At 38.6% G+C, this 115,343-nt stretch carries 82 protein-coding genes (2 of these 82 running past the window's edge); 35 read left to right on the top strand and 47 right to left on the bottom strand.

Going from position 1 to position 115,343, the window contains the following annotated elements; translation table 11 throughout:
• On the bottom strand, window positions 1-339 hold the start of the coding sequence (gene nagB, locus AACZ88_RS10600) for a glucosamine-6-phosphate deaminase (protein WP_339709701.1). Its footprint begins 1,593 nt before the window's first position; the window shows 339 of its 1,932 coding nt (coding positions 1-339); the start codon lies at window positions 337-339; its stop codon lies beyond the left edge, outside the window.
• 200 nt (window positions 340-539) lie between these two features.
• Between nagB and AACZ88_RS10595 the strand changes: the two genes are divergently transcribed.
• Both AACZ88_RS10595 and murQ read left to right on the top strand, forming a co-directional pair.
• A complete protein-coding gene (locus AACZ88_RS10595; protein WP_339709698.1) occupies window positions 540-1,289 on the top strand; it encodes a DeoR/GlpR family DNA-binding transcription regulator in 750 nt (249 codons plus the stop codon).
• Between the two features lie 161 nt (window positions 1,290-1,450).
• Window positions 1,451-2,260 (top strand): N-acetylmuramic acid 6-phosphate etherase, encoded by an 810-nt coding sequence (gene murQ / locus AACZ88_RS10590; RefSeq protein ID WP_339709695.1) that lies wholly within the window; start codon window positions 1,451-1,453, stop codon window positions 2,258-2,260.
• On the opposite strand, the gene AACZ88_RS10585 is transcribed toward murQ, so the two are convergent.
• Together AACZ88_RS10585 and AACZ88_RS10580 are read right to left on the bottom strand one after the other, a co-directional pair.
• Entirely contained in the window at window positions 2,261-2,665 is a 405-nt protein-coding gene (locus AACZ88_RS10585; protein WP_339709692.1) for a cytochrome c, read from the bottom strand. It abuts the gene before it with no gap.
• A 68-nt stretch (window positions 2,666-2,733) separates the two neighbouring features.
• Window positions 2,734-3,855 carry a PQQ-dependent sugar dehydrogenase gene (locus AACZ88_RS10580; protein ID WP_339709689.1) on the bottom strand — a complete coding sequence of 374 codons (1,122 nt, stop codon included), beginning with the start codon at window positions 3,853-3,855 and terminating at the stop codon, window positions 2,734-2,736.
• A gap of 137 nt (window positions 3,856-3,992) precedes the next feature.
• Between AACZ88_RS10580 and AACZ88_RS10575 the strand changes: the two genes are divergently transcribed.
• Together AACZ88_RS10575 and AACZ88_RS10570 are read left to right on the top strand one after the other, a co-directional pair.
• Entirely contained in the window at window positions 3,993-12,794 is an 8,802-nt protein-coding gene (locus tag AACZ88_RS10575; RefSeq protein ID WP_339709686.1) for a T9SS type B sorting domain-containing protein, read from the top strand.
• A gap of 221 nt (window positions 12,795-13,015) precedes the next feature.
• The gene (locus AACZ88_RS10570; RefSeq protein WP_339709684.1) at window positions 13,016-13,732 is read left to right on the top strand and encodes a PHB depolymerase family esterase; all 717 of its coding nucleotides are present in this window, start codon (window positions 13,016-13,018) and stop codon (window positions 13,730-13,732) included.
• Between the two features lie 26 nt (window positions 13,733-13,758).
• On the opposite strand, the gene AACZ88_RS10565 is transcribed toward AACZ88_RS10570, so the two are convergent.
• The 4 genes from AACZ88_RS10565 to AACZ88_RS10550 all read right to left on the bottom strand — a co-directional run bounded on the left by AACZ88_RS10565 (window position 13,759) and on the right by AACZ88_RS10550 (window position 17,470).
• Window positions 13,759-14,871: a class I SAM-dependent methyltransferase gene (locus AACZ88_RS10565; protein ID WP_339709681.1), complete on the bottom strand. Its 1,113-nt coding sequence runs from the start codon at window positions 14,869-14,871 to the stop codon at window positions 13,759-13,761.
• 73 nt (window positions 14,872-14,944) lie between these two features.
• The gene (locus tag AACZ88_RS10560) at window positions 14,945-16,045 is read right to left on the bottom strand and encodes an AI-2E family transporter (protein WP_339709678.1); all 1,101 of its coding nucleotides are present in this window, start codon (window positions 16,043-16,045) and stop codon (window positions 14,945-14,947) included.
• Between the two features lie 3 nt (window positions 16,046-16,048).
• Window positions 16,049-16,699 (bottom strand): DUF4159 domain-containing protein, encoded by a 651-nt coding sequence (locus AACZ88_RS10555; RefSeq protein WP_339709675.1) that lies wholly within the window; start codon window positions 16,697-16,699, stop codon window positions 16,049-16,051.
• A 63-nt stretch (window positions 16,700-16,762) separates the two neighbouring features.
• Window positions 16,763-17,470: a 16S rRNA (uracil(1498)-N(3))-methyltransferase gene (locus AACZ88_RS10550; protein WP_339709672.1), complete on the bottom strand. Its 708-nt coding sequence runs from the start codon at window positions 17,468-17,470 to the stop codon at window positions 16,763-16,765.
• Between the two features lie 149 nt (window positions 17,471-17,619).
• On the opposite strand from AACZ88_RS10550, the gene AACZ88_RS10545 reads away from it, so the two are divergent.
• The 5 genes from AACZ88_RS10545 to AACZ88_RS10525 are packed head-to-tail and all read left to right on the top strand — an operon-like array spanning window position 17,620 to window position 19,320.
• Complete coding sequence (locus AACZ88_RS10545; RefSeq protein WP_339709669.1) at window positions 17,620-18,003, top strand: hypothetical protein; 384 nt, start codon at window positions 17,620-17,622, stop codon at window positions 18,001-18,003.
• Window positions 17,985-18,212: a hypothetical protein gene (locus AACZ88_RS10540; protein ID WP_339709666.1), complete on the top strand. Its 228-nt coding sequence runs from the start codon at window positions 17,985-17,987 to the stop codon at window positions 18,210-18,212. Before AACZ88_RS10545 ends, AACZ88_RS10540 begins: the two co-directional genes overlap by 19 nt.
• Before the next feature lie 26 nt (window positions 18,213-18,238).
• Window positions 18,239-18,484: a hypothetical protein gene (locus AACZ88_RS10535; RefSeq protein ID WP_339709663.1), complete on the top strand. Its 246-nt coding sequence runs from the start codon at window positions 18,239-18,241 to the stop codon at window positions 18,482-18,484.
• Window positions 18,485-18,838 carry a sigma-70 family RNA polymerase sigma factor gene (locus tag AACZ88_RS10530; RefSeq protein WP_339710654.1) on the top strand — a complete coding sequence of 118 codons (354 nt, stop codon included), beginning with the start codon at window positions 18,485-18,487 and terminating at the stop codon, window positions 18,836-18,838. It begins immediately after the preceding gene.
• Window positions 18,839-18,846: 8 nt separating this feature from the next.
• Window positions 18,847-19,320, top strand: coding sequence for a hypothetical protein (locus tag AACZ88_RS10525; RefSeq protein ID WP_339709661.1), 474 nt, complete (start codon window positions 18,847-18,849; stop codon window positions 19,318-19,320).
• A 52-nt stretch (window positions 19,321-19,372) separates the two neighbouring features.
• Here AACZ88_RS10525 and AACZ88_RS10520 read toward each other — a convergent pair whose 3' ends face one another.
• The 4 genes from AACZ88_RS10520 to tsaD form a co-directional block, all read right to left on the bottom strand.
• A complete protein-coding gene (locus AACZ88_RS10520) occupies window positions 19,373-20,833 on the bottom strand; it encodes a PQQ-binding-like beta-propeller repeat protein (protein ID WP_339709659.1) in 1,461 nt (486 codons plus the stop codon).
• Window positions 20,834-20,856: 23 nt separating this feature from the next.
• Window positions 20,857-21,195, bottom strand: coding sequence for a TfoX/Sxy family protein (locus AACZ88_RS10515; RefSeq protein ID WP_339709657.1), 339 nt, complete (start codon window positions 21,193-21,195; stop codon window positions 20,857-20,859).
• A gap of 10 nt (window positions 21,196-21,205) precedes the next feature.
• Window positions 21,206-21,946, bottom strand: a complete 741-nt coding sequence (locus AACZ88_RS10510; protein ID WP_339709655.1) for a class I SAM-dependent methyltransferase — start codon at window positions 21,944-21,946, stop codon at window positions 21,206-21,208.
• A gap of 163 nt (window positions 21,947-22,109) precedes the next feature.
• Window positions 22,110-23,144 (bottom strand): tRNA (adenosine(37)-N6)-threonylcarbamoyltransferase complex transferase subunit TsaD, encoded by a 1,035-nt coding sequence (gene tsaD, locus AACZ88_RS10505; RefSeq protein WP_339709652.1) that lies wholly within the window; start codon window positions 23,142-23,144, stop codon window positions 22,110-22,112.
• A gap of 86 nt (window positions 23,145-23,230) precedes the next feature.
• On the opposite strand from tsaD, the gene AACZ88_RS10500 reads away from it, so the two are divergent.
• From AACZ88_RS10500 to AACZ88_RS10485, 4 genes are all read left to right on the top strand, one after another.
• Complete coding sequence (locus AACZ88_RS10500; RefSeq protein WP_339709649.1) at window positions 23,231-27,661, top strand: translocation/assembly module TamB domain-containing protein; 4,431 nt, start codon at window positions 23,231-23,233, stop codon at window positions 27,659-27,661.
• A 168-nt stretch (window positions 27,662-27,829) separates the two neighbouring features.
• Complete coding sequence (gene pfkA / locus AACZ88_RS10495) at window positions 27,830-28,816, top strand: 6-phosphofructokinase (RefSeq protein WP_339709645.1); 987 nt, start codon at window positions 27,830-27,832, stop codon at window positions 28,814-28,816.
• Window positions 28,817-28,839: 23 nt separating this feature from the next.
• Window positions 28,840-29,841 carry a type I glyceraldehyde-3-phosphate dehydrogenase gene (gap, locus tag AACZ88_RS10490; protein ID WP_339709642.1) on the top strand — a complete coding sequence of 334 codons (1,002 nt, stop codon included), beginning with the start codon at window positions 28,840-28,842 and terminating at the stop codon, window positions 29,839-29,841.
• 99 nt (window positions 29,842-29,940) lie between these two features.
• Window positions 29,941-30,792 carry an N-acetylglucosamine kinase gene (locus AACZ88_RS10485; RefSeq protein ID WP_339709639.1) on the top strand — a complete coding sequence of 284 codons (852 nt, stop codon included), beginning with the start codon at window positions 29,941-29,943 and terminating at the stop codon, window positions 30,790-30,792.
• Here the strand turns inward: AACZ88_RS10485 and AACZ88_RS10480 are convergent.
• Both AACZ88_RS10480 and AACZ88_RS10475 read right to left on the bottom strand, forming a co-directional pair.
• Complete coding sequence (locus tag AACZ88_RS10480; protein ID WP_339709636.1) at window positions 30,785-31,165, bottom strand: RidA family protein; 381 nt, start codon at window positions 31,163-31,165, stop codon at window positions 30,785-30,787. The genes AACZ88_RS10485 and AACZ88_RS10480 overlap by 8 nt on opposite strands.
• Window positions 31,166-31,232: 67 nt before the next feature.
• Window positions 31,233-33,935: a putative LPS assembly protein LptD gene (locus AACZ88_RS10475; protein WP_339709633.1), complete on the bottom strand. Its 2,703-nt coding sequence runs from the start codon at window positions 33,933-33,935 to the stop codon at window positions 31,233-31,235.
• Between the two features lie 157 nt (window positions 33,936-34,092).
• Between AACZ88_RS10475 and AACZ88_RS10470 the strand changes: the two genes are divergently transcribed.
• The 9 genes from AACZ88_RS10470 (at window position 34,093) to AACZ88_RS10430 (ending at window position 45,137) form a co-directional block, all read left to right on the top strand.
• On the top strand, window positions 34,093-35,424 hold the full coding sequence (locus AACZ88_RS10470; protein WP_339709630.1) for an N-acetylmuramoyl-L-alanine amidase: 1,332 nt from the start codon (window positions 34,093-34,095) through the stop codon (window positions 35,422-35,424).
• Between the two features lie 58 nt (window positions 35,425-35,482).
• Window positions 35,483-36,451, top strand: coding sequence for an MlaD family protein (locus tag AACZ88_RS10465; RefSeq protein WP_339709628.1), 969 nt, complete (start codon window positions 35,483-35,485; stop codon window positions 36,449-36,451).
• Window positions 36,451-37,776, top strand: coding sequence for a (Fe-S)-binding protein (locus AACZ88_RS10460; protein WP_339709625.1), 1,326 nt, complete (start codon window positions 36,451-36,453; stop codon window positions 37,774-37,776). The genes AACZ88_RS10465 and AACZ88_RS10460 overlap by 1 nt, the downstream gene beginning before the upstream one ends.
• Window position 37,777: 1 nt before the next feature.
• Window positions 37,778-38,569: a (Fe-S)-binding protein gene (locus AACZ88_RS10455; RefSeq protein ID WP_339709622.1), complete on the top strand. Its 792-nt coding sequence runs from the start codon at window positions 37,778-37,780 to the stop codon at window positions 38,567-38,569.
• 137 nt (window positions 38,570-38,706) lie between these two features.
• Window positions 38,707-39,189: an ABC transporter ATPase gene (locus AACZ88_RS10450; RefSeq protein ID WP_339709618.1), complete on the top strand. Its 483-nt coding sequence runs from the start codon at window positions 38,707-38,709 to the stop codon at window positions 39,187-39,189.
• A gap of 115 nt (window positions 39,190-39,304) precedes the next feature.
• Entirely contained in the window at window positions 39,305-42,217 is a 2,913-nt protein-coding gene (locus AACZ88_RS10445; protein WP_339709615.1) for a glycoside hydrolase family 3 N-terminal domain-containing protein, read from the top strand.
• Window positions 42,218-42,234: 17 nt separating this feature from the next.
• Window positions 42,235-43,380 (top strand): N-acetyl-alpha-D-glucosaminyl L-malate synthase BshA, encoded by a 1,146-nt coding sequence (gene bshA / locus AACZ88_RS10440; RefSeq protein WP_339709612.1) that lies wholly within the window; start codon window positions 42,235-42,237, stop codon window positions 43,378-43,380.
• Window positions 43,337-43,831, top strand: coding sequence for a hypothetical protein (locus tag AACZ88_RS10435; protein WP_339709609.1), 495 nt, complete (start codon window positions 43,337-43,339; stop codon window positions 43,829-43,831). The genes bshA and AACZ88_RS10435 overlap by 44 nt, the downstream gene beginning before the upstream one ends.
• Before the next feature lie 124 nt (window positions 43,832-43,955).
• A complete protein-coding gene (locus tag AACZ88_RS10430) occupies window positions 43,956-45,137 on the top strand; it encodes an OmpA family protein (protein ID WP_339709606.1) in 1,182 nt (393 codons plus the stop codon).
• Between the two features lie 527 nt (window positions 45,138-45,664).
• Here the strand turns inward: AACZ88_RS10430 and AACZ88_RS10425 are convergent.
• Window positions 45,665-47,107 (bottom strand): sugar transferase, encoded by a 1,443-nt coding sequence (locus AACZ88_RS10425; protein ID WP_339709603.1) that lies wholly within the window; start codon window positions 47,105-47,107, stop codon window positions 45,665-45,667.
• A 509-nt stretch (window positions 47,108-47,616) separates the two neighbouring features.
• Between AACZ88_RS10425 and wecB the strand changes: the two genes are divergently transcribed.
• Window positions 47,617-48,711, top strand: coding sequence for a UDP-N-acetylglucosamine 2-epimerase (non-hydrolyzing) (gene wecB, locus AACZ88_RS10420; protein WP_339709600.1), 1,095 nt, complete (start codon window positions 47,617-47,619; stop codon window positions 48,709-48,711).
• A gap of 8 nt (window positions 48,712-48,719) precedes the next feature.
• Window positions 48,720-49,895: a glycosyltransferase family 4 protein gene (locus tag AACZ88_RS10415; protein WP_339709597.1), complete on the top strand. Its 1,176-nt coding sequence runs from the start codon at window positions 48,720-48,722 to the stop codon at window positions 49,893-49,895.
• 66 nt (window positions 49,896-49,961) lie between these two features.
• On the opposite strand, the gene AACZ88_RS10410 is transcribed toward AACZ88_RS10415, so the two are convergent.
• The 11 genes from AACZ88_RS10410 to AACZ88_RS10360 form a co-directional block, all read right to left on the bottom strand.
• Window positions 49,962-50,993 (bottom strand): acyltransferase, encoded by a 1,032-nt coding sequence (locus AACZ88_RS10410; RefSeq protein WP_339709594.1) that lies wholly within the window; start codon window positions 50,991-50,993, stop codon window positions 49,962-49,964.
• A gap of 46 nt (window positions 50,994-51,039) precedes the next feature.
• Window positions 51,040-52,248, bottom strand: coding sequence for a hypothetical protein (locus tag AACZ88_RS10405; protein WP_339709591.1), 1,209 nt, complete (start codon window positions 52,246-52,248; stop codon window positions 51,040-51,042).
• Window positions 52,248-52,859 (bottom strand): acyltransferase, encoded by a 612-nt coding sequence (locus AACZ88_RS10400; protein ID WP_339709588.1) that lies wholly within the window; start codon window positions 52,857-52,859, stop codon window positions 52,248-52,250. Before AACZ88_RS10400 ends, AACZ88_RS10405 begins: the two co-directional genes overlap by 1 nt.
• Window positions 52,860-52,868: 9 nt before the next feature.
• The gene (locus AACZ88_RS10395; protein WP_339709586.1) at window positions 52,869-54,143 is read right to left on the bottom strand and encodes a glycosyltransferase family 4 protein; all 1,275 of its coding nucleotides are present in this window, start codon (window positions 54,141-54,143) and stop codon (window positions 52,869-52,871) included.
• Entirely contained in the window at window positions 54,140-55,252 is a 1,113-nt protein-coding gene (locus AACZ88_RS10390) for a glycosyltransferase (RefSeq protein WP_339709583.1), read from the bottom strand. The genes AACZ88_RS10395 and AACZ88_RS10390 overlap by 4 nt, the downstream gene beginning before the upstream one ends.
• Window positions 55,253-55,277: 25 nt before the next feature.
• Window positions 55,278-56,714 (bottom strand): lipopolysaccharide biosynthesis protein, encoded by a 1,437-nt coding sequence (locus AACZ88_RS10385; RefSeq protein WP_339709580.1) that lies wholly within the window; start codon window positions 56,712-56,714, stop codon window positions 55,278-55,280.
• 76 nt (window positions 56,715-56,790) lie between these two features.
• Window positions 56,791-57,882, bottom strand: a complete 1,092-nt coding sequence (locus AACZ88_RS10380) for a GDP-L-fucose synthase (protein WP_339709577.1) — start codon at window positions 57,880-57,882, stop codon at window positions 56,791-56,793.
• Between the two features lie 2 nt (window positions 57,883-57,884).
• On the bottom strand, window positions 57,885-59,000 hold the full coding sequence (gene gmd / locus AACZ88_RS10375) for a GDP-mannose 4,6-dehydratase (protein WP_339709574.1): 1,116 nt from the start codon (window positions 58,998-59,000) through the stop codon (window positions 57,885-57,887).
• A gap of 186 nt (window positions 59,001-59,186) precedes the next feature.
• On the bottom strand, window positions 59,187-60,920 hold the full coding sequence (locus tag AACZ88_RS10370; RefSeq protein WP_339709571.1) for a N,N-dimethylformamidase beta subunit family domain-containing protein: 1,734 nt from the start codon (window positions 60,918-60,920) through the stop codon (window positions 59,187-59,189).
• The gene (locus AACZ88_RS10365) at window positions 60,910-62,055 is read right to left on the bottom strand and encodes a glycosyltransferase family 4 protein (protein ID WP_339709568.1); all 1,146 of its coding nucleotides are present in this window, start codon (window positions 62,053-62,055) and stop codon (window positions 60,910-60,912) included. Before AACZ88_RS10365 ends, AACZ88_RS10370 begins: the two co-directional genes overlap by 11 nt.
• 92 nt (window positions 62,056-62,147) lie before the next feature.
• Window positions 62,148-63,014, bottom strand: a complete 867-nt coding sequence (locus AACZ88_RS10360) for a glycosyltransferase family 2 protein (protein ID WP_339709565.1) — start codon at window positions 63,012-63,014, stop codon at window positions 62,148-62,150.
• A 267-nt stretch (window positions 63,015-63,281) separates the two neighbouring features.
• Between AACZ88_RS10360 and AACZ88_RS10355 the strand changes: the two genes are divergently transcribed.
• Window positions 63,282-64,289, top strand: coding sequence for a glycosyltransferase family 2 protein (locus AACZ88_RS10355; protein ID WP_339709564.1), 1,008 nt, complete (start codon window positions 63,282-63,284; stop codon window positions 64,287-64,289).
• Between the two features lie 33 nt (window positions 64,290-64,322).
• Here AACZ88_RS10355 and AACZ88_RS10350 read toward each other — a convergent pair whose 3' ends face one another.
• The 12 genes from AACZ88_RS10350 to AACZ88_RS10295 form a co-directional block, all read right to left on the bottom strand.
• The gene (locus AACZ88_RS10350) at window positions 64,323-66,554 is read right to left on the bottom strand and encodes an Ig-like domain-containing protein (protein WP_339709563.1); all 2,232 of its coding nucleotides are present in this window, start codon (window positions 66,552-66,554) and stop codon (window positions 64,323-64,325) included.
• A gap of 404 nt (window positions 66,555-66,958) precedes the next feature.
• Window positions 66,959-68,335: a PIG-L family deacetylase gene (locus AACZ88_RS10345; protein WP_339709560.1), complete on the bottom strand. Its 1,377-nt coding sequence runs from the start codon at window positions 68,333-68,335 to the stop codon at window positions 66,959-66,961.
• A 237-nt stretch (window positions 68,336-68,572) separates the two neighbouring features.
• A complete protein-coding gene (locus tag AACZ88_RS10340; protein WP_339709558.1) occupies window positions 68,573-70,495 on the bottom strand; it encodes a right-handed parallel beta-helix repeat-containing protein in 1,923 nt (640 codons plus the stop codon).
• Window positions 70,496-70,893: 398 nt separating this feature from the next.
• Window positions 70,894-71,907: a peptidoglycan bridge formation glycyltransferase FemA/FemB family protein gene (locus tag AACZ88_RS10335; RefSeq protein WP_339709556.1), complete on the bottom strand. Its 1,014-nt coding sequence runs from the start codon at window positions 71,905-71,907 to the stop codon at window positions 70,894-70,896.
• Window positions 71,908-71,930: 23 nt separating this feature from the next.
• Window positions 71,931-72,539 (bottom strand): sugar transferase, encoded by a 609-nt coding sequence (locus tag AACZ88_RS10330; protein WP_339709554.1) that lies wholly within the window; start codon window positions 72,537-72,539, stop codon window positions 71,931-71,933.
• 13 nt (window positions 72,540-72,552) lie between these two features.
• Complete coding sequence (locus AACZ88_RS10325; RefSeq protein WP_339709551.1) at window positions 72,553-73,674, bottom strand: glycosyltransferase family 4 protein; 1,122 nt, start codon at window positions 73,672-73,674, stop codon at window positions 72,553-72,555.
• Window positions 73,675-73,975: 301 nt separating this feature from the next.
• A complete protein-coding gene (locus AACZ88_RS10320) occupies window positions 73,976-75,115 on the bottom strand; it encodes a glycosyltransferase family 4 protein (protein WP_339709549.1) in 1,140 nt (379 codons plus the stop codon).
• A gap of 40 nt (window positions 75,116-75,155) precedes the next feature.
• Window positions 75,156-76,298, bottom strand: a complete 1,143-nt coding sequence (locus AACZ88_RS10315; protein WP_339709546.1) for a glycosyltransferase — start codon at window positions 76,296-76,298, stop codon at window positions 75,156-75,158.
• Window positions 76,299-76,365: 67 nt separating this feature from the next.
• Window positions 76,366-78,216, bottom strand: a complete 1,851-nt coding sequence (gene asnB / locus AACZ88_RS10310) for an asparagine synthase (glutamine-hydrolyzing) (protein WP_339709543.1) — start codon at window positions 78,214-78,216, stop codon at window positions 76,366-76,368.
• Window positions 78,217-78,219: 3 nt separating this feature from the next.
• Complete coding sequence (locus AACZ88_RS10305) at window positions 78,220-79,308, bottom strand: glycosyltransferase family 4 protein (protein ID WP_339709540.1); 1,089 nt, start codon at window positions 79,306-79,308, stop codon at window positions 78,220-78,222.
• Between the two features lie 198 nt (window positions 79,309-79,506).
• Window positions 79,507-80,304, bottom strand: coding sequence for an ATP-grasp fold amidoligase family protein (locus tag AACZ88_RS10300; RefSeq protein ID WP_339709537.1), 798 nt, complete (start codon window positions 80,302-80,304; stop codon window positions 79,507-79,509).
• A 183-nt stretch (window positions 80,305-80,487) separates the two neighbouring features.
• The gene (locus AACZ88_RS10295) at window positions 80,488-81,645 is read right to left on the bottom strand and encodes an O-antigen ligase family protein (protein WP_339709535.1); all 1,158 of its coding nucleotides are present in this window, start codon (window positions 81,643-81,645) and stop codon (window positions 80,488-80,490) included.
• A gap of 320 nt (window positions 81,646-81,965) precedes the next feature.
• On the opposite strand from AACZ88_RS10295, the gene AACZ88_RS10290 reads away from it, so the two are divergent.
• A complete protein-coding gene (locus AACZ88_RS10290) occupies window positions 81,966-83,036 on the top strand; it encodes a sugar-transfer associated ATP-grasp domain-containing protein (protein WP_339709533.1) in 1,071 nt (356 codons plus the stop codon).
• Between the two features lie 22 nt (window positions 83,037-83,058).
• Here the strand turns inward: AACZ88_RS10290 and AACZ88_RS10285 are convergent, their stop codons facing one another.
• The 7 genes from AACZ88_RS10285 to AACZ88_RS10255 all read right to left on the bottom strand — a co-directional run bounded on the left by AACZ88_RS10285 (window position 83,059) and on the right by AACZ88_RS10255 (window position 91,060).
• Window positions 83,059-84,396, bottom strand: coding sequence for a lipid II flippase MurJ (locus tag AACZ88_RS10285; protein WP_339709531.1), 1,338 nt, complete (start codon window positions 84,394-84,396; stop codon window positions 83,059-83,061).
• Window positions 84,397-84,408: 12 nt separating this feature from the next.
• Window positions 84,409-85,500 carry a glycosyltransferase family 4 protein gene (locus AACZ88_RS10280; RefSeq protein WP_339709529.1) on the bottom strand — a complete coding sequence of 364 codons (1,092 nt, stop codon included), beginning with the start codon at window positions 85,498-85,500 and terminating at the stop codon, window positions 84,409-84,411.
• A gap of 14 nt (window positions 85,501-85,514) precedes the next feature.
• Entirely contained in the window at window positions 85,515-86,801 is a 1,287-nt protein-coding gene (locus AACZ88_RS10275) for a nucleotide sugar dehydrogenase (RefSeq protein ID WP_339709527.1), read from the bottom strand.
• A gap of 109 nt (window positions 86,802-86,910) precedes the next feature.
• Window positions 86,911-88,245, bottom strand: coding sequence for a UDP-glucose/GDP-mannose dehydrogenase family protein (locus tag AACZ88_RS10270; protein ID WP_339709525.1), 1,335 nt, complete (start codon window positions 88,243-88,245; stop codon window positions 86,911-86,913).
• Entirely contained in the window at window positions 88,242-88,799 is a 558-nt protein-coding gene (locus tag AACZ88_RS10265; RefSeq protein WP_339709523.1) for a serine acetyltransferase, read from the bottom strand. Before AACZ88_RS10265 ends, AACZ88_RS10270 begins: the two co-directional genes overlap by 4 nt.
• Entirely contained in the window at window positions 88,792-89,796 is a 1,005-nt protein-coding gene (locus AACZ88_RS10260) for an SDR family oxidoreductase (protein WP_339709521.1), read from the bottom strand. The genes AACZ88_RS10265 and AACZ88_RS10260 overlap by 8 nt, the downstream gene beginning before the upstream one ends.
• Before the next feature lie 226 nt (window positions 89,797-90,022).
• Complete coding sequence (locus tag AACZ88_RS10255) at window positions 90,023-91,060, bottom strand: NAD-dependent epimerase (protein WP_339709519.1); 1,038 nt, start codon at window positions 91,058-91,060, stop codon at window positions 90,023-90,025.
• Window positions 91,061-91,640: 580 nt separating this feature from the next.
• Between AACZ88_RS10255 and AACZ88_RS10250 the strand changes: the two genes are divergently transcribed.
• Together AACZ88_RS10250 and AACZ88_RS10245 are read left to right on the top strand one after the other, a co-directional pair.
• Entirely contained in the window at window positions 91,641-93,437 is a 1,797-nt protein-coding gene (locus tag AACZ88_RS10250; protein WP_339709517.1) for a hypothetical protein, read from the top strand.
• Window positions 93,438-94,054: 617 nt separating this feature from the next.
• Window positions 94,055-95,929, top strand: coding sequence for a hypothetical protein (locus AACZ88_RS10245; protein WP_339709515.1), 1,875 nt, complete (start codon window positions 94,055-94,057; stop codon window positions 95,927-95,929).
• A gap of 98 nt (window positions 95,930-96,027) precedes the next feature.
• Here the strand turns inward: AACZ88_RS10245 and AACZ88_RS10240 are convergent, their stop codons facing one another.
• The gene (locus tag AACZ88_RS10240) at window positions 96,028-101,202 is read right to left on the bottom strand and encodes a galactose oxidase-like domain-containing protein (RefSeq protein ID WP_339709513.1); all 5,175 of its coding nucleotides are present in this window, start codon (window positions 101,200-101,202) and stop codon (window positions 96,028-96,030) included.
• A gap of 602 nt (window positions 101,203-101,804) precedes the next feature.
• Here AACZ88_RS10240 and AACZ88_RS10235 point away from each other — a divergent pair.
• From AACZ88_RS10235 to AACZ88_RS10220, 4 genes are read left to right on the top strand one after another with little or no spacing between them, the layout of a single operon-like run.
• Window positions 101,805-102,890 (top strand): aminotransferase class I/II-fold pyridoxal phosphate-dependent enzyme, encoded by a 1,086-nt coding sequence (locus AACZ88_RS10235; protein WP_339710652.1) that lies wholly within the window; start codon window positions 101,805-101,807, stop codon window positions 102,888-102,890.
• The gene (locus AACZ88_RS10230; protein WP_339709511.1) at window positions 102,887-104,824 is read left to right on the top strand and encodes a nucleoside-diphosphate sugar epimerase/dehydratase; all 1,938 of its coding nucleotides are present in this window, start codon (window positions 102,887-102,889) and stop codon (window positions 104,822-104,824) included. Before AACZ88_RS10235 ends, AACZ88_RS10230 begins: the two co-directional genes overlap by 4 nt.
• Window positions 104,825-104,873: 49 nt before the next feature.
• Window positions 104,874-105,656 carry a polysaccharide biosynthesis/export family protein gene (locus tag AACZ88_RS10225; RefSeq protein WP_339709509.1) on the top strand — a complete coding sequence of 261 codons (783 nt, stop codon included), beginning with the start codon at window positions 104,874-104,876 and terminating at the stop codon, window positions 105,654-105,656.
• 28 nt (window positions 105,657-105,684) lie between these two features.
• Complete coding sequence (locus AACZ88_RS10220; RefSeq protein WP_339709507.1) at window positions 105,685-108,063, top strand: polysaccharide biosynthesis tyrosine autokinase; 2,379 nt, start codon at window positions 105,685-105,687, stop codon at window positions 108,061-108,063.
• On the opposite strand, the gene AACZ88_RS10215 is transcribed toward AACZ88_RS10220, so the two are convergent.
• Together AACZ88_RS10215 and AACZ88_RS10210 are read right to left on the bottom strand one after the other, a co-directional pair.
• A complete protein-coding gene (locus AACZ88_RS10215; protein WP_339709505.1) occupies window positions 108,060-108,800 on the bottom strand; it encodes a CpsB/CapC family capsule biosynthesis tyrosine phosphatase in 741 nt (246 codons plus the stop codon). The two genes, AACZ88_RS10220 and AACZ88_RS10215, sit on opposite strands and share 4 nt — an antisense overlap.
• Window positions 108,801-108,957: 157 nt before the next feature.
• Window positions 108,958-109,854 carry an AraC family transcriptional regulator gene (locus tag AACZ88_RS10210; RefSeq protein ID WP_339709503.1) on the bottom strand — a complete coding sequence of 299 codons (897 nt, stop codon included), beginning with the start codon at window positions 109,852-109,854 and terminating at the stop codon, window positions 108,958-108,960.
• Window positions 109,855-110,009: 155 nt separating this feature from the next.
• On the opposite strand from AACZ88_RS10210, the gene AACZ88_RS10205 reads away from it, so the two are divergent.
• The 3 genes in view from AACZ88_RS10205 to AACZ88_RS10195 are tightly spaced (at most 20 nt apart) and all read left to right on the top strand, a layout consistent with a single transcriptional unit that may run on beyond the window.
• Window positions 110,010-113,516: a PVC-type heme-binding CxxCH protein gene (locus AACZ88_RS10205; RefSeq protein ID WP_339709501.1), complete on the top strand. Its 3,507-nt coding sequence runs from the start codon at window positions 110,010-110,012 to the stop codon at window positions 113,514-113,516.
• A gap of 20 nt (window positions 113,517-113,536) precedes the next feature.
• Window positions 113,537-114,400, top strand: coding sequence for a sugar phosphate isomerase/epimerase (locus AACZ88_RS10200; protein ID WP_339709499.1), 864 nt, complete (start codon window positions 113,537-113,539; stop codon window positions 114,398-114,400).
• A gap of 15 nt (window positions 114,401-114,415) precedes the next feature.
• A protein-coding gene (locus tag AACZ88_RS10195) for a Gfo/Idh/MocA family oxidoreductase (protein WP_339709497.1) crosses the window boundary here: on the top strand, window positions 114,416-115,343 show its 5' portion. It continues 203 nt past the right edge of the window; only the first 928 of its 1,131 coding nucleotides appear in the window; the start codon lies at window positions 114,416-114,418; its stop codon lies off the right edge, out of view.

The following is a 115,343-nucleotide window of genomic DNA, read 5'->3' as shown; positions in this document are numbered from 1 at the left end:
GAAATGATAGCTTTGCCGGTTCTCACGTTCCATGGGTAAGTACTCGTCTAGATTAAAGGTAATCACATTAGAGAAGCTTAATCCCTCTTCATTATGCATTCTTACAAGCTCTTCATAAACCTTTATCGGAGACGACCCTGTCGCCAATCCAAGAACACAGCTTTTGTTCGACGACTGCTTTTTTCTAATAAGATTGGCAATCTCTTGGGCAACTTTGATAGAAGCTTCGTTCGAATTTGAAAAAATTACATTATGTATTTTTTCATATCGGGTTTCCTCAAACTTTCCAACGGGTTTGTAGCTGATGTCAGTACCATCTCTTTCTAAAATCGTTTTCATAAACTGTTCTATTGTTCTGCCAATTGGCTATTAAAATCATGCAAATGTAGGCAATTTATTTCATATTTGCTGTTTTTTGCAATGTATAGATGCTGTTTTATGCTTTTTTTAAGTGATTTGTAATTAAAAGCTGTTAAAAACAGCATATTCGTTTAATTCGCTATCTTTGTTTTTATATAGTGTATTTAATTCTTAAGAGTATGTTAAAAGAGGAAAGGCATCAAACCATATTGAGCGAGGTTGAGCTGCACAATAGAATATTGTTGACCGATATAGCCGAAGCCTTGGATGTTTCTATTGACACCGTTAGAAGAGATGTAAAAGAGCTTGATTCCGATAATAAATTACGGAAGGTCCACGGAGGAGCTATTTCCTTAGGATTTAGGTCGAACAGCACACGAAACGATAACATTTATAAATTAGACCAAAAGATTAAAATAGCGGAAAAGGCATTGGCTTTGTTGAAAGATGGCGGTGTGATTTTTTTAGATGGGGGTACCACCTGTTTAGAGTTGGCGCGATTGATTCCGGCAAACCTTGACCTAACCTGTTTTACCCATAGTTTGCCCGTGGCGATGGAGTTGCTTACGAAAAGTAATATCACGGTAATTTTAGTAGGCGGGCAAGTCTCGAGAGAATCACAGATTTCTATTGGTGCAAATGCCATTCATAATCTTTCGGAAATTAAGGTTGACTACAGTTTTATTGGAACAGGGTATGTTGATTCTTATTACGGGCTTACCGAGTTCGATTGGGATATTGTTCAGGTGAAAAAGGCGATAATAAAATCATCTAAAAAATCTGTACTTCTTTCCATTTCCGAAAAGTTGAATTCACAACATCGGTATAAGACCTGTGATATCAACGCCATAAATACGATGATTACCGAGCTGGAACCTGAGAATGAATTATTAAAACCTTTTCGAAATCACGACATACGTTTGATTTGACAACTTGAACTATTAAAAGTTGAACAGGAAAGAATTCTTTGTGGTATTCCCATGAAATCTCAATGTATTCTATTTGGATAAAGAAATTCTTGCAAATGGGATTCTAGGCCATTTTATTTTGCTTTTCTGCTTAACTTTGCACACACACAAATCTTAAGACTATGAACTATACTAAAATAACCGAAGCACCTTCAAACCATGACAATTTGGAACAATTGGATACCATGTCCATACTCCAAAAAATGAATGAGGAAGATAAAAAGGTTGCTGAAGCCGTTGCATTGGTCATTCCGCAAATCACAAAATTAGTCGATGCCCTTGCCGAACGTTTTCAAAAAGGGGGGCGCTTATTTTATATCGGTGCGGGCACTAGTGGTAGATTAGGCATTCTTGATGCATCAGAGATTCCACCAACTTACGGGTTGCCCCATGATCGGGTTATAGGGCTTATTGCGGGTGGAGATACCGCTATCCGAAAATCAGTGGAAAATGCCGAGGATGATTTCGATCAAGCTTGGAAAGATTTAATGGCTCATAAGGTTACGGAAAATGATGTTGTAGTGGGAATTGCCGCATCGGGAACAACGCCCTACGTATTAGGGGGGCTATCCGAAGCTCAAAAACACGGTGTTTTAACCGGGGGCATTACCAATAATCCAGGTTCTCCTTTAGCCGAGTTGGCTGACATTGCCATCGCAATGAAAGTGGGACCCGAATTCGTGACAGGAAGTACGCGTATGAAAAGCGGAACTTCACAAAAATTGGCACTGAATATGATTTCTACGGCCTTAATGATTAAGATTGGTCGCGTAAAGGGGAATAAAATGGTCAATATGCAATTGAGTAACGTTAAACTTGTCGATAGAGGCGTTCGCTATGTTTCCGAGGGGTTGGGCATTGCGTATGATAAAGCTGAAATTTTGCTCAAAAAACATGGTTCAGTGAAAGCGGCTCTTGATGCGGGTCAATAATTATTGTTTTTGAATGGCCGATACCTCGGCAACAGTGACCATAGTATCTGAAGTATTTCCCCAAGAGTTCATGACGTAGTTCATCACATCGGCTATTTCTTCATCTTCTAAGCCTAAGGGGGTCATTATACTGTTGTAAGTAACCCCGTTTACGACAATCTCTCCTTGTTGACCGAATTTCACACCCCGAATACTGGCTTCCCTATTTTTGGCAATATAATCTGAAGCGGCCAGTGGGGGGAAGGTATAAGCTACTCCTTCGCCTTTTTCCAAATGACAGGTAACACAGAAGTCCGCATATATTTCAGCGCCGCGCGCCATACTTTCTTCAAGTTCTTTTTCTTGAATTAAAAATACAGAGAGTGCCGTAATGGATATGATGTAAAGTGAAATGAATAATTTCATTTAGGTAGTGGTCTAAACTGTTAAAACGAAGACTGTTAAAATGTAATCGACATAACTTTTTATTAAAGCTAACTCTTTGGGATTAATTTGAAAATGCCTTTACCTTCGACGGCCACGTAAATTAGTCCGTCCGGGCCTTCTTTTACGTCACGTACCCGTCCTTCATCGGCAAGCACTTTTTCACGGCTGACCACCTTATTTCCCTCTAGAACCAATCGTTCTAAGTATTGAAATTTCAGCGACCCAACAAGAATACTTCCTTTCCAGTCTCCATAATTATCTGTGGTTACAAAGGCCATGCCACTAGGTGCTATAGATGGCACCCAATAATGTAAGGGCTGTTCCATACCGGGCATCTCAGTTTTGTCGGTTATGGGCGTACCGCTATAGTTGATACCGTAGGTGATTACCGGCCAGCCGTAATTTGCACCTTTTTTGATGACATTGATTTCGTCTCCCCCTTGGGGACCATGTTCATTGTCCCAAATTGCCCCTGTTTCCGGGTGCTTGGCCATCCCCTGCGGGTTTCGGTGGCCATAGCTGTAAATGGCCGTTTTAGCACCGTTGGTACCCACAAAAGGGTTGTCTTCAGGAACACCCCCGTCATCGAACAAGCGATAGATTTTACCACCATCTCTTTTGATATCTTGCGGATTCTCGTCCCTTGCACCACGCTCTCCAATGGAGAAATAAAGGTAACCCTCATTGTCAAATTCGATTCTTGAGCCAAAATGTTGGCCCTTGGTCGTGTTGGGCGATGCTTTGTATAGTACTTCTTTCTCCACCAAGGTGTTATTTTGCAGTTTGGCCCGCATGAGTGCCGTATGACCTCCTTTTTCTTCTCCGTCTGAAGAGGCATAGGTCAAATAAAGCCATCCATTGTTTTTGTAATCGGGATGCAAAGCTACATCTAGCAGCCCGCCCTGGCCTCTTTGATATACTTCCGGCACATTGGAAACTTCGGTTTTCGAACCGTTTTTAAAATGAATCAGTTCGCCAGATTTCTCGGTTATAAGCATGCTGCCATCGGGTAGAAAGGACATGCCCCAAGGAATTTGCAAACCACTAACTAAAAGTTCCGTTGTAAAGGGGGTTTCTTTCGGTGTATTTACTTGATTTGTAGTGTTCTGTGCACAGGATAAATTGAGCGATACAGCGATTAAACATAGGTATACAATACTATTTCTCATAATCCAGCGTTAAAAGTAATATTATAATGTGGCTCAAAGAGCTAAAGATAAAGAGAAAAATATAAGTTTAAATAATTACGCCAAAGAATGTTCTGATTCCCAAATCAAGGAGATTCTTTTAAAATATAACTTAACCTATGCTCCCAAAAAAAACACGGCATTTTCTGTATGCTGTATTATTGCTGATGTTTTCGGCAATATGTACCTCGGCTATAGCAAACCCTAGGGTCTTTGATATTTTTGAAGGGATAACCTCGGTTTTGGATATTGAAGCAACAATAGCCAAGAAAGTCGACGTAAAAAGGAATTCGTCTGAAATCGCTTCGGCGAAGTCTGCAATATCAAATAATCAAGAAATGGATGCGGCAATGAGTACCGCGACATTCGCAACGATTATTGAAGGTGCCGACGATATCGTTAATTGCACCAATAACGGTTTTACGATTGCCCGGTTTATTTTGTGTGGTGACTCTGATGATAGAAATATTACACTTTCCGGTGGTCCGTATGGGGATGTTACTTGGGAACGGTTGACCGGTGCTCCTGCAGATACGAATTTAGAATGCCCAAACACCAATAGCGCAAATTATACACATGTTACGTCTGACTCGAGCTTTGATTTAGACGCTTCTTCAATATCTTCTACAACCGGGGCTGAATTTAGGGTGCGTGTCAACGGTTCTGGTGCCTATTACTACTTTGAAGTTGTAAAGAGTACGATTAATCAAACATTTACCAAGAAAGATTTTATTTGTAACAACCCGGGGCGAATAGAGCTTACGGGGCTTCCAAATAACTACCAATTTCGAATTAGGGAAGGTTCAGGTGGTTTTAGTCCCTATCAATCCTCTTCGATTTTTTCCGATTTGAATCCTGGGTTTTATACCGTTCAGGCACGATTGAATATTGATGGTCAGGTTTGTGAGTATTTGTATGATGTTATTGAAGTTAGACAAGTTGATATTCAAATTGATGTAACCTTTACAAATCCGGTCTGTAGCGGTGAAACAGGAAGCATCGATGTAATGGTAAATCCTGAAGTGCCCGGGCCTTATGTGTATACTTTGTTGGATGAATATGGTGCCGAAATAGAATTTACTTCGACCATTTCCAGCAACACGCATACGTTTAGTGCCGTAAGTGAAGGAACTTACGCGGTTAAGGTTGAAACCAACGAGTGTAAAGAAGATATCCCTAACGGTATTCCTGCTCCGATCCAATACAATGATACTAGCGGAAATCCTATTGCAATAGGTACAGGCTTATCTCCAATAACCGTGACCAGTGATACTAATGGTATGAGTTTCGGTTGTCCTCCGCCATCGGGCGTTGAGAGTGTTGATATTGATATTTCGGCAACAGGTGGCTCAGGTGTTTATAGTTATACGGTTAGCGATGGCGGGGATTCAGGAGGAACTTTCACGGGTACTAGTACGTATAACGTAACTTCTCCGGGAACATATACCTTTTATATTACAGATGATCAAGGATGTACGGCCGAAAAATCTGAATATGTTGCATTATTGGACCCGCCGGATGTTACTGCTGGGCCTATTTTAGGCACTTGTACCAATGGTGGAGGGAAGGTTGAATTCACGGTCACTGATCCCAAGGGGTTCAATTTAGAGTTTAGGGCAACGAATAATGCAGGTGACCCTTGGACTTCCTCTCAAATCATACCTGTTGCAGACGACACCTATAATATAGTTGAGGTTCAATATTCACAGGGAGGGTTTACATGTGTTTTGTCGTTACCGCCCGTAACGGTGACTTCCGATGGGGGGCTAACGGGTAGCGCAAGTTTGACGCAAGATTATACCTGTGCGAACGGTGGTGCTATAATCGATTTTGCTCCAACTACTGGTGGTTCTGGTACTGGATACGAGTATAGTGTTGACAATGTTAATTATCAGTCAAGTACAAATTTCACAGGTTTACTGCCAGGTACTTATATTCCTTATGTTCGAGACGACGCCAACTGTTATCAGGCATTGCCTCCTATTACTGTGAATGATCCGGATCCGCCATCTGCCATTAATTTTTTGCAAGATGATTTAGATTGTGCCGCAGGTACGAGTAGGGTGACTATAAATGTGACCAGTACAGTAGCCATTACCCAATATGGAGTCATTTCACCCGCACCTACCATTACGCAGGCAGGGAATGTTTTTAACGGGTTAGTTTTAGATACGGCTTACCAATTTGAGATTACTGATGCTAATGGTTGTGTGTATCCCGCAAGTTTCACCACTGGTGGTCTTAGTTCTATAAGGGCGCAGGTTAAATCGGGAGGAGACAGAAAGGTATGTCCTTCGGCAACTGATGGTACCGGGGCTTTTTTAATCGATGGGTTTGAAATAGATAGTCCGGGGACGGATTTTAACTATACCATTAACCGAACAACGCCACCTCCTTCTAGTACGACTACAGTATTTACCAGTGGAACGAGTAGTGATTTGGAGATTCCGATTTCAGGGCTAGGGGCAGGTACTTATGAGATTACAGTAACCGATAATGATACAAATTGTACCTCAACGGCTTCTTTTGATGTTGAAGAGGCGGCAACACCACTTAACGTTACACCAAATGTAACCCAAATGAGTTGCCAGAACGGAAATGTGGGCAGGGTGCAAGCCACTGGCAATGGCGGTTTTGGTGGATATAAGTATCAATTAGAGTGGCCAGCACCTTCGACAACCGTTCAAGGGCCTAAGAGTGGTAGAACATTTGGTAACTTGACAGCAGAAGGGGAATACATTCTTACGGTAATAGATTCTGAGGGTTGTGAGGCTGAAACCCGGTTTACATTAACGGCATTACAATCTCCTTCCATTTCTTTGGTTAGTGCCTCGTACTGCTATAATCCCATAGCTACCCCAACACCAGAGTACGGTTCTATTACGGTATCTTCTACAGGTGGCGGTGCAGGCCATCAATATAGAATAAATTCAGGATCATTGCAGGCCAGTCCGACATTTACTGGACTAGTTCCGGGCACCTACACGGTGGAGGTGGTTGATGCCAACAACTGTTCGGATCAACTAGCACCTATTACCATCCCTCCGCAGATTCAGGTTACCCTTGATATTGCTAATGAAATTCCTTGTGGTGGTGATGGGGAAATGGATGTCACCATAAATGGAGGTGATATTTCAAATTTAGCCGCTACTTCATACACCATTGAATATAGAGATGTGGCTCCCAATCCTTTTACTCCGGTAGCCGGGTATAATGGAGTTACTTTACCATCAGGTTCTTTTTCGCATACGATTCCTTATGGTGACCATGGTGATTATCGTGTAAGCGTAACTGATATTAATGGATGTACCACAACTTCAGAACCTATTACATTTTCAGAACCTACCAATATTATGGCTACGCATCGAATTGTGGGACCGAGTTGTGGGGATCCAAATAGTGGTTTTGTAGAGATAATACCCACAGTTTCCTCAGGGGTTCCTCCCTTCCAAGTTGTTTTCGCACCAGTAGGAGAGCTCAGGTCCAACCCGTTAGATCCAAATATTAGCCCAGATCCAACCCCAGGTACCGTTTATTCGTATTCTTCCCAAACAATCTATTCAGGTTTGGCCGCGGGAGATTATGAATATGTAGTAAAAGACGATAGAAATTGTGTTACTGCGGTAATTCCAATAAGTGTGGTGGCTGACGCTACGGCATCTCCAGATGCGACCGTAACTCCCATCGATGCCACCTGTGGTTCAGGTGCACTTTCAGGAGGAGTGACTATTAATAGTATTACACCGGGTAGTCCTGACTATACAGTAATAATCGAAGATAACTTTGGCAACCCTTATGTGACCCAAAATGATATAACCCCAGGTGATTTGCCTTTGTCTATTACTCATTCGAGCTTGGCGCCAGGAAACTATCAGGTGATTATTTTAGATTCAAGAGGGTGTAGGGATATTGAACCAATTACTATAAACTCGGCCACTTTGGATATTAACCCTACATATCCACCGCCTCCAGCAGTATGTGCTCCTTTGGGCACCACTGTATGTGTTGACATTACTGGTGGTACCTTGCCTTTGAATTATGAAATACGCCTGACCGATCCAGATCCTAATGTTGGCTGGACCGCACCGAACAGTCCGCCTTCAAACCATTGTTTTACGGGACTTTTATTTGGTGTTTCGTATACGGTCGACGTTCGCGACGTAAATACAGGTTGTATTTATTCCGAAGTAATAACATTGCCCGATGGACCGGGGCCTGGCGTAACACTAGATGTAGATGGAGCTACATGTAGAAATGGTGATATTGGCCTGAACTATACCATTTCATCCGGTACGGGTCCTTATGATGTTGTTATTACAAATTTGGATACCGGTGCTGAGGTTTATAATGTTACTGGTTCCTTCGATACTACCCTTGCTTCAGCTATTACAGCGCCATCCGGACGTTATGGTATAGCTGTAACCGAATCAACTGGTTGTACTGCCGGTGATGAAGATGAAGCTATTTTGAATACGCCGAGAGTTGATGTTATAGATAATCAAAACGCAAATTGTAATGAGTTGGGTCAATTAACGGTACGTGGTAGTGGTGGAACTCCGTTTCCTACAGGTAGTCCATATTTATATGCTTTTGTTCCTGCCGGAAATGCCGTTGATAATGATGGTACGTTGACACCGTCGGACCCCTCCGATGACTTTAGTGATGCTTCTACAGTTGCCTTACCGGGTGCCCTAGCACCAGGAATTGACTATGATATTTGGGTCAAAGATTTTAATGATTGTGCCTATAGAATTTCGGCAGCGGTAATACAGCTCAATCCTGATTTGCCTGATCCAACAATTAGTGTAAATAATCAATGTGATGTGACTACACCGGTCGGCGGATTTACCATTACTCTCGAAATGGGAGGCGACATTGATACGCCTACATTCACTTTGAACGGTATTAGTCAAACACCGGCCTACACTCCCGGTACACCAACGCAGGCCGTATTTACCGTAAACAGTGTGGGGTCTTATCCTGTTAATGTCATAGATGCGAATGGTTGTGATGTAGATGTTGTTGCTGAGGTCTATCAAGTTTTATCTGCTTCGGGAGACTATACTTCAGAGCCAACTTGTGAAGATTCTGATGGTATAATAACAATCAATGCAGATGGCGGCAGCGGAGATTTTACCTATGTGTTGACCGGGAATGACTTTCTTGGCAACCCCATTAGTATTACCGACCCTAATAATGATGGTGTTTTTGAAAACATGCCATCAGGTGATTATCAGGTGGAAATAACAGACAATCAGGTGGATGATGGAGTGAATAACTGTACCTTTCTTGTTGATGATATTATTCGTGAGCGTCCTATTCAACCCGTTATTGATGATGTTGGAGCTACAGATATTAGTTGTAATGGAGCTGCTGATGGAAGCATCAATGTTTCTTTGGTTGTTGATGCAGATCCTAACCTCAATCCGAATATAAAAGAATATAATCTATATAGTGGCACATTGCCTTTGCCACCAAGCCCAACTCCAATAGTTACAAATGCTTCAGGTTCTTTTCAGAGTTTAGGTCTTGGAACTTATGTTGTCGAGGTGGTTACCGATAGAAATTGTACGGATCAAGTCGAGGTAGATATAAATGAGCCACCAGTTTTTGAAATCGATGCTATTGCAGGAACTTTGGTTTGTGAACCCGGTGCAAATCGATTTAGCACTACAACAGTTTCTGCCGTAGTGACAAGTGTAGGAAACGGAGCTCCTAATGGTTATAAAATTAACCTAAGCGATAGTTATCAGTCCAGTTCAGATTTTTTAATTGTAGACACAGGATCTGATCAAGTTATCACAATATACGCAATCGACTCAAACGGGTGCGAGTTTAGTGATTCTGTAACGGTATTGGCTCCAACAGCGGTAACTGCTACAATTACACAGATAGCTCCTATGAACTGTGAAGATCCCGAGCGAATTCGTATCGATGTGGTAGGGTCGACTGATTTTACGATTGAAGATCAAGGGTCATCTACTGCCTTTGTTGCCGATCAGGTTGTCAGCGGTGCCAGTTTTGTCGAATTTGATTTGCCAATGGTAACCGGGGAATATCGATTACAGATAAACGATAATGGAGGATGTACATACCCTATCGAAGCATATTTTGTGAGTGAACCCGTACTACCTGTAATAACAATTAGTGAATCGCAACCCGTCAGCTGTTTCGGAACGAGCGATGCACTAGTGAATATCAACGTTTCGAATTTTACTGGGGCTTATCATTACGATGTTTATTACGCAAATGATCCTGGTTTTAGCGGAGGGGCTTTTGGCACCGTTTTAGGTTCGGGTGATTTAAATACAAGTACGAATCCGGAAACCATTTCGGGACTACCTGGTGGAAATTTACGTGTTGTGGTCAAAGAAATTGATGATCCCAAATGTGAGGCGTTTAGCAATTTATTGAATATTCGCACTCCGAGCGGACAGCTTTTGATCACCACTATGACCGAAGTAGGCCGTGTAGGGTGTTCGGACGATCTTGGGGAAATAACCGTCACAGCAGAGGGTGGATGGGATAGTTCTGCCTATGAATACATGCTCGAATACGAAAACCCGGTAGGCAGTGGCTTTGCGCCTCATGCCACATATGGTACCTTTGCGGCCAATGGAACCAATGATCAATTCACAGGGCTTTCCAGTGGAAATTACCGCGTTACCGTTCGTGATGCCGAAGGCTGTACAGCCGACATGGAACGAGAGCTTATGGAGGTTCCCCAAATTGAGGCAGAAGCTATAATAACCAGAGAACTTGAGTGCCCTCAGGGCAGCGATGCCGTAATTGTGGCAGTAGAGCCGGGAACAACAACCCCGGGAGCTATTGGAGGTATACCTGGAGCAGGCTATCAATACCGATTATTACATTTGAACAGTAATGATAATACAGATATAGCCTCGTCCACAGGTTATCAGGCAAATCCTGATTTTGTAGGAGCAGCGGGTACCGGTGTAATTTCGGGAGGATGGTATGCTATCGAGGTAGTTTCTACATCGAATTGTGGTACGGTCACCGCACCTTTAAGGGTGATACCACCACCACCAATAAGTCCGGCTTTGATTCAAACTTCAGTTCCAGCCTGTGGCAATATTGCTACGATGAAAATTAAAGTGAATAATCCGCAAGGTGGCACCTATGAATATAGGGAGTATAACAATCCTGCCGATCCTTGGAAGCCGATCGATGAAATCGATGCTGTAGACGGAAACCCCGTAAAAACGGGAATCCCAGGTACAATTGGGTCATCTTATCGTTTTGAGGTGCAAAAGGTAGGGTCTCTAAGTTCTTGCTTGGCCCGTAGTACCAATGGTATTACCATTACCGATGCCGATCCACTTACCTTAGATCCGACATCGCCAACTTTTGATATTTCGTGCGCTTATGAGGTAGATGGAAGAATCGAAGCTATAGCAAATGGAGGAACCGGTATTTATGAATTCCGTATTTATGATACCGATCCGGGATCTGACGCATTTGCTGCCGAATTTTTGCCGACTTACAATGGTAGGGCCGTACAAGATTATGGTACTTTTGAAAACTTAGATTCGGGCGATTATTGGATTTCCGTTATCAGCCGCCAGAATTGTGGCATTGTTGAGGGTCCATTTAGTATTGCTCCCGCAGAACCGGTGATAATTGAATCAAGTAGTTCAGATGTAACCTGTAATGGTGCTGAAGACGGTGAGATTACCATGACGGTTACTAGTGCAACCGCCGGACTTGTGCAGTTTGCAATAGAGCCAAATCTCAGCGAATTTTTTAGCGACCCGGATAATCCGATGGTATTTACTTTTCGGGATCTACCCGCTAAACCTGTAGGGGAGTTCTATACGGTTTTAGCACAGGATGCAGAAGGCTGTCCCCAAATTTTCCAAGTTCCTGTTCACGAGCCAGAAATTGTGCAAGTCACAAATTTGGAAACAACTCCAGAACTGTGTATCGATGCAAGTGACGGAACGGTAACTTTTAATGTGACGGGGGGGACTCCTTTTAATGATATTTCTGTAAGTTCGACACCTTATTATGAATATAAAATAGAGATGATTGCTCCAGTAAATGAAACAGGTACGGGCATGTTTGCTCCATACGATGGACAGACTATCGGAAACCTCCAAGGTGGCGCATCATATGCTCTTTATATTCAAGATGTAAATCTTTGTGCTACAACGGAAGTGTTTACTATCGGAATGGGTGTAGACCTCATGGCAGAACCTATTGTGCAATATGGTTGTGAAGGTATTTTTCCAAATAGCACAGTAACGGTTGAGATGCAGGATAATAGCGTAATGCCCCAATTACTATTCTCTTTAGATGTTGATGATATTAATATAGCCGATACGCAACGTGTTTGGGGTGATTTGCCTGCAGGCGATCATACGGTCTATATTTACCATGAAAATGGTTGTGTAAACAATGTGACATTTAACATTGAGTCTTATGATCCATTAACATTAACAGCAATAAAGACAGCTGCCAATGAGCTCACAGCAAGTGCCGAAGGCGGATATGGAGGATATGAATTTTTCTTCCAAGGGGAATCTACCGGAACGGAAAATGTATTCACCACCAATGAAAGTACCACAGTTACGGTTGAGGTACGGGATCAGAATGGCTGTGTGGCCAGTGTAACAATTCCTTTTGAATTTACGGGAATGTTGGAAATTCCTAATTTCTTTACGCCTGATGGTGATAATAACAACGATGTTTGGTTTCCGAAAAACAGGGACTTCTTTCCGAATATAGAAGTGAAGATTTACGACCGGTATGGTCGGGTTGTTGCCGTATTAGATCAGGTGATGAACTGGGATGGTACCTACGAAGGCCATAATGTACCTACAGGTGATTATTGGTATGTAGTCAATGCCAATGATAAAAGTAAGTTACGCTATGTAGGCCATTTTACCCTATACAGATAATTTTTTGGTGATGGTCTGGAGTGTTTTATGATATTAAAGTAAAAGAAGTGGTCCGTGGATAATGAGTTCCCCCCAAAACGGATCATTTCTTTTTATTTTTTTTTCTTGTGTTTCAAGATGTTGAATGAAATATGGCAAAATAGCAGTTATTCTCATTGCGACACGCTTTTTATTGGCTTCTATTTTTATGTATCTTATTGCCAAATTTGACAACATAATTCATGAAATTTCCTTTTCTGACTTTGGTTCTTACGGTTTTGATTCAAGGCTGTGCCGGACAATCACATTTGATTGAAGATAAGCTGGAGATTGTGGTTACCGAAAATTTGCGGTATTATCTGTACTATCCTGATAACTATGAATCTAAAGATGATGAGAAGTTTCCTTTACTCCTATTTTTACATGGCGGTGGTGAGGCCGGGGTGGATAGTTTAGGTATTTTGAAAGAGAGTGGCCCTCCTAAACTTATTGCACAAGGCAAGCAATTTCCTTTTTTGATTCTGGCGCCACAGAATCCACATAAAAAGAAATGGTGGAATACGACGGCAGTGGTACAATTGCTCGATACTATTGTGCGAAATAATAGGGTGGACCAAAATAGAATTTACCTTACAGGTCTCAGCAGGGGGGGAGGCGCTGCTTGGGAACTTGCCGTGCAATACCCTGAGAAGTTTGCGGCAATGGCGGTAGTCTGTGGAATGGCTCCTTTACCGTATGCGAATTGGATCGATAAAAATATGCCCATATGGGTTTTTCATGGTGAAGAAGATAAATCAATACCGTTTTCAGAATCGGAAAATATGGTCGATAGATTGAAGGGAATGGGCTATGATGTCAAATTTACAAGATACCCTGGGGTAGGGCACAATTCATGGGTGAAGGCCTACAATACGGAAGAACTTTATGACTGGTTCGTTCAACAAGAACGTAAGAACTAAAGCTGGCAGTTCAGCGAGGTTTTATATTAAGCCTTTGCGCATTCTAAAACAACATATTTCCCTTCGTGGTCAGTGGTGAAAAAGAGATATGTTTCCCCGCCATCCTTAATTTTAAATTTAGTTCGAATCGATTTTACGCTTTCTGGAAAATTTCTAAGGGTAATATTGGCTTTTTCAATTTTCATGGCTCGAAGCTTTTTTTTGTTGTAGGGAACACTGGCGAGTATTTTAAAGCGCCTTCCCGGGAAGGAAACCAATTCGTTAGAAGTGTATAGATGCGTGTGTTCATGTAGCTTGAATAGGCTAAACGCATTTCCTGTTAATTTGAAAGCACCTGATTTTAGAATACTCACATTTGGTTCATACAAGTAGACCAAGGGCTGGGAGTAGTTCGAAACTGTCTTTTTTTCATTCCCCCATTTGAAATTGAAAATTTCATTTTTAGAATTCTTGAGGTTGATTGTTTTGATTGTTATTGTCTGGGAAAAGTCCTTTTTGAGCACCCAAAGTAATTCCTTGACCTCATTATTGACCGCGACCACATGAATTTCCTTGACAAAACGTAGTTCAGCAATGCCCGCCGATATATCGAGAAGCGGTGAAGTTTTTAGTAATACATTCTCTGTTTTACGAAAAAGTAGCTTTAAATGATCCACTACATTGGGTGAACAATCCGATAGCCTAAAAACTTTTCCTTTAAGGTCATTTCTGCGGGAGGGATCTACATAGACCCAATCAAAATGATGATTTTCTTCTTGTAGGAAATTTAGTCCGTCGTTTGAAATTATTTCAATGTTTTTTGCGTCAAGGATTTTGAAGTTATGGGCAACAATTTCTGAAAGACACGAATTCAATTCACAATGAAAAACAGTGTTGAATTTTTGACCGAAAAAGTAACTGTCTACTCCAAAACCTCCGGTAAGATCTACTAGTGACTTTCCCTCGGTTATTGTGGTTTTGTAACGGGCTGTCTCTTCCGAAGAAGTTTGTTCGATATTTAGTTTTTTGGGATAGTAGATTTGAGGGGTTTCAAACCAAAGCGGCAACTTGTGCTGGCATTTTTTTTTGGCTTCCAACTGTTCGGCAAGTTCTTTTTGGGAAACGCCAGCGAAAACAGGTTTTTTTAGTAATACTGACATGATGTCAGTATTGTAATTTTCATTTATAAAGTATTGTACACCAGTATTTAATATTTCTTTATTCAAAGTAAAACTATAAATTATGGGTCAGGGATTTTACAATTTTATTTTCTGCAAAAAACTCCTTTAAAATTACTTTGATGGCGGTGTAACCTGGTACCGCAACGATCATTCCGACGACACCAAAAAGGAGTCCGGCGATAATGATGATAAGAAAGATTTCAAGAGGGTGTGATTTAACACTATTAGAGAAAATTAAGGGTTGGGAAAAGAAATTATCGACCAACTGGCCGACAGCCAATCCGATTAAAACGTATCCTGTTTTAGGTAAGATTACGGTGCTAAAATCAAGGCCTAAGTTGCTAGTCATTGTGAGCACGATCATAATGACCCCGCCGATTATGGGGCCGACGTAAGGAATAATATTAAAGAGAGCACATAGGAAAGCTATTACAATGGCATTTTCTATTCCTACAATAACTAGGGTAATGGTGTAGATGACAAAAAGCACAAAGATTTGCAACAACAGCCCGACAAAATATCGTGATAAGAGATTGTTGATTTTATCAATTGATTTTACCGTACCCGTTTCTTTGTTTTTCGGGACAAAGGCTAAAATACCACGTTGAAAAAGTTTGCTGTCCTTTAAGAAAAAGAAGGAAATAAAAAGCACGGAGAACAGTCCGATACTTAAAGTACTCAAGGTGTTAAGGAAAGAGTTTAGGAAGTTGGGGATGAACCCGATGTTTAAACCCTGAAGAATATTCTTTTCGATATCCGATTCTTCGATAAGCTCGTTGACTACTTGTGGTGACGCACCCAGATACTCAGTAACCTCGGTGTATAGGGCATTCAAATTTTGCTGTAACGCATCAATATTCAAAAGGGAAAGGTTTTTGCCTTGTTCGGTTATTAGAGGAACGAACAGCGCTATGATGCCCCCGATCACACTAATCATCAATATCATGGTAATAATCACTGCCAGGGTATTTGGTAGCTTCATTTTCCTTCTTAGAAAAAAGACAATAGGTCGACCAATAAGTGCTATAACCGCAGCAAAGGCCAAGTAGGCCAACACCGATTGAATTTGGTATAAGAAATAGAGTAACAGGGCAATTGCAATCAAAATGCCTACGGCTCTTAAAATTCCTTGAGAGATGGCTTTTGAAGTCATAGGTTAGTTTTTAAATGCATAGGCTATTATGTTTGCTCCCATTTTCAGTGCTTTTTCACGTACCTCCGGTGGATCATTATGTACGGCTGGGTCTTCCCAACCATCACCCAAGTCACTTTCGAAAGTAAATAATAATACCAACCGATTCTCATTAAATATGCCAAGGGCTTGGGGGCGTTCCCCGTCGTGTTCGTGTATTTTGGGAAGGCCTTCCGGGAATTTATACGCTTCTGAAAAAATGGGGTGGTCGGCTCCTAATTCTTCCAATTCCTTGTTAGGAAATACTTTTGTCAATTCCTTCTGTAAATAGGGTTTCATGCCATAGTTGTCATCAATATGTAGAAATCCCCCCGATAATAGGTAATCCCTCAAATTGTCGGCCTCTTCTTGGGAAAAAACTACATTGCCGTGTCCGGTCATATGTAAAAATGGGTATTGAAAGATAGTAATATCGCCCACTTCGACTACCTCTGATTTTTCATCGAGCTCGGTACCGATATTTTCATTACAGAATTTTATGAGGTTTGGTAGTGCCGTAGGGTTGGAATACCAGTCACCTCCACCTTTATACTTAAGAATGGCGAGTTCTTGCCCATAAAGCCCGCCGGTAATTAAAATGAAAATCAAAAGAATATGGTACACAGGAAACCTCATAGTTGTTTGAACAAAATTAAACCGTATCAAATTTAAGCATTCTAAAGCTGAAATTTTTTTAATTCAGCCATTGTTAATGAGGGCTATCGTAGTGCAGGCCACAATAGCCGCTGTTTCGGTACGCAGTCGTGTTCTGCCAAGAGAAACGGGCACAAACCCCTTTTCACGTGCCATGGTTATCTCCCTTCGTGAAAAATCTCCTTCGGGGCCTATTAAAATTGTCAGATCTTTGTCAGGCGCTACGCAACGTTTTAGTTCAGTTCTTTCATCCTCTTCACAATGGGCGATAAATAAAAGACCGCTCCTACTTTGTTCTATAAAATCTTTGAAACTGACCGCTGGGTTTAATTTGGGAAGATAAGTCTGTAGGGATTGTTTCATCGCCGATAGCACTACTTTCTGTAACCGTTCGGGTTTAACAACCTTTCTTTCCGATTGTTCGCATATGATCGGTGTAATTTCGTTTATGCCTATTTCGGTAGCTTTTTCTAAGAACCATTCAAAGCGGTCATTCATTTTAGTTGGCGCGACGACCATGTGCAACCAATGCTTGCTGGGATGTTTTTTGTCATGAGAAATTACTTGAACTTTACATTTTTTTGGGTTTGAATCGACTATTTCCGCTTCAAAAAGATCACCCTCTCCATTAGTGATATGAAGTGTGTCACCTTCCTTTTTGCGGAGCACTTTTATAATATGTCTGCTTTCCTCTATGGGAAAGACCATTTGTGAAATACTATTATCTAAAGAAGCATTGTAAAATAGTTGCATGGGAACAAAGTGTATGTTTTTTTGATTTTCAATCAATTTTAAAAACAACCTACTTGACAGGATGTTATAAAAAAAATGAACCGAATCGTAATTTATGTGTACTATAGTACAAATCTAGGTAAAAAGTATAATCAGTAAAAAATCAATAAATGAAAAGAGTGGTTAGTAAAACAATAGGGGTAATGTCTCTGGTTCTAGGGGTAACAATGATGTCGTTTACAGTGTCGTCTGAAGATATAAAGGGGTGGTTTTTGGCAGGAAGTAGTCCGGAATCTTATGAAATCGGAAGAGAAAATGATGCGCAGCGTAACGGTACCGTAGGGTTTTTAAAATCATCAGATCGAAAGATTCCGCAGGGTAAATTTGGCACCATAATGCAGCAGTTTACGCCCAAGGATTATTTAGGCAAGAGAGTAAAACTGACGGGGTATATCAGGTCATCCAATGTGGAAAAATGGGCCGGTATGTGGATGCGCGTGGATGGCGACACAAAAAAGCACTTAGCTTTGATAATATGCAAGACAGACCTATAAAGGGGGCAATTGGCTGGAAAAAATACGAAATTATTCTTGATGTTCCTTCGGAAAGTAGTTTGATAGCTTATGGAGTTCTGGTCAATGGACCGGGGCAAGTGTGGTTAGATGATTTTGCGTTCGAAGTCATAGCAAAAGATTCGGAGACGACCAACAAGTCTAGAGGCATGCAATTGAGTAGCCCTACCAATACCGATTTCGAACAATAAACATGTAATTCAGAAGAAAATTAGCCTTGGCATATCATACCCCTCCTATCTATAGAAAACTTTCTGATGAAGAGCTTATGTCGTATGTTGCAAAGGGAAAGGAGAAGGCCTTTGCTGAGCTATATCGTAGATACGGTAAAAAAATGCTGTTTTTCTTTTATCAAAGATTATATCAAGACAAAGAGCGGGCCGAAGACTTTTCGCAAGATTTATTCTTAAAAATAATAGAGGATCCTACGGCATTCAATACCGATAGGAAGTTTTCGACCTAGATTTATGTAGTAGCCTATAATCAATGTAAAAACGAATATCGTAAAAATACCTTAGGGAGAATAAAAAGGGATAATTATGCTAAAGACAGCTCACGGCAAGTTATTATAAACCCCAGTTTTGAAAGGGACTTTGATTTTTATTCATTTTCAGAATGCCTTGAAAACGAATTGCAGAAAATGGATGATAAACACGGGCTTACGTTTGTTTTGCGGCATCAAGAAGGTCTTACGATAAAGGAAATAGGCGTGTTAATGCAATGTTCAGAAGGTACGGTCAAGTCTAGGCTGTTTTATGCGATTGAAAAACTTGCAAAGAAATTACGGCAATTTAAAGGTCGAATCGAAAATAGTTAAGAAGATAGATGGAAGAAAAATTAGAGAAATTGCTTTTGGAGAAAGCCTTCAAGGCTCTTTCGATAGAAGAGAAAGCTTATGTTTTGAGTGTTGTTTCTGAATCTGATTACAACGATTTCAGGGAGCTGCTAGGGGGTACTAAACTTTTGTTTGATGGCGACTATAAAGATGTAGCTCCTTCATATGAAACGGGGAAGGATTTACGCCGGCGTTACCGAAAAAAGTATCAAAGACATTTTTTGAAATCGTTTTTGCCTGATTTCCCCAGTTTAAGATTTGGTGGCGCATCGTTACCGATTTTTAAATATGCGGTATTCGGGATCATCTTTGTATTTGCGGGATTTTTATTCTTGAAGTCTGTCATCACCATGGACGAGGGCACTATCGCTATGGATGTAAGGCAAATACCAAATTTTGAGGAAATGAACCAATATATGTATTTAGATGAAACCTGTTTGAATGTGGAGATTATAGTGCCATAGTTTGGTATTCTGAACTTTTTGAATGTTTCAATACTCTAAATGTTTTAACATATCAATCAAACACCCCATTATAGTTACTGCCCATGTAGCTGCCCCATTTAGGTTGCTGCGCAACAGGAATATCGGTATCGATTCTATTGACCTGTAACCCGTCAAACGTAAAGGTTTGTTTTACGTTGGTGCCATGTATATAGATGATATCTAAAAAACCGTTATGGTCTAGGTCGCCCACCCAAGGTGTAGACGCTACGTTGTGTCCTTCATTATTCAGATTTAGTTTCGTCACCTTTTTTTTGGTAAATTCAATGACCGCCAGATCATTGTAAAAATATTTTAGGTTCAGGCTGTCAAATACCTGATAATTTATAGGCATTAAAACCTCGTCATGGCCGTCATTGTTGAGGTCTACGGCTACTGGTGAGCTCATCTGGTAAAAGCCCAACGAGTCTTGCAGCATTACATGACCGTTTTTTCCGTCGACCATAAATTGCTTAGACCAGTCAAGGTCAGGCCATTTTCCTTGGGCGTACGAAGTAAAAAAGTCTGGGATGTCGTCATCGATGAAATTACCGACGGCGATGGAACTATAGGCTTCGGTATTAGGCATGTTTACACTCCAAATCAGCTTGTAGGTATCTCCGTCAAAAGCCATTAAACGACCGTCGGCAGCATTGGCGACGATGTCATGAATGCCGTCTCGCGTAATATCAACCCAAACGGCAGGGCCCACAAAACCATTGGTTTTACTTGAGCACAGCATGATGGAACGGGAAAGATCGCCCGATTTTATTTCGGCAATTGAGGTCACATAAAGATTGCCTCCGATGGTTTCGCCACCCGTACCGAAAATCACTGTTTTGTTCGTCTGTATAGTATCTGGCAAGATTGACACCGACATATAGGTTTCTTTGCCATCGGGCATGGCCGCCCTTTGTATTACGGTCCCATCTCTACTGTTTAAAATAGCTAAATATCCAACGGGTCGGTTTGGGTCATATGCTTCAACCTGTACATTGCCCCCGTTCGAAACCAAAATATCTTGCTGCCCATCATTGTTTTGATCGGGTATAAATTGGGGGTTGTAAAAATTAAACCACTCGTTTTCTTGGTCTTTGGGTTTTTTAAATCGCCAGAGTACCTTACCTGACTTTCCGTCGATGGCCATAAATTCTACTGATCGCCCCCCGATGAACACATCCAATATGGTGTCACCATTGATATCAAGTAGTGCTGCCGATCCAAAAATTTGATCTTTTGCCGAAACGTGCCACAGCATATCGCCATTTTTACCATTGATCGCTATAACCGCCGAATCACTAGCTTGTAGTTCTACGCTGCCTGCTCCTAAAATAATATCACCGATACCGTCGGCATTCAGGTCGGCAATACGCGGGGAAGAAAAGGATCCAATATTCGGAATTTCTTTTAACCATGACTGTTGGGCATGGCTGAAATATAAACAGAAAAATAAGGTCAGAATGGTTATTTGAACTGGATATTTAGAATAGCTCATTTGTTGGGAAATACACCGTAAATTTACAACTTATTTTTGGCGTGTTCCAGTCCTAGTTCAATCCAATGTTGAAGTTGTTCTTCGGAAATCATTCCTTTTTCGGAGACATACACGAATTCCTTCATGGGGCGCTTAGTAAAATCCATAGGCCGTACATGGTCCAATTGTAAGACATTATTCATTTTTGTGCTTATCACCCGAACCATAAGGTCTGTTTTTACGACTCCGACGGTCATTTTGCCCTTATAGAGGTAGGCGAGACCACCGAACATTTTCTTTTCATTAAAATGTTCTTGCTCCTCAAGAGGAAAAGACTGTAAGGCCGCTCGTATTCTCTTTGCTAATTCTTGATCGAACGCCATCTTCCTTTATTCATTTTTCGCAGATTACATAGAGTACCCCTTTGCTGCCATTCGGTACAATTTCGGAACCTTTGTTAGCTTCGATAATAGTATACCCAATAGCTTTTAATTGATTAATTATATCTGCTTTTTTTACCCAATAAATACTCGGTTGGTCTTTGTTCAATAGTTTCCAGTTGAATTGGGTGTTATTAAGTTTTAACCAAGGCAGATGATATTTAGAAACCTCTTCGCCACGCAGTTTTCTTAAAAAATTGGCGCAGATACTGAGAAGCGGGTTGTAGCTTTTCGAGTCAAAATCTAAAAAAGTAAATATGGTTAAGCTTCCTGTATTGGCAATGCGATAGGCCTCTTCTAGAGATTTGTGAAATAATTCTTTGGGTACGAAGCACAGTACCTGCTGTGCATAAACTAAATAATCGAATGTTTCATCTTCGAACATTTTCAGGTCTGATGCATCCGCAGCGATAAACTTAATGTTAGATGCTCTTTTTGTTGCCTCTTTTTGGGCATAATCCATCATTTCTTCGACAATGTCAAAACCCGTAATATCTTTAAAACCAAATTCTTCAATATAAAAAGTAAGTCTTCCTCCGCCGGCGCCTGCCTCGATAACTTTTTTATCGGTATTGGTCAAGTATTTTTTTAGCACGGCTTTTTCCGCAGGAGAAATATTCTTCCGGTATATGGTGCTATCTATCATGTGTTCTGAATAGAGCTCTTTGTTTCGATTTTTAGAAGTATTATCCATAAATAGTACAATTATCTCATTTCGAATTTAATAAATAAAATGGATTTATGGAACCTCAAAAAATAGGCATCCAGACCGAAATCCACAAAAATTACTAACGCTCAATCAATGCGATTAGTCTTTATGTACATTAGATTTTTGGCTTTGATGCAGCCGATGTGGCTTAAGACTCTTGTATTGAGTATCTGGCCTTGGCCGATATGTCTTGTTGGGTAAAGCTCCCCTTTTTATATTTTAAATACCCAACTATACCTATCATTGCGGCATTATCGGTGCAATATTCGAATTTGGGTATATAGGTAGTCCACCCTTCTTTTTTTTCAGCGATTTTTAAGGCGCTGCGAATACCGGAGTTGGCGGAAACCCCGCCGCCTATGGCAACTTGGTTAATACCCGTTATTTTAACCGCTTTTTTTAATTTATCCATTAAAATCTTAACAATAGTATATTGTATAGATGCACAAATATCGTTTCGATTTTCTTGAATAAAATTAGGATTGTTTTTCGTTTCACGCTGAACAAAGTAGAGAATGCTTGTTTTCAGTCCACTAAAACTGAAATTAAGGTCTGCCACTTTCGGTTTGGGAAAAATAAAAGCCTTCGGGTTGCCCAACTGCGCATATTTGTCAAGTAAAGGTCCGCCGGGATAGGGAAGCCCTAATATTTTAGCACTCTTATCAAAGGCTTCGCCAACGGCGTCGTCTAAAGTTTGTCCCAATACCTCCATCTTAAAATAGTCTTTGACCAAGACAATCTGCGTGTGGCCGCCGCTGATGGTCATTGCCAAAAAGGGGAAAACAGGTCGATTGGGAGTGCTTTCGTCATTAATAAAGTGGGCCAGAATATGCGCTTGCATATGATTCACCTCGATTAAGGGAATTTCTAAACCCAAGGCAAGTGATTTCGAAAACGAAGTGCCAACGAGCAAAGAACCCATTAGTCCTGGTCCGCGTGTAAATGCTATGGCTGATAATTGTTTTTTGTCGATATTTGCCTTTAATAATGCTTGGTGTACAACAGGAACAATATTTTGCTGATGTGCTCTTGAGGCAAGTTCGGGTACGACACCCCCGTACTCCTCATGAATTTTTTGAGTGGCAACAACATTGCTTAGTGTTTTATCATTGCTTAAAACGGCAGCGGAGGTGTCATCACAAGATGATTCAATTGCAAGAATATAAATAGTTTTATTTTCCACAAGGTTTGGAATAAAAATTGGTACACAAAGGTAAAACATAAAGCCCTATCAAAAAACTTAGAAAAATACTGATCAGAACACTGCTGGTGTTTCTGTTGATATGTGTTTTGGGCACGATTATACTATCCTTGCCGGTGGTACAGACCGGTTTTGCAACGTATGCAACCAATTCGATCAATAAAAAATTCCAAACAAATATCAATATTGATAAGCTTAGGATTTCACTGATCTCATGGGATACGTCTTTAGAAGGAATTTATATTAGAGACTATAAAAAAGATACACTTTTCTATGTCGATGAACTCGTTACTTCGGTTATGAGTATGCGTAATTTACTTCAAGGTAAGTTGCAATTCGGAGACATTAGCATTAATAAACTTAACTTCAAGCTTAGAACGTACCAAGACGACAAGAATACGAATCTAGAGGTCTTTATAGATAAATTAGATGATGGAAAGCCTAGAAAGCCAGGTACTGATCCTTTCTTTTTCTCTTCCTCCGACGTTGAAATTGCCAATAGTACTTTTGTGCTGATCGATGAAAATTTTGAACACAGTAGAATTTTAGATTTTGAAAGTTTGAATATTTCAGCCAAAGATTTTCAGATCTTGGGTCCCGAGGTAACCACTGATATTCAAGATATGTCGTTCAATAGTAATCGGGGTATTGTGGTCAATAGGTTGGCAACGAATTTTAAATACACCAAGCAGATGATGCGTTTTGATTCGTTGAATATTAAAACGGCGGAATCTAATATTAAGGGAGGTCTGGTCTTTAATTACGAGCGAAAAGATTTTGCAGACTTTGTGAACAAGGTCAAACTGAATGCCGAGTTTAATGAATCGACTATTGCTTTAGATGAAATAAATCTCCTATACAACCAATTCGGAAAAGGAAAAGTAGTGAATTTTTCTTCCAAGGTAAGCGGAGTTTTGAACGACTTTGTCGGCGAGAACCTTTTTTTACAATCTGATAATACCGGTATCAGAGGTGACTTCAATTTTAAAAACCTTTTCAACAAGCAAAAGTCTTTTGTGATGGATGCCCAAATGAAAAATGTTACCTCGAGTTACTATCAATTACGTTCTTTGATGCCCAATATTTTGGGAGAGTCGTTTCCATCATCATTTCAGAAGTTTGGTCAGTTTACGATAAGGGGCGATGCAATCATTAGTGAAACATCGATTGATGCCAAAGTCAATTTGAATACGGCCATAGGTAGCAGCTATGCCGATCTTAAACTAACAGATATTGATAATATCGACAATGCAACTTATCAGGGTTTTGTTTCTTTGATCGATTTTGATCTGGGGGAGTTTGTTGACAATAACAAGTTGGGCACCGCTAATTTAGATTTTAATGTTGAGGGCAAAGGTTTTGTCCAAGACATGAATACCGAAGTTATAGGGCAGGTTTATTCCGTTAATTTCAATAATTATAAATACAAAAACATCAAAGTATCTGGGATTTTAAAAGACCAGCTTTTTGATGGCTTACTGGTTAGTACCGATGAAAACCTGAGATTTAGCTTTAAAGGACTTGCCGATTTTTCCGATAGACGTAATGACTTCAATTTTATAGCATCGGTCGACTACGCTGATTTACGGAAGCTTAATTTTATTAATGATAGTATTTCCATATTTAAGGGTGACTTGGCCATGGATGTCACTGGTAATACCTTAGATAATCTGGTAGGGGATATAAAGTTCACCAAAACCAATTTTCAAAATAAGAATGATACCTATTATTTTGAGGATTTTAAAATTAGTTCATCTTTTCAAAACGATTCCGTTCGTATTATAGATATCAATTCACCCGACATTATTACGGGGTATTTGAAGGGTAATTTTAGAGTTAGGGAGTTGGGTAAATTGTTACAGAATTCTGTGGGTAGTATTTATACGAACTATAGACCCTTTGTGATTTCAAGTGGTCAAACCCTGTCGTTCAACTTCAAAATATATAATAAGATAGTTGATGTCTTTTTTCCTGAGGTCGCATTTGATCCCAATACTTTTATTAAAGGGAATATTATTGCAGACGAAGGTGATTTTAAGTTGAACTTTAGATCGCCGAGAATTGCGGCATATGGCAATGAGGCAGATAGTATTGAGTTGAAAATAGATAATAAGAACCCCTTGTTTAATACCTACGTGTCTGTTGGCGACCTCTCGAATAAATACTATGATGTAAAAGACTTTAACCTGATTAATACCACATTAAAAGATACGTTGTTTTTCAGAACTGAATTTAAAGGGGGCAGTGACTTTAACGATTCTTACAACCTTAACTTTTACCATACATTCAATAAAAAGAACAAATCCGTCATAGGTCTTAAAACTTCTGATGTCAGTTTTAAAGGGAACAAGTGGATCTTGAACAAGAATGGTGACAGTTTGAATAAGGTTATAGTAAACAGAACTTTAGATAGTATCAATATTCAAGAAATTGTGATGAACAATAGCCAGGAAGAACAAATTCGTTTAAAAGGTCAGTTGGCCGATTCTACGTTTAAAGACCTTGAGCTACAGTTCAAAATAGTTTCCTTAGACAAGATAACACCGGCCATAGATAGTTTAAAGCTGCAAGGAGAGGTGAACGGAACTTTGAATGTTCTGCAAAGGGATAATATTTATTTACCGTCTTCAAATCTGGCCATTGCAGATTTTTCTATCAATGGAATGCGATTAGGCGACCTGAATATTGGTATAGTAGGTAATAGGGATTTGACCGATTTTACCGTGAATTCTAGAATAACCGATGAGGGAGTTGAAAATTTTGGCGTAGTAGGTAATATTATTAATGAGGGAGATATCCCTGAAGCGAATCTTTTGATCAATTTCCGAGATTTTAAACTACAGCCATTTGCCCCTTTAGGTGACGGTGTTATTGGTAATATTAGGGGTGATTTAAATGGAAGCACCCGAATAACAGGTCCGGTTAATAATCCAGAAATGAACGGATTGTTGAATCTGAGCCATGCTGGCATCGGTATTCCTTATTTGAATGTAGACTATGACTTCGCCTCCAACTCTAAAGTAAGATTGTATGAGCAAACTTTTGATTTTGAAAATATTGCACTGACCGATGTCGAAGAGAAAACCAAGGCTACCCTCGATGGTACAATAAAGCATAAATTTTTTAAAGATTGGGTGCTAGACCTTGATGTTGATACCAAGGGGGATAGGTTGCTGATTTTGAATACCGATTTTGAGGAGGAAGTATTGTATTATGGCACTGGTTTTGTAAATGGCAAAGGGCGAATTTTTGGCTCGACCAAGGCGCTTACCATAGCCTTTGATGGCGAAACGGCCAAAGGGAGTTCACTGAAGATCCCGCTCAGCGATGTTACTTCGGTCGGTGATTATTCCTTTATCAATTTTATTCAGAAGAATGAGGCGGTAACCATAGAGGATCAGCGGGTATTAAATGAATTTCAAGGATTAGAGCTTGAATTCGATTTGGCCGTTACGCCCGATGCCGAGGTAGAGATTGTTACAGACCCAAAAACAGGTAGTTCTTTAAAAGGAACGGGTGAAGGGCTGCTGCTAATTCGTATAAATACGCGCGGAAAATTTGAAATGTATGGTGATTTTGTTGTGGTTACTGGCGAGTTCAATTACAAGTTTGGCGGGGTAATCAATAAGACTTTTAGTGTCAAGCCAGGAGGGACAATTAACTGGGAGAATGATCCGCTAAAAGCACAACTTAATATGGAAGCGGTTTACGCCCTGAACGCGAACCCGGCACCTTTATTGGAGAACTCAAGTACACGACGCATACCTACCGAGGTGGTCATAAAATTAACTGATGATTTAGAGAGCCCCGATATTCAGTTTGGCATAGATTTTCCAGGCACTAATTCCATTGTACAGTCAGAATTGGAATATCGCCTTCAAGATCCAACTGTTGAAGAAAGAAATGCTCTTTTTCTTTTGGCCCAAGGTTCTTTTGTCGGTGGTCAAAGTGGCATTAATCAGCAGGCGGTGACGGGCAATCTTTTACAATCCGCTTCCGGACTTTTGAACCAAGTATTGGGTGGTAGCAATGATAAGTTTAACTTGGGTCTTTCGTATGAACAGGGGATTCTTGATCGAAATGCCGATGTTCAGACGGAGAATAGAATAGGGGTTACTGTATCTACTCGAATTAGTGATCGAATTTTGTTCAATGGTAGGGTAGGGGTGCCAGTCGGAGGGGCCAGCGAAACTGTGGTCGCCGGCGATTTTGAATTGGAGCTTTTGTTGAATGAGGAAGGGACTTTGAGTGCGAAATTCTTCAATAGGGAAAGTGAGATTCAGGCATTTTTGGCAGAGCGTCAGGGGTACACTCAAGGCGCTGGGTTGTCTTACGAAGTCGACTTTAATACTTTTAGAGAACTCTTCCGCAAAATATTAAGTAAAAACAAGAACAAATCGCCGAAAAAAGATTTACCCAAAGCCCAGGCCGTGCCTAGTTCAGTAATGGGGAAAGATAGCCTTTTGAGGTTTTATGCGAAATCTAACGGAATAAAATAATTATTGCACAGAGGCTTCTTAAAATGCTTAAAAACCAACATACCTTCCCGATAATTTATCAACGAAAACGTTTGATACGATTTTATCGTGCATAAACACGTAAAATAAGGACTTCAACAATTTCTTATTTGGTAGAAGTTTGTTAATTTTGCTAGCTTAAAATTTTTGATGACTTCAAGCATAAAAAAGATTGGTGTTTTTACTTCAGGTGGTGACTCTCCTGGAATGAATGCCGCGATTCGGTCCGTAGTTCGCACATGTGCCTATATGAATGTCGAATGTGTTGGTATCTACAGGGGATATGAGGGAATGATGGAAGGCGACTTCAAGGTTATGGACGCACGAAGCGTTAATAATATCATTAATAAAGGAGGAACGATTCTTAAATCTGCCAGATGTACAGAATTTAGAACTCCGGAAGGACGCAAAATAGCCCATGATAAATTACTGGAAGCAGGAATTGATGCTTTTGTTGTAATCGGGGGAGATGGTAGTTTTACCGGTGCTATGATTTTTAATCAAGAGTATGATTTTCCTGTGATCGGTATACCGGGAACAATCGATAACGATATCTTCGGAACTACCTATACACTTGGTTTTGACACGGCACTGAATACGGTAGTCGATGCCATTGATAAAATTAGGGACACCGCCAGTTCGCACAATAGATTGTTCTTTGTCGAGGTCATGGGCCGCGATGTTGGTCACATAGCCTTGAATGCCGGTGTAGGAGCTGGTGCGGAAGAGATTTTGATCCCTGAAGAGAATTTAGGTCTTGACCGACTTTTAGAATCGTTAAAACGCAGTAAGAAATCGGGTAAATCTTCAAGTATTGTCATTGTTGCCGAGGGTGACAAAACAGGAAAGAATGTTTTTGAACTCAAAGAATACGTCGAAGAGCATTTACCTATCTATGATGTACGGGTCTCTGTACTGGGGCATATGCAAAGAGGAGGGTCTCCTTCATGTTATGATCGTGTTTTGGCAAGTCGAATGGGAGTTAAGGCCGTAGAAGCGTTACTGGAAGGTAAAACAAATCTGATGGTTGGAATACAAGATAACAAATTGATTCTAACTCCTATTAATAAGGCAATTAAAGGGCATACAAAAATAGATAAGGAACTCATGCGGGTTTCAGAAATAATGACAACATAATTAATCAATAAAAAAGAGAAATAATGTCAAATTTAAAAATAGGAATTAACGGTTTTGGTAGAATAGGAAGATTGGTTTTCAGAACTACCGTAAAGCGGGGCGACATTGATGTTGTTGCTATAAATGATTTGTTGGATGTTGAGCATCTAGCTTATTTGTTGAAGTATGATTCAGTTCATGGAAAGTTCGATGGTACTGTTGATGTTAAGGATGGCCACCTTGTTGTAAACGGCAAGACAGTTAGAATTACTGCCGAACGTGATCCAAAGAGTATTAAATGGGATGCGGTAGGTGCTGAAATCGTTGCTGAATGTACCGGTATTTTTACTACTTTGGAGACTGCACAATACCATATCGACGGTGGTGCTAAAAAAGTGGTGATTTCTGCCCCTTCCAAAGATGCTCCGATGTTCGTAATGGGTGTGAACCATAAAGAGGTTAAAGCTTCCGATACTATTGTATCAAATGCATCATGTACGACCAATTGCTTGGCTCCAATGGCTAAGGTGTTGAATGATAATTTTGGCATTGAAGAAGCATTAATGACTACCGTGCATGCTACAACAGCAACGCAAATGACCGTTGACGGACCTTCCAAAAAAGACTGGAGAGGTGGTCGTAGTGCCATGTTGAATATTATTCCAGCCTCTACAGGTGCTGCGGTTGCGGTAACCAAGGTTATTCCTGAATTAAAAGGAAAATTGACGGGTATGGCTTTTAGAGTACCTACAGCTGATGTTTCCGTTGTCGATTTGACCGTTAAATTGGAAAAGGGGACTTCTTACGAAGAAGTAAAGAAAGCTTTCAAAGATGCTTCTGAAGGCGACTTGAAAGGTATTCTCGGGTACACCGAAGAAGCTCTTGTTTCTCAAGATTTCGTTAGTGATGCAAGAACAAGTATTTTCGATGCAGGGGCAGGTATTGAATTGAACTCTAAGTTTTTCAAATTGATTTGCTGGTATGATAACGAAGCCGGATTCTCTAACAAATTGGTCGATTTGACCCAGCACGTTGCAAGTTTGTAAGTAGATTTAATTCTTCTAATCTTATTTTATTAATAGAATTTCCTGAAAGTGAAATATTGACCTTTCGCTTTCAGGAATATTCATTCTAACTATTGATCCATGATTGTGATTGTTGATAGTGGTGCCACAAAAGCGGATTGGATTGCCCTAGATGCTAAGGGAGACCGACTTTTTTTAACCCAGACTTTGGGGCTTAGCCCAGAAGTTCTTACACGCGAGGTTATCGAAGATAGATTGGCAAATAATTTTGAACTGGCCCAGAATAAAGAAAAGGTAAGCCAGTTGTTTTTCTACGGTGCCGGATGCGGCACGGATCGTATGAAAAAGTTTTTGAAGAAAATTTTCAAAGGCTTTTTTCCAAATGCACAAATCGATGTTAAGGAAGATACATTTGCCGCAATTTATTCTACCACTAAAATTGGCCAACAAGGTATTGTATGTATTCTTGGCACCGGCTCGAACTGCAGTTATTACGACGGTCATCAACTTATTCAGAAAGTGGTTTCATTGGGGTATATTCCTATGGATGATGGTAGTGGTAATTTCTTCGGTCGAAAATTGATACGTGATTACTACTATCATAAAATTCCACAAGACTTGGCCGTTAAGTTTGCCCAAGGTTATAATCTTGAGGCCGATGTAATTAAGGAAAACCTTTATAAACAGCCCAACCCGAATACTTATTTGGCAACATTTGCACGATTTTTAGTAGAGAACAAAGAGCATCCCTATTGTAAGGGGGTAATCGATAAAGGGTTTCAGCAGTTCATTAACAATCAAGTGATGCAATTTGAACTGGCTACTAAAGTACCTATCCATTTTGTGGGTAGTATTGCGCATTTTTTACGGGAAGAGTTAACAGCAGTGTTAGAGCGTAACGATTTAATTCCCGGTGTAATACGGCAAAGGCCTATTGATGGACTTGTGGAATTCCACAAGGATACTATTTAACTGCTATCGCAGAAATTTCTACGTTTACGAATTTGGGTAAATTTGCTACTTCCACTGTTTCCCTGGCAGGTGCGTTCGCTTCATTAAAATAAGAGCCGTAGACTTCGTTTATTTTGGTAAACTGGTTCATGTCTTTAATGAAAATGGTAGTTTTTATCACGTTTTCAAAAGTCATTTCCGCAGCTTCGAGAATAGCCTTTAGGTTGTCCATCGAACGGGCGGTTTCTTTTTTGATATCGCCTTCTATTAACGTTCCCGTTTTCGGATCTAGGGGTATTTGTCCTGAAACGTAAAGGGTGTTTCCACTTAGTACAGCTTGATTGTATGGGCCTATGGGTGCCGGGGCTTCTGATGTGTTGATTATTTTTTTCATGATATTTTGATTCTTCGATTAAATATAAAACGCTTAAAATTCGAAAGGTGTAAGGAGTCTATTTAGATTACTGACTTCTGTTTTCCCACTTCAAATCGCTAAGTATCGAACTCTTTATGCCGATAAAAAAATACCATCGTTCGTATTGGCCGAACGGCGACCAGTTAAAGCGCATGGTAAAACTCTTTAAATCACGCTCGAAACGTAGTTGCGTAAGTGTAAAGCCTTTGTTTTTAAAATCATAACCCGATGATCCCCCGATTTTCCATCGGGGAGATAATTCAATGTTTCCAGAGAACATTAGAGAATGGCTACTAAATTCATCCTGCCTGTTAGCGTTCGAATAAGTGGCAGAATAGGCCAATCGGAAGTCCCACGGTATTTTTGTTCCATAAATCGGGTTTTCTACATCCTCGCCCTTTCTATTTCGTTCTTCTTCTTGTCGTCTCGGGTCGTTAAAGTTGTCCGCTTGACCAAAAAGGTCATCTGTGCGCCCGCCACTTTGTGCTACATAATCATATGGGTTTTCCTCGTCTTCGCCTTTATCATCCTCCTCCTTTTTTCCAAATGTTTTGCTGTCGATTGAATAACCCACGTTCACATTTGCCCTCGTAAGTCTTAAAAGGCTACCGCCGTTGTCGATGTTCCAGGTGTCAATTCTTCTACCGTTATTGTCGATGGCATAGGGGTCTAAACCTGCTGAAAAGTTGACCGACATTTTGTTGTTCAAGATGTTCGTACCTCCATTAACACTTAAAGGACTTAATTTCAACGAATCGGCTTCTAAATTATATCCTGTAGAAATGTTAAAGTTGCTCAGTATGGGAACTTTCTTTGGTTTTAGAGCGGTAGAGTCTTTATCACGTACTTTTGCTTCTAAGGTATTCGCTAGTGAAAAGCTAAGGCTGTTCGAACGGCTCAAGCTTGGGGCGCCATTTAATGTACCTGTAAACCGGCTATATTGAACGACTTCCCCGTTGGCATCTAAATATTCATCGTAAAATTGTTCAAACGATGGTGCGTAGCCATAGCTTAATGAGGGGCGCATGACGTGTCGAATGGCCTGTATTTTTTTGTCTTCCCCAAATTCGAAGGTTCCGTACAGCGTAGTTCCGATACTGGCGCTTAAATTGTATTTATTGTAACGGTCAAAACCAGAGATAGTATCTCTTACAACAGCGCCTTCGTCGGCATCATAGCGTTGTGCAAATGTCTCCAATGTCCACACATCCTCATAACTGCCTCCCATGGAAACACTGAAGAATTTAGCTACTTTAAAGTTTGTACTGATGGGTAGACGGTGCCTTGCGCCAACTCGTGCTTCCTCGAACATGCCACTTTTGAAGAACTGGTCTTCGGTAATCGATAGGCTGTTTCGGGCATTTACGTCATACTGAAAATTAATGTTCTGTATGGCCCCTTTTTTAATTCCGTCTCTTTTTGCAAAGGGAAAAATACGCTCCATACTGGCTTGAAAGGTAGGAAGCGTCATTTCTATATTTTCAGTATTTGTGTTTTGACTATGTGTAGCGGTCAAACTCATATTGACCGATGGATAGGCCGGAAATGTTTTGGAGTATGATATTGACGAGCTGAGTGTGTTGTTTTGGGTGTTCGGCAAGTTGCGCTGCAATAACGAATTTTGATAGTACGAGCTGCTTCCTAAATTCACCGACGCCGAGAATCTGGAATTGGGACTGGCTTTGGTGTCTTGCGAGTGTGAAATCTGTAAATTGTAAATGGTGCTTCTGCTGTAGTCACTGAATCCCTTCTGGCTAGTGACGAGATTTTCGTATCTAAAATTAACATTACCCCGGTATCGGTAACGTTTTGAATAGACCGATTGGGTTCTAAAACCATAACTTCCATTTGTGTAAAGGTCCCCTGTTAGGGTCAGGTCTACATAGTCGCTGATCGGAAAGTAATACCCTCCGTCTTGCAAAAAGTAGCCCCTGTCGGGGTCGTTGCCAAAAGTAGGCATCATCAGGCCTGCTGTTCTCCCGACAGTAAGTGGAAAATAAGCAAAAGGTAAGGCTATGGGTGTCGGTACATCGGCAATGTAGAGGTTGCTGAAGCCTGCGATTACCTTCTTTTTAGGTACAAATTTTGCTTTTCTTATTCTAATATAATAATCAGGGTTTACTGTATCTTGCGAAGTGGTGAGTTTCCCTTCATGCAGAAAATATACAGAATCGTTCTCCTTTTTAGTTATTTCTGCATATACTTTCATGGCATCACTGCCCAACTGGTCTAGGCCTGCCTGTTGTTCTGTGCGGGAATTCCAAATCAACGCTTTTTCGGTATCGAAATTAAAACGGATAGAATCTGGTCTCACTTCATTGTCGCCTTGTTTGAAATAAGGTAATTGAGTATAATTGCCAACGGAATCTTTAATACGGCCAGCGTATACTTCATTTTTCACATAGTCCATTGTAATGATACCCGCCTTCAGTTCAGTATCTTGGTAATATATCTCGGCCTCGTTATACAGATATATTTTCTGGTCTTTCTGGCTGAGTTTCACATAATCTTTCGCCTTATATTTGATTTTGTCTAATAGAACAGATTGCTTGACCGTTGATGAATCGCTACTGACCGAGTCTTTTACGATGTTGCTGGTCAAGGGATTGACCAGCAGTATGGGTGCGACGATGGTGTCTTCCTGCGCTTTTATCGGCAATGGTATAATTTGATCTTCTTGTGCGACGCCAAAAAGAGTGCCGATGAATAGCAGTAATAGGAAAAGTAGATAATGTTTGTTTGATTGCAAGGCTATATATCCTATTTTTGTAACCGTTTGGTGGCGTCCCGCACTATATTGACTGGTAGTATTCGGGCAAACTTACATATATTTTTTGTTCCTCTTGTAGGGTATTACAATAAATTTAACCATCGGAAGAATATCAAAACGCGATGAAGACCGTTATATGAAAAAACCTTTTTTATTCCTTTTTTTTATATTATTTTTTGTATTGTCTTTCAACTTTGGTTCTGCCCAACAGCCCGACGATGACAAATTTATAGTTGTTCTTGATGCAGGTCATGGCGGTCATGATCCCGGTAATTTGGGAAACGGTTATTTCGAGAAGAATATTGCATTGAATATTGTGCTTAAAGTAGGGCGTATTCTAGAGCAAAGTCCCGATATAAAAGTAATCTATACCCGTAAAGATGATACTTTCATTGATTTATATGTCAGGGGAGAAATTGCCAATAAGGCCAATGCCGATCTTTTTGTTTCGGTACATTGTGATTCACATACCTCCGACGCACAGGGTGCAGGTACTTTCGTTTTAGGTCTGCACGCCAATAAACAGAATTTTGAAATTGCCAAAAAAGAGAACTCTGTTATTTATTTAGAGGATAACTATGAGAGCCGGTATGCCAATTATGATATTAATTCGCCAGAGTCCGTCATTGGTCTGACAATCATGCAGGAAGAGTTCTTGGATCAGAGTATCGCCTTGGCTAAGATGATTCAAGACAATTTTTCTGGAAAACTTAAACGCACTGACAGAAAGGTTAAACAAGCAGGATTTATTGTTTTACATCAAACTTTTATGCCCAGTGTTTTGGTGGAAACTGGTTTTTTGACGAACAAGAAAGAGGGGGCTTATCTCAATTCAAAGAAAGGTCAAACCGAAATGGGGGAATCTATTTCAGACGCCATTCTCAATTATAAGAATAGCGTTCAATCGAATACGAGTTTTAATGGCGTAGCCGGTAGTATACCCGCAACGCCTGAATTACCTGCGAATAACGTAGAAGATAAAGAGGTAGGTAAACAAACCGTCGAGAATGCTTCACCGATTGAATCCACTCCTCCACCAGTGGTTGAGAAGGCAAAACCCGTTACGCAACCTACTGTCGTGCAAAAACCGCCAATCGTTCAAGAGGAAGAGACCAAAGATAAAGCCAAATCTCAAGCAACAACGTTGGTCGAGAAAAAAGAAACAATTAAGCCGCATGATATAAGAAAGGCAAATGATAAGAAAGATTTAATCTTTAAGGTACAGATATTTGCCAGCTCCAAAGACATACCTTTAAGTCCTGATTTCTTTAATGGGTTGAATAAAATAACGAAAGAACCGGTTAACAACTTGTATCGCTATCTTTACGGGAGTACAAACTCTATAAGCGAGGCTAAATTGTTGAAGTCTAATGCAGATTTAAATGGTTATAAGTCCTCTTATATTGTGGGCTATAGGAATGGTGTAAGAATTCCTGCAAAAGAGGTAGCTAAATACGTTTCGGAATAAATAATGCTGTCATCTAATTTTTATTTCTAATTTTGTTAGGTACTAGAAAAACTTGCTTTTGAAACTATCGAGAGAAATTAAGACGGGAATTATCGTAATAGGCGGCATTCTCTTGTTTATTTTAGGATTTAGTTACCTGAAATCTACACCACTTTTTGATAATAGTAAAACCTTATATGCGGTTTATGATCATGTTGGGGGGCTACAGCCAGGTACCCAAGTATCTATAAACGGTTTTAATGTTGGTACTGTAAACGATATAAAGTTTAAAGATGCTTCGGGGAAACTTATTGTAACATTTTCTGTAAATAATGATTTTTCATTCTCCAAGAACAGTAAGGCCGAACTTTATGATACTGGTATCATAGGAGGCAAGGGTATACAAATAAAACCTGTTTTTGATGATGGCCCCTCGGCAAAATCGGGAGACACGTTGGTCACAAATACAAGACCGGGGTTGACCGATTTACTACAGCAAAAACTCACGCCTTTGCAGTTAAAAGTGGAAGATGCCTTTACGAACGCCGACTCGCTATTAATAAATGTAAATCAAATTTTAGACACTAAGGCAAAAAAAGATTTACAAGAAAGTTTGAGTGGGCTTAACAGTACGATCAGTAGCTTCAAACGAAGTGCAGATATACTTAGCAATATTTTAAGTGATAATCAGAGCAAGTTGGATAGTTCGATGATGAATTTTCAAAAACTGACCTATAATTTTGCTAATTTATCCGATTCGCTGAATAATGCAGGTCTTGGTAGAACTTTGGCAAGTTTAGAATCTACGGTTGCCAATCTTGATCGGGTTTTAGCAGGAATAGAAAGAGGTGATGGTACTTTGGGTAAGTTGATGCAAGACGAAGAACTATACTCCAATCTAAATAATGCTTCCAAGGAATTGGATTTGCTGCTTCAAGATTTTCGTTTGAACCCGAAACGGTACGTGAATGTTTCCGTTTTTGGAAAAAAGCAAAAAGACTATACTGTTCCTGAAGACGATCCGGCAGAAGAAATAGAAAATCAATAATGGACTACCTTCCTAATATCATTTTTGTAATAGTTCTAGCGATAGGTATTGGATATTTCGTGAACAACATAAAAAAACTCAGCAGAAATATTAAGCTGGGAAAAGACACTGATGTATCCGATAATAAACCGACCCGTTGGAAAAATATGGCCAGAATTGCGCTAGGTCAAACAAAAATGGTCGTAAGGCCTATAGCGGGACTGCTACATATCATTGTTTACGTCGGCTTTATCATCATTAATATAGAGGTGCTGGAAATCATCATAGATGGCATTTTTGGTACCCATCGTATTTTTGCGCCCATGGGTGCGCTTTATGATTTCTTAATCGGCTCATTCGAAATTTTGGCTTTATTGGTAATTGTAGCGGTGACCTTATTTTGGGTGCGTAGAAACATCATTAGATTGCAACGGTTCATAAAACCTGAAATGAAAGGTTGGCCCAAAAAGGATGGTAATCTTATTTTATATATAGAGTTGGTTTTAATGCTCTTGTTTTTAACCATGAATGCCGCCGATTATCAATTACAGCAATTGGGTGCTGCTCATTATACCGTGGCCGGATCATTTCCGGTAAGCCAGTTTATTGTACCTATTTTTGAAGGTTTGTCAATTTCGACATTGATCGTTATTGAACGGACCGCCTGGTGGCTTCATATTACAGGTATTTTGGTTTTTTTGAATTATTTATATTATTCGAAACACTTGCACATACTTTTGGCTTTCCCTAATACGTATTTTGGGAAATTAGGGCCAAAGGGAAAATTCAAAAACCTCGATGCCGTTACCCAAGAGGTCAAATTAATGCTTGACCCTTCTGCAGACCCCTTTGCAGCTCCTGCCGAGGATGCTGCCGACCCGGAAAAATTTGGTGCTTCCGATATTATGGATCTAAGTTGGGTTCAATTGCTAAATGCATATACCTGTACCGAATGTGGCCGCTGTACCAGTGAGTGTCCCGCCAATCAAACCGGCAAGAAACTATCTCCTAGAAAAATTATGATGGATACTAGAGATCGTATCGAAGAGGTCGGTAAAAACTTGGATGCGAACAATGGTAAATTCGAAGATGATGGTAGGCAATTACTCGATAACTTTATTACACGGGAAGAGCTTTGGGCCTGTACCTCTTGTAATGCCTGTGTAGAAGCCTGTCCGGTAAGTATTGACCCATTATCTATTATTATGGATATGCGCCAATATTTGGTAATGGAGCAATCGGCGGCTCCGACTGATTTGAATAATATGATGACCAATATCGAGAATAATGGAGCCCCATGGCCGTTCAATCAGATGGATCGGCTAAACTGGAAAGAAGAACTGTGATATGGAAAGTAAATTGAAGGTACCGACAATGGCCGAGCTTTTCGCTGCCGGTCAACAACCAGAAGTCTTGTTTTGGGTAGGCTGCGCTGGTAGCTTTGATGATAGGGCAAAGAAAATTACGAAGGCCTTCGTAAAAATATTGAATCAGGCAAATGTTTCATTTGCGGTTTTAGGCACTGAGGAAAGCTGTACCGGAGATCCGGCAAAACGCTCGGGAAATGAATTTTTGTTCCAAATGCAGGCCATGACCAATATTGAGGTCATGAATGCCTATGAGGTGAAAAAAATCATAACAACCTGTCCGCATTGTTTTAATACTTTGAAAAATGAATACCCTGGTTTAGGGGGTAACTACGAAGTTGTGCACCACACCCAATTTTTAAAGCAATTGTTAGAAGATGCGAGAATTTCGGTGGAAGGCGGAAAGTTCAAAGGAAAAAGAATAACGTTCCATGACCCTTGCTATTTGGGTAGGGCCAATGGTGTTTATGAAGCTCCACGGGAATTGATCAGAAAACTCGATGCCGAATTGGTGGAAATGAAAAATTGCAAAAAGAAAGGCTTATGTTGTGGTGCGGGTGGAGCGCAAATGTTCAAAGAACCAGAAAAGGGCGATAAAGATGTAAACATAGAGCGTACCGAGCAGGCCTTGGAAACCCAACCGGAAATTATTGCCGCTGCTTGTCCTTTTTGCAATACGATGATGACCGATGGTGTGAAAAACAAAGAAAAGGAAGCTTCGATAGTGGTAATGGATATCGCAGAACTTATTGCTAATGCCGAAGATTTGTAACCTTTAATGGAATTAAAATTAAGGAATGTTACTTTGGTACGACTTTGGTGATAGATAATAGAATTTTATAATTTTTAGAATTCAGACTATTATTATTTCGACGATTAAATAAAATTCCCCAAAAAGATTTATAGCAGATGTTAGTAGATTTTGACGAACTACCCGATACCTCTCGGGTTTGGATATATCAAGCAAGTAGAAGTTTTTCCACTGAAGAACTTTTGGAAGTAAGGCAAGAGCTTGACGGCTTTATCGAGCAGTGGACCGCTCATGGAGCAGATTTGAGGGCGGGTTATATCATACGGTATAATAGATTTATCATTTTGGCCTTAGATCAATCAATGGCGGCGGCTTCGGGTTGCTCTATCGATGCCTCTGTTCATTTTATTCAACAGCTCGAAAAGAGATATGATGTCGAGTTATTAGACAAAATGAACGTCTCCTATAAACAAGGCGAGTTCGTAGCCTATAAGCCTTTGTCCGATTTTAGAAAAATGGCCAAACAGAAAGCAGTTTCGGCAAATACCGTTGTCTTTAATAATTTGGTAGCTACAAAAGCCGAGTATCTTGAAAATTGGGAAGTACCGGCTTCCGAAAGTTGGCATGCAAGGTTTATGTGATTTTTTGTCGTTTTGTTAAATTGATAAGCAGGTCTATGCCCTTTACGTTCAATGCAAATCCGATGAAATACAATATTTTTATATGGTTTGAGTTATTCCCCTAGATGATTTTAATATGCGCTTTTATTTAGCACTCACTTTCTTTTCTCTTTTCTTTTTACCTGTTTCTGGCCAATCGTACCCCTTAGTTACCAATGATAGCCTTTTACAGCAAATATGGGTAGAGGCCCGATATAATGAGATGTCTGTAAGTGAAAGACTGGGACAGTTATTTATGGTCAGTGTAGCATCAGATCAAACTAAGGAAAGTACCGATAGAATAACCTCACTTATTCGCAAGCAAAATATAGGCGGAGTTATTTTCTCTACAGGAGGCCCTGTGCGCCAAGCCAAGCTGACAAACAAATATCAGGCAGCGTCGAAAATACCTTTGTTAATCGGAATGGATGCGGAATGGGGACTTTCTATGCGGTTAGACTCTACTTATGCTTTTCCTTGGAATATGACCTTGGGCGCCATAACCGATAATGCCGTGGTAGAAAAAGTAGGACAACAGATAGGAAAGCATGCCAAACGATTGGGAGTTCATATTAATTTTGCCCCCGACGTCGATATCAATATAAACCCTAAAAACCCGATTATCGGAAATCGTTCCTTTGGAGAAGATCGGGATAATGTGACCGAAAAAGGTATTGCTTTTATGAAAGGTATGCATAACGCAGGAATACTCTCAAGTGGTAAGCATTTTCCTGGGCATGGAGATACCGCAACAGATTCACATCATGCATTGCCGATAATCAACTTCTCAAGGTCGCGATTAGACAGTATCGAACTTTATCCTTATAAAAAATTAATCAAGGAAGGCTTGAGCAGCATAATGGTGGCCCATTTGAATGTACCTAGTTTAGAAACAAAGGAAAATTTACCATCATCTTTATCGGAACAGATTATTTCGGGGTTGCTCAAGGAAGAAATGGATTTTAACGGATTGGTTTTTACCGATGCACTAAATATGAAAGGGGTGGCCAAAAGCGGAAAAGATGGTGACGTAGAGTTGGCAGCTTTTATGGCTGGCAACGATATTCTCCTTATGCCGACAGAGGTCGCGAAAGCAAAGGAAAAGCTTCTCATGGCTTATAATAAAGGTGATATTTCCGAAGAAAGATTGGCAAGTTCGGTGAAAAAAATATTAATGGCCAAATACAAAGTGGGCTTAAACCGATATCGACCCATAGCCCTTGAAAATTTATACAATGATTTAAATTCTCTGGAAGACGATTTGATTTATGAAGAGGCTATAGAAAATGCCATAACTGTAGTGAAGAATAATTTTTATCTCATGGGGATAAAAAAGTTGGAAAATAAAAAGATAGCTTATGTGAAATTCGGGGATGCCAACAGTGATCCATTTATCAACGAACTGAACAAATATGCCGATGTTACCCAGGTCAATGGTAAAGATATCGCGACCTTGAGGCAAAAATTAGCGGCCTATAACTTGATTATTATTGGTTTTCATAAAAGCAATGAAAGCCCATGGAAATCATATAAATTTTCAACGAACGAATTGTCTTGGTTAAAGTCGATAGCCGCAGAAAGGAGCTCAAATCTGATATTGTCTGTTTTTGCAAAGCCCTACGCTCTTTTAGATGTAGATTCTTATGCCAATATTGATGGGGTTGTAATGGCCTACCAGAACAGCAAGTTGGCACAAGAAAAGACGGCGCAACTCATTTTCGGTGCAATACCGGCCAAAGGAGTATTACCGGTGACCGCGCATAAAGACTTTCCTGTAAATACCAATGTACAATTAAAGTCTTTGATGCGATTGGGGTATAGTTATCCAGAGCGTGTAGGGCTTAGTTCTTCAAAGCTTGCCGATGTGGACCATTTGGTTCAAGACGGACTCGACTCTTTGATGTATCCAGGGGCTCAAGTTTTGATTGCCCGCAAAGGAAAGGTTATATACAATAAGGGTTTTGGAAAGCCTACTTATAATTCAAAGGACCATATAGCAGCTGAGAATATTTATGATTTGGCTTCAATGACCAAAATATTGGCTACATTACCCTTGATCATGAAAATGGAGGAGGAAGGTAAAATAGCCCTTAATGATACGTTTCAAGACTTAGTTCCTGAATATGCCGATTCTGAATTAAAAGACGTTACGGTACTGAAAGCTTTATCACATTATGGGCGATTGCCAGCTTGGATCGCTTTCTATATCGATACTTTGGATAAGAATAAAAAGCCTTCCTCTGAATTTTACAGAAATGCGCCCTCGAAGGGCTTTTCTTTTAAGGTCAGTGACAACCTTTATCTTACCGATGCCTATAAAGATTCTATTTATAACCGTATTGGTAGACAAAGTTTAAAGTCGAATAGATACCGATATAGTGATGTGGGCTATTATGTGATGAAGAAATATATTGAAGATGTGTATAAAAAGGGTATGGACGAATTGACCGATGATTTTTTATACAAACCCTTGGGAGCTTTCCATACCAGTTATAACCCTTTGAAAAAGTTTCCGAAGAACCTTATTGTACCATCTGAGATAGATAAGTATTATAGATATCAGACGGTACAAGGTTATGTTCATGATATGGGCGCCGCAATGCAGGGTGGAGTAGGAGGCCATGCGGGATTATTCAGTTCGGCCAATGACGTGGCCAAAATCATGCAAATGTATTTGCAAGGTGGATTCTATGGTGGCACGCGATTTTTAGAGGACAGAACTATAAAAAAATTCAATAACTGCTATTTCTGTGATAAACACGTCAGAAGGGGCGTGGGCTTTGATAAGCCTCAGCTAGAAAATAGCGGTCCGACCTGCGGCTGTGTTTCCCGAAAGAGTTTTGGGCATAGTGGTTTTACCGGAACCTATACCTGGGCCGATCCTGAAGAAGAAATAGTTTATGTTTTCCTATCGAACAGAACGTACCCTACTGCATCAAATACACTATTAGTTAAATCGGGGTTAAGAACACGTATTCAAAGAGCCATTTACGATGCTATTCTAAATTAAACTGTAATTTTGTCTAGATGAAAATAGCAATTGTTTGTTACCCGACCTTTGGTGGTAGTGGTGTTGTGGCTACCGAACTTGGAATAGCCTTGGCCAATCGAGGGCATGAAATACATTTTGTGACCTATCGGCAACCGGTACGTCTTGAACTTTTGAGTAACAGGATTTACTTTCACGAAGTGAATGTTCCTGAATATCCTTTGTTTCATTATCAACCCTATGAATTGGCCTTGTCTAGTAAACTGGTCGACACCATAAAGCTGTACGGTATCGAACTTTTGCATGTGCACTATGCCATTCCCCATGCGTATGCCGGTTATATGGCAAAGAAGATGTTAGAGGAAGAAAATATTCATGTTCCCATGATTACCACATTGCATGGAACGGATATAACCCTAGTAGGGAAACATCCATTTTATAAACCTGCAGTGACCTTTAGTATAAATCAATCTGATGTAGTGACCTCGGTTTCCGAGAGTCTAAAACAAAGAACGTTAGAATTGTTTGCCATCGAAAAAGAGATTGAAGTGGTGCCTAATTTTATTGAAAAAAATAAATATAAAGATTCTTTTACCGATTGTCAACGGTCTATAATGGCCAATGATGATGAGCGAATTATTACGCATATTAGCAATTTTCGAAAGGTTAAGCGTATACCCGATGTGATTAGAATATTTGAAAAGATTCAGCGAAAAGTGTCCTCTAAGTTGATAATGGTCGGCGAAGGTCCTGAAAAGTCTGGAGCGGAGGAATTGTGTGACAAGTTGGGAATTTCTGAAAAAGTAATCTTTTTAGGTAATAGTAATGAGATCGACCGTATATTGTGCTTTTCCGATCTTTTTTTACTTCCTTCCGAATCTGAGAGCTTTGGGTTGGCGGCTTTAGAGGCAATGGCTAATAGGGTTCCAGTTATATCGAGCAATACTGGTGGAGTTCCTGAAGTCAATGAACAGGGGGTTACAGGTTTTTTAAGTGACGTAGGCAACATCGATGAGATGGCCGATAATGCCATGCGCATCTTGGGAGACGATGACGTGTTGGAAAAGTTTAAGGAAAATGCTTATCAAACATCCCTGAAATTTGATATTTTGAAAGTACTTCCGCTTTACGAAGCTATTTATGAAAAAGCGTATAAAGGTCGTTTTAAAGAGTCGTACAGTTAAGTCAAAAGTAGTTGTACTTTGTGGTGGTATTTTAGGTGTACTTCTTTCATGCAATGCACAAAAGAATGCCTTGGAAAAGAGAACTTCCGATGATAATGATGGGCTGACCTTGCTTCTACAAGATAATTATGGCGGAGGTGATTCTACCAAAGTTTTGATTATAAATGACATCAAAAGATTGCAAACTTTCTTTTCAAAAATAAACAGGACTAGAAAACCTGGACTTCCGGTTCCGAAAATAGATTTTGGTAAAGAAATGGCCGTTATTCTGTGTGGTGGCTTACAACGCGGCATTGAAAAGCCCGAACTTTCCATTTTAAAGGACGACCCTGCCACTTTGGTTTTGCAATTGAACCGACCAGAGGGAACTTCCGGTGGAGCACTTATAAACCCTTTCAGTATTTACACTTTGCCCCTTACCCAAAAAGAGATTATTGTTAAAGGAAAGTGACCTCAAATCGATGATTTTGGCATTTCAACTATCTAACGAATATTCTTACTTTTTAAAGTTTTTTTTCTCTGAAAAAGGCTAGTCTGCCTAATTTTACATATTAATTGTCCCAAATTATAAACTTATGCAAATTCGTAGAAAGGCTTTGGCCATATGCCTATTATTTACTTTCGGCCAGATTTTATCACAGGAAGAAGATGTAAAACTTACCTCAAAGGACAGCATTGTAACCAGTTCTTGGATGATAGGACTAGGCTACAATATTGTAGATGATTCCGGAGATGCTTTTAATGATTTTACTACCATCAAGAACCAATGGAATGCCGTTGCTTTTCCTTCGAGAATAAACATTGGAAGGTATTTTAAAAGTGGTTTGGGTCTTGAAATCATAGGAACGTACAACAAATACAAAAAAGGTTTTATTATCGATGGTTTTGCAAATCCTGATGATATCAATTATTTTGGTATAGATTCTAGACTAAGTTATGATCTCAATAAAATAATAGGAGAGACAGGATGGTTCGATCCATACGTAGGAATTGGCCTCGGGTACACCGATGCTAGTAATATTCCACGAGGCACTTATAATGCTGTTGTTGGTTTTAGAACTTGGTTCTCGGATAAATGGGGACTAGACCTCAGTTCAAGTGGAAAATGGGCTATGGGAGATAATGGCGCCACAAACCACATTCAGCACAGCGCAGGAGTCGTTTACCGTTTTGGCATCGAGAAGGGTTTGTCGAAGAAAGGATCGGAAAAGCTGGCCTTAATAGAAGAAATAGCGAAAGAACGGGAACGTGTACAAGATTCTATAGCTTCGGTCAATAGGGCCAAAGAAGCCGCTGCTTTAGCGGAACGATTGGCTCTGGAAAAAGAACAGAAGCGGTTGGCCGATGCAGAAAAAGCTAAAATCGAGGCAGAAAACAAGCGCAAAAATGATATTGAAGATAGAATTAGGCGATTAGGGTTTATTTATTTCGCTTTAAACTCTTCATATATTAAAAAGGAATCTCTTGGCGTTTTGGATAAGCTTGCTAACTTGATGCAGGAGCTACCTGAGTTGGAGCTAAAAGTCACCTCCCATACTGATGCAAGAGGCACCTCTCAATATAACCAATGGCTATCCCAGAAACGGGCGGATCAAACTAAGGGTTACTTAGTTAAAAAGGGAATAGATTCGAAAAGGCTACAAGCTGAGGCCTATGGAGAAGATAGGTTATTGAATGATTGTGATGACAATACCTACTGTACCGAAGAAAAACACAAGGTTAATCGTAGATCAGAGTTTATTGCTACGAAATTTTAGTATCCTATTTATGGTTGTATTAAGCGATGTTTGATTAATCACCAATATGCATTAGAAAGGCGGTCTCTATTATTATAGAGACCGCCTTTTTTAATAGATAGTCATTGAAAGTACCAAAAGAGAAATCTAGTGGTTTTTTGCATTAAGTACACAATTGTTTTTTGAATTTAAAGCAGTTATGAGGAGCAATAAAATAAGGTTCCAATGACTCTACAACATATTAAGAAGGGACAGGAAATGGCTCGAATATGGCTTTTTTCTGGTGGAGTAAACGGCTAGGGCACGGTAATTTGATTTGTGGAGTATGCTGAAGGAATAAATAGTGCTGAAAGCATATGGAATTTCTTGGCCGGTGTGTTACTAAATGCCTAAAAGATTGCAGATTACGTTTGCCAAACAATTAGTTAAAGCTCAGTAAAGGGGGCATTGCCAAATGTCTTGTATTGTGTGATTTAGAGGTGTTATAAAAAAGGGGTGCGACTTTTAGTCGCACCCCTAAACATATTAGTTAATAAGTACTGTGTCGATTAGATTCCTCGTGAAAACAAAATGGTAGTGAATGTTTTGAAGATAATTCTTAAATCAAGGGTGATAGTTCGGTTTTTAATATAGTATAAGTCATATTCCAGCTTTTGTATTGAATCTTCGAGATTTTCCCCATAGCGATATTTTACCTGTGCCCAACCGGTCACACCCGGTTTAACCAAATGTCTAATATTATAGTATGGAGTTATTTCATTTAATTTACGAACAAACACTTTTCTTTCAGGTCTAGGTCCTATAAACAACATGTCTCCATTTATGACCGACATGATCTGAGGTAGTTCATCGACCCTGAACATCCTCAGAATTTTACCGAAGGGGGTAATTCTTGCATCATTTTTTTTGGCCATTTTAGCTCCAGATTTCTCTGCATCGACGACCATTGACCTGAATTTATAAACTTTAAATTCCTTGCCGAATCTTCCTACTCTTTTTTGGGTATAAAATAAGGGTCCTCTATTAAAGAAAAAGTTTAGAATGTACACAAAAGGAGTGACTAGGGCGAATACAAACCCAACAAAAAAGCATAAAAGAAAATTTACTGTAAAATTAAAAATCTTGTATAAATATCTGACACGGGTATGTTGTAGCTGTAATATTTCTGCGCAACTATCATTGGGATTATATGAAACTATAGGAATGGCTTCATAAATATTCTCGTAAAACGATGAAAACGTAATAACCTCTTTGCCCTTTACCAAAGAATTCAACATCGTTTTCTCAATAAATTTTGGCATTGGCTGTTGAGTATCGACGTTGATGATCCAAGAGTCAACTTTTTTAGATAGTTTACGAAGCTCTTTTTCTGAAAGAAACGATTTAGGGTCATCGATATTCATTGCCTTCTGAACTTCATAAAAAGTATGAATGCCAAGACCGTTTACCACCTCTATTTCTTTGTCTTTATTCTCTTTCGATTGATTATTGTAAAGGTAAAGAACATGCTTGGTCGTAGAAATGAATTTAAATATGTAGGTAAATATGCGTCTCCACAGGAGTATGGTAAAAGGTAGCCCGAAAAGAAAAATTAAGAGATTGACGCGCCAAAAACTAAGATCAAAAAGAATAACCGCACTTAAAATTTCTACAAAAATAAAAAGAACGGTTACCACAAGGCCTTTCATTATCAGTCCGACGGAATACCGCGATTCTTTGCCCAAATAGTAGAAATTTAACACATAGGCCAGAAAGAAATACATAAAGAAGCCTGTAAAGGTCAAAATGATATTGGCGATCTCTGGTCTGGGACGAGAATCTATAACGGAATTTATAAAGAAAAATAACCCAAAGGAAATGATAATAAGGTCACCAAAAAAAAGTATAAGCTTTCTTTCGGGAATATTAAGTTTAGAGCGTTTTAGCATGGTTTTTGAATGTGGTGGCGAGAGTAAAAATAAGGTGAAAATATTTAATCGTTTTCTTTCCATGGCAAAATTAGATGAATGTTTCAAAAAAAAGATAAAATGTTGACCGTAGGTTATTTATCGATTTTATCAGTCTACTAAAGGTAATTTATAAAACAAGTTGATATTTTAATGTTTACTCAATAGACATTTAGCAAGTATCGCTAACTAATCTAGCCGAATATTTTCGCGAAAATAGGTGTTCAATACGCTTTGAAACAAATTATAGGTTATTTTTATGTTATTATAACCAAAGAATTAGGCCGCCACCGTTAAAAAAAGGCCCATTTATCTGCTGCTCAACCTTTATCGGTATGTACATCGCATTATAAGCGGAGATGCTCTAGAGACATACTCTTTAGCCATAATCAAAAATAAATCTATCTTTGCCCCGAAATTATTTATAAAAGCTAAATTTTCACACTTCATAAAAATCTAAGGCGTCTTAGAAAAAAATCAGATGAATTGATTGAAAATTTGTTTTATCATAGTGATATACATCCTATTAAAATAGTTGAAGTAAAAAGACAAATATGCAAATTACTATTATTGCTGGAGCACGGCCGAATTTTATGAAAATTGCACCAATTATTGAGGCAATTACCAAAAAGAAACAACAGGGACATGAGATAACTTATCAATTGGTTCATACAGGCCAACACTATGATAAGAATTTGAGTGGTACCTTTTTCGAAGAATTAAATATTCCATTTCCTGATGTGAATCTAGAGGTGAAGAGTGGGACTCAAGCAGAGCAAACGGCGGCTCTTATGATAGGCTTTGAGAAGCATTTGGAACAGCACACCTGTGATTTGGTCGTTGTAGTGGGTGATGTTACATCGACAATGGCCTGTGCAATTGTAGCAAAGAAGGCGGGAATTGACGTTGCGCACATAGAAGCAGGAATAAGGTCAGGTGATATGAATATGCCTGAAGAGATCAATAGGATTGTTACAGATAGCCTTACTGACTATTTCTTTACAACCTCTTCCTACGCAAATGAGAATTTAAGGAAACTTGGGGTTTCTGATAAGAAAATCTTTTTTGTTGGGAATGTAATGATCGACACCCTGCTTAAAAACGAATCGCGTTTGGTGAAACCTCCGGTTTGGGATGCATTGAAACTAGAGGCTAAAAAATATATGGTAATGACCCTTCACCGGCCAAGCAATGTTGACGAGGAAGAGCAACTGAAAGGGTTAATAACCCAGCTTGTGGAGTTAAGCAAAGATTTCCCTATCATTTTCCCGGTACATCCTAGAACTAAAAAGCTTTTAGAAGGATTGAATTTGAATTTTGATAACCTTCATTATATAGAGCCTTTAGGATATCTGCATTTCAATTATTTAGTCAAGAATGCTTTTGCAGTCCTGACGGATTCAGGAGGGATTACTGAGGAGACAACAGTAATGAATGTGCCATGTATTACCTTAAGAGATTCTACTGAACGGCCCGAAACTTGTGAAATTGGTACAAATGTACTTGTGGGAAGTGATTCGGATAAAATTAAAGAAGCTTTTGCAGTACTACTTTCAGGAAAATGGAAGAAAGGGAGTATACCAGAATTATGGGATGGTCATGCTGCTGAGCGAATTGTAGATGAAATAGCAGGTATATATAATCTATAGTTCGTAAAATGCAGGAAATCTTGATTATTACGAGTTATTACCCTCCAGAATCGGGAGCGGCTTCTAACCGGATTCATCATCTGGCAGAAGGGTTGTCAAAAAAAGATTTTAAGGTTTCGGTTATTACGCCCTTACCCAATTATCCGACTGGGCGTATATTTAAGAAATATAGGGGGACTTTTAAAAAAACTTCGGTTGAAAATGGTATAAAGGTTCATCGTCTTTGGTTGTATGCCAGTAACTCAAAGAATAAAGTACTGCGTTTGTTCGCAATGATATCATATAGTTTAAGTTTGGTTTGTTTTTTTATAACAAATAAAGTGCCAAACACAGTGATAGTGCAGTCTCCGCCTTTATTGGTGGCTTTTACCAGTATGCTTTTTTTAAAGAGAAAAAAGCGTAACCTTATATTGAATGTAAGCGACTTATGGCCGATAGCCGGTCTGGAATTAGGTGCTTTTAAGAAAAATTTCAGTTACGGGCTCTTGGAGAAGATTGAACGGATCAATTATAAAAGAGCAGACGTTATATTAGGGCAGAGTGAAGAGATACTAGCTCACGTTACTTCTATATTTCCAGGGAAAGAAACGGTATTATATAGAAATTATCCAGATTTCAAACCACCGTCCTTAAGTGATACAGGAGATAGATCCAATAAAATAAAAATTGTTTACGCAGGATTACTCGGAATTGCGCAAGGGATTCATAAGTTATGTGAAAATTTAGTTTATGATAATATTGAGTTTCATATCTATGGTGGGGGAGCTGAACAGTTGAAAATCGAAGAATTTATCGAAGCGAATCCTAATTTACCAATAATTTACCACGGTTCGGTCTCTAGAGACGAATTGCATAGTGCCCTAATGCGCTACGATGTGACCATAATTCCTCTATTGAATAGAATTTATGGATCGGTGCCCTCGAAAATATTTGAATATGCCAGGTTGGGCCTTCCTATGCTTTATTTTGGAGGAGGTGAAGGTGAAGGAATTATCGAGAGTTGCGAGTTAGGGTGGATTGCCGAGTCGTCAAATTACCAAGATTTAAATAAGGTCATTGCTTCAATAAATCACCAAGATTTTTCGTTTGAAAGGCGTCTTCAAATTCAGAATAGGGCATTAAGTGATTTTGATTTTAATGCTCAGTTAAATCTACTTGCCGACAGAATAAAAATAGAAGCATAATATTTTATTAGTGTTCTTCCAGAAATATGAACAAAGACCAATTCTCTTTGGTCAATAGGCATAAACTTAAGCCCCCATCAAAGGTCTTGAATATTTTCCGGTTATTTTTTTTCCGATAATGCATAAGAGCCAGGTCAAGGCAATAACGAAAATCGCCCAAATCAACGACCAGATAAAAGTATAGTTATAATCTATTAAAGAACTTATTTTTCTCGATACAACGATAACTTTGTAGTTTATAAAATCGTGCAGAAAAAATAAAGCAAAGCTATAATTTGCCAAGCTGTTCAACAACCTCGACCGCTTGTCTTCATTTTTCTTCATAATGGACAAAACGACCATTGAAATAGATATGTTTTTGATGTAGAGTACAGACTGATATAAGTTTCTATTAATATCATCTATTGACTCCATTCGAAAATAAAACGTTGTAATTATGGCGAGTACCGCTATAATGCCGAGCTGTGTTCGATACTGGCTAACCTTAGACATTATGAGGGAATAGTTCATTGACAAATAGAAACCCATTAAATAAATGGGAAACAGATATAAATAGAGACCAAAACTCAATGTGGTTCCGGTTCTAGTACCTAAGAGGGGTAAAAGAAAGAGAAAAGGAGCTATTTTGATAAATGTTTTTTCAGGAATTTTTAAAAGTAGTGGACTAACCACAAAAATTGGGATTATAAAGGGTATATACCAGAACGGGCCTAATGCCGTTCCATGGATAAGAACATTGGGAATACTCGCTAGAAAATCGAGTATCGAAGAGTTTACCACGGAACCTAAAAATGTGGTTAGGGCTAGAATTAGGACAGAGAAAAATACGTACGGAGAGACAACGTTTTTAATCTTTGAGATATAATATTTTGGAATGGTAAATTTAAACTTGAGGTGATGAAAAAGAAATCCTGATATTATAATAAAATATATCGTACTCCCTCCGAAGAAAGCTTCTCGAGCAGATTCGATTAAAATGGCATCTGGGTTAGTCTTGTCATGATGTACGGGGTATAGCCAGACATGGTCCATCATAATATTCAAAATTGCAAATGCACGGAAATAGTGCATATGATATAAGAATTTTTTTCCTTTCATAAGGCCTGTTTTTTACCAACCAAAAGGTGGTATTTTCATTAAAGCATTATTGATTTTGTTCGGTAGAACTTATAGGTTCACTATTAAGCCAATTCTTGACGTAGACGTTTGTAGCTCCTTGAAAAAAACAAAACAGAAGGAACATATAGAATGCCCCAAGCATTACAGGTTCTACGAAAAATAGTAGGTGAGTAGCCATAAAGTAAGTGATCATCATCGTACGAAACGGTAAATTCTGGTTCTTGACAAGTATCACCTTGGCAATCTTTAGTGAACTCTTAATGGTGAAAATTAATAACAGTAAAAAGGGGAGCAGTCCCGTAGATTGAGCCACATCTAACCATAGGTTGTGACTATAGCCAAATTCAGAACGTTCCCATCCGAAGGGTTTGCTAAATAAATTACCTAAAGATTTTGCCCAACGCTGAGATCTGTTCCCTGCGGTGCCGGTATCTTCGCTCTCTTGCAATCTATTTCCCAAGACTGATAGATAATCAGCATCTAAGTCAAATGAAACAAACCTTAAGAGCACAAGCGCCATAACTATCATGATCCCAAAAAGTCGGAGATTCTGTTTCGTCGATTGCTTCGGTATTATGAAAAATAATCCCATTACGATAGAGAGTAGGCAAATGGCAAGTTGAGTTCTACTACCTAGCCTAAACGTACATAAAAGCGAAACAATAAAAATACCTATTGCCCCAAGTTTATAAACCAATTTAAATCTTTTCTGGGGAATTAAAAGTAAAGTGGGAATACACATGTTATAGGTGAAGAAGGCTGCCATTAAAGTAGCCGTTACTGGTCTTCCTGTCCAAAAAATCCCTATAGTACGATCATATTGGGCAAAGCCTCCCTTTAATAGATTCAATGCTACAGAAGCCAACGCGGTAAAAGAATAGAGACAACCAACAATAAAAAAAAGAACATAAAGTTGCCTGACATTTTTAGTTTTTCCAATAAAATACTTTCCTAAGAGATAAAATGTTGGGGGAAAGAACATGTAAAATACAAATGTCTGAATGTGCATGTTAGGGTCAAAACTATAGAATAGTGCATAGACCACCGAAAAAACAAAAAGGATAAAAAAAGAAGAATCAAGATTTGTTTTAATAAAATCACCTCGGGTATATATTATAGGGACCAAGAGGTAGCCCGCTAAATATCCTAAGTCGAACGGATTTAGTAGAAAAAACGCAAACAGAGCGGCTATGGGCCAGCCTATGTGCTGAATATATCTGAGTATGGAAATCATTAGGTAAGTTTATCTTTTGAATTTGGAATACTTCTGATGAATTTAGCCGGATTCCCTGCCCAAATCTCCCCAGAAGGGATTGTCTTTGTGACTACGGATCCTGCACCGATTATGCTGTTTTCACCTATGGTTACACCTTTTAGAATAATACTGTGCGCTCCAATAAACGAGTTGTCGTCGATTACCACAGGTTTCGTATTTGGGAGGTCTTTTTCTTTTATTCTTCTATTATCAGCATCTAGTGAATGAAAATCAGTATCATAAATTTTAACACTACCTCCGATTTTGACATTGTCTCCAATGGTTATTTTATCTTGGCAAATTATAGTGGAGTTCGAAATACCTGCTCCACTTCCAATATTTAAGACCGCTGATTTTCCTACTATTATTGTCATTTTGGTGTCACCTCCAATAGGATTGGCATAAGGTCCTGAATTAAAAGAAACATTTTTATCTATTGTTATACTACCCTGATTTCTGATGAAAATTTTGCCGTATATTCTTGGGAAGTCGCTATAGTTGACTTTTTTGTATTTAAAAATGAACTTATTGTACCAAAAATGCTTGGTGTCCGATAAAAATATAATGATTTTCTTAAGTAAGCTAATCATGAAATTTTGTTAGTTAATTTTTCCTTTTACAATGCAATTATAGATAGAAATCATGGTGTTTACGTTATTTTTACGATTATGTCGCTTAGAAGCCGCTAAGATGCCATTTTCCGAGAGTCTTTTTGCTAAATTATCATCATCAAAAATACTTTTTATGGATTGTGCCAACATTTCAACCTCTTCAAAGCGATAAAGAAGACCGGTTTCAGTGTGTATGACGGAATCAGGTACTCCTCCGACATATGAGGCAATACAGGGAACGCCCAATATTTGGGCTTCACCTAATGAATTCGGACTATTTTCTATACTGGATGGACAGATAAAAACGTGACAATTTAAATATTCATTTATCATTTGTTCTTCATCGAGAAACCCCAAGAATTCAATATGTTTATGTAAATCTAATTTTTCGACTAATTTGCTAATATACCTGTGATAGCCTTTTTTGGTGAGCTTTCCTTTTAGTCCATTTGAGGGGCTAAGAATATTTGTGCCGGCGACGCGTATTTTTATACTAGGAAAAAATGTCTTTATAAGATGCACCGCTTCAAGTACTTTGTGTACTCCCTTTATCGGATAGCTTGCTTGGCTAAGAAAAATAGTGTGGTCTTTTTTGGAGTCTGAAGTCCATTTTTTAGAACTGTAGAAGCTATTTCTTAAAGATTCATTACAAAAATGATAGTTCACCTTAGAATTAATAGTCTTCACATGGTCATGGTCCCACTGTGTTCTGCCTATTATATCTTTTGTTAGTTTTAGATAATTTTGTTCTATTGTAAGTCCTCTTTTTTTAAATCTTATTTTATTTCCAATAATTCCATCCCCTTTGATAATATCCCTAAGAGTAGTGTTCTTAATTATTTCTCTTAAGCCTATTCCCGCATAATAATATCTGCTTATTATACTTGTCATTCCTTGTATGGAAATAACATATTTCAAATTTGGGCATGCTTTTATCAATGAGAGGCCATGTGCGTATTCGGTACCGTGAATATGAACTATATCAGGCGATATATCTTCAATGATTTTTTTCCATTGTATTTCTAATGTTTCGTCATATTCGGTTATTGGCTTTGCTCCTTTGAGCAAGAGGTAATTGGTGCCATCGATTGTGTGTTGAGCGAACTGCATATTTGGTCTAACAGTTACGACACTTAGCGCTAAACCCTCTTCTGCCAAGTCTTTGGCTAAACCATACATCCAACCGCCAACTACAGGTGCATCTTTTCCAAGGGCTTGTGATAATTGCGGAAATATAGTGTTTGTGACCCAAAGTACTTTCATGACTGTAGGGCTTTTTTAAGAACCTTAATTTGATAAAAAGGGTTATACTTGTCATCTACCGACCGATATGCTTCAAGCCGGGTTGCTTTGCGTGACGAGGTGTCGACGTTAATCCACTGCTTGATTTTAAGGACAAGGTCATCCAAGTTGCCTTCTTTAAAAAAGTCTCCTGTGAGTCCAGGTTCAATCGCTTCGAATTCTGGTCCGTGACCATAAAAGTTGTCACTCGTGATTACAGGCGTTCCATAAGTTAGGGCGTGTATAGCCGTAAGACCAATCAGTCCTGGAGATACACAAACATCAGCGTTGTAAAGTAAAGGCCCAATGAGCTCTTCTTTATAACATGGGCCGTAGAACCAAACGTTTTTACCTATGCCGTATTTTTCAACAAGTTTAGGAATGTCATTATCATCGATATCTTCGCCGACTACGACTAAATTACAGAGTATATCTTTTTCTCTCAAATTCTTTAATGCTTCTACCAATAAATCCACCTTTTTGGAAGTTTGGATTCTTCCAATATATATAAGAACGGGAAAGTCGTTGTTAAAGTATTTCTTATAGATATCTGTCGGTTTTAGATTGTTTCGAATGGTCAATTGATTTTCGTAATCCAGTGAATTATAGATTAGTATAAGCTTATCTTCGTCGAAACCCTGTTTAATCATTAACCGTTGTCCTTGTTCGCCGTAAAGGAATATTTTATCAAACAACCGGTAGAAATTTTTCTGAAGAATCATTTGTTTCTTAGATGAACTTCCTTTAATCCCATGTGTCCAAGCGTACGTTTTTTTACCTAGTATTTTCGCCAAAATCAACACGGCCCAATTCGATAAATAATATGGTGAACTGTTTATGATGTAGCTGTCATAAGGTTTAAAAACCAACTTCCAGACACCTTTTTGCCAAATATAACCCTTTATAATACTTTTTTTATTTTTTATTGTTTTTCGGTAGCCCTTCAGCGAATCATAATCCATTGTTTTTAAGGGCTTGAAAATAGTGTCGCCCAAGTAAAAGTCACAGTTCAATTCTTGATCCATCAATGTGTATATGGATTCACGATAATGCGAGCCAATATTAAAAATACAACAGATTTTGTTTTTCATTTTAACTATTGTTTGATCTGTGGGATTATTTCTTAAAAAGACCTCGTGTTTTCTCTAAAATAATTTTGAGCTCTTTTACCTTGAATAAATGTATAAAAAGAAAATAAACGGGTATGGCAACAAGGGGGGCTATACACAGCTTTAGTACATCATTGTCTATCTGGCGGTTCACAAAATATACGGCAACGACCATTAAGATACCAGAAATAATAATAGGAATCATATCTTTAATCTGTTGGAAAGCGCCATACTTCATGATTTTTCCAGGATAATGTGTGTTAATGAAAAAATGAATGGCCGTTGAAGCCAATTCTGCCATCGCAATATAAACAATACCGTGTTTAAGGGCGATTATTAATAACACAACACGTATCGAAAGTTTGGCGTATTGCTGTTTTAATGCTAAATCGGTTCTCCCGATTACATACAATAGATTGACATTAATACCGGAAATTATGGTTATGGCCCTGGCAATACAAAAAAGCTGCATTATTGGGACTGCTGCCATCCATTTCTCAGTCAATAAAAATCGTATCAAAGGTTCGGCAATCACCGATAGAAAAAAGAAAACGGGTACCACCAACAATGCCGTTGCCCTAATAATGCTCCTTGTATGCTTAACCAAAATGTCAATTTGATCTTGCAGCCCCGATAAGCCTGGCAACAATACTCTTTCCAATACAGCGCTCATTATGCCATACACATAATCTGAAAATTGTGTACCTCTCGTATAGTAGCCTAGGTCTTGGGCACTGCTGATTTTTGCAATAACCAGTTCGTAAGATTTGTTTACGGCCACGTTCAGTAAGGAAGATGCCAGTAAATTGGAACCATATCTGAACAGCCCCCTTAATGAGGTTTTCGAAAAGACCCAATTGGGCTTCCATTTTAAACCTAACCACATAAACAAAGCGACTACAACGGCTTTTATTAAAGTTTGAGCTACTAAAGCCCATACCCCGTAACCTGAAAAGGCCATATAGATGGCAGCAGCGCCTGAGATGATAACAGCAGAAAAATTAACTTTTGTAAGTACCTTAAAATCGAGATCAATTGTATATAAGGTAACGGGTACAGTGAATAGCGCGTTTATGATAAGTGACAACGCCAAGACCCTTAGCAGTATGCTGAGCTTTTCAATTTCATAAAAATCGGCAATGAAAGGAGCCGCCAACCACAGCAATACATAACAAAGTGATCCTATGGCAATATTGAATAGAAATACCGTAGAAATATCATCTTCGGTACGGTTCTGTTTTTGTATTAAAGCCTTAGTAAAACCACTGTCGATAAATACCTGTGAAATTGCGATAAAAACAATCAGAATTCCGATAATGCCATATTCCTCCGGGCTTAGAATACGTGCAAGTACAATACCGATAATGAACTGCATTGCCTGAACGGAAAGACGCTCGACAGCACTCCATGCCATTCCCTTGAACATTTTGTCACCAAGTCCCATGTTGCATCATTTGTCTGAACTAAAAGGTGAACAATTGTTCATTGTAAATAGGTAAATCTTCTAAGAAGAGGTAACATTAGTTAAATGAGGTATACCACTGGTATTGCCTTTTTATACCTTCTTCGAGTTCTACGGTATGTTTCCAACCTAATGCGTTGAGTTTCGAAACGTCAGTCAATTTTTTCATGGTGCCATCCGGTTTTTCCGTATTGAATTTAAAATCACCCTCAAATCCAATTACTTTCTTTATCATTGTTGCCAAATCGGAAATTGAAATGTCTTCTCCGGTTCCGATATTGATATGTGTATTTCTTATTTCTTTGCAGTTTTGGGCATAAGTATCCTCAAAATTTCTATTCTCCATGAGATATACACAAGCATCGGCCATGTCTTCGGACCATAAAAATTCACGCATCGGTTTTCCACTGCCCCAAATTTCGACGTGTACAGCACCATTCTGTGTTTTGACAATGCCGTAGTCCGCTAGTTTTTCAATGATGATTTCTTGTGGGCTCTCACCATTTACATTTTCAATTGGCAACTTATTTAGGTCCTCTTGAATGGTTTTCCAATCATTTTTTTCCAAGGCCCTGCCAAGGTGAATTTTTCTTACCAAGGCAGGAAGCACGTGAGATTTTTCCAAATCAAAGTTGTCGTTAGGACCGTAGAGGTTGGTCGGCATAACAGAAATGAAATTGGTGCCGTATTGCAAATTGTAACTTTCGCACATTTTGATACCGGCAATCTTTGCTATGGCATAAGGTTCGTTGGTGTATTCAAGAACATCGGTTAGCAAATAATCTTCTTTCATGGGCTGCGGACAGTTTTTAGGGTAGATACAGGTACTACCTAAAAAAAGAAGCTTCTTCACACCCTGCAAATAACTTTGATGAACTACGTTGTTCTGGATCATCAAGTTTTCATAGATAAAATCCGCCCTATACGTATTGTTGGCGACAATCCCTCCAACTTTGGCCGCAGCTAAAATTACGTAATCCGGTTTTTCGGCCTCAAAGAAAGCTTTTACGGCTTCCGAATTTTTTAAATCAAGTTCAGTCCGGGTTCTTGTTACAATATTGGTATAACCTTTACTTTTCAGATTGATAACAATGGCACTGCCCACCAAACCTCTATGACCGGCTACGTAGATTTTTGATTCTTTATTCATTTTTACTCAAAGTAATTTAGAATTCGATAACCACCATTTTGTAAATACTGGTCTTTTTGCATTAACTTCAAATCACTTTCCATCATATCTTTTACAAGGTCTTGTAAATCAAGCTCTGGTACCCAGCCCAATTTATCTTTGGCTTTAGAAGCATCGCCTATAAGAAGTTCGACTTCGGTTGGTCTAAAGTATTTTGGATCAACGGCCAAGATTTCCTTTCCTATTTCTAACTGATAATCGGCATTATGGCAAGCTTTAACATAGCCCTTTTCGTCAACTCCTTCACCTTTGAATTCTAATTCGATACCTACTTGGTCAAAACTCATACGAACAAATTCCCTAACGGGTGTGGTCTTGCCGGTGGCAATTACCCAATCTTCTGCTTGGTCTGCCTGTAGAATCATCCACATCATCCTAACATAATCCTTGGCATGGCCCCAATCACGTTGCGCATCAAGATTGCCAAGATAAATCTTGTCTTGCAGACCCAATGCTATACGGGCGGTCGCCCTTGTTATTTTACGGGTTACAAAAGTTTCGCCTCTTATCGGCGATTCATGGTTGAATAATATTCCGTTACAAGCATACATTCCATAAGCTTCCCTATAGTTGACGGTTATCCAATAAGCGTACATTTTTGCCACAGCGTATGGACTACGTGGGTAAAACGGAGTTTTTTCGGTTTGAGGAACTTCTTGTACCTTTCCATAAAGTTCTGAAGTAGAAGCCTGATAGATACGGGTTTTGTCTCCAAGCCCCAACATTCTTACGGCATCTAGTATTCTTAGTGTGCCTATTCCATCTGCATTGGCGGTATATTCAGGTACCTCAAAAGATACATGTACATGGCTCATGGCTGCCAGATTGTAAATCTCGTCGGGTTGTATCTCCTGAATCAATCGAATCAAGTTGGTACTATCGGTCATATCGCCATAATGAAGAATGAAATTTCTATTTTCAATATGGGGGTCTTGGTATAGGTGATCGATGCGATCGGTATTAAAAAGTGAAGAACGTCTTTTCAACCCGTGAACGGTATAGCCCTTCTTCAATAAGAATTCACTTAGATAGGCACCATCTTGTCCGGTAACCCCTGTTATCAATGCCACTTTTTTCATTAGGTACTATTTTATAATTTGTAAAAGTTTGTCAATTATTATTTGATTACAAACATACAACATCATCTATGTTTCTCCCTCAAATTGCGGCTATAAGACCCTATTTCTTGATAAAACTATTATAATCGTAAAATTTCGATGCAAATATCGGTTTTTAAAAATAAACGTCTTTGATTTTTGATATATTTACTTCTGGGGTGTTGAGGCACCAAACCCCTTTAGTACATTATGTGTGATTTTTTCTGCTTGGCCACTAGCTCTAGATGATCTTAATTCAGGGGCATTGTAATCGTCAAGCCCCCAAGACCATTGCATTGATCCCGTTGCAAAAACTTGTGCCCCTTTTTCAGTTTGATAAAAAGTCATGTGCGAATCTCCATTTTTTACAATCCTGTTATTCAGTGCTTTTAGGTTTTGTAAGAACCAAAGTACAAGTCCTGCCCCAATCATTGTCAAACAACCTACAAGGGCAAAAATGCCGATTTCGCCTCCGATGTTAACGATTAACCCTGCCGCCATTAAAATGGCCAGAATTGCAATTAGGGAAGCTGATTGAATTAGAGTCTTTGGAAATTTCAATTTATGAACCAGTATGCTATTTATTTTTCGGCCAATGCGTTGAAACATTATTTTTCCAACGTACGCATAATTGTTCTCCAACAGATTTTTCCCGGGAGAAGTTGCCAAAACTGTTATGTTTCTTGGAGAATATTCGGTGACGCCATCTATTTCATAGCCAAGAAGCCCGTTTAGCCTATCACCATTTTTAACTTGTAAGCCTTCGAATACCCAATGGGAAGAATTCGTAATAATAATATCACCATCAACAGGATCCATAAAATGCTGAACACCTATCAATTTTGATTCAGGATTATTTATAGGGTTGTCTCGAAAATTTACGGTTGTAGTACTGTTTGTAATGGGGTCTAGGGAAACATCTTTGTAGCAGGCCATGGTTCTATTGGGTGCATTTGAAACAATACTAGGCTCTATTCTAATTTGCCAGAACACGGTATTAGATGAAAAAAAAGTTAGATTGGTTCCGCTTTTAAGTGTTTCCTCGACATTCTTGCGCATCTCATAAGACCAATATTCGTCGTGCCCATGCGACATGAAGATTTTACTGCGGCTGAGCAACTTCGAATCGCTATGTGTGTCTATATTGGTAATATAACCAACGTTATATTCATTTTTCTCTAACCACCTAACCATATTATAATCCCACCCGGCACTGCTTATAGGGAGGTCATGAGTAGTTGTCGGTTGGATATTGGTGAAAAATTCCCCGGCCCCCATTCCAAAAGCAGCTTTTTTGTTATTACTACAGGCGTAGGGTCGATTGAAGGATACATGGCTTGCTCGCTTGCCTGATACTGAACCCCAATGTTCGAGCGAACCACTTCCCCAATCATAAAGTGATTTTCCGCCCCAATAATTATAGGCCTGATAGGTAGTGACAGGTAATTGAAAAAGTATGTCAGGTGCGTTGTTGTCGTCTCTGACGACAAAAAGAATATAGCTTTGCTTGTGAGAAAAATTCTCTTGAAGTTTGACAACGTAAATTCCGGTAGGCCATGTGTCGTCAGTAGATAATTTATAAGGGTTTCGCCAATCACATTCTACCAATCCGGTGTTATTATCAGGTAGTGCCGTTTCTTGAACTGTTCCTGCCAAGACTATTGGTTCAGCTACTGAACGTCCTCCCAAACCCTTATACCACCCCATTCGAAACACTTCCAAAGAAAAATTTTCAGATGCCGTATTCACAAAGAGGTTTATAAACTCGCCTTTATTGATACTCGTATGCGAAGCATACCCTTCAATTTCTCTATTTGTGGCTGGGTTGTCTATCTTCCATGAAGACGTTCCTGATTGTTCATTTTCAATAATAATCGCATGATTACTCGGTTTATTCGGCATGGTTGGCAATCTTTTCTTGAGAAATGATGTTCTGATAGGTACTAATGTAATTGTCTGCAATTAACTTCCAATCGAATTGAGAGAAGCTTAATTGGTCTATGTCGTAATTCTGATAATCCAATATCATGCGTTCAATGGCTTCAGTTATTGAGGTAACAGATAGAGGATTTACAAATTCGCCCACTTTGCCATTAAAAGTTCCATCTATTCCTTGATTTTTCGAACAAATTATGGGAAGTCCTTGAGTAAGTGCCTCGACGTATACCAAACCAAAGGTTTCACTTATCGAGGTCATGGCCAGAATGTGGGCATTGGAATAAACTTCTTTTAGTTTCCCTTTGTCATATATTGCACCATGATAGGTGACCACTGATTTATTTGCGTCAATGGCGCCAATAACCTTCTCATGATCTTTTCCTCCACCTCCTACCAAATCCAGGGTTAAATCTTTATGCTTTTCCTGAGCTAATACGACTGCTTCTATTAGCTTTACGATATTTTTATTAACATCGAAATTTCCAATATAGAGCAATTTGGAAGGTGTAATCTTTTTTTTCGGTTGAATATCGTCGAGCCAAACCGAATCGAGACCGTTGTTTATGATAACGCATTTGTCATTAATTTCAGGCCGCAATTTGTTCATAAAGCTATTTTGAAAAAAGTTATGCTTTAATGATGTACTTATGAATATGATTTTAGAAGCCTTTAGTAGTATCTTGCGTGCAAGAAAATATAGGTCTTTACGATATTTAAAGAACGTGCTGACATCTGACCCCCTTACAGCGACTATATAAGGTATATTAAATTGCTCATTAAGTTTTAAGGCCAAGGCCCCATCACTGAATAACGTAGTCGCATGAGCGATGTCAAATTGTTTTAAATCTATGTCAGTTTCAAGGTCTTTGTACAGAAAGCGTATTTTATTTCGGAATAAAATGGTGTGGTAGGGGCGAAGTGGCCTCGAGTAAATTACTTCTAATTTTGGATTTTTCTTATATTTTTCTACCTTTTTGATTTTAGCTTTTCGTACGGGGTAGAATACCACCTGTTGAATTCCTTTTTCATCTAACTCATGATAGAGGTTTTCATGGACCTTGCTTCCCATGAAGTCATTGCAAATATGAAGACATTTCATAGTTTAGATTCTAATTTGGAATAAAATTTAAAAATATGGCAATCCGTAATTCATAATAAAATAATATCTTCATCGGTACCAGTTCTGATAATTTATTTTCTAAAATAATTCAAGTATATTTTTGGAAAGTATAGTTTTAGCCAAGCAAAGAAAACAACGAACGGATAGCGAAAAGGAAAAAACTTCTTCGTATACTTTTTATAGGAATTCAGGGCTAGGCCAGTAGGATTGTATAGTACCTTACGCCTTTCTTTAAAACTCTTTTTTGCAAAATTTTCATAGTGATCCCTGTGGTCATTGATACAATGTCCGCAATATTCCGGTGCAATCAAGACAGGGATGTTTGATTTTCGAGCTGTCAAAGTATAATCATAGTCTGCCATGCCATGACTATACCCTTCGGTAAGAATGCCTATTTCGTCAACAACACTACCTGAGACCATCATGATATTGGCATTTCCAACGTCACATATCTGAAATTGTCCGTTGGGAGGTAACCTTTTTAATTTGTATAGAAACTTATTGGTTAAAATCGATCCACTATAAGTCAACTTATTTCTAATTTTGTCTTCTGTAGCTCCCAAATAAATTCCTTCCACACCTAATGTTTCAATTGAATATTCATGGGTTTTTGCAAGTTGATCAAAAACGTTGTCATATAATTCAACGTCATCATTTAGCAATAAGTAGGCATCATACTTTCGATTTAAGGCTTCTTTCCAAGATGAACGCATTCCTTCTGCCCAGAATAGTTGCCCGTCTCCTGCGATAATGTGTACTTGGGGAAATTCTTTCTGAATCCCCTCAGTTGTGCCATCTGTTGATCCATCATCGGTTAAATATACATCTATTGAAAATTTTTTAGGCTCGATCTTTTCTACTTCGAATAAGCTTCTAATTGAACGTATGGTTTTTTCTTTTCTATTGTGACATGTATACAGTACTGCAACGTTTTTCATTCTTGAAAGTTTTCAAATAACAACCCCAAAATGTAACATTTTTGCCAGTCAATAGTGGAGTGGAAATGAGTGATGTTTATGGAAAAATCGAGTCTTTCAGGTTAGTATATTACCTTAATTTTAGGGCGTAAAAATAAGTGAAGATTATCGATTAACCTAAAAAATCTGTGTATGGACAAAACAATAGGTTAAACGCTTGAAAAGGGGGTAATTTTAACCTTATATTTAACGAGTTTTAAAAAAGTACTAATTATAACGCAGCTATTTATGGCGATTAAACCTAAGGTGAGTGTTCTAGTTCCCGCCTACAATGTAGATAAATATATACGGAAATTTCTTGATAGTCTGGTAAATCAAACGCTCAAGGATATAGAAATAGTTTTAGTGAATGATGCATCGCCTGATACATGTGATGAGATTATAGCTGAGTTCTTGACTGATGATAGAATCAAATACATCAATAAAACGAAGAATGAAGGGTTATGGATGGCTAGACAATCGGCCTATGAAATTGCAACAGGAGAGTATATTGTCAACTTAGATCCTGATGATTATATCGATGATAATTTTCTAGAATCACTGTATCTTTTTGGAAAAGAAAATGAACTTGATATTGTTGTGGGCAATGTTCAATCTGTCGATGAAAATGATAATGCTTTTGGTAAGACAGCTTTGCACAAGGCCGATGGACGAAAAGTTTTAAAGTCTGATGAAGATTATAAAGTATTATTGGGAACGCCCTATGCTTCTTGGTTCCGATTGTTTAAAAGAGAGGTGATGGAAAACTTTAAGTATAATTATTTACAGGGAGAACTGGTGTCTTATACAATTCAGTTCTGTGATGGAGTCAAGGTAGGTGTTAATCCTGAAGTGTTTTACTATCATCGAAAGCATGGTGCATCTATGTCGAATTATGATAAAAGTGCAAAACGCATCAGCGAATCGGCAGAATTTAGCTGGGATGGTATCCATAGAAAATTGGCGTTGCTCAAAGCTTTGCCTATATCATCAAGTAACCTAAGAAAAACACTCTATATGTATATATTTAGGGTTTATTATTCTCTTACGATGATAACATGGCTTGAAGAAAACCCTTCAAAAGAATACAAGAAGAAAGTGGGCCGATTACTTAAAAAAGAGCTCTGTTTTAATAGTAAAAACTTTTTCAAATTTGTTTCGTGGTTTAAGCGAAAGGAGCAAGTTTTTTTAGGTCTTTGTTTAATGGGCTTTGATGAAGTTGTTCTTAAAGAATTAAAAAAAAGAAAATCGAATTAAACAATTGAATAATTCGATTTTCAAAGCTGTTTCTTAGTATTCAAAAGGACCTATATCGGGGCTTCCTGAAATTGATTTACCATCAAAATCTGATGTTCGATGCGTATAGTTAACTCCGGCACCTATTGCTGGGCTTGCTGAATCTAACTTGTATCTTTCAGCTTCTGACCCTTGGTTACTGAATAATGGATTACTATTAATAGTTCCTGAAAAACCTGAGGTGGGTGTTGTAAACGAGTTATTATAAAATATGTTGTTGTTCCCGTTTATAGAAAGACTACCCGAACTTACGGTGGCCCATTTCGATGAGGTTGAATTGACAATAAGATTGTTGTTGAAATCTAGTTCATTTCCGGTATTGTAGTAACGTATTCCTCCAGATTGTTTGTCGAAAACATTATGATGTATTTCTATCGACTTACTTGGAGAAGTTTCTTGGCTACCTTCACCGAATGACATAATTCTTTCTCCCCCTTTAAAAATATTATTATATACTTTTATGTTGCTAGGACTGTTTGTCGAAACCAGAGGATTGTATGTTTTGACAATAAAGAATAAAGCAACATATCCGCATTCAAAATAATTGTTCTTCAATGTAATATTGGTCGCACCATTTTCAATCGATATTTGTTGTGCAGATGCATCGCCGGTCATTTTATTGTTTTCATACACTGTGCCAGATGAACTTGGGTAACGAATTTCAACATTGGAACGATGAATTAAATTATTTCGCCATAAATTGTTACTGCCACCACCATTTGCCAAACCATGACCTTGATGTGAACCACTGTGTAGTCTATAACCACGATTACCTTCGAATAAATTGTTTGAGGCGACCGAAGAACTCGAGCCTTTATATGATGTGGCAAAAAAGTAGTCCGTTTGTCTATTACTGTCATCGTTGTAGTAGTCGTTGTCAATAATAGTATTATGACTGGCGGCACCTCCTGAACCACTTATTAAAAATGCCGTGTAGGCTGCATTTTCACCGTAAGAGTTTTTTACGGTATTGTGGCTACCACGAATTGTAAAACCACTTCCCATATACCGTGTTGAAATATCATTTATTTTGGAAAAAGCAATGTTATCAAAAACATTATGATCACCTGTAACCAGTATGCCATAAGTGACGTTGCTTGAGGGGTCTTGAAAACCTATATTATGAAGCTCTATGTAATCTCCTTGAATGTACATTACCTGATCATCTTGAGGATTTATTACCGGAAAACCTATGGACCCAATATTGTCCCCATAATCCATAGTACCTCCTTTGACGGTTTTTATATCTCCTTCTTCTGATGTGTAACCAATAAAAACTATAGGGTTGTTTGCAGAACCGTTGTTTGAAAACTTAAGCCTTGGTGCATTGTATGACCCTGCTTTAACAAAAACGGTGTCTCCTGCTTTGGCCATACTGACTGCATGGGTTAAAGACCACGGGTTGGCTTCAGATTTTCCGTCATTGCTCGATTTTCCATTGGAGGTAACATAAAAGGCACTTTCAACATTGAAAATATCATTGTTTTCTTCTTCTTCTTCTTCTTCTTCTTCTTCTTCTTCTTGTGGTTCTTCTTCTGGTTCGTCCGTTATAATGATGGTTACTGAACCTTCTTCCGTTGTAACCGATCCATCTTCATTCTCTTCTTCTGTAGTATAGGTGAAAGTATCGGTAACTTCTTCATTGTCTTCTTCATTATCGTTGGACTCTTCATTTGTAGGAGCTTCCGTTGTTGGGGTTTCTGAAGTGGGATTTTCTGTTGTGGGTTCTTCTGTAGTAGGGTTCTCTGTTGTTGGGGGCTCGGTAGTCGGAGTTTCCGTTGTTGGGGTCTCGGTACTTGGGGTCTCGGTAGTAGGAGTCTCAGTAGTCGGAGTTTCCGTTGTTGGGGTTTCCGTAGCAGGAGTCTCGGTAGTAGGTGTTTCGATGGGCGTATTTGTTGAAACACTGGATGATGGGGTGTATGTCAACGTATTGTCGTCATTTATAACAATCATCCCATTTTTTGCCTCCGACGTTTCAACGATTTTAACTTTGTCTAGATTAGCGAAAGTGTCATTTGACAAAACATCGAGAACTATACTCTTGTCCCTTGAGATGGTGTATTTATCATTCATTATAAAATTGCTAATACCAATAACATCTTCCTTATTAAGGCTAACATACTCTGTAAGAAGATCAGAGTCTTTGCTGCAAGAAAATATAGCCGTTAAAATAAAGAATATAGCAATCACTTTAAGTGTTTCTGTTGTGTAGGAAAACGTGCGCATAAGTAGGTATGATGTTTGAAAGAAATAAATGCAGATTTGGGGTCATCATTTATTTCGTTTTAGTAAAGCCATGACCGATTTGGGACAATCATGGATTGATTTTGATAAATTTCAAATAGTTAAATGCTGTTGGTTTTATGATTGTGTGTTTCGTTCAGTTGCAATTTCTTGTCGATGAGTTGCAGTTTTGGTTCGACGAATTTCATGTTTTTATGTTTTTTCATTTGGCTTTCTAACGGGGGAAAATACAAAATCGGATATAACACTTAGGTTTTTCGATGAAATACATTGATTTGATTGAAATAGGGTGCTTTTTATCCTGAAAATCAAAATTTTAGCTTCGAGTTGAATGGCGTTTTCGTATTCGTTCTTGAAGGTCAATCTTTCGGTAATTCTTTGGTAAATCAATGCGCTACGGTAGTGATTTTATTCCAGACATTTGGTTGGTAGATATCCCGAATTGGCACAACGAAAAAAAGCTCATTACTTCGAACAGCCCTTCTAAAATAACTGTTGTTCGATTGTGAAATCTCACCCTTTGTTGTTTGAAATCCTTTTTTTAAAGATTTCCAACCAAAACGCCATTCGGTGTCAGGTCTTAAATCATGCATGGCCTCTAAGGCAAAGAGTTTGTCTTTTTGTAAGTCGGTGCTGAGGGGATTGGAGAATATTCTTTTGTAATAAAGATTATTTTTGAAATTTGGAGGCAGTGATATTGAACCCCCGGCCTTTCCATAGGGGAAGTATTCATTAAGAATAAAATGGTTATGGTAAAGAAACAGCTCTCCCGATTTTATATTACTTTTCTTTAGGGCCTCCATTACAGCTATGGTAGTATATTGATGTTCTACATGGGCATCTAATACGGGATACGGTGTTACTATAATGTCAGGATTTAAAAAATTTAATACAAAAGACAAATTCTCGATTAAAGATGGCCAATTTGAAGACCCTGTGAGACTGTCTCTTAAAACCGAAAAATTTTGTGATCTATAGGTGTTGATGTCCTTGGTATTTGTAAAAGCAGCAGGCAACTCTTTAGGACTTTCAGTGAACATTTTTTTCAAATTGGAAAAGTATCCCAGATTTAAAGTGTTGTCGTGATCGATGCCTCCGAGCAAAGGCACCGTAATGCTGTTCCATGTTCTTAATTGCCCTTTTTTTCTGTAATGGGCAATGGTGTCGCTATAGACCTCATCATATTTAAATGGACCGGACTCTCCTGACTTAATGTTCAAAACAAAGGTATTGGGGTATTTGCTATACAGCCCGTATGCGGCAATTTCTGCATCATCAGGGTGTGTAGCAACAACCAAAATTTTGGCGCTGCTTAAATCTTTGTTTTCAAACAGAAAAAGTTTTACCTCTTGGTCTTCTAGTATTGTTCTTGTTCCTTTTAAATTTAATTTTTTTGGTCCCTTTCCCAAAATTGAACTGATATTGATGAATCGAAATCCGTCGACACCATCTTCAAAATAATCTATTGAGCTTTTATCTGATATCGTTGATTCAACACTGGTTTGAAACCAATTTCCCCAAAAAGAGGAGCTTACTTTGAGTTTTATGAAAGCCGAATAATTTGTATCTATACTATCTGGAATAGTTAGTTGATTATTTTTCAAAAGAAGTGATAAGACCTGAGCATTATCCTCATTGTACTTGTAGTCAACATTGGGGTTGTAGGGATAAATAGCTTTTCGGGCATTCAAGTAACTGTGTGTTACCTTTAATAGTACGAGGGAAGTAAGTATTAGGGTAATAAAAAGTATTGACTTTTTCATTGAAACGAATGTAAGCCCACAAATTTAATTATTTGAAAATGAAAGCACGCAGTTTTAAGCACGAACAAAAGACATAATGATTTAAAAAAAAGTGTTGGGTTTTAATATTCTGTAGCATAAACGATGTATAGCCCTAATAATCGGAAGTGGGGAGTTATCCCCTAAACTATTGGCTAATAGGGCTCCTTTATTAAATCGACATTCAAGTAGTATATAAGGTAGCCGTTGTTTTATGCTTTAGGGCAAGGCAAAACCGACATTTCTCAACGTAATATTATCAAAAGTGGTGTTAGAATTAAGGTTGTAATCATATCCTGATGAAGTGTCCCATAGGTCAGAAGCGTCTTCTATGGTACAATTGATCAATGAGGTATTCGAATTGGGTCTGTTGACCCTGAAGACAGTTCTAATATCTGAAAAATGACAGTTAGTGAATGTATTGTTCGATGCGGGACCTTCTGTCTTTTGAAACTCTCCAAAATTAATTGCGTAGATACTATTAGTTACGTGAACATTTATATAACTGTTATTGTTACCAGCATTATCTTCGTCATAAGGCTGTGATTCATCCCAATCTGTAAAGGCAAGACCTCCATACGTATTGTCAATGTATATGTCTTCGAAGGTATTATGATGTGCGCCATTGGCTACTTTAACATTGCTGGCCGTGTCTCCATTGTCCATATAGCTGCCCTGCACAGTACAATTTTTAATCAAATTATTGTTGACATTGGAGTATGACATTTCTATACCTGTATGAATAACAGTGCTATTTTTTATCGTATTGTGAGAAGCCCCATTTTTTGCCACAAGACCATGCCCCGAGTGCTCTACACCAATTTTTCTTCTCACGGTACAGTTGTCTATTGTTGAATTTTCAGTTCCTTCAACCAATAATATATAGTAGTCGGTGCCATTTTCTAGGTTATCGGTCGCCACTTCTGAATTTTTAACTTCACAATTGTCACAATTACGTAAAGAGATACCTTCGACACCGGCGTTCATTACAAGGCTGTTTTCTACGGAGTTATAACTGCCCCGTAAGGTAATCGCCTTGCCATCATAACTTGAAGTCTTATTCTTAGGGCCGATTTGATTTAAAAAAACATTACGGATGAGAATGTTATTGGCGAAATTATTAATTCCCCATTTATATCCTGATATTTGAATGTTATGAAATTCCACATGGCCACTAACTTCATTTATCTTGATGGCCGTGCCAATATTTTCACTTCCACGAAGCAATGGCATTCTATTGGCATCTACACTCTCATCATATTCAAAAGTTGAACCACCTTCAGATTCTATATCTCCAGGATAGTCTCTATACCCTATATACTTTATTGGATTATTTGAATTTCCTGAAATGGATTGAACCCACTGGGTATTGCCATAATTACCAGCTTTGATATATATAATATCTCCAGCTTTGGCAACGCTGATGGCATGGTTCAGACTCCAAGAGGTTGCTTCGGAAAGGCCATCATTACTAGATGAGCCGTTTGTTGTTACATAGAAACCCTCTTCTACGTTTGGTACTTCAACCTCAGGTTCAGGTTCAGGTTCCGGCTCGGGCTCTGGTTCTGGTTCGGTTTCAACTTCAACCGTGACGGTACCGGTTTCGGTGGTTACCATTCCATCTTCATCTTCTACTTCTGCGGTATAGGTGAATGAATCTGTTTCGGTGACAACCTCCGGTTCTGATTCGGGCTCTTCCGTTGTTTCTGGTTCTGGTTGTGGCTCTGGCTGGGTTTCTGGTTCCGGTTCCGGTTGTACTTCTGGTTCTGGTTGTACTTCTGGTTCTGGCTGAGTTTCAGGTTCTGGTTGTACTTCTGGTGCTGTTTCTGGTTCAGTAGTTTCTTGCGCTACTTTTTTAGGGGTGTAGGTTATTGTATAATCATCGTTAATAATCACACTGCCGCTTTGAGGAGAAGAGGTTTCAATGACTTTTATATTGTTGGGAAAAGTAAAGGCGTCGTTTGATAAAACATCAAGAACACTACTGCTATTAGATGGAATTATAAAATTATCATCAACAACCTGGCCATCTTTCAAAACACTTTCTGTTAATAAATCACCATCTTTATTACAGGAAATAAGAAACGTGAAAAAAAGCACATAAAAAGGTAATAGGAATTTTTTTCCAAAATAATGTGTCATGTCAATGTAGGGTTAAGCCTAAATTATTTAAATTTTTTGGGGGCGAAAAAATTTATAAAATACACCAGAAAATAGATGAAATGCTTTTTTTTTCTGATGAACTGCGCAAAAATAGAAAAAGAGACAAGATTACATTTTGTTTTTTTAGTCATTTCCATTTTTTTCGACGAAATACATCATTTAATACGTAATCGTCTGAAAATTAACCTTTCTATAACAAGAATATTCCTATCCGTATGAAGTCGTTTTTAAATTGTGCGCCGGTTTAGTTAAAACCATCAAAATCAATAGGGTATCAATTTATAAGATGGAAGAAATGAAAATAGAGAAGACCTAAATATGACGTGATTTTCCATTTTTGTAAATGGGATGGTCCTATGGTCGGGAGGGCGTTGAATTTATTTTCGATACAGAGGAAAAAATTGCTCATTTTTATCGACTTCCTTATCTCCAATAAGTTTTTGGTACCTATCGTTGTTTGTTATATGTTTCCAGACCTTAAACTCATGATGCTCTTTTGAAAAGGAAGATTTGAAGTTAAAGAGGGAGTCTTCCTTACTTCCAACACCTCCGCCTAAATTGAAAATTTCGTAGTTCTGTTCCGTTGCCCTAACACGCATTTCATCTAAAAATAAGTTGGCGGGAGCTAGATTCAATGCATTATCTCTCGTGCCCGACAAATGAAACTGAACAATATCGTTTGTTTTAACGAACATCGATCCTGCAATTACCTCACCGGTTTCTTGATGCTGCACGAGCAATATATCGGTTTCAAAATCGGTACATTTTAGAAAATCAAAGAAATATTTTCGCGAAAAATAATAGTCTTTGCTTGCCTGCAAACGATCCATGTTTTCATAGTAAACATCTATGAAAGTATCGATTTGTTCTTCGGTCTCTGCTAGTACTACATTGCAGAGCCTTCTACATTTATTTGTTCTGTTCTTGGTACTTTTGCCGTATTGCATGCGTTGCTCGTCGAGTGGGAGAGTCAAGTTTATATTTACCACCTTGCCGAGTGTGGGAGTTTGCCCCATATTATTTAAGATTATTGCTTGATTTTTTAGATAGGGGTGTAGCCTAGAAAAAACACTTACAATATTCAATTCTGAAAATATTTGTTCAAGCTCAGTTCTAAATAAGGTATTGTTGAAGGATTTCTCGACGTTTTTATAAACTGGTCCTGCATATCCATATACCGAGGTAAGGTCGAAATAAGCGGTATTTTCGATGGTACGTTTTAGAAAGGGGATGGCTATGGTTGTATCGTCTTCACTATATGTGACCAAAATCGGAAGTTCATCGGCTTTCTTTGAAATCAAATGATAGTCATACGTATGATAAAAATCATAAGAATCACATGATAATAAAATCTGCTTCCAGTCTTTTTCATTATCTATTACTTCAATCATTTGTTTCTTTTTTTATAAGAATATCAATTTTTAGACCCTCTAAAGAACTCCATCGTTACTTCTTCGCTTGCTGAAACACCTTCAGAATTGAAAACTTTACCAACGGTTTTCCATAAGATTTTTAAATCGGTCATAAAGCTGATGTTCTTTACATACCAAAGGTCATATTTAAATTTATCCTCCCAACTAATGGCATTTCTTCCATTTATTTGGGCCCAACCCGTAATGCCGGGTTTAACATCATGTCGTCGCGATTGTTCTTTGTTATAAAGGGGTAAGTACGATACCAACAAGGGCCTAGGGCCTACAAGAGACATGTCTCCTTTGATTACGTTCAAAAGCTGGGGAATCTCATCTAAGGACGTTTTTCTAATGAATTTGCCAATCTTTGTCATTCGTTCATGATCAGATAAAAGTTGACCGTCCGGCCCTTTTTTATCATTCATGGTCTTGAATTTTAAAATTTTAAAAATTCGTCCATTCTTGCCCGGCCTTTTTTGCACGAAAAATGGTTTTCCCTTATTGCTGAAACCTAGAATAACCACAATACCAATGAAAATGGGGGATAGCGCAAAAAGAGCCAGTAAAGCGGTTACAAGGTCCAATATATTTTTTATCACATTTTTGTACATGATAGCGGCATTTTCAATTCATTTGAATTTTAGAATAAACTTCCAACGTTTTTTTGGTCATTACCGGAATGGTAAATTCGTTCATGGCCTTTGTTCTGGCATTTTTGGCTAGCAGCCGGCGTAAACTAGTATCGGAAACTAATTTCTCTAAAATACCAGTGAATTGTTGGGTGTTCTCAGTTTCGAAAAGCAGACCGTTGACACCATCTTCTATCTGTTCATAGGCACCTTCAGTATTGCTTCTAACCGGGCAACACTCACTCATCATGGCTTCTAGAGTTACCAGTGGGAAAGATTCCATGCGGGATGGCAATACGAAAATATCAAAAATATCATAAAAGGGTTTTGGATCTTCGAAGGGTACCAAGGTCATGAAGTTTTGAATTCCAGCATTTTTGACCATATCTTTTAACCAAATGTAGTCTTCACTGCCTTTAACACCTCCCAAGAAGATAAAATGAATTTTTTCTTTTGTAGAAGTCGTCAAATCTTTCAAGGCTTCAACAAGAATATCGGATCCTTTGCGTAACGAAATACTTCCTGCAAAACCAATAATCAATTTATTTTCTGATATGTTGAACCGTTTTTTCAAATCTAATTTTTGCTTCAAGGAAATGGGGCGCGAAAACCGATCGGAAACACCATGATGAATCAGGCTTAAGTTCTTATCTTCCATTCTGAACATTTTTTTGCTGAATTCGTAAGATTCATTGCTTATGGCGATTAAATGATTCGGTTTTTTGAATTTGAAATTTCTCTTTAGATAAAGAATGTGCAGGGTAGTTGTGAACTTCTTTCCCATAAGCCAAGGAATAAAGGTCATATACGGTGATTGGCAGTGTATTACGTTAGGGTTGCACTTTTTTACTTCCCTCATAATGGCGAATACCGAGGTGATTGATTGTATGGCGCGTTTAATAATATTTCCACTGGGAGTTTTAAATTCTTTGATGTCGACTCCAAGGGCTTTGAATTCATTATAAAAGTCATCTACCCGTGATGTTGCATTTTCGATTTTTCCGCCGGTAATCAAACAAACTTTATGCCCTTCTTCTACCAGGCCTTGGGCGAGATCTAAAGTATGCGTAGTAACACCTGTCTGTTCAATTCTACTAAGTAAAAAAGCTATTTTCATGTGTATGGTTTGAGCCTATTCAAAATCGGGGTGTGGTGAAGACTTAAGCGGAAATTGTATGTTCAATTATGTTAATTTTGATAAACTGTAAAGCTTTTTTCAGCTCTTTCGGTAAAATCATGTATGAAATTTAGCCAGTTAAACACTACATGAAATCACATGTTAACCATGCTCGATGTCGTGGTTTCGTATGCAAGTATATGTAATTTCTGTATCGGGAAAATATTTAATCGATATATATTCATGGTTATATGACCAAATGCAATTTTTGTAATACTGTGTGAAACTACTTTATGCAGAATCAACTATTGTTGGCAATGATTTCTAAGGTTTTTGCATTTACTTTTTCTACATCAAATTTATCACTAGCCAGTTTTCTACTATTGATGCCCATAGCTTCGATGCGCTCGGGATGTAGCAGAATACTTTCCATAGCCTTATATAAATCATCAAAATCTTTGGGAGCTATTAATAGCCCGTTTTTTTCGTTGATCACGGTTTCCCGACACCCTGGAGTGTCGGTGGTTATTATAGGCATGCCTATACTAAGGGCTTCCAGAATGGATCGAGGAACACCTTCCCGGTAATAGGTAGGGAGTACAAAAACATCGGACTGCTCTAGAAAACCGATGACCGTTCGCTGCTCTCCATGAAATTTGATGATTCCTTTTGATACGAATTTGTCGATGGTACTTTTCTTGATTCCTGAAGGTGAGGTATCGATGGGACCAATAATATGATATTCCGATTTTGGATATTTCTTTTTTAATTTTTTGGCCACGTTCATAAATAACTTAATACCTTTTTCCACTATCAATCGTGAAACGATGACAAAAACTATCTTCTCCCCATCATTTTTTTTTATCCGAGTGTTGTATTCATTTAAATTGACACCCGAGCCGTTAACAAGGTACGTGTTTTGCTTTGGCGAAATTATCTTCTTCCGCAGAAAGAGGTTCTTGTCGTCTGCATTCTGAAATATAATGGCCTTATTATTTCTCAGGGCTTTCCTATAAAGAAAACTAGTAATCTTTTGAAGCATATTCGCTTTTGCGGAAACGCCACTAAACGTGAACCCTAATCCGGTGATTAACGAGATTACCGACGTATTTGTTTTTTTGGCGGCTAAAGAGCCATATATTACAGATTTGATGGTATATGGAAAAACTAAATCAATTCTGTATTCCTCTATCTTCTTTTTTAAAAAAAACAGGGTCTTTATATCTGATATCGGAGATATGCCGGCTCTGTTCAAAGGGTATGCGAACGTTTCAGCGCCTATTTTTTCCAATTCTTCTCTAAATTCTGTATTGGATTCAGGAAATGGGGCCGCACATACCACCTCGTGACCTTCGGAGAGTAGGCGTTTTATTAAATCGCCACGAAAGGTAACTAATGATTTGGCCGCACCGCATATAATCAATATTCTTTTAGAATTCATACAGAATCAACTTCTTATTAAGGTTTGATAAAGGTATATATTATTCAGTAGCTAAGATGCACGTTTCGTACTTTCGTAAAATACTACTTTTGTCAAATCTTCTTACTCTTTCCAATGAATTTTTCTTGGTTTTCAGAAGATATTCTGTATTTGTCCTAAAATATTCAATTCCCTTTATCATTAATCGTTTATTGTTTACAGGAGTTAGAATGCCGTAGTCGGTTATCATAATATCATCTTTTAACGGGACATCAAGCTTTAATATTTCATCAGGTCCTGATTTACAGTTTGTGGAAAGAATGGGCAGGCCACATGCCATAGCCTCTAGAAGTACGTTCGGGAAACCTTCGTGATTGGAACCAAAAATAAACAAATCGGCCGCTTTAAGATATTTGTATGGTAGTGGGTCAAAACCCATAAAGAATATCTTTTTGCCTAGATTTCTCTCTACAATAATCGTTTTCAGTTCATTCTCAAGTTCACCCTCACCTAAAATATAAAGCCGAATACCGTCAATGTTTTCAACGGCATCAATGAGTAACTTATGGTTTTTACCTTTGTTCAGCCGACCCACGGTAATAATATTAAAGTACCGGGAATCGAAATAGTCTGCTATCGGGTCAATTTTATCAACCTTATCTAAATCTATCGGGTTGTTTAGTACTTCGATTTTACCTTTGCTTATTCCAAAATTAGTAATAAGGTCATCGCGATTTCCCATAGAATTACAAATAATCGAATCAGCTTTGGCATATAGCTTACGAATCAAGAATTTATTTATGGTAGATTGTAGGCCTTTGTAACTGTATTGTAGGCTTGGCTGTCCTCTTTCACTAATGATAAGCTTAAACTTCTTCGAAGTGAATTTTCGGGAAAGTATATTAATGTAATTGGGGCGAGTCAATAGACTTAATGAGTGCGTTATGTCAAGTTGCTTTAATAATTTAGCGTATCGTATGGCCAATAGGGGTATTTTAATCAGTTTGTAGACCCCACTTTCGGCCGGGTTTGAATTTTCAATATAGTGAACCTGTACGCTTTCTGGTATGTCATATCCCGCGGTAGCATGCATTAAAAACAAATGCACCTCGATTTTTCGTTCCGAGAAATAGGGGAGTAGGTGTGAGACTACTCTCTCTGCGCCTCCACCTCCAAGGGAGTATATTAGTATTCCTAGTCGCATGTATGGTGATTGATTTGACAAATAGTTTGCTTAATGCTTTGATTTTTAAGGGAAGGTCGGACCTTGTCTATTTAATAGAATATCCTTTTCCATTGTTCTTGAGCCATTGTTTAAGAACCAACAATCTCCATATAATGGCATATCGATTCCAAGAGCCGTTCATATGTTGGTCGATCATAACTTTAACTTCCTTTTTATCAATAAAGGGTATAGTTGCAAGACCATCATCGTTCAACTCCGAAAGAACATAATCCTTTAACTCATTTCGAAACCAGTTTTTAAACGGCATTGTGAATCCTGATTTGGGTCTGTCGAATAATTCTTTAGGCACATGTTTATAGAGCACGTCTTTCAGTATCCTTTTTTGGTTTCCTTTAATGAATTTAAATGCTGTCGGAAGGGCTCTTGAAAAATCGACAATTCTATAATCTAGCATTGGCGAACGCACTTCTAGTGAAAATGCCATTGAGGCCCTGTCCACTTTGGTGTTGATATCCCAATTTAAATAAGTTTTGATGTCAAAGTCGGAAATACGCTCGTAAATATTCTTATTGTTATGAAATAAATAGCTGTTAAATTCATCTTTGTAATCATAGCCTGAAAGGTCGAACCATTTACTGTTTAAATCTCGTTTTGTTGCCAAGTAAGCATCGTTTATCGTGGCCTTATTGATTACGTTTCCGATAGTTTTTGCCTTATAGTGTGGGGTCATGGTAAGCGCTCTGGCTATCGTAGATCGTAATGGGTCAGGAAGCTTATAAGCTTTTTCGATATAACGCATCCAATTATAGCGGTGGTACCCCAAAAAATTCTCGTCACCTGCATCTCCTGATAAAGCTACCGTCACGTGTTCCCGTGTGTATTTAGACAGTAACATCGACGGAATCGCCGAGGCATCGTCAAAAGGTTCGTCATAGAAATAACTCAGGTTTTCTATTAACGCTATACCTTCTTTATAGTCACATTCAATAACATTGTGCTCTGTTTGCAAGTGCGAAGCTACTTTTTTGGCGTAATTACTCTCATCAAACTCTTTATTGTCAAACTTGACCGAGAATGTTTTTACCTTGCCCGGCGTTTCTTTTGCCGCTAAAGCACTTACTAAAGAAGAGTCAATACCACCAGAGAGAAATATGCCAACCGGAACATCGGCGAACATTCTGATTTTTACCGCATCGCTAAGCAATTTCTCGAGTTCATTCTGGGCATCTTGATAATTTCCTTTGAATCTATTTTTTCCTTCATAATCTAGATCCCAATACTGCTTGGTCTTAAAGTTTCCTGTTTCTATATCAAATGTAAAACTATGGCCAGCTTCCAATTTCTTGATTTCATTAAAAATGGAATAAGGGTCTGGAATCGTACCCCACAGGAGATAGGCGCTGATGGCCTCTTTTGAAATTGTCAGGTTTTTATTGAATGGTTGGATCGACGAGAGTTGGCTGGCGAACTCAAAATGCTTTTGGTTATGTGTATAGTAAAACGGTTTTTGTCCTAATCTATCCCTAGCACCAAACAAAAGTTTTTTGACTTTGTCGTAAATTACAAATGCGAACATGCCATTGAAATGGTTGACACAGTCTTGACCATATTCTAAATAGGCGGCGCAAATTACTTCGGTGTCACTGGTTGTTTTGAATTCGTAACCTTTGTGGGCAAGTTCTTTTTTAATGGATTTAAAATTGAAAATTTCACCATTAAAAACAATATGTATCTTCTCTTGGTAGCTTAGCGGTTGGTCAGATCGAACGTCCAAATCAATTATCGAGAGACGGTTATGACCTAGCCGAATGGGGTGTTTTTCATCATCAAAAAGGCGAACCCCCATTTTATCGGGACCGCGAAAAGATGTTCTTTTCAGTTTTTCCCTAACTTGGTTCTCACTGTATGCAATGGTCGATCCATAAATTCCGCACATAATCTAAGATGCTTTTTTGGGGTCTAACAAATCATTAAATAGTCGCATCCACTTGTTGCCTACATTCTCCATTGTAAATTTATCAAGTGATTTTAAGCTGTTATTTCTTAGTGATTGTCTTAAATCTTCATTATCGATTAACTTATTTAATTCGGTGGTCATGGCTGCTTTATTTTGATCTGCGACTAAAATGCCGTTTGTGCCATGTTCGATAATATCCGAGGGCCCTGAGACACAATCGTATGAAATACAGGCCATACCTTGTGACATCGCTTCTATGAGTACCATGGGTAGCCCTTCGTGCCGCGATGACAAAACATAGATTTCCGCTTGTGACATTAGCTCCTTGATATCGTTTCGATAACCCAGAAACTTAACTTGTTTTTCAATTTTAAGGTCAGTTGCCATTTTTTTTAGAATTTTCAATCCATCATCACCGCCACCAACAATCTTTAATTTCCAATCTGGGTGGTTCTTGAAGACTTGGGAAGCAATTTGCAATAAATTGTCGAAACCTTTGTGATGATATCTGTCAAGATTGCCAACCGTCAGTATGGTTTTCTTTCTCTGGCTATTTAGGTCGTCTATGGGTTCAAAGGAGCATGGGTTTTCCATGACCAATACCCTTTTTGTTTTTTTTGTAAAAAAAGGAATATCAAATTTGGTTAAAACGGTAACGGCATCTGGCAAGCGGTATAGCACATGCCATAGTAAAGAACGCAAAAGACTTGGCTCTTGATTTAGATGATTAAAGTGCTCTGAAACAACGACTCTTATTTTATAGAGTTTGCTTGGTATAATGGTAGCGTATCCCACAAAATCAATATGAGAACTGATTATGTCGGGGCGGTTTTTTTTCTTGAAATAATAGGAAAGTAAAAAAAAGAAACCTCTTACAACGACAAAATTCACTATAAGCTTTTTGTGAAGTTTTATCCTTTCTATTCTGGGGTCTAATTTGTAGTCGTCTCCTTCAATAAAAGTAATTATGCGTACGGTATGGCCTTTAGATGCAAAATAGTTGGCCAAAAGGCTCACTACCCGCTCTGCTCCTCCTGCCTTTAACCTGCCAATTACAAAATCTATCTTCACACTTAATTTTTTATTTTGGACTTAAGTAATTGAAGTCCAATGAGATATTTGGGAACCTGAAACCAAAGGTGTATTTTCAGCTTTCGAATCTATGTTTAAGTATTATTTGACTTCAAATATTCAACGCTTGGTATGCCAGGTTATTGCTATTTTTTGAAATAGAAATATTAATAGTTTTTGGGCTTAAAAATAACAACCCTAGGCGTTATTCGCTAATTGGGTTATGTTTAGTTTATTGCCCAATTTAAAATCCCATTTTTCAGGCAGTATAGGTCTGTAGCCGCCATCATGGTGGAAAGTCAATTCACCAAAATAGAGTTTGTCGTTTACATCGTACCAATCTACTCTAACGTAGTCAAAAGCACGCGCCAAGGTTTCGGATAATGCGATCATTCGCTCAAGTGTTTTTGGTTTGGCAACGTCATCAACGCTTGGGTCGGTAAATTTGCCATCATCTTTTTTTGAAGACCATTTATAAGGCTCCCTCTTCCATTCCCGTGAATACCAATTTCTATAGTGGTTGGGTGTACCACGCCCCAAATCGACCTGAATCATATTGACCTTGCCGTTAAAACAGTGAATCTTATAATCAAAAGGAATATTTCCGTCAGCATCTTGAAGTAGTTCTTCTACCAAAACCCTGGGCACAATATTTTTATACTGCCACTCTTTTGAGGTTTTATAGTAGTTTTTAGCTAATCTATCGCTCATTTTCATCTGAACATCTTTCCAATCGACTTTTGAAATATTTTTTACGATTATACCACCGCCACTATCGTGATTCGTTTTTATAATATAGGGAGGATTGGGAAAGTTCTTAGGAATGATTTCCTTCGGATTTTTGGTGTGGTAAAGCAAGGGCACTAGATATTCTTCGCCTATTTTTTCAGAGATGTATTCTCTTACCGCATATTTGTCTGCACATTGTGTATGTAGCGGGGTATGTTCATTAAGTTTCAGCCAAATGATCTTCTCGTTCAACGTCTGAGGATTCAAAAGATTTGGTTTTTTTCCGAACGACTTCTTATAAATGCTGGTTATGTAAACTTCGTCGGAAACAAAATTATCTTTGATAAAATAATATAATAGCCTGAGTGGTTTACCCAGTTGGTCATGATAGTAAATTTTTTTTAATAGCCCGATCATTCTCTTTTCTGTATTGAAGGTATATTAAATCAGTTAGTCATTGAGAAAAATTTCGCTTACGGGCCGTTTTTCTTTTATTGGCTCGAAATTTTTGGGTTGACGTATACTTATAAATAAATACATGGAAATTAAGACATTAAAGTAGTTGTTAAAATAACCATGTCCGACCATTAATGCTACGGTAACGACACAAGAGATATAAAAAAACTCGGGATGAGGTTTAAAAAGTAGCGCACTTTTAAACATTAAATAACTATATATGCCGACCAGTAACAGAAAAGGTAGAATACCTGCTTCTCCTAAAGTCATTAGATAAGAGTTGTGAACGCCGGGCAATCTCGAGTTTTTAATTTGCAATTTCATATATCCGTTGCCTAGAAGGGGTTTGTCTACTATCATGTCGGTATACAAAGCCCATGTTTCTGTACGGGTATCTTTTTCAATTACTTTTGATTGTATCTTATCACCGGTAAAAATACTTTTTAGGGCATCGAACCTTTCGGTATTCAGCGTTAATTTACTGGAAAACAAAAAAACAAGAATCAATACGCCAAACCCGATAAGCGGTGTCTTTAAGTTGTTTTTATTGCGATAGATTGCAACGACACTGATAATTAACCAGATGAGTATAAATGTTCGGGAAAAAGTAAGAATACCGGCCAGTGTAAAAATAAGCTGTCCGACAATCGGTAGCCACTTGCCTTTTATGGCATAACTAATGGCATACCCCACTAAACATATCGTTCCTGCGAAGTTGGGGTTCAAATAAAAACCACTATACCGTCCATATGTGGGATAAAAATTAGCATTGGCCAAAGGAAAAATTACCGCGTTGACAACTATACTCAGCGCCCCGATAAGTAAAATTATAAAGAGTTCTTTTTTTGTGGTTCTATGAAATACCTCCCCGGCACAGACAACAACGATTAAAAATTTGACGAATTCCTTTAAAAACTCAAGTACTTCGTGCCCGGCAAAACGAATACCACAAATGGAAAAATATAGAATGCCCAATAATATGAACGGAAATAAAACTTTATGTTTGTCTCTAGCTAAAAAGAAAAAGGCCAATAGCAGTAATGATGAGGCATAACTTGTTAAGGTTCCTAGTGTAGCGCCAAAGTAGGCGAGTAGATAACCCGGAATATTCCAAAGAAATAAAATTAGTATTAAAAGCTTTAAAATATACATTATTTAATCTGAGAATCTGAACATTGGTAAAATTGCCTCAACTTCATAATAATATTAAAAACGGGGTGTTTATATATATTTAGGGGAAGATGGTTAATTTTGGTTTTAGTGTTAGATGATGAATAACTCATCGAATTATAAAATTCACTTCCAAGGTTATCTTCATAGGGGGCAAATCTTTGAAAATCAAAATTAGCACTATAATACTTATTTGACTAAATAATCTAATAGCTAACTGAAAGTTTCTAGAAATACCGGCGCTTTTTGACAAACTATTCGGTGAACTGGTTTGGTTTATTGTTTATAACAGCTCAACTTTTATGAAAATTATATACTTCATTATTTATTTATCGTTAAAAATTTATAAAAAAACGACCAAAATATCGCACAATATTACATGGAAAAACAAAATAAAAAAACTTATAAAGACAAAAGGAGCGAAAAAACTGACTAATACCCAAATAGCGGAAATACGTTCATATTATGATAAATACAAAATGAGAGATGTCAGTACAGAATGGCACCGATTTTACTTTAGTGGCAATAACAGTTTTGCGGCTAACTATGTGCCCGAAAACTTATTTTACATCGATATTGAACCCCGACTCAACAAAAGTATATACTTTCCTTCCTTAAGTGATAAGAATTTGTTGGACAGATTGTTTCCCAAAGTCAGGCAACCGGAAACTGTTCTAAAAAATATAAATGGGTTTTTTTATGCAAACGGTCGGCCAATTACATTTGAAAAGGCCTTGTCTCTTGCAGATACGGAAGATAGATTGGTGATAAAACCCACTTTGGAAAGTGGGGGAGGTAAGAATGTTATGTTGTTTTCCAGTAAAAAAGGGGTTACAACAAAGAATCTAAAACTCACAGATGTTTTTTTAAGCTATGGAGAAGATTTTATTATTCAAAAAGAGGTGAAACAACATGTATTAATGAAGTCTCTCAACCCAACTTCATTGAATACCCTTCGCATTATGACTTATTTGAACGAAAATAATGTCGATGTTTTGTCTACAATTGTAAGAATTGGAAGGAAAGGTTCTTCTACCGATAATGCCACAACGGGCGGGATTTCATGTGGAATTCAGAAAAATGGACAATTTAATGCCTTGGGATATCAGTTATCGGGAAACAGCTTTAGCCAGACCGATAGTGGGGTCAAATTTGAAGAAGTAAGGTTGGAATTTATAGAAAAAGTATTCGAAACTGTAAAAGAATTACATCATAAGGCCGCCTTTTTTAGGCTTATTTCGTGGGACTTGGCTATTAACGACGAAGAACAAATCGTACTCATCGAGTATAATGTTATGGGACAAGGAATAAATTCACATCAACTGAATAATGGACCTGTACTTTCACCGCTCTTAAAAACATTGGCCATTTGAGTTTTTATAATAGTGTCAATTCTTATGTAACTTTTGATTGCCGATAGGTGTAGAGTAGTAGTATTGTATTTTTTAAAATAATTACTATGGTTGTACACAATGCAATTCCGAAGACTCCATAGTATTGCATTAGTATATAATCTAAAACTATATTAAGGAGCAAAGCACCAAAAGAAACATAGGCCATAAATGCATTTTTGTTGATACTGGTCAAGAAATTGACGATGACCATTCCGCATATTGAAAACGGTAGATAGATCAAGAATATCTTTTGAATATCAGAAACTATTACCGTGTCGTCTGAAGTGAAGGCCTTTCGTTCAAAGAACAGTTCGACCAAAAAGTCAGAAGCAAGAATTCCCGCAAGTACACAGACGCTCACACCTACAAACAATAGTTTGAGCATTTTGAACAAGGTTTTAAAGGTCTTTTCTTTGTTTTTTGCTAATGCTTTTGAGAAATAGGGTAGTAGTACATTCGTAAGTGCTATGATGAGTAGGCCACTCAAAAAAGCTGGCATTTTTCGCCCATAATTTATCGCAGCTATGGATCCAATGACCAATTGGGCCGCAAAATATTGGTCAACGATCGTATTCATGCCTGTTAGGAATCCTGAAGAAACTTTGGCGGGTACTTGAGCAAACATTACTCTTGCATTTACATTGTTCAAATCAGGGAAAGCAATGTTCAGAAGTCCTTTTTGAAGGCAAACGATTGCTAAAAAAACAAAACTGGCTACAGTTCCTATCAAGGTGCCAATGGCCAAAACATTATCTCCTAGGGAATCCTTAAAAAAGAAAAGACAGATTATAATGGCAACAGGAATAAACAAGCTTTCAAAAGACGAGTATCTGAATTCATCATGTATGTTCAAAATACCACTCAATAACGAAGAAAATCCCCAAAATGCGATACAAGGAAGTAAATAGTAGAACTGCGATTTTATTAGACTGTAATATTCAGGTGTATGGTCTGGAAAAAAAATGTGTAAATAGGTATCTGTAAATAGGAAAGCTATACCCATGAAAAGTGCCGATACACCGGCCGTAACAAAAAAACCAGTTCCCTGAAATGAAGCAATGTCGTTCTTTGTTTCAAGTTCGGCCACATAGTTCGGGATAAAAACACTTTTAAATGCACCTAAAAAAACGGTGCTAATAAAGCCTGGTACTATAAATGCGATAAAGAAAGTATCCAATAGTTCCGATAGGCCGAAACTGGAAGCTACCAAAGTTTCTTTATAAAAACCAACTCCCTTTATCAATAAAGTGATGCCGCTAACAATGACAATGTTTTTGACAACAGAATTGCTCTTTAAGCCAGTTATGGCTTTAACGATTTCTAGATATCGTTTTTTCAAAATTTACAGTTTTCATTTAAAGTTAAAGAGTGCTTCCCATTCTAATTTTATTTTTCCTATGGCAAAGCGATCCGTACTTATCTCTGCTGCCTTACCTATGTTTTCGATTTCCTTTTCGTTGCTGACTAAAGCGCTAAGCCGTTCTTCTAAAACCATCTGGTCATCTACGGGTATCAAAAAACCATTGGTACCATTTTCAATTAGGCTTGATGGCCCTGAAGGGCAATCTGTAGATACACAGGCCATTCCGAAATACATCGCTTCTAATAGCGCGTTGGGAAAGCCTTCGTATTTTGACGTAAATGCAAATATTTTAGCTGTTTCATAATGTTCTTGAACGTTCTTAGTCTGACCTATCAATTTAACCTGTTGATCTAGTTTCAATTCGTTTATCAAGTTTTCCAGCAGTGGTCTATTCTCGCCTTCCCCAATAATATGAAGCTCCCAATCGACAGGTCTGATATTGGCGAAAGCCTGGATCAATAAATCTTGTCGCTTTTGGTCTGCCAGTCTACCAACAGTGAGTATAATGTTCTTCCGATTTATTACCGTATTCCTTTTAAAATCAGGATTTATCGGATTCGGTATGATCTTAAGTTTATTTTCCTTTAATTTACCCCTGTAGTAATTTCTAATCGTTTCCGTTTGTACTACTAAAAAATCGGCAAAGGGATATACACGACTACGAATTATTCTCCAAAACCTGGGCACCAACCCATCCTCTAAATAGGGGTTGTTTCTTTCGCTAACTATTACTGGGATTCTTAGATACTTTGAAGCAATAATCGACAAAATATTTGATGTCGTTAGAAACCCGATACAAAGATCAACTTTGTGCGTTCTTAAATGATGAACAATTCTCCTTATCAGTTGATAATTAGTTTTTAAGGCTTGAAAGCTGTTCTTGCTCGGTGGTATCTCTTTTTTGCAATGGACTACTTGAATATCGCTTTTGAGAGCGTAAAAAGGGGGTAAGGCTATAAGCGTAATAATTACCACGTTATAGCTTGTAGACAATTCATTGGCCAAGGTGGTGATGACTCGTTCTGCACCTCCTGCAGCCAATGAATGTGTTACAAAAGCAATTGTTTTTTTTTTATTCAAATGGCCCATTTGAGCTAAAGCCTTCCATCGACCTTTTGTTGGCCGAGAATTCCTTTGACATCATATAAAATACCATTTTCCGACAATAATGAATCAAATTCAAGATCTAAGAATTGTTTATGTGCAACAGTCAACACCACTGCGTCAAAATTGTTCTGATCCGTAAGGGTTTTTAAGGAATCAAGGCCATATTCGTGGTTTACTTCATCAGGAGAGGCCCAAGGGTCATAAATGGTCACATTAGTGCCATAGCTGTTTAGGTTTTTAACGACATCGACTGCCTTTGTGTTTCGCACATCAGGACAATTTTCTTTGAATGTTATGCCCAAAACCAAAATATTGGAACCTTTTATCTTGATGTCTTTTTGTAACATCAACTTAACAACCTCTGAGGCAACATATTTTCCCATGCCGTCATTCATTCGTCTACCTGCAAGAATAATTTCTGGATGATATCCGAACTCCTGTGCTCTTTGTGCCAGATAATAAGGGTCGACTCCTATGCAATGTCCTCCGACGAGTCCCGGTTTAAAAGGTAAGAAGTTCCATTTTGTACCAGCGGCCTCTAAAACATCGTGGGTGTCTATATCCATCAAATTAAAGATTTTGGCCAACTCATTTACAAAAGCAATATTGATATCGCGTTGTGAATTCTCGATTACCTTGGCCGCTTCGGCAACTTTAATCGTAGGGGCCAAATGTGTACCTGCGGTAATTACCGATTTATATAGGTTGTCAACTTTAATACCTACTTCAGGTGTGGATCCCGATGTCACTTTTAATATTTTTTCTACGGTATGTTCTTTATCTCCCGGATTGATACGTTCGGGCGAATAGCCTACGTAAAAATCTTCGTTGAATTTTAAACCGCTTACCCGCTCTAACACCGGTACACATTCATGTTCGGTCACTCCCGGGTAGACCGTAGATTCATAAATTACGGTATCTCCTTTTTTTAATACTGCCCCTACCGTTTCACTTGACTTGTACAAAGGTGTCAAAATGGGTCTATTTGTACTGTCTACAGGCGTGGGTACGGTAACCACATAATAATTACAGTCTTCAATATCGCTAAGAAGGTTAGAGCAATAAAGGCCTGTATCCATTTTTGGTGAATCTTTTAAAACCCCTTGAAGCACATCATCTTCTACTTCCAAAGTACTGTCGGTGCCCGATTTAAGCTCCTTTACTCGTGCTTCGTTAATGTCAAACCCGATTACGGGGTATTTTGTAGCGAACAAACGAGCCAAAGGCAATCCTACATATCCTAAACCAATTACGGCTATTTTTGGTTGATTCATTTTATTTTATTTAAAGTGGATTTTTTATTAAAAACTAGACTAATATAATTTAAGGTTCTATAACGAATCAGAATTACGGAATGGGTAATATTTTGATTCAGAGGTTTTTCTATTTAGTACTTTTTCCTATTTGGTAATATTCAAAACCTCTTTTTCTCATCGATTCGTCATTGTATTGATTTCTTCCATCGAAAACTATCGGTTGGTTCAATTGTGTTTTGAGTTCATCGAAGTCAGGAGAGCGGAATTCTTTCCATTCGGTGAGCAGAATCATTGCATCTGCATTGTTCAGGGTTTCATATTTTGAGCGAAAATAGAAAACATTATCCAAATCTTTCAAATAAAAGTGCTGGGCTTCGTCCATTGCCTTTGGGTCATAGGCATTTATTTTAGCACCCCTTTTGACCAGCTCATTGATCGTGTAAATTGCTGGGGCCTCCCGCATATCGTCGGTTTCCGGCTTAAAGGCAAGTCCCCAAATAGCAAATGTTTTTCCTTTTAGGTCTTCGCCAAATCGATCAATTACTTTTTTTGCAATGACAAGTTTTTGTCGATCATTAACGTCTTCTACCGATTTTATGAGCTCTGCTTTATAGCCATGTTCTTCTGCGGTTTTTTTAAGGGCTTTGACATCTTTAGGAAAGCAAGAGCCTCCGTATCCGCTACCTGGATAAATAAAACTATACCCGATCCTACTGTCGGAACCAATACCAATTCGCACTTTATTTACATCTGCCTCGACTAATTCGCAAATGTTTGCAATCTCGTTCATAAACGAAATTTTTGTCGCTAGCATAGCATTTGCTACATATTTGGTCATTTCGGCTGATCTAACGTCCATTGTGATCAATCGATCCATACTACTCCGGAAAAACGGCGCGTACAAGGCTCTCATTTTTTCGGACGCCTCTTCGTTGTTCGATCCAATAACGACCCTATCCGGTTTCATAAAGTCATTAATGGCATCTCCTTCTTTTAGAAATTCAGGATTAGAAACTACATCGAATGAAAGGGAGACATTTCGGTTATCCAATTCGCCTTGTATTACATTCTTCACCTTGTCGGCCGTACCTACGGGAACGGTAGACTTGTCTACAACGATTAGGGGGTGGGTCATACACTGACCGATTTCACGGGCAACTTGTAGAACGTACTTCAAATCGGCAGATCCATCTTCTCCCATTGGTGTTCCGACTGCAATAAAAGCAACATCACATTTTTCTAGGTGATTTGATAATTTGGTGCTAAAGTGCAAGGTTTTATTTTGCACATTCCTCTTTACCATTGCCTCTAGGCCTGGTTCATATATGGGGATGATACCTTCTTTTAGCTCTGCGATTTTTTTTTCGTCAATATCTATACATGTTACGGTATTGCCCATTTCGGCAAAGCAAGTTCCACTAACAAGGCCTACATAGCCAGTTCCTATTACTGTTAAGTTCATTCTAAATTTAATATTTTAGTTACGTAATTTTCTGTAGCATTGGCTTGAGGAATGACCTTAAAAGGATTTCCCATCACCAAGCTGTTATCTGGAATATTCTCATTGACATAGGTGAGTGGTGCTATAAGCACGTTGTTTCCTATGGTTATATTGCCGACAACCACACTTCCGGTTCCAATCCATACACGATTACCGATTGTCGGGTTCCCTTTTCTTCTGCCTCTATTTATTTGGCCGATAGTGACCCCGTGTGCTACATTACAGTTGTCGCCAATAACGGCCGAATTGTTTATAATTATGTTGCCAAAATGACCAATATAAAACCCTTTACCAATTTTTGTGTTAATCGGAATTTGTATGCCATACTTAAAATAATACCTTCTTAATATTAGTCGATGTATTATTCCTAAAATCGAATTTCGTTTATGCGTATTAGATTTTCTAAAATGATACATATACCTAAACCCTGGTATGGACACCCAAGCCCTAATAAATGATTTTAGGCCGACATCTCCCTTATATCTATATAAGTCATGTTTGACTAAATCATTCATGTTTTAAATTTTCCCAATACCATGATAGTGCTTCTTTGAGCCCATCTTTGATGTAAAACTTCGGCTCATAGGCGAGCAATTTTTTTGCTTTTTCTATTGATGCCAAGGAGTGGGGAACATCTCCTTGCCTGTTAGGGCCATGCATTGCTTTTATCTTTCCAATTTCTGGATCGAATTTACTAAGATACTTCGTTAAAAGAATGACTAATTCGTTCAAATCAGTTTGTTCACCACAGGCAACATTGTAAACTGTATTAACAGCCTTTTTATTATTGGTAACCAATGCCAAGACATTCATTTGAATAACGTTGTCGATATATGTGAAATCTCGGGAGTAACTACCATCACCATTGATGATAGGTGATTCATGTTTAATAAGCTGTATTACAAATTTTGGTATAACCGCGGCATAGGCGCCATTGGGATCTTGTTTTCTCCCAAAAACATTAAAATAACGAAGGCCAATGGTTTCTAAACCATAGGTTTTGCTAAAAATGTCGGCGTATAATTCGTTCACATATTTGGTGATAGCATAAGGAGATAACGGTTTGCCGATTACGTCCTCTACCTTCGGCATATTAGTCGAATCTCCATAAGTAGAAGAGCTTGCGGCGTAAATAAAACGCTTTACCTTGGCATCGCGTGCGGCCACTAGCATATTTACAAAGCCAGAAATGTTCACCGCGTTACTTGTTATGGGGTCTTTGATGGACCTTGGGACAGACCCAAGGGCCGCTTGGTGTAAAACAAAGTCAATATTGGTGCAGGCCTTGTTGCAATCAGCTAAATTTCGAATGTCGCCTTCTAGTAGTGTGAAATTTTCATTGGATAGAAACTCTGAAATGTTTTCTCGTTTCCCAGTAGAAAAATTGTCAAAGCAAACTACTTTGTTGCCATTGAGCAGTAGCGATTCACATAGGTTAGACCCTATAAAACCAGCTCCCCCTGTTACTAGAATATTGCAATTGGAATCAAGTTTGAGTCCGCCTATATCCATTGCGATTTATTTTTGAAGTGCAAAGATGGGCAAAAGAAATTAATTTGTCCTTTATTTTTATATAAGCCGTAGGGTAATTCCGATGAAACAACGTTTGTCAAAAGCTAAAATGTGAAGGTGAATATTTTCTTTGCTAATTATTGGTATATTGAATACAGATTTAAAAATATGTTATAAGATACTTATTCTTTGAGATCTTGTTACAATAGCTTATAAAAATAAGTTATTATTGAACGGTGTTTTGGCTATAATATTCTTTATACCATTTAATGAAGGAATCTATTCCTGTTCTAACGGGTGTGTCGGGCTTATAATCGTAGTGTTTCATTAAATCATTTACGTTAGCCCATGTTTTTTCGACATCACCTGGTTGCATTGGTAATAATTGCTTTTCTGCTTTAATAGCTAAGCTGGCTTCAATGGCTTCGATAAAGTCTAGTAATTTAACGGAGTTGTTGTTTCCTATATTATAGACCTTATAAAGTGGCCTTTCTGCCACTGCGGAAGGCTTCTTTTCTAAAATGCGAACGACACCCTCGGTAATATCGTCAATGTAAGTGAAGTCTCGTTCCATTTTTCCACGATTAAATACTTTGATGGGCTTTCCGTTTAAAATGGCTTTTGTGAAAAGAAACATGGCCATGTCAGGTCGACCCCATGGTCCATAGACGGTGAAAAACCGCAGGCCAGTGGTGTGAAAACCATATAAATGACTATAGGTATGGGCCATGAGCTCATTACTTTTTTTTGTGGCCGCATAGAGGCTTACGGGGTGGTCTACATTATCGCTGGTCTCAAAGGGAATCTTCTCATTTAAACCATAGACACTCGAACTGCTGGCATAGACCAAGTGTTTTATATTAAAGTTTCTACAACATTCTAGAATGTTTAGAAAGCCAACGACATTGCTGTCAATATAGGCCTCAGGGTTTTCTAAGCTATAGCGCACGCCTGCTTGAGCAGCCAAATTGCAGACGGCATCGAATTTTTGATTTTTAAATAATTGGGGAAGGGCACTGCGGTCTTCCAATGCCAAACGGATAAATTGAAATCGGCCCGATTCAAGATGACTAGAACTCAAAGTGTTGAATTTTTCGGCAACATCGCTATTGATGCCCAACACTTTTAAGCGGTCTAGTTTTAGGTTTATATCATAATAATCGTTGATATTGTCTAAGCCAACAACCTCGTGTCCGTTTGCTATTAATTTTTTTGAAACGTGATATCCTATAAATCCGGCCGCACCGGTAACCAATATTTTCATGGTATTTGTTTTGGTTGCAAATATCACCATGATTTTTGATACTTGAAAAATCTAAAAGAGTTCTTTTCTGTATTTAGGTGAAAAACCAATATTTGAATTTTACAAAATAGTTAAGAAAGTACGCAATACGGGTTTATTACGCAAGCTTGATTATGGCTTTGACCGTTCATCGATAAAATAGAGGATATTCTAGGAATTGAAATAATCAAAGAGCAGAATAAAGTTCGTCGTCAGTTTTGGTTTTGAATTATATAAGGAAATTATTTTAACAACTTAAATGTAACATAATCAATATGTTAAACTAGGTGTTTGTGAACAATATATTCCTTTGTTTCTTGTTCTTGGTACATGAAAAGCACGGTTTGTTATCATTATTATCGTTAATGGATGTTAAAAACATTGGTAGTTCATCGAATATAAGAACTCTGAACGTCTGAAAAACAGCTTTAAGGCGTATTACCTCTGATTTTTAATTTTATGTAGATGAGCAAAATAAAACGTATTGCATCGATAAAATTTTTATTTAAAAAATAAATATTCAGCCCAAGTATCTTAATGTAAATAATTCTTAACCTATTTTATGAAGTATTTTATTGGCAACGCCCCCAAGTTTATCATGGTTGCCCCATTTCTATTTTTTTCTTGCAGTAACGACACAGATTTGTTGGCGGAGTATGTAGCTGCTGCTTCTCAAGAGATGCCTCAACTCAACAATCTAGTCGTTGATGATTCTTATGTTACAAGACTAAACCAGAGTGTCATTCTTGATGTCTTGTCAAATGATATGTTTACAGTATCTGATAATGTCAAGATTACGGAAACATCTTCTGCTGATAATGGGGCTGTAGTAATTAATGATGATAATACATTGACTTATACGCCCACACCTATTGTAGAGGATGAAGCGCCAGAAGAGACTGAGAGCGAACCAAAAGAAGAGGAGACCTCAAGTGAGGTTGTGGTAGAGAATACTTCCGAAACTGAAGCTTCAGAGGAAACTACAGACACTTTTACGTATACCGCAGAGGTAGTGAACGAAGATGAGACAGTTACTACCGAAGAGGGTACCGTTACTGTAACGGTTACCAAAAATGAGGACGTTGAAGAAGTCGAGGACAATTCGGTTAATCAAGGAGATCAAAACAAAAATTATGGAGAATTAAAAGCTTTTCCTACGGCCGAAGGTTTCGGCAAAAACGCCACGGGTGGTCGGGGAGGTTATGTTGTTGCCGTTACAAACTTAAATGATAGTGGCCCTGGGAGTTTGAGGGATGCACTTAAAAAAACCGGTGCTAGAACCATTATCTTTAAAGTAGGAGGTATTATAGACTGTAATTCATACCTGGAAATACCTTATAAGTCTGGAAATGTTACCATAGCGGGGCAAACAGCACCTGGAGGAGGAATTACTATACGCGGAGCCGAGTTGCGTATATCTGCGTCGAATGTTATACTGAGGTACGTGAAAATAAGGCCGGGAAGTAATGTTTCGGGTAGCAATATCAATGGAATACGTTTATCGTCCTATAACAACAACCAAATAAGCGATATCATCATAGATCATTGTTCCGTAACATGGGCAACGGACAAGGTGTTGATTATTGGGGGCATTGGAGGTACGAGCAGCGTTCAGAACGTTACTGTTCAAAAGAACATAATCGGTGAGAATATTAGTACTGGACTCGGATTTCTTCTTTGGAGCAGGGCAACCAACATTAGTATATTTAAGAATTTATTGATCCATGATGTGGAACGAAATATAAGGTCTTCAAAGTGTACTAGTAGTTTTGAGATGATTAATAATTTGGTGTACGGTTATAAATATGGAACCCAACCTACTTACAACAATGATTTTGATATTATCGGCAATGTTTATAAGACCAGTCCGAATACTTCTACTCGTTTTGAGACCATTAGGCTAGAGGGGTCGTCAGACTGTGGTATAGGTGGAACGCGTGCCTATATAGCGGATAATGTTATCAATGGCAGGGATGTTTCCATTTCATCAAACCTTCAACCTTATATTACTGATAGTAAAATTTTTAATTCTGGTATATCTTCGATATCCAGTAGCGCTGTTCAATCAGTGGTGCTTGCCGATGTCGGTGCATCGAAATATAGTGATCGTGTTGATGAAAGGCTTATAAATGACGTGCTCAATAGTACGGGGACAATTAAAAAGAGCGTTTCGGAAGCAGGTGGATATCCAGAGATTTCTAACGGAACAGCCTATGAAGATAGTGATGAAGATGGAATTTCAAATGAATGGGAAATTGCCATGGGTCTAAACCCAAACGATTCTAGTGATGGCAATGAAGACCGAAATGACGACGGATATACCAACTTAGAAGACTTTTTAAACGAAGTGGATTTTTAAGATATTAGTTAATAACACCAAATAAAAAAGGGTCCTTTAAAATACTTTTGAAGGGCCTGTTTATTTTTGATTAATTTTTCTCGCCCAAGTTTTGAATTATCGTATGAGCAGTCCATTGTTTTATAAAAAATGGACTTGCGTCTTTTTAGGAATTGATAACTTCTAAATGCATCTCGCATGAGACAATTCCCTCTTCAGCTTTTTTTCTTCGCTTACCATTTTAAAATTACGGCCACTCTCATGACTGAGTATAAGTTATAAACCATTTTGAATTTTAGCTCTGGCGACAATTTCGACGGACCTTTTTATACTCAATATAGTGATGTAATCTAGATTTTATATAGGTCGAGGCGAGGTTTGGATATTTGATATATATCGAATTTGTTGTCGTGAATCCTAAGACATCGGTAGCCATGGTTGTTAACAGATGTTAAAAATATAGGTAGTTTGTCGAATAGAAGAATTCTAAACATCTAAAAACATCTCTAAGGCGTAATACCCCTGACGTAAATTTTTGTAGTTCATCGAAGTAAGGTGTATTTCATCGATGATTTTAAAATTAAAAAATAATTTGAGCCTCACAAATATTTTAATATAAACATTTCTTAACCTATTTTATGAAGTATCTTGCCGGCAACGCCCCCAAGTTTATCATGGTTGCCCCATTTCTGTCTTTTTTCCTTTCCTGTAGCAGTGACGACACTGATTTATTAGCAGCTTATGAAGATTCCAGTTCCCAAGGCGGTTCTGGACTTAATAGTCTTATTGTTGATGATTCTTTCGTAACCAGATTAGATCAGAGTACCATTCTTGATGTCTTGTCCAATGACATGTTTGTGGAATCTGATAATGTTAAAATTGTTGAAACATCTCCTGCTAATAATGGCGTTGTGGTGATAAACGAAGACAATACCTTGACTTATGTGCCAGCCGTACAGACCGACGAGGTCACAGCTGCGCCCGTAGAAGAAACTACGGAAGACACTTTGATCGATGAAGTCGAAACCGTTGATGACAACGAGATTGTTGAAGAAAATGTAGATTCCGAAGAGCCAGAAGAAACAATCGTTGTTGAAGATAATGATACGGAAACGGAGGTTCAAACAATTGATGATTCGTTTACCTATACTACTGAAACTGAAAATGAAGATGGTACCGTTACCACGGAGACCGGAGAGGTTAAAGTTACGGTTACCAATGATGAGGACAATAGTGTGGCAGAGGAAGAAATAGTAGTTCCTCAAGGAAATTTAAGTAAGAACTATGGGGAGCTAAAGGCCTTTCCTACGGCCGAAGGTTTTGGAAAATACGCTACTGGGGGGCGAGGAGGCTATATTGTGAAAGTTACGAACCTAAATGATAGCGGAACTGGAAGTTTAAGGGAGGCTCTAAAAATGACCGGTACTCGAACTATTGTTTTTACCGTTGGCGGTACGATCAATTGCTCAACTTATCTAGATATACCTTACAAATCTGGAAACGTTACTATTGCTGGTCAAACAGCACCAGGGGATGGTATTCTTATCAAAGGAGCGGAGTTGCGAATCAGTGCATCTAATGTAATCGTCAGATATTTGAAAATACGACCAGGTCTCAGTACTTCGGGAAGTAATGAGGATGGAATTAATATTTCAGCATATAATGGGACCCATATTGAAAATATTGTTGTAGATCATTGTAGCATAAGTTGGGTAAGAGATGAAAATTTTGCACTAGTTGGTGGCTTTTCTGGTTCTACAATTAAAAAAGTAACCTTGCAAAATTCAGTGATATCCGAAAGTGGTTTTGGGGCACTTAATTATAAGAGAACCTCCAATATTTCATATTATGGAAACTTTTTTGCTCATAATGGGGAAAGAAATATTAGATCGAACAACCCACTTTCTGATCAGCTTGATTTTGAAATGATAAATAATATCGTTTATGGAGCTACTTGGTTTACCAACCCTAGCCTGGGAACAAAGTTTTCGGTCGTAAATAATAAGTATAAAGCGTCTCGAGAAGTTTCGGTGCGGGCAAACGCCTTGGTAAATGGGGAAAATGATGGAACGGGTAGTGCGGGCAATACTCATGCCTATATTGAAGGAAACATTAACCCTGCAGGGCGCTCTCAATGGTCATCTAATTTGAACTCTTATATTAAATCAAGTGCTTTTGCCAGTTCGGGAACAAGTGTCATGTCTGCAAATGAATTGGAAACTAAGGTATTGCCAAAAGTGGGGGCAAGTTATCCTACAAGAGATGCCGTAGATAAACGATTGGTCAATCAATATGATGCCGGAAATGGTACATTAAACGGCTCGGGCTCTTATCCTTCGATGTCCAACACTTCGCGGTCTTCCGGCTATGACAGTGATGGTGATGGTATGGCAGATGAATGGGAGCAATCGATGGGTCTTGATTCAAATGATGCAAGCGATGCAAACCAAGACCGAAACGGAGATGGCTATACGAATTTAGAAGACTTTTTGAATGATGAAGTTGATTTTTAAATCATCAGTAATAAATTAACCCCTACCTACTTATGTGTAAAAAAGCCCCGACAGAATTTTGTTGGGGCTTTTTTGAATGCTTGGTTCTAGCGTGCGATTTATCGTAATTTTATAATCTTTTTAATCGTGTTTTCACTTGTATTACTTCGCGCTATTTCAACTACATAGATACCCTGACTCAACATTGAAACATCGATTTCTGGATCTGTGCCATGGTCGGAGGGTATGGTGTTTTGAAGTACGAGCTTTCCATAAATATCATAGAAACTGAGGTAGATGATTTCATTCATATACTCCTTCAGTTCAAAACTTAATTTTCCATCCGTAGTAGGGTTAGGGTAAACCTTGACATCTTTTAATGCTACATCAGAACCTGGTTCGCCTCCATCTTCTTCAACCTCTACGGTGAGCTGGGCGGTACAACCATCTTCAGATGTGATAGTATAAATTCCTCCTTGGGCTAACGTCAAAGCGCCCAATTCGAGTATACCGTCATTGATCGAATTATCGGGTCGGGTGATTGTAAAGTTGATATCGGTTTGAACAAGTCCGATAATCAAAGGAGTGCCTTCGGGAACGATAATAGTCGCATTACCGCTTCCTACCTCGCCATCAATTGTGTATTGGGGCGTAAAAGTACCTTCGGGGCAATCTTCGACTTCTTCGACAACCAATGTAAGTTGGGCACTACAACCTCCATCTCCAACGGAAGAAAATATATAGTCGCCGGCATTTTCCAAGACTACATTGCCCAAATCCAAAATTCCGTTTTCAACAGTATTATCGGGTCTGGTAACCGTAAAACTGACATTTGTCTGAACTAGCCCAAGAATCAAAGGCGTTCCTTCTGAGACCGTAATGGTTGTGTTATCACTATCTGCCACGCCATCAATGGTGTACTGAGGTGTAAAATTATCTGGTGCACATGGGTCTCCAACCTCAATATTCAGCGATGCTGTGCATCCTTCGGCCGAAGTAAGTATATATTCGCCAGCTTGTGTGGTGATTATATTTCCTAAATCTAAATCCCCGTTGCTTGATGTTCCGTTAGGACCTGAAATTGTAAACGCAACATTATCTTCAACCGTGCCCAGAACTACCGGAGTTCCTGCTTCCACAATAATAGAGGCTTCTCCACTTCCCACCACTCCATCTATGATGTATTCTGGAGTAAAGGGACCACTCGGACAATTGACATTAAGATTAAAAGTGGTGCTACAGCCTTGGGCAGTGGTAATCACGTAAGAGCCACTGTTTGAAAAATCTACGTTCGGTAAGGCAAAGTCTGTACGGCCGCTGTAAACTTGGTTTCCATCCAATAAAACCGTAAAGTCTACTCCATTCGGGAGCATGCTTATCAATACCGTGTCGCCGGTGTCGGCAGTAACATCTACCGGTTGTTCGTTTGGGGCTTCATCATAGTTGGTTCCACCATCGGTCGACCATTCCGCTCGAATGTCTTCACCCGTACATGCGGCATCGGTGACGTTTAAGGTAATGGTGGTGCTACACCCTTCAGTAGAAGTAATAATGTAATCTCCACTATTGGAAGGGGCGACGACACCCAAAAGAAAATCACCTTGACCACTATACACTTGGGTGCCATTGTAAGTTATGGTGAAAATTACACCATCAGGGTCCATGCTTAGGCGTACGTTGTCACCAGTGAGTGCGGCTACAGTTATTGGGCTTTCATCGGGAGCCACCTCATAGGTCTGACCATTATTTAATGACCATTGAGCTTTTATCGCGTTTCCGTCACAAATTACATCGGTAACATTTAGGGTAAGGGTAGTGCTACAACCTTGAGCACTAGTAATGATATAATCCCCACTATTTGTCGGTGCTACTGCATTTGGGAAAATGTAATCTCCACGACCACTGTATATTTGATCACCGTTAAACGTTATGGTAAAGTCAACCCCATCGGGTACCATACTCAAGCGGACAATATTTCCTGTGTTTGCCGCTACCGTTACCGGTTGTTCGTTGGGTGCTTCAAAATAACTTTGACCATCATCTAACGACCATTGAGCCCTAATGGTAGTGGCATCACAGACGACATCACTTACGTTAAGGGTGATAGTCGTTGTACAACCTGAGGCTGAAGTTATAATGTAGTTTCCACTATTGGCAGGGCTAACAACACCGAGCTGAAAATCACCCCGTCCATCATAGACTTGTGAGCCTTGATAGTGTATAGTGAAATCAACACCATCGGGTACCATGCTCAAACGGACATTGTCGCCTGTTGTCGAATTAACAGTAATCGACTGTTCGTCTGGAGCCTCAAAATACTGTCCGCCATTGTTCAAAGACCATTGTGCCCTGATGGTAGTGGCATCGCAAACCGCCTCCTCAACGTCTAAGTTAATTATTACAGAACAGCCCTCCTCGGATTCTAAATAATACGATCCACTATTACTAGGAGTCGCAACATCTATCTTGTAATCGGCTCTTCCGTTATACACTTGATTGCCGTTATAAGTAACCGTAAAATTAAGACCATTCGGGAATATGCTCAGTCTAACTTCGTCGCCTTGAGTCGCAGTTACATTGACTGTTTCGCCTTCCTCGCCAACTGGATAGGTCTGACCGCCATCAATCGACCATTCGGCCATAATGGGGGTGTCACCTGGATCACAACTCCCGCTTACCAATACATTGATAAAACTCATACAACCCTCGGCCGTAGTTAAGACATAGCGACCAGAGTCGCTAGCCTGAATATTTGATAGGGTCAATGCCCCTGGGGTTATATTAGGTGAACCAATACCGGGAGGAGCTGTTACTCGTGTATTTTCATCGGCATTTGGTGATGTAATATAGTAGGTTGCGCTGGCCGTTGATGCGCTTAGTACAATATCTTCTCCTTCTGAAACGGTCACAAACTCTCCAGTTTGAACAGCTGCAGCGCCAATTTGATATTGAGAGGTAATCGCTCCAGGGGCACAAGCGATAAGGTTGGGTACACCTGTTGCCAGGCCGGCCTCAAACTCATCTTGAATTGCTGGTTGCCCCAAAGCTTTCTTGTATATTTTTAACTCATCTATTCTTCCGTCAATTTCATCGGTAATACCACTGCCATTATAACGGGTGGGCAAGCCATCTTGACCAGGTGTTGTTCTTTGTTCGTAGAACCCTGAAGATGTGAAACTTTTGGTATTATCGAAATTAAATTCGGTTCCAGGGGGCAAGGTTTTGCTACAAATCTCTATGCCGTTGGCATAAAGTTTCGCTACAGTTCCGTCGAAAGTAGCTGCTATATGTACCCAAGTATTGGGCGGGACATAACCCGCATAACAACTTAATTGACCGTTGTCGGTTATAAACTCCCATTTATAAAGTGCATTATGGAAACCGAAGAACATAGCGGGATAATCGTGGGAAAGAATACCGGTGTTAAAACCGTTTTCATTTCGATAGACCCAGCCCATAACCGTAATCTCATCTACAGTATCTTCCAAGGATGCGGAATAGGGGATATCCAAAATTGTATTACTGTCAAATTCAGAACCGTCAAGTTCGATGGCGGTCCCAAATATTCCCGGAGCCCCAAGATAGTTTTGTGTCAGTGGCACAGTATTACCTGAATTATCGTGTTCTAAAATCGTACCATTATTGTTGTTTCCCGAGATATCTACAAACGAAGTTCCAGAGGGTTCGTTGAATTCATAATGGGCCACCAAATTCGGGTTGTTGGCAAGGGGGATATCCTGTCCGATTTTGATTGTTCCAGATACACTGGGTACCCCATTGGCATCCATGGCAAAGAGCATATATAAGCCTGGGGGCGCATTGTTTTGGATGGGCATGGTCAAGGTATGTGAGGTACCTGGTGTTGTCGTCAAGGGAATTCGGCGCTGTTCGTTGTTCGTACTATGGGTTGCCGATGAGAATCGAATAAGACTGAACGACGAAACACTTACATCGGTTGATACGGAAACGGATGTTCCCCAATCGGCCTCGCTTGGCATACTGGTAATCGAAGGTCGTGAGGCAAGGTTTCCTCCCGCATCAAAAAGATAAGGTGGACTATATATTTCAGCATCGGGGTGGTTTTCGCCATCATAGGGGTCGCAGGTTCCACAAAGTCCGCCACCACCAACAAAAACACGACCGTCAGTAAGTAGGATGGCAACGCTATGATAGGTTCTCGGCTGTGTCATGGATGCAGTTGTAGTCCAAGTGTTCGTGTAAGGGTCGTAAATTTCCCCTTGATACACCGCACCGGTATCCCAAAAGGTATTGGCAGTTGCCAAACCACCAGTAATAAATATTTTACCATCGGGTAAAAGTGTAGTGTTATGCATGGTTCGCGCATGGTTGGTACTAGAAACCTTGCTGACCACTACATTCGTTTCATTGCTAATATCTATGGTATACGCGTTATTGTTGGCAGGGTTACCGCTATCGTAGGATATAGCGCCTCCCAATTTGAAAATTTTATCGGGTTCGTACATCACAGTAGTCCCTTTCATGGAATAGGTGTCGTCTCCTCGGTCACCACTGTAGGTTATGCTTCCTTGACCGCCATTGGCATTTACATCTATCCAATGCATTTCTTTACTAGGCCCTGCGTGAAATATTTTGCCGTTGGAAGCCGGCCACAGCCAAGCGTGATTGTCGTCTCTAAAAATTCCTTGGGGATCATTATTATTGTCCGAAATGGGTCCTACAGGAACACCGGGCAATTCAAACCAGCCTGTTTCTTTCGTCCATAGTTCCCCGTTTCTGTTAAGACCATCGTTAAAGGCGCCATCTTCTGTCCATGAACCTCCAAGAGTGAAAACAGAACCGTCTGATAGCGTTACATTTCCTTGGTACCCACGTGGTATATTCATGATGTCACCAATTTCCCAATTCCCTGTGGTTACATTATAAATACTCGTTTCCTCTGCACTTGAACCGCCGGCAACCAGAATGTCACCATTGGCTAGATTATTTACCCCAGGACAAAACATATCATGTCCGGTATTTGAAATCTCCATTTCACTGGGGTTATTTCCATTAACTGGTGCAAAAGGGTCAAAAATCGAAGTAAAAGTCAGTCCCGCACCATTACCGCCGGTATATCTCATGCGATCAAATGACGACCATGTTAGTAGCTTACCATCAGGTAAATTGGCAGCTGCAACTGGAACTATGGGGAACGGAATTACACCACCCCATTCTCCATCTTGTGCTGCATTTTGAGCTTGGGTTGAAAAAGTAATTATTAAAAAGAATAAGAAAACTGGTATAAAAGAAAGACCAAGGTAGTTTTTTCTCATAGCGATAAGGGGTTGTTAATGTAATGTTGATATCAAAATTAGCTTTATCACAGCCCAAAAATTAAATAAAACGTCAAAATCGAATAATTACTCGATTAAAAACAATTGAAATTCGGTTTTCCTTACTTTAATAATAGTTTAAATAATTTGAAGACGAATTTACGAAAAAACGAAAAGGCTTGGCGTGTGCTTTAAATGACCTTGACAGAATTTGAGAGCTTTTTTAAAAGCATACAATGATTACTTTCTTCTTAAATAGTAGGTATATATTTACAATTTAAGACTTAAAAAGAGTTGTATTTGTATGATTTTTATATAGTTAAGTGGAGTTTTTTGCGGTATATTTTGCTAGTGCCAGCCTAATATTAGGTCTAGTTTTCCGTGTAAGAATTTCCTATCTTTAGATAAGAAGGACAATTAGTAGGATGAAATAATAGATACACTGCCGTTAAACGAAATTTTTTCGTCTTTAACGAATTATAGTATCTTTCGGTGTCAAAACAGGAAAGTATATTTACTTTTACGCTTGAGAAACCCTAAAATCTAACTTGTTGAACACCAATACAATCACAAAAACTAAGATATGGCTTTCATCGCCTCACATGGGCGGAGCTGAACAGTCTTATATTAATAGTGCATTTGATACCAATTGGATTGCTCCATTGGGGCCGAACGTAGATGGTTTTGAAAAAGATATCGAAAGTTACCTTTTACAGTCTAGTGAAGTTGCAGCCCTAAGTTCGGGAACTGCGGCAATACATTTAGGCCTTAAGTTGTTAGGTGTCGGTGAGGGAGATGAAGTCTTATGCCAAAGCTTCACTTTTTCGGCATCGGCAAATCCTATTACATATTTAGGAGCTGTTCCTGTTTTTGTTGATAGCGAGGAAGATACTTGGAATTTGTCTCCAGAATTATTGGAAGAAGCTATTGAAGATCGAATAAGGTTAGGTAAAAAACCAAAGGCCATTATTGCAGTCCATCTTTATGGTATGCCCTATAAGGTCGATGAAATCCAAAGAATTTCTGAAGCATATGGGATTCCCGTTTTGGAAGATAGTGCCGAAGCCTTGGGCAGTATGTATAAAGATATCAAATGCGGTACTTTCGGAGATATTGGCATTCTTTCTTTCAATGGAAACAAAATAATAACCACTTCGGGCGGAGGAGCATTGGTGACGAAAAACAAGGATATTAAGCAAGAGGCTGTTTTTCTTGCTACCCAGGCAAGGGATGATGCCCCGCATTACCAGCACTCTGCTATCGGTTATAACTATAGAATGAGTAATGTTCTTGCGGGTATAGGTAGGGGGCAGATGCAGGTTTTGGATAGTCGTGTTGCCTCGAGACGATTGAATTATGAATACTATAAACAAAATTTAGACAACAAGCCAAGTCTTGAGTTTTTGTCTGAAAGTGAAGAGAATTATTCCAACCGTTGGTTGACTTGTGTATTAACCGATTCGTTTGAGATGCGGGAAGAAATACGCCTTACGCTGTTAGCGGAGAATATTGAATCACGGCCGCTATGGAAACCTATGCATATGCAACCGGTTTTTGAGCAATTCCCCAATTATACGAACGGAATTTCAGAGAAGTTGTTTGAAAAAGGACTTTGTTTGCCAAGCGGATCTAATCTGACCGCTGAAGAATTGGATAGAACTATTCATTGTATAAAGAAAATAGTATGATACAGAATTACCTAACCCATAATGCACATCGCTATGCCTCAAAATGGCTTGTTTTGGCAATCGATGTAGTTATCGTAAGTTTTTCATTTTTTCTGGCTTATTGTATTAAGTTTAATCTGTCTTTCGATTTTGAGACGGCCAACTTGTTTTTTCAATTGCCGATTGTCGCTTTTATTTCAATGATTTCGTTTCTTATTGTAGGCTCTTACAAGGGTGTTGTTAGGCACACGGGGGTACGAGATGTGTATAATATCTTTAACGCTATTTGCCTATCGAGTATTTTGGCAATCTTAGTGGTTTTGGTTAATCGTCAATGGGACTTATTTGAAAATTTCACCATTCCGAGTAGCATCATAATTATACATAGTCTATTGGGTTTCATTGGTCTTACGGCTTCTAGGTATGTATTTAAAGCGTTATACACGAATTTATTGGTCAGAGATTTAAAAGTTGCAAAGAATGTATTGATTTATGGCGCCGGTGAGTCTGGTATATTGACTCATAATGCACTGACCAACCATTCAAAAAGCAGAGCTAGGGTAGTTGGCTATATTGATGGGGACAACCAAAAGGCTGGAAAACAAATTAATGGTGTTACAGTATATCACAAAGATGTCTTAACCGAGGATTTTTTAATTAAGAAAAGCATTTCGGAGGTCATCTTTTCCATTCAGAATATTGGACAAAAAGAACTAAGACTTTTAGTCGAAGGCTTGGTTGATTTTCCGGTACAGGTGAAAATTGTACCACCGGTCGAAGATTGGATAAATGGCGAATTAAAAGCCTCTCAGATAAAACAGGTTCAGATTGAAGATTTACTAGATCGGGCACCCATTAGCATTAAAAATGACAAAATAGAAAAAGAACTTTCAAATAAGGTCATTTTGGTGACCGGCGGTGCAGGTTCGATAGGTAGCGAAATAGTTAGACAAATATGCGGGTATTCTTATAAGTCGTTGATAATTATTGATCAGGCAGAGTCTGCCCTATATGATCTTCAGCAAGAACTAAAGCAGAATGGGTATTTTAATTTTGTTCCGATAGTCGGGGATATTCGTGATAAAAACCGTCTGAACGATATTTTTCAGCAACATAAACCTGATATGGTTTTCCATGCAGCGGCCTATAAACATGTCCCTTTAATGGAGTATAATTCTTATGAAGCCATAAAAATTAATATTGCTGGAACTAAGACGATCGTAGATCTTTCTATGAGTTATGGAGTTGAAAAATTTGTGTTTATTTCAACGGATAAGGCAGTAAACCCCTCCAATGTGATGGGAGCCAGCAAACGAATTGCCGAGATGTATATAAGCTGCATGGAGCAAGAGAAGAAAACAAAATTTATAACAACTCGTTTTGGTAATGTTTTAGGATCTAATGGTTCGGTTATTCCTTTGTTCCGTAAGCAAATTGAAATGGGAGGCCCGATAACCGTTACGCATAGTGAAGTTACCAGGTATTTTATGACAATACCCGAAGCGTCTCAACTTGTATTGGAAGCTGGCGCAATGGGCGAGGGTGGTGAGATATTTATTTTCGACATGGGTGAATCGGTCAAGATCTATGACTTAGCCCGAAATATGATCAAATTATCGGGGTTGAATTTTCCTGAAGATATTGATATCAAAATTACCGGATTACGACCAGGGGAAAAACTCTATGAAGAGTTATTGGCTAACGGCGAGAATACTTTGCCCACGTATCATAAAAAAATTAAAATTAGTAAAGTACGGGAACTCGATTATCTTACGGTCAGGTCTCAAATTGATGAACTGTGTATTACCAATATGTTCTTCAGTGGCAATACCGTGAAACTGATGAAAAAAATCGTACCTGAATATGTTTCCAATAACTCAGAGCTTTGCGAACTAGATAAAAAGGACGCCTCTGTCAGTAGGGATAAAGCTACTTTAAAAGTGGTACAATCATAATTTTTCACTAATCTTGCATTTTAAAATAAACACCTAACTATAAATTATTATGGCTTTTCAAAAACACCCTATAAAGTTTATTGCCCTTGTTTTATTGACTTCTACTGTTTTGCTTTCATCATGTGCCTCTAAAAAAGACGTGGTATACTTTCAAAATGCGAGCGGTTTCGAAACAATGGTGAGCGATAATTCACATACCAACAAATTTAAGATAGACGATGTAGTAAATATCGTAGTATCTACGTATGATCCTATTGCCAGTCAACCTTTTAATTTGTTTAAGGGTGCTGCGGAAGGCGGAATTAGACCTGAACAAGTAGATTATATCATTGATAAGAACGGAGAGATTGATTTTCCGGTTATCGGTAGCCTTAAAGTAGCAGGGCTCTCACCAGAAGAGACCAAAGCGCTGTTAAAGGAAAAATTGACACCTTATTTAAAAGACCCAATTATCAATATTAGGCTTAAAAACTTTACAGTGACTGTTTTGGGCGAGGTCAATAGACCGGGCACCTACCCAGTAAACGGAGAACAGATAACTATTCTTGAGGCACTTGGTCTCGCAAACGACTTGACTATTAAAGGTATGCGGGAAAATGTAATGGTTATAAGAGATTTTAATGGGACGAAAGTCTATACACGAATTGACCTTACTAAAAAAGAAGCCTTAAATTCTCCGGTTTATTATCTTACACAGAATGATGTAGTGTATGTAGAGCCTAACCAATCAGCTGTCACGGCATCGGCTTTAGATAATAGGGCTTCAATATGGGTGTCAATCGCATCAGTTTTGATTACATCTACCGTATTAATCATTACAAGAACGAATTAATATAAATTTCTAATTATAATCTTTTAGAATGGCTTTAAATTCACCAAGTTTCTCCAACAATGATATCGATTTAAAAGATACCATTAAAACATATACTAAGCATTGGAAATGGTTTGTATTGTCTGTGCTGTTTGCGCTTGTTCTTGCCTTTCTTTATATTAGGTATACGACTCCAGAGTATGCGGCTAAAGCCAAAATACAGATTTTAGAAGATAAAAATTCTGGTTCTGAACTTTCTGCATTTTCAGATTTAAATATTCTAGGAACACCTAAGAATAAGGTTGAGGATGAAATAGAAATCCTGAATTCTAGATCCAATTTTATTGAGGTGGTCAAAGATTTGAAGCTTAACGTTAAAGTGATTGCGCTTGGCAATGTTAAAGATTCCGAGCTTTATAGCAATAGACCTTTCAATATTAACTTTATAGCTAATGATTCTGTAATCAACGCTTCAAAATTTGAGTTTTTTATTGAACTTTCTACGGCAACCACGTTCGGATTTAGTGAAGAGGAAGATAGTCCGTTAAAAATATTTTCTTACGGCAAAAGTATTCCTACTAAAATAGGGGATATTATAATTACGCCCAACCATCCCTATTTTGACGGCTATATGAATCGAAAGTTGAAGGTTGAATTAAAGCCTCTTTTTATGGTGGCCGAAAGTTACCAACAAAAAATAATTGTGTCGCCTGCAGATGATTTTTCCAACATCATAAATATCTCACTGAATGATCCCATTAAGAAGAAAGCTATTGATATAATTGATTACTTGATTTATACGTACAATCAAAATGCCATAGAAGACAAACAAAAGGTAGCTGACAAGACATCAAAGTTTATTGATGAGCGTATAAATGAAATTTCTACAGATTTATCGTCGGTGGATCAAGATGCCGAAGATTTTAAGAGCAGCAAGGGTATTACCGATATTGCAAGCGAGGCGAACTTAGCGATGAATGTTGGGACAGCTAGCCGACAAGAACTTGATAATGCGAGAATGCAATTAAGCATTGCTTCGGGTATGAAAGAATTCGTAACAAATGAAAGTGGTTATGAGCCATTGCCCAGTAACGTTGGGCTTAGCGACCCTACCATAGCCCAAACAACGGCTAAGTATAATGAATTGGTTGCGACAAGAGAACGTTTGTTGCCGAGTGCAGGTGCCCAGAACCCCATGATCGTTAGTTTGGATAATGAGCTTGATGGACTGAAGCGGACCATGACGTCTAGTTTGGCAGGTATGGAGAGAAATCTTGGTCAACAAGTGAACAACTTATCAGGGCAGCTATCGCGAATGAATTCCATTAGGTATTCAGCCCCTAAAAACCAGAGAGAGCTTACCGATATTACCAGACAGCAGCAAACTACTGAATCTTTATACCTGTATTTATTACAGAAAAGGGAAGAATCGCAGATAGCTGCCGCATCAAGTCCGGCTAAATCAAAAGTTGTTGATAATGCATATCAAGAAGGTGTTACACCTGTTACCCCTAAAAAATCATTGATTTATTTAGCGTCGATGATTTTAGGATTGTTGTTGCCCTTTTCGATGATTTATGGTAACGATCTTCTAGATAATAAGATACATAGTAAGAATGGTTTAGAGAAGTTGATCAATAAAGAGATACCGGTACTTGCCGAACTTCCAAGGTTGTCGAAAAAAGATGATCAGATGGTGCGTAAAGACGATAGGTCGGTTTTGGGAGAATCACTTCGTATTTTAAGAACCAACCTCGATTACCTCATAAAGACCAAGAGTTCGGGCAGAAATAATGTTATTTACGTGACTTCTAGTGTTCCAGGGGAAGGAAAGACTTTCTTGGCTTCAAATCTGGCTATAATTTTTGCCAATACCAATAAAAAGGTATTGCTTATCGGGGCAGATATTCGAAACCCTAAATTATATAACTTTTTCTCGAGTAAAGAAATTGATAAGCTCAATAAAAGCAATAGAAATGGCGATACTGGATTGACAGAGTTTCTTTATGATGATTCTTTAGCTGTTAAAGATATTATCAATCCTATGCTCGTAAATACAAATACTATTGACGTTATTTATTCAGGAAAGATTCCACCTAATCCCTCAGAATTATTAATGAGCGAAAGGGTCAAAGAACTTGTTCAAGAAGTTTCTGCTCAATATGATTATGTAATAGTCGATACAGCTCCCCTTATGGTGGTTACCGATACCTTGCTAATCAGTGAATATGCCGATCATATTATTTACGTAACGCGAGCCGGGGTAACCGAGGCAAAAGTCGTTGACTTTCCAATGAAGTTAAGAGAGGAAGGCAAATTGAAAGGACTTTCTTTCGTGGTTAACGATGTAAAGGATTCTAACCTAGGTTACGGTGGTAAATATGGCTATGGCTATGGGAAAACTACCAAAAAATGGTGGAAATTTTAACTGAAACTTTGAATGGTTCTTTCAATGACAGGTATTAATTTGTCAAGCATTTTGGGAGTGATTTTAATTTCTTTCAGGTTTTGTAATTGATTCATGTTGTGCACATCAGACGCTACATAATCAACAAGGCCTTCATCTAAAAGTTTGAAAGCAGCCTGTTGAACATTTTTGCCATAAAATTCACTTAACGACAAGAGGTTCAATTGAAAAAGGATACCACTTTCTTTATACTTTCTATATTTGCCCATCCGATTATGTAAATAAACATACCTTTCAGGATGGGCCAATATAGGAAAATACCTGTGAACAGCTATTTTTTGTATGGCATCATTAAAATTGATAGATGCCTGTAGGTATGACATTTCAATCAACAGGTAGTTTTTTTCCATTGGCATAACTTCCCTTCTTTCGAGAATGGCTTCGAAATTCGCGTCCACCATATGTTCTGCGGCGACTTTGATACTTACATCCTTGACCTCATTCATCAAAAGACCATTTTTTAGCAAGGTCAAAGAGGTGTTGATCGTATTGGCGTCATTAGGATAATAGTTATGCATTATATGTGGGGTGGCAATAAAACTTCGAATGCCAAATTCTGAAAATGTTTTGATCAATTCCAATGACTCCTCTACTGTTTTGGCTCCATCATCAATACCCGGTAGAATATGGTTGTGTATATCTACTAAACCCTCCAAATAATCAATTAAAAACTTTTTCTTACTAAAAATATCGAACATTAATGTATACGTTTATGACAGAATATCATTCTTAACTCAATGACAAAAATTACGTTTTATTGCTTAAAGTGCTAATATTTCACCCCTTTTCATAAAACCAAACAGGGACAAAGTTAATTTTTTTTACCCTAACGAAGTTTTTGCCTTTTTAATTATATCAACGCATAGCATACTCTTTCCTGTAAGCGGCTGGTGTTCTGTTTGTGATTGCCTTGAATTGACGATTAAAATTCGACATCGTTTGGAAACCGCTTTCGTAGCATGCATGTGAAATGTTTACCCTTTTTTCAATAAGCAGTTTACAGGCGTGTCCAATGCGTATTTCACTAATAAAATCTGAAAATGTTTTATTTGAATGAACTTTAAAATACCTGCTAAACGATGTTGGGGTCATGTTGGTCAACGAAGCCAATTCTGCTATGGCAATTTTCTTTTTAAAATTTTTCATGATATAGGCATACACATTGTTCATTCGTTCAGTATCACCTTCTTTTAATGTATTCGTGTAACCCGGACTCGCCAAGACTTCGAATTCATTTGTTTTTGAGAGACAATTTAATATTTTCAAAAGTTCTAAAACACTATCGAAACCTTGCAGCCTTAAAAGATTCTGGAGCATTTTGTTTACTTTTTCGGCAGTCTCACCATAAATATCGATTCCCCTTAAACTCTTTCTAAAAAGTTGTTTAAGTTTTATCATTTCTTCTTTTTCAAGCAAATCACTTCCTATAAAATTTTCGTGGAAATAGACAACGATTCCTTCTGACCAATCGCTTTTGTCTGAAGCTATGCCCTCGTTATCGCTTCGCCAAAGATGGGGCAAATTCGGACCGGTGAAGGTGATATCCCCATTTTTAAAATGCTTGACATTATCACCGATAAATCGGGTGCCAGTTCCATTAAGTACTAGAAACAGCTGATATTCGGAATGGAAATGCCAATTGGGATCAAAAATGGCCTCTTTCAAAGTCTTTACTTCAAAAATATGCGTCCGTGGTATTGGTGATTTTCTTAAAGCCTGTACCAAATGCCTTAGTTTAATTTTGAGATTCAAATGTAAAGGGTTCTGGTATATAAAACCACTAATATGTCAATAAAACCATCTATAATTTAAAAATATGATATAATAAAGGTTGTTTTGGGTGAAATACAGTTCATTTTGTGGTAAATTATTTCTTAAAATTGATGACGATTTTAATAACCCTTGTTATGAACTTCATTTTGGCCAAATATTTTCGTTCGCTTTTGATATGTTTTTTATTAATAGGATGCAATACCTCGGAAAAACTACGGAAAGATGATAAGCCGAGGCGAATTGAGATTTTGTTCTTGGGTCATGCACAAGAGCATCACAATGCAAGGGAATATATGCCGATTTTAGCTTCCGCTTTGACTCAAAATGGCATAAACATTACTTATACCGAAGAAGTAAAAGATTTAAATAAGAAAAATTTAGAGTTATATGATGGGGTCATAATCTATGCAAATCATGAAGATCGCCATCCTGAACAAGAAAAAGCTTTGCTGAATTATGTAGCCGAAGGTCATGCATTTATACCCATACACTGCGCGAGTTTCTGTTTTAATGAGTCAAAAGAATATGTCGACCTTGTCGGAGGCCAATTTAAAGAACATGGTACGGGTACTTTTACGGCAAATATTGTTGATAAAACCCATCCGACAATGCAGTCTTTTGAAACATTTTCAACATGGGACGAAACCTATGTACATGATAAGATGGCCGAAGATGTTATTGTTTTGATGGAACGGGTAGAAGGTGAACATCGCGAACCGTGGACATGGGTCAAGAATTATGGGGAAGGAAGGGTTTTTTACACGGCTTATGGCCATGACGAACGTACCTGGCAAAATCCTGGATTTCAAAAGTTGGTAAAGGAAGGCATTTTGTGGGCCGTGAGTGACAACGTAAAGAAAAATTGGGAAGAATTTTCAAAGGGCATTCCGAAATTGGAATATAAAGAAATGGCTAACATTCCTAATTATGAAAAGAGAGACCCTGCACCCAAATATCAATTACCATTAGCACCTGAAGATTCAAAAAAACTGATTCAGGTACCGTCTGGTTTTGAATTGGAGTTATTCGCCTCAGAACCTGATATCATCAACCCCATTGCCATGAATTGGGATGAAAGGGGACGGCTGTGGGTAATTGAAACCGTTGACTATCCCAATACGGTTCGTGACGAGAAAGGTTTGGGTGATGATAAGGTTAAGATTTTAGAAGATACTGATGGCGATGGTAAAGCGGACAAGGTAACAGTGTTTGCCGATAAGTTGAATATTCCAACTAGTTTTACTTTTGCCAACGGAGGTGTTATTATTTCACAGGCTCCCCATTTTATATTTCTAAAGGATACTGATGGCGATGATAAGGCCGATACAAAGGAAGTCATAATTGATGGTTGGGGAACTTTTGACACCCATGCAGGCCCATCAAATCTTCAGAACGGTATCGATAATAAAATCTATGGGGTATTGGGCTACTCAGGTTTCAAAGGAACTATTTTTGGAAAAGATGAGGAGTTCCGCCAGGGGGTCTACCGTTTCGATAAAAAACTAAGGGATTTCGAATTTCTAACCAGTACCAGTAACAATACTTGGGGGTTAGGTATTACTGAAGACCATTCTATTTTCGCATCAACGGCCAACAATACGCATAGTGTTTTTTTGGGCATACCCAATGCCAGTTTTACAGGGGTAGAAGGTATTTCAACTGAAGGAAGTATAAAAATCGATGGGCATTATGCGATGCAACCCATTACACCGAACGTGAGACAAGTTGATGTTTTTGGTGGGTTTACGGCTGCTGCAGGGCATCACTTTTATACAGCACGTGATTACCCCCAAAAATATTGGAATAAGGTAGCTTTCGTCTGTGAACCTACGGGAGGGCTTGTACATATTGCCAAAATAGAGAAAATTGGTGCCGGATATGTCGAAAAAGATGGAGGCAATTTATTCGCGGGTTCCGATGAGTGGGTTTCTCCGGTCGAGGCCAAAGTGGGTCCTGATGGTTCTGTTTGGGTTGCCGACTGGTATAATTTCATTGTGCAACATAACCCAACGCCTCGTGCGGATCGTGGGGGGTATGATGCCGAAAATGGAAAAGGAAACGCTTATGTCAATCCCTTACGCGATAAATCAAGAGGGCGTATTTGGAGAGTAGTGCCCAAATCAAGCACGGATTATAAGTCGATATCAATTGACAAGAATGAACCCGGTGAACTTTTGAAAGCCTTATCAAATGACAACATGTTTTGGCGATTGACGGCTCAGAGACTCTTGGTAGAGCGTGGAAATACCGACGTTCTTAAGGATTTGTATAAATTGGTGAATAACGCCAAGGTCGATCAACAAGGAATGAATCCGGCTGCGCTCCATGCCCTTTGGACAATTCAAGGTTTGAATGCATTGACTTCTGACAAGGAAGCCAAAAATGTAGTCGCTGGTGCATTGTATCATGCAGCTCCATCAGTTCGCAAAGCGGCCGTTGAAATTCTTCCTAAAAGTGAACTATCTGACGAAGCCCTGCTAAAATCAGGAGTTTTGTATGACGAAAATCCCCAAGTACAAATGGCCGCTTTACTCTATTTTAGTGAAAGGCCTTCCTCGCAGGCTATTGGCAAGTTGCTTTATGATTTGAGCAAACAAGAAAACATAGTGCATGATAATTGGTTGTCTAAGGCAGTTTACATTGCTGCGAGTAGACATGCCAAGGGGTTTATGGAGCAGTTCGAAAAGTCTGATCCAGGTTTTAGCAATTCGGTTAATAAGAATGAGCAAAGGGAATCGCAAGCTTATAATGACAGCGATTGGAAAACTATGCGATTACCTCAAACAATTGAGAATGCGGGGTTGCAGATAGATGGAATTATTTGGTTTAGGAAAACGATTAATATCTCGAAAGCCATGGCCGGTAAATCCGGTGTCATTTCATTAGGACCGATAGATGATTCCGATATCGTTTATATAAATGGAAAAAAAGTTGGTGAAACCGAGCAGCGCTATGATTACAAAAGAGTGTATAAGATTCCTGCCGGGGTGTTAAGTGCTGGGGCAAATACTATTGCTGTTCGCGTAGAAGATACTGGGGGAGAAGGGGGTATCTACGGTAATAAAAATGAGATGTTCTTAAAACAAGGTAGCTATACCGTTTCCCTAGATGGTACTTGGAAATATCAGGTGGAGATAGATTTTTCCAAAACCTCGAACAACATTTTTAAAAATACCTCCATCGCTGAAGTTTTCGCCAAGGCCTACAAGGGTAGCATGTCTTCCTCAGAGGGATTAGTTGACGGTTCGGCTGAAAAGGCAACGGTTATCCAGATTAAAACTGTAAAAAATGAGATGAAATATGATATCTCTGAATTCGTGGTACAAGCAGAAACGCCGGTTGAAATCGTTCTGGAGAATGTCGATTTTATGCAGCACAACCTTGTAATTGTTGCTCCGGGACAAAAAGAAAAGGTTGGTGCCGCCGCCGATAGAATGGCCGCTGACCCGACAGGTGCCGAAAAAGATTATATTCCTGAAATGGGAGAAGTGTTATATGCGACGGCTCTGGTAAATCCTGAAGAGAAAGTTGTGCTTAGGTTTACCGCCCCCGACAAGCCTGGCATGTATCCTTTTATTTGTACGTTTCCCGGGCATTGGCGAATTATGCAAGGCGTAATGAAAGTAGTGGCCTCAAATTAATATAAAATGAATTTTACAGCATGACGAATAAGCTTAAATATGGTGTAAGTACATGGCTTTGGCAATCGCCTTTTACAACGGAATCTATTTCACTTTTTTCAAAGATTAAGGCAATGGGTTTTGACGTAGTGGAAATTCCTGTTGAAAACCCAGAACTTATTGACGCGAAAGTGGTAGGTAATGCATTGATCGAACACAATTTGAAACCAACGGTTTGCGGTGTTTTTGGTCCTACAAAAGATTTGACCCATGATGATGTTTCCGTACATGAAACGTGTTTTCGGTATGTCGAAAAATGTTTTGAACTTTGTAATGCATGGAATGTTGATTTTGTTGCTGGACCCATGTATTCAGCAGTAGGAAAAGCAAGAATGATATCTTCCGAAGAACGAAAAAGAGAATGGGAACTGGCGGTAAGCAACTTGGGTAAAGTGTGTGAAATAGCACAGGATTTCGGCACATCCATAGCTCTGGAGCCCTTGAATCGCTTTGAATCGGATATGGTCAATACGGCCGAAGATGTTATGCGACTGGTAAACGATATCAACCACGATAAGGCCAAAGTGCTTCTTGATGGTTTTCATATGACCATTGAAGAAAAGAATATTCGAGATGCCATTAATACCGTGGGAAACAAATTGATACATGTTCAGGTTTCAGAAAACCATCGGGGCATTCCAGGAAGTGGATTGACACCTTGGCTTGATTTTAAAAAGGGTCTTGAAGATGTCAATTTTAAAGGAGCGATGGTTATAGAAAGTTTTACTCCTGAAATTAAAGAACTTGCTGGGGCCGTTTGCATATGGAAAGACTTAGCGGAAAGTCAAGATGGATTTGCTACGGAAGGCCTCCAATTTTTAAAAGAAACATTCAACAAAGCTTAATATAAAAACGAGAAAATGAGTGACAAGAAAATAAATATCGCTATCATCGGATTGGGGTTTGGTGCTGAGTTTATTCCAATTTATCAGAAACATCCCAATGCACATCTCATCGCCGTATCACAACGTAATGCCTCAAAATTAAATGAATTGGCCGACGCTTTCGGTATTGAAAAAAGATATACCTCATTTGATGAATTGATTGCTGATCCTGAAATCGACGCGGTACATATCAACACCCCGATACCAGATCATGGAGCCCAATCAATAAAGGCCTTAAAGGCAGGCAAGCACGTGGCATGTACCGTACCAATGGCGACGACCGTAGAAGAATGTGAAGAGATTGTGAAGCTGACCCGTGAAAAAGGGTTGACCTATATGATGATGGAAACCGTCGTCTATGCCCGTGAATTTCTTTATATGAAAGAACTTTATGAAAATGGGGAGTTGGGTAAAGTACAGTTCTTAAAGGCAAGCCACCAGCAAGACATGGATGGTTGGCCCAACTATTGGCCCGGTCTGCCGCCAATGCACTATGCCACGCACTGTGTCGGTCCGGTTTTAGCTCTAACAAGGGGAGAGGCCGAATATGTTTCGTGTTTTGGTTCGGGCACTATTCGAGAAGAACTTATTTCAAACTACAATTCGCCTTATGCCGTAGAAACCACGCATATTAAATTTCGAAATTCCGATTTAAGTGCGCAGGTATATCGTTCCCTGTTTGACGTAGCACGCCAATACCGGGAAAGTTTCGAAGTGTATGGGTCTAAGAAATCCGTAGAATGGCCGCTTATTGAAGGAAACCCTTTAGTTGTTCATACCGCTAAAAAACCCGAACCCGAAATTCCTGAGGAAGTTGAAAGTCCAGACTTTGCAAAACTGCTTCCAAAAGAAATACAGCATTTTACCACCAAAGGAGTTTATGATTCCGATGAGCATCAACACC

This window comes from uncultured Kriegella sp. (assembly GCF_963975415.1).
Taxonomy (GTDB): Bacteria; Bacteroidota; Bacteroidia; order Flavobacteriales; family Flavobacteriaceae; genus Kriegella.
Note: the sequence above shows the minus strand (reverse complement) of the source record. Positions and strands in the feature narration are given on the sequence as shown.

Excerpts from the sequence above, each read along its gene's own strand:
- AACZ88_RS10595 (WP_339709698.1), top strand. The coding sequence starts at position 540 with ATGTTAAAAGAGGAAAGGCATCAAACCATATTGAGCGAGGTTGAGCTG.
- murQ (WP_339709695.1), top strand. The coding sequence starts at position 1,451 with ATGAACTATACTAAAATAACCGAAGCACCTTCAAACCATGACAATTTG.
- AACZ88_RS10585 (WP_339709692.1), bottom strand. The coding sequence starts at position 2,665 with ATGAAATTATTCATTTCACTTTACATCATATCCATTACGGCACTCTCT.
- AACZ88_RS10580 (WP_339709689.1), bottom strand. The coding sequence starts at position 3,855 with ATGAGAAATAGTATTGTATACCTATGTTTAATCGCTGTATCGCTCAAT.
- AACZ88_RS10575 (WP_339709686.1), top strand. The coding sequence starts at position 3,993 with ATGCTCCCAAAAAAAACACGGCATTTTCTGTATGCTGTATTATTGCTG.
- AACZ88_RS10570 (WP_339709684.1), top strand. The coding sequence starts at position 13,016 with ATGAAATTTCCTTTTCTGACTTTGGTTCTTACGGTTTTGATTCAAGGC.
- AACZ88_RS10565 (WP_339709681.1), bottom strand. The coding sequence starts at position 14,871 with ATGTCAGTATTACTAAAAAAACCTGTTTTCGCTGGCGTTTCCCAAAAA.
- AACZ88_RS10560 (WP_339709678.1), bottom strand. The coding sequence starts at position 16,045 with ATGACTTCAAAAGCCATCTCTCAAGGAATTTTAAGAGCCGTAGGCATT.
- AACZ88_RS10555 (WP_339709675.1), bottom strand. The coding sequence starts at position 16,699 with ATGAGGTTTCCTGTGTACCATATTCTTTTGATTTTCATTTTAATTACC.
- AACZ88_RS10550 (WP_339709672.1), bottom strand. The coding sequence starts at position 17,470 with ATGCAACTATTTTACAATGCTTCTTTAGATAATAGTATTTCACAAATG.
- AACZ88_RS10545 (WP_339709669.1), top strand. The coding sequence starts at position 17,620 with ATGAAAAGAGTGGTTAGTAAAACAATAGGGGTAATGTCTCTGGTTCTA.
- AACZ88_RS10540 (WP_339709666.1), top strand. The coding sequence starts at position 17,985 with ATGCAAGACAGACCTATAAAGGGGGCAATTGGCTGGAAAAAATACGAA.
- AACZ88_RS10525 (WP_339709661.1), top strand. The coding sequence starts at position 18,847 with ATGGAAGAAAAATTAGAGAAATTGCTTTTGGAGAAAGCCTTCAAGGCT.
- AACZ88_RS10520 (WP_339709659.1), bottom strand. The coding sequence starts at position 20,833 with ATGAGCTATTCTAAATATCCAGTTCAAATAACCATTCTGACCTTATTT.
- AACZ88_RS10515 (WP_339709657.1), bottom strand. The coding sequence starts at position 21,195 with ATGGCGTTCGATCAAGAATTAGCAAAGAGAATACGAGCGGCCTTACAG.
- AACZ88_RS10510 (WP_339709655.1), bottom strand. The coding sequence starts at position 21,946 with ATGGATAATACTTCTAAAAATCGAAACAAAGAGCTCTATTCAGAACAC.
- pfkA (WP_339709645.1), top strand. The coding sequence starts at position 27,830 with ATGACTTCAAGCATAAAAAAGATTGGTGTTTTTACTTCAGGTGGTGAC.
- gap (WP_339709642.1), top strand. The coding sequence starts at position 28,840 with ATGTCAAATTTAAAAATAGGAATTAACGGTTTTGGTAGAATAGGAAGA.
- AACZ88_RS10485 (WP_339709639.1), top strand. The coding sequence starts at position 29,941 with ATGATTGTGATTGTTGATAGTGGTGCCACAAAAGCGGATTGGATTGCC.
- AACZ88_RS10480 (WP_339709636.1), bottom strand. The coding sequence starts at position 31,165 with ATGAAAAAAATAATCAACACATCAGAAGCCCCGGCACCCATAGGCCCA.
- AACZ88_RS10470 (WP_339709630.1), top strand. The coding sequence starts at position 34,093 with ATGAAAAAACCTTTTTTATTCCTTTTTTTTATATTATTTTTTGTATTG.
- AACZ88_RS10460 (WP_339709625.1), top strand. The coding sequence starts at position 36,451 with ATGGACTACCTTCCTAATATCATTTTTGTAATAGTTCTAGCGATAGGT.
- AACZ88_RS10455 (WP_339709622.1), top strand. The coding sequence starts at position 37,778 with ATGGAAAGTAAATTGAAGGTACCGACAATGGCCGAGCTTTTCGCTGCC.
- AACZ88_RS10450 (WP_339709618.1), top strand. The coding sequence starts at position 38,707 with ATGTTAGTAGATTTTGACGAACTACCCGATACCTCTCGGGTTTGGATA.
- AACZ88_RS10445 (WP_339709615.1), top strand. The coding sequence starts at position 39,305 with ATGCGCTTTTATTTAGCACTCACTTTCTTTTCTCTTTTCTTTTTACCT.
- bshA (WP_339709612.1), top strand. The coding sequence starts at position 42,235 with ATGAAAATAGCAATTGTTTGTTACCCGACCTTTGGTGGTAGTGGTGTT.
- AACZ88_RS10435 (WP_339709609.1), top strand. The coding sequence starts at position 43,337 with ATGAAAAAGCGTATAAAGGTCGTTTTAAAGAGTCGTACAGTTAAGTCA.
- AACZ88_RS10430 (WP_339709606.1), top strand. The coding sequence starts at position 43,956 with ATGCAAATTCGTAGAAAGGCTTTGGCCATATGCCTATTATTTACTTTC.
- AACZ88_RS10425 (WP_339709603.1), bottom strand. The coding sequence starts at position 47,107 with ATGGAAAGAAAACGATTAAATATTTTCACCTTATTTTTACTCTCGCCA.
- wecB (WP_339709600.1), top strand. The coding sequence starts at position 47,617 with ATGCAAATTACTATTATTGCTGGAGCACGGCCGAATTTTATGAAAATT.
- AACZ88_RS10415 (WP_339709597.1), top strand. The coding sequence starts at position 48,720 with ATGCAGGAAATCTTGATTATTACGAGTTATTACCCTCCAGAATCGGGA.
- AACZ88_RS10410 (WP_339709594.1), bottom strand. The coding sequence starts at position 50,993 with ATGAAAGGAAAAAAATTCTTATATCATATGCACTATTTCCGTGCATTT.
- AACZ88_RS10405 (WP_339709591.1), bottom strand. The coding sequence starts at position 52,248 with ATGATTTCCATACTCAGATATATTCAGCACATAGGCTGGCCCATAGCC.
- AACZ88_RS10400 (WP_339709588.1), bottom strand. The coding sequence starts at position 52,859 with ATGATTAGCTTACTTAAGAAAATCATTATATTTTTATCGGACACCAAG.
- AACZ88_RS10395 (WP_339709586.1), bottom strand. The coding sequence starts at position 54,143 with ATGAAAGTACTTTGGGTCACAAACACTATATTTCCGCAATTATCACAA.
- AACZ88_RS10390 (WP_339709583.1), bottom strand. The coding sequence starts at position 55,252 with ATGAAAAACAAAATCTGTTGTATTTTTAATATTGGCTCGCATTATCGT.
- AACZ88_RS10385 (WP_339709580.1), bottom strand. The coding sequence starts at position 56,714 with ATGGGACTTGGTGACAAAATGTTCAAGGGAATGGCATGGAGTGCTGTC.
- AACZ88_RS10380 (WP_339709577.1), bottom strand. The coding sequence starts at position 57,882 with ATGAATAAAGAATCAAAAATCTACGTAGCCGGTCATAGAGGTTTGGTG.
- gmd (WP_339709574.1), bottom strand. The coding sequence starts at position 59,000 with ATGAAAAAAGTGGCATTGATAACAGGGGTTACCGGACAAGATGGTGCC.
- AACZ88_RS10370 (WP_339709571.1), bottom strand. The coding sequence starts at position 60,920 with ATGCCGAATAAACCGAGTAATCATGCGATTATTATTGAAAATGAACAA.
- AACZ88_RS10365 (WP_339709568.1), bottom strand. The coding sequence starts at position 62,055 with ATGAAATGTCTTCATATTTGCAATGACTTCATGGGAAGCAAGGTCCAT.
- AACZ88_RS10360 (WP_339709565.1), bottom strand. The coding sequence starts at position 63,014 with ATGAAAAACGTTGCAGTACTGTATACATGTCACAATAGAAAAGAAAAA.
- AACZ88_RS10355 (WP_339709564.1), top strand. The coding sequence starts at position 63,282 with ATGGCGATTAAACCTAAGGTGAGTGTTCTAGTTCCCGCCTACAATGTA.
- AACZ88_RS10350 (WP_339709563.1), bottom strand. The coding sequence starts at position 66,554 with ATGCGCACGTTTTCCTACACAACAGAAACACTTAAAGTGATTGCTATA.
- AACZ88_RS10345 (WP_339709560.1), bottom strand. The coding sequence starts at position 68,335 with ATGAAAAAGTCAATACTTTTTATTACCCTAATACTTACTTCCCTCGTA.
- AACZ88_RS10340 (WP_339709558.1), bottom strand. The coding sequence starts at position 70,495 with ATGACACATTATTTTGGAAAAAAATTCCTATTACCTTTTTATGTGCTT.
- AACZ88_RS10335 (WP_339709556.1), bottom strand. The coding sequence starts at position 71,907 with ATGATTGAAGTAATAGATAATGAAAAAGACTGGAAGCAGATTTTATTA.
- AACZ88_RS10330 (WP_339709554.1), bottom strand. The coding sequence starts at position 72,539 with ATGTACAAAAATGTGATAAAAAATATATTGGACCTTGTAACCGCTTTA.
- AACZ88_RS10325 (WP_339709551.1), bottom strand. The coding sequence starts at position 73,674 with ATGAAAATAGCTTTTTTACTTAGTAGAATTGAACAGACAGGTGTTACT.
- AACZ88_RS10320 (WP_339709549.1), bottom strand. The coding sequence starts at position 75,115 with ATGAATTCTAAAAGAATATTGATTATATGCGGTGCGGCCAAATCATTA.
- AACZ88_RS10315 (WP_339709546.1), bottom strand. The coding sequence starts at position 76,298 with ATGCGACTAGGAATACTAATATACTCCCTTGGAGGTGGAGGCGCAGAG.
- asnB (WP_339709543.1), bottom strand. The coding sequence starts at position 78,216 with ATGTGCGGAATTTATGGATCGACCATTGCATACAGTGAGAACCAAGTT.
- AACZ88_RS10295 (WP_339709535.1), bottom strand. The coding sequence starts at position 81,645 with ATGTATATTTTAAAGCTTTTAATACTAATTTTATTTCTTTGGAATATT.
- AACZ88_RS10290 (WP_339709533.1), top strand. The coding sequence starts at position 81,966 with ATGAAAATTATATACTTCATTATTTATTTATCGTTAAAAATTTATAAA.
- AACZ88_RS10275 (WP_339709527.1), bottom strand. The coding sequence starts at position 86,801 with ATGAATCAACCAAAAATAGCCGTAATTGGTTTAGGATATGTAGGATTG.
- AACZ88_RS10270 (WP_339709525.1), bottom strand. The coding sequence starts at position 88,245 with ATGAACTTAACAGTAATAGGAACTGGCTATGTAGGCCTTGTTAGTGGA.
- AACZ88_RS10265 (WP_339709523.1), bottom strand. The coding sequence starts at position 88,799 with ATGAATGATTTAGTCAAACATGACTTATATAGATATAAGGGAGATGTC.
- AACZ88_RS10260 (WP_339709521.1), bottom strand. The coding sequence starts at position 89,796 with ATGGATATAGGCGGACTCAAACTTGATTCCAATTGCAATATTCTAGTA.
- AACZ88_RS10255 (WP_339709519.1), bottom strand. The coding sequence starts at position 91,060 with ATGAAAATATTGGTTACCGGTGCGGCCGGATTTATAGGATATCACGTT.
- AACZ88_RS10250 (WP_339709517.1), top strand. The coding sequence starts at position 91,641 with ATGAAGTATTTTATTGGCAACGCCCCCAAGTTTATCATGGTTGCCCCA.
- AACZ88_RS10245 (WP_339709515.1), top strand. The coding sequence starts at position 94,055 with ATGAAGTATCTTGCCGGCAACGCCCCCAAGTTTATCATGGTTGCCCCA.
- AACZ88_RS10240 (WP_339709513.1), bottom strand. The coding sequence starts at position 101,202 with ATGAGAAAAAACTACCTTGGTCTTTCTTTTATACCAGTTTTCTTATTC.
- AACZ88_RS10235 (WP_339710652.1), top strand. The coding sequence starts at position 101,805 with ATGGGCGGAGCTGAACAGTCTTATATTAATAGTGCATTTGATACCAAT.
- AACZ88_RS10230 (WP_339709511.1), top strand. The coding sequence starts at position 102,887 with ATGATACAGAATTACCTAACCCATAATGCACATCGCTATGCCTCAAAA.
- AACZ88_RS10225 (WP_339709509.1), top strand. The coding sequence starts at position 104,874 with ATGGCTTTTCAAAAACACCCTATAAAGTTTATTGCCCTTGTTTTATTG.
- AACZ88_RS10220 (WP_339709507.1), top strand. The coding sequence starts at position 105,685 with ATGGCTTTAAATTCACCAAGTTTCTCCAACAATGATATCGATTTAAAA.
- AACZ88_RS10215 (WP_339709505.1), bottom strand. The coding sequence starts at position 108,800 with ATGTTCGATATTTTTAGTAAGAAAAAGTTTTTAATTGATTATTTGGAG.
- AACZ88_RS10205 (WP_339709501.1), top strand. The coding sequence starts at position 110,010 with ATGAACTTCATTTTGGCCAAATATTTTCGTTCGCTTTTGATATGTTTT.
- AACZ88_RS10200 (WP_339709499.1), top strand. The coding sequence starts at position 113,537 with ATGACGAATAAGCTTAAATATGGTGTAAGTACATGGCTTTGGCAATCG.